Annotated in this window: 107 protein-coding genes, 1 tRNA gene and 3 pseudogenes (1 of these 111 running past the window's edge); 50 read left to right on the forward strand and 61 right to left on the reverse strand. The window is 66.4% G+C overall.

The annotated features are described in order from the left end of the window. Positions 1-68 precede the first annotated feature (68 nt). Positions 69-2504, reverse strand: a complete 2436-nt coding sequence (locus FHS79_RS06175; protein ID WP_184197011.1) for a TonB-dependent receptor domain-containing protein — start codon at positions 2502-2504, stop codon at positions 69-71. A 6-nt stretch (positions 2505-2510) separates the two neighbouring features. Continuing rightward, complete coding sequence (locus FHS79_RS06180; protein ID WP_184197014.1) at positions 2511-3419, reverse strand: formylglycine-generating enzyme family protein; 909 nt, start codon at positions 3417-3419, stop codon at positions 2511-2513. A gap of 422 nt (positions 3420-3841) precedes the next feature. Here FHS79_RS06180 and FHS79_RS06185 point away from each other — a divergent pair, with 422 nt between their 5' ends. From FHS79_RS06185 to FHS79_RS06200, 4 genes are all read left to right on the forward strand, one after another. Next, a complete protein-coding gene (locus tag FHS79_RS06185; RefSeq protein WP_184197017.1) occupies positions 3842-4063 on the forward strand; it encodes a hypothetical protein in 222 nt (73 codons plus the stop codon). Between the two features lie 69 nt (positions 4064-4132). Further along, complete coding sequence (locus tag FHS79_RS06190; RefSeq protein WP_243452711.1) at positions 4133-4492, forward strand: type II toxin-antitoxin system RelE/ParE family toxin; 360 nt, start codon at positions 4133-4135, stop codon at positions 4490-4492. Beyond that, the gene (nadS, locus tag FHS79_RS06195) at positions 4489-4791 is read left to right on the forward strand and encodes a NadS family protein (RefSeq protein ID WP_184197020.1); all 303 of its coding nucleotides are present in this window, start codon (positions 4489-4491) and stop codon (positions 4789-4791) included. Before FHS79_RS06190 ends, nadS begins: the two co-directional genes overlap by 4 nt. After that, complete coding sequence (locus tag FHS79_RS06200; protein WP_184197023.1) at positions 4788-6440, forward strand: recombinase family protein; 1653 nt, start codon at positions 4788-4790, stop codon at positions 6438-6440. Before nadS ends, FHS79_RS06200 begins: the two co-directional genes overlap by 4 nt. Here the strand turns inward: FHS79_RS06200 and FHS79_RS06205 are convergent. After that, positions 6408-6497 (reverse strand) — tRNA-Ser (locus FHS79_RS06205). The two genes, FHS79_RS06200 and FHS79_RS06205, sit on opposite strands and share 33 nt — an antisense overlap. A 170-nt stretch (positions 6498-6667) precedes the next feature. Here FHS79_RS06205 and hspQ point away from each other — a divergent pair. Next, positions 6668-7021 (forward strand): heat shock protein HspQ, encoded by a 354-nt coding sequence (gene hspQ / locus FHS79_RS06210; RefSeq protein ID WP_207792243.1) that lies wholly within the window; start codon positions 6668-6670, stop codon positions 7019-7021. Here the strand turns inward: hspQ and tatC are convergent. Genes tatC through FHS79_RS06225 form a run of 3 tightly spaced genes read right to left on the reverse strand, consistent with a single transcriptional unit; the run spans position 7018 to position 8563 of the window. Further along, complete coding sequence (tatC, locus tag FHS79_RS06215; RefSeq protein WP_184197026.1) at positions 7018-7809, reverse strand: twin-arginine translocase subunit TatC; 792 nt, start codon at positions 7807-7809, stop codon at positions 7018-7020. The two genes, hspQ and tatC, sit on opposite strands and share 4 nt — an antisense overlap. After that, positions 7799-8302: a Sec-independent protein translocase protein TatB gene (tatB, locus tag FHS79_RS06220; RefSeq protein WP_184197029.1), complete on the reverse strand. Its 504-nt coding sequence runs from the start codon at positions 8300-8302 to the stop codon at positions 7799-7801. Before tatB ends, tatC begins: the two co-directional genes overlap by 11 nt. A gap of 21 nt (positions 8303-8323) precedes the next feature. Further along, positions 8324-8563 (reverse strand): twin-arginine translocase TatA/TatE family subunit, encoded by a 240-nt coding sequence (locus FHS79_RS06225; protein WP_184197032.1) that lies wholly within the window; start codon positions 8561-8563, stop codon positions 8324-8326. 155 nt (positions 8564-8718) lie between these two features. Between FHS79_RS06225 and FHS79_RS06230 the strand changes: the two genes are divergently transcribed. Further along, entirely contained in the window at positions 8719-9924 is a 1206-nt protein-coding gene (locus FHS79_RS06230) for a thiolase family protein (protein ID WP_184197035.1), read from the forward strand. Positions 9925-9934: 10 nt separating this feature from the next. On the opposite strand, the gene FHS79_RS06235 is transcribed toward FHS79_RS06230, so the two are convergent. The 6 genes and pseudogenes from FHS79_RS06235 to FHS79_RS06255 all read right to left on the reverse strand — a co-directional run bounded on the left by FHS79_RS06235 (position 9935) and on the right by FHS79_RS06255 (position 14378). Beyond that, positions 9935-10219: an HPr family phosphocarrier protein gene (locus FHS79_RS06235; RefSeq protein WP_184197038.1), complete on the reverse strand. Its 285-nt coding sequence runs from the start codon at positions 10217-10219 to the stop codon at positions 9935-9937. A gap of 8 nt (positions 10220-10227) precedes the next feature. After that, positions 10228-10629 (reverse strand): PTS sugar transporter subunit IIA, encoded by a 402-nt coding sequence (locus FHS79_RS06240; protein WP_184197041.1) that lies wholly within the window; start codon positions 10627-10629, stop codon positions 10228-10230. After that, positions 10626-11621, reverse strand: a complete 996-nt coding sequence (gene rapZ / locus FHS79_RS06245) for an RNase adapter RapZ (RefSeq protein WP_207792249.1) — start codon at positions 11619-11621, stop codon at positions 10626-10628. Before rapZ ends, FHS79_RS06240 begins: the two co-directional genes overlap by 4 nt. A 204-nt stretch (positions 11622-11825) precedes the next feature. Continuing rightward, positions 11826-12077, reverse strand: a pseudogene (locus tag FHS79_RS19415) (HPr kinase/phosphorylase); the annotation flags it as partial. Next, positions 12074-13621, reverse strand: coding sequence for a sensor histidine kinase (locus FHS79_RS06250; RefSeq protein ID WP_184197048.1), 1548 nt, complete (start codon positions 13619-13621; stop codon positions 12074-12076). The gene FHS79_RS06250 and the pseudogene FHS79_RS19415, both read right to left, overlap by 4 nt. 1 nt (position 13622) lies before the next feature. Further along, positions 13623-14378 (reverse strand): response regulator transcription factor, encoded by a 756-nt coding sequence (locus tag FHS79_RS06255; protein ID WP_184197051.1) that lies wholly within the window; start codon positions 14376-14378, stop codon positions 13623-13625. 178 nt (positions 14379-14556) lie between these two features. Between FHS79_RS06255 and FHS79_RS06260 the strand changes: the two genes are divergently transcribed. From FHS79_RS06260 to FHS79_RS06270, 3 genes are all read left to right on the forward strand, one after another. Next, positions 14557-16158, forward strand: a complete 1602-nt coding sequence (locus FHS79_RS06260; protein WP_184197389.1) for a phosphoenolpyruvate carboxykinase — start codon at positions 14557-14559, stop codon at positions 16156-16158. A gap of 154 nt (positions 16159-16312) precedes the next feature. After that, positions 16313-18292 carry a DUF2075 domain-containing protein gene (locus tag FHS79_RS06265; RefSeq protein WP_243452712.1) on the forward strand — a complete coding sequence of 660 codons (1980 nt, stop codon included), beginning with the start codon at positions 16313-16315 and terminating at the stop codon, positions 18290-18292. A 51-nt stretch (positions 18293-18343) separates the two neighbouring features. After that, on the forward strand, positions 18344-19861 hold the full coding sequence (locus FHS79_RS06270) for a cryptochrome/photolyase family protein (RefSeq protein ID WP_184197054.1): 1518 nt from the start codon (positions 18344-18346) through the stop codon (positions 19859-19861). Here FHS79_RS06270 and FHS79_RS19295 read toward each other — a convergent pair. Further along, the gene (locus tag FHS79_RS19295; protein ID WP_184197057.1) at positions 19821-20732 is read right to left on the reverse strand and encodes a DMT family transporter; all 912 of its coding nucleotides are present in this window, start codon (positions 20730-20732) and stop codon (positions 19821-19823) included. The genes FHS79_RS06270 and FHS79_RS19295 overlap by 41 nt on opposite strands. A 55-nt stretch (positions 20733-20787) precedes the next feature. Between FHS79_RS19295 and FHS79_RS06280 the strand changes: the two genes are divergently transcribed. The 12 genes from FHS79_RS06280 to FHS79_RS06335 all read left to right on the forward strand — a co-directional run bounded on the left by FHS79_RS06280 (position 20788) and on the right by FHS79_RS06335 (position 31334). Continuing rightward, positions 20788-22611, forward strand: a complete 1824-nt coding sequence (locus FHS79_RS06280) for a DUF885 domain-containing protein (RefSeq protein WP_184197060.1) — start codon at positions 20788-20790, stop codon at positions 22609-22611. A gap of 303 nt (positions 22612-22914) precedes the next feature. After that, a complete protein-coding gene (locus FHS79_RS06285) occupies positions 22915-23757 on the forward strand; it encodes a helix-turn-helix transcriptional regulator (RefSeq protein ID WP_184197063.1) in 843 nt (280 codons plus the stop codon). Between the two features lie 69 nt (positions 23758-23826). Then, on the forward strand, positions 23827-24267 hold the full coding sequence (locus tag FHS79_RS06290; RefSeq protein WP_207792244.1) for an SUF system Fe-S cluster assembly regulator: 441 nt from the start codon (positions 23827-23829) through the stop codon (positions 24265-24267). Between the two features lie 13 nt (positions 24268-24280). Continuing rightward, positions 24281-25777: a Fe-S cluster assembly protein SufB gene (gene sufB, locus FHS79_RS06295; RefSeq protein ID WP_184197066.1), complete on the forward strand. Its 1497-nt coding sequence runs from the start codon at positions 24281-24283 to the stop codon at positions 25775-25777. Continuing rightward, positions 25774-26190, forward strand: a complete 417-nt coding sequence (locus FHS79_RS06300; RefSeq protein ID WP_184197069.1) for a hypothetical protein — start codon at positions 25774-25776, stop codon at positions 26188-26190. The genes sufB and FHS79_RS06300 overlap by 4 nt, the downstream gene beginning before the upstream one ends. Before the next feature lie 5 nt (positions 26191-26195). Continuing rightward, the gene (sufC, locus tag FHS79_RS06305) at positions 26196-26972 is read left to right on the forward strand and encodes a Fe-S cluster assembly ATPase SufC (protein WP_184197072.1); all 777 of its coding nucleotides are present in this window, start codon (positions 26196-26198) and stop codon (positions 26970-26972) included. After that, entirely contained in the window at positions 26969-27799 is an 831-nt protein-coding gene (locus FHS79_RS06310) for a SufD family Fe-S cluster assembly protein (RefSeq protein WP_184197075.1), read from the forward strand. The genes sufC and FHS79_RS06310 overlap by 4 nt, the downstream gene beginning before the upstream one ends. Beyond that, positions 27799-29016, forward strand: coding sequence for an aminotransferase class V-fold PLP-dependent enzyme (locus FHS79_RS06315; RefSeq protein ID WP_184197078.1), 1218 nt, complete (start codon positions 27799-27801; stop codon positions 29014-29016). Before FHS79_RS06310 ends, FHS79_RS06315 begins: the two co-directional genes overlap by 1 nt. Next, entirely contained in the window at positions 29013-29468 is a 456-nt protein-coding gene (locus FHS79_RS06320; protein WP_184197081.1) for a DUF59 domain-containing protein, read from the forward strand. The genes FHS79_RS06315 and FHS79_RS06320 overlap by 4 nt, the downstream gene beginning before the upstream one ends. Beyond that, complete coding sequence (locus tag FHS79_RS06325; protein WP_184197084.1) at positions 29468-29839, forward strand: HesB/IscA family protein; 372 nt, start codon at positions 29468-29470, stop codon at positions 29837-29839. Before FHS79_RS06320 ends, FHS79_RS06325 begins: the two co-directional genes overlap by 1 nt. A gap of 44 nt (positions 29840-29883) precedes the next feature. Beyond that, positions 29884-31056 carry an FAD-binding domain-containing protein gene (locus FHS79_RS06330; protein ID WP_184197087.1) on the forward strand — a complete coding sequence of 391 codons (1173 nt, stop codon included), beginning with the start codon at positions 29884-29886 and terminating at the stop codon, positions 31054-31056. A 23-nt stretch (positions 31057-31079) separates the two neighbouring features. Then, positions 31080-31334, forward strand: coding sequence for a DUF6726 family protein (locus FHS79_RS06335; RefSeq protein WP_184197090.1), 255 nt, complete (start codon positions 31080-31082; stop codon positions 31332-31334). Here FHS79_RS06335 and FHS79_RS06340 read toward each other — a convergent pair. The 3 genes from FHS79_RS06340 to FHS79_RS06350 are packed head-to-tail and all read right to left on the reverse strand — an operon-like array spanning position 31315 to position 35262. After that, the gene (locus tag FHS79_RS06340) at positions 31315-31887 is read right to left on the reverse strand and encodes a VOC family protein (protein ID WP_184197093.1); all 573 of its coding nucleotides are present in this window, start codon (positions 31885-31887) and stop codon (positions 31315-31317) included. The genes FHS79_RS06335 and FHS79_RS06340 overlap by 20 nt on opposite strands. Before the next feature lie 10 nt (positions 31888-31897). Continuing rightward, complete coding sequence (locus FHS79_RS06345) at positions 31898-32449, reverse strand: SixA phosphatase family protein (protein WP_184197096.1); 552 nt, start codon at positions 32447-32449, stop codon at positions 31898-31900. Next, on the reverse strand, positions 32446-35262 hold the full coding sequence (locus tag FHS79_RS06350; RefSeq protein WP_184197098.1) for an ATP-dependent DNA helicase: 2817 nt from the start codon (positions 35260-35262) through the stop codon (positions 32446-32448). The genes FHS79_RS06345 and FHS79_RS06350 overlap by 4 nt, the downstream gene beginning before the upstream one ends. Before the next feature lie 20 nt (positions 35263-35282). Here FHS79_RS06350 and FHS79_RS06355 point away from each other — a divergent pair, with 20 nt between their 5' ends. Both FHS79_RS06355 and FHS79_RS06360 read left to right on the forward strand, forming a co-directional pair. Next, positions 35283-36878 (forward strand): lysine--tRNA ligase, encoded by a 1596-nt coding sequence (locus FHS79_RS06355; protein WP_184197101.1) that lies wholly within the window; start codon positions 35283-35285, stop codon positions 36876-36878. 9 nt (positions 36879-36887) lie between these two features. Further along, entirely contained in the window at positions 36888-37643 is a 756-nt protein-coding gene (locus tag FHS79_RS06360; protein ID WP_184197104.1) for a hypothetical protein, read from the forward strand. Between the two features lie 3 nt (positions 37644-37646). On the opposite strand, the gene FHS79_RS06365 is transcribed toward FHS79_RS06360, so the two are convergent. Beyond that, positions 37647-39884 carry a ribonuclease R family protein gene (locus FHS79_RS06365; RefSeq protein ID WP_184197397.1) on the reverse strand — a complete coding sequence of 746 codons (2238 nt, stop codon included), beginning with the start codon at positions 39882-39884 and terminating at the stop codon, positions 37647-37649. A 12-nt stretch (positions 39885-39896) separates the two neighbouring features. Here FHS79_RS06365 and FHS79_RS06370 point away from each other — a divergent pair, with 12 nt between their 5' ends. Further along, positions 39897-41708, forward strand: coding sequence for an ABCB family ABC transporter ATP-binding protein/permease (locus FHS79_RS06370; protein ID WP_184197107.1), 1812 nt, complete (start codon positions 39897-39899; stop codon positions 41706-41708). A gap of 7 nt (positions 41709-41715) precedes the next feature. Here the strand turns inward: FHS79_RS06370 and FHS79_RS06375 are convergent, their stop codons facing one another. Further along, positions 41716-43332, reverse strand: coding sequence for a peroxidase family protein (locus FHS79_RS06375; protein WP_243452713.1), 1617 nt, complete (start codon positions 43330-43332; stop codon positions 41716-41718). A gap of 91 nt (positions 43333-43423) precedes the next feature. Here FHS79_RS06375 and FHS79_RS06380 point away from each other — a divergent pair, with 91 nt between their 5' ends. From FHS79_RS06380 to ribH, 6 genes are read left to right on the forward strand one after another with little or no spacing between them, the layout of a single operon-like run. Next, positions 43424-44755 (forward strand): glutamate--tRNA ligase, encoded by a 1332-nt coding sequence (locus tag FHS79_RS06380; protein WP_184197403.1) that lies wholly within the window; start codon positions 43424-43426, stop codon positions 44753-44755. 57 nt (positions 44756-44812) lie between these two features. Continuing rightward, positions 44813-45187, forward strand: coding sequence for a hypothetical protein (locus FHS79_RS06385; RefSeq protein WP_184197110.1), 375 nt, complete (start codon positions 44813-44815; stop codon positions 45185-45187). Positions 45188-45207: 20 nt separating this feature from the next. Continuing rightward, on the forward strand, positions 45208-46137 hold the full coding sequence (ribD, locus tag FHS79_RS06390) for a bifunctional diaminohydroxyphosphoribosylaminopyrimidine deaminase/5-amino-6-(5-phosphoribosylamino)uracil reductase RibD (protein WP_184197406.1): 930 nt from the start codon (positions 45208-45210) through the stop codon (positions 46135-46137). A 9-nt stretch (positions 46138-46146) separates the two neighbouring features. Further along, complete coding sequence (locus FHS79_RS06395) at positions 46147-46749, forward strand: riboflavin synthase (RefSeq protein ID WP_184197113.1); 603 nt, start codon at positions 46147-46149, stop codon at positions 46747-46749. A 55-nt stretch (positions 46750-46804) separates the two neighbouring features. Continuing rightward, complete coding sequence (ribB, locus tag FHS79_RS06400) at positions 46805-48094, forward strand: 3,4-dihydroxy-2-butanone-4-phosphate synthase (RefSeq protein ID WP_424022261.1); 1290 nt, start codon at positions 46805-46807, stop codon at positions 48092-48094. Further along, entirely contained in the window at positions 48091-48510 is a 420-nt protein-coding gene (gene ribH / locus FHS79_RS06405; protein WP_184197116.1) for a 6,7-dimethyl-8-ribityllumazine synthase, read from the forward strand. The genes ribB and ribH overlap by 4 nt, the downstream gene beginning before the upstream one ends. Positions 48511-48660: 150 nt before the next feature. Here the strand turns inward: ribH and FHS79_RS06410 are convergent, their stop codons facing one another. The 6 genes from FHS79_RS06410 to alr form a co-directional block, all read right to left on the reverse strand. Further along, complete coding sequence (locus FHS79_RS06410) at positions 48661-49212, reverse strand: fasciclin domain-containing protein (RefSeq protein ID WP_184197119.1); 552 nt, start codon at positions 49210-49212, stop codon at positions 48661-48663. A 280-nt stretch (positions 49213-49492) separates the two neighbouring features. Further along, positions 49493-50248, reverse strand: a complete 756-nt coding sequence (locus FHS79_RS06415; RefSeq protein WP_184197121.1) for an anti-sigma factor — start codon at positions 50246-50248, stop codon at positions 49493-49495. Next, positions 50245-50814: a sigma-70 family RNA polymerase sigma factor gene (locus FHS79_RS06420; RefSeq protein ID WP_243452714.1), complete on the reverse strand. Its 570-nt coding sequence runs from the start codon at positions 50812-50814 to the stop codon at positions 50245-50247. The genes FHS79_RS06415 and FHS79_RS06420 overlap by 4 nt, the downstream gene beginning before the upstream one ends. Then, entirely contained in the window at positions 50811-51572 is a 762-nt protein-coding gene (locus FHS79_RS06425; RefSeq protein ID WP_184197124.1) for an ABC transporter ATP-binding protein, read from the reverse strand. Before FHS79_RS06425 ends, FHS79_RS06420 begins: the two co-directional genes overlap by 4 nt. Next, positions 51569-52366 (reverse strand): MlaE family ABC transporter permease, encoded by a 798-nt coding sequence (locus FHS79_RS06430; RefSeq protein WP_184197126.1) that lies wholly within the window; start codon positions 52364-52366, stop codon positions 51569-51571. The genes FHS79_RS06425 and FHS79_RS06430 overlap by 4 nt, the downstream gene beginning before the upstream one ends. Beyond that, positions 52363-53382: an alanine racemase gene (alr, locus tag FHS79_RS06435; RefSeq protein ID WP_184197129.1), complete on the reverse strand. Its 1020-nt coding sequence runs from the start codon at positions 53380-53382 to the stop codon at positions 52363-52365. The genes FHS79_RS06430 and alr overlap by 4 nt, the downstream gene beginning before the upstream one ends. A gap of 97 nt (positions 53383-53479) precedes the next feature. On the opposite strand from alr, the gene FHS79_RS06440 reads away from it, so the two are divergent. Further along, entirely contained in the window at positions 53480-53713 is a 234-nt protein-coding gene (locus tag FHS79_RS06440) for a hypothetical protein (RefSeq protein WP_184197132.1), read from the forward strand. A 2-nt stretch (positions 53714-53715) separates the two neighbouring features. Here the strand turns inward: FHS79_RS06440 and FHS79_RS06445 are convergent, their stop codons facing one another. Then, a complete protein-coding gene (locus FHS79_RS06445) occupies positions 53716-54243 on the reverse strand; it encodes an FKBP-type peptidyl-prolyl cis-trans isomerase (RefSeq protein ID WP_184197135.1) in 528 nt (175 codons plus the stop codon). Between the two features lie 64 nt (positions 54244-54307). Then, positions 54308-54514 (reverse strand): 30S ribosomal protein S21, encoded by a 207-nt coding sequence (gene rpsU / locus FHS79_RS06450; RefSeq protein ID WP_007011585.1) that lies wholly within the window; start codon positions 54512-54514, stop codon positions 54308-54310. A gap of 216 nt (positions 54515-54730) precedes the next feature. Here rpsU and FHS79_RS06455 point away from each other — a divergent pair, with 216 nt between their 5' ends. From FHS79_RS06455 to feoB, 3 genes are all read left to right on the forward strand, one after another. Then, complete coding sequence (locus tag FHS79_RS06455; RefSeq protein ID WP_184197138.1) at positions 54731-55432, forward strand: COQ9 family protein; 702 nt, start codon at positions 54731-54733, stop codon at positions 55430-55432. Between the two features lie 66 nt (positions 55433-55498). Then, entirely contained in the window at positions 55499-55747 is a 249-nt protein-coding gene (locus FHS79_RS06460) for a FeoA family protein (protein WP_184197141.1), read from the forward strand. Next, positions 55744-57597 carry a ferrous iron transporter B gene (gene feoB, locus FHS79_RS06465; RefSeq protein ID WP_207792245.1) on the forward strand — a complete coding sequence of 618 codons (1854 nt, stop codon included), beginning with the start codon at positions 55744-55746 and terminating at the stop codon, positions 57595-57597. The genes FHS79_RS06460 and feoB overlap by 4 nt, the downstream gene beginning before the upstream one ends. Before the next feature lie 30 nt (positions 57598-57627). Here feoB and FHS79_RS06470 read toward each other — a convergent pair whose 3' ends face one another. The 5 genes from FHS79_RS06470 to FHS79_RS06490 are packed head-to-tail and all read right to left on the reverse strand — an operon-like array spanning position 57628 to position 62669. Beyond that, positions 57628-58374, reverse strand: coding sequence for an extracellular catalytic domain type 1 short-chain-length polyhydroxyalkanoate depolymerase (locus FHS79_RS06470; protein ID WP_341534426.1), 747 nt, complete (start codon positions 58372-58374; stop codon positions 57628-57630). Further along, positions 58371-59633 carry a c-type cytochrome biogenesis protein CcmI gene (ccmI, locus tag FHS79_RS06475; RefSeq protein ID WP_184197148.1) on the reverse strand — a complete coding sequence of 421 codons (1263 nt, stop codon included), beginning with the start codon at positions 59631-59633 and terminating at the stop codon, positions 58371-58373. The genes FHS79_RS06470 and ccmI overlap by 4 nt, the downstream gene beginning before the upstream one ends. Before the next feature lie 13 nt (positions 59634-59646). Then, positions 59647-60111 (reverse strand): cytochrome c-type biogenesis protein, encoded by a 465-nt coding sequence (locus tag FHS79_RS06480; RefSeq protein WP_184197151.1) that lies wholly within the window; start codon positions 60109-60111, stop codon positions 59647-59649. 10 nt (positions 60112-60121) lie between these two features. Further along, on the reverse strand, positions 60122-60664 hold the full coding sequence (locus FHS79_RS06485; protein ID WP_184197154.1) for a DsbE family thiol:disulfide interchange protein: 543 nt from the start codon (positions 60662-60664) through the stop codon (positions 60122-60124). 10 nt (positions 60665-60674) lie between these two features. Further along, complete coding sequence (locus tag FHS79_RS06490) at positions 60675-62669, reverse strand: heme lyase CcmF/NrfE family subunit (RefSeq protein ID WP_184197157.1); 1995 nt, start codon at positions 62667-62669, stop codon at positions 60675-60677. Positions 62670-62861: 192 nt separating this feature from the next. On the opposite strand from FHS79_RS06490, the gene FHS79_RS06495 reads away from it, so the two are divergent. The 4 genes from FHS79_RS06495 to FHS79_RS06510 all read left to right on the forward strand — a co-directional run bounded on the left by FHS79_RS06495 (position 62862) and on the right by FHS79_RS06510 (position 69354). After that, a complete protein-coding gene (locus tag FHS79_RS06495; RefSeq protein ID WP_184197160.1) occupies positions 62862-65390 on the forward strand; it encodes a cyclic nucleotide-binding domain-containing protein in 2529 nt (842 codons plus the stop codon). 77 nt (positions 65391-65467) lie between these two features. Beyond that, on the forward strand, positions 65468-66370 hold the full coding sequence (locus tag FHS79_RS06500; protein WP_243452715.1) for a hypothetical protein: 903 nt from the start codon (positions 65468-65470) through the stop codon (positions 66368-66370). A gap of 7 nt (positions 66371-66377) precedes the next feature. Beyond that, positions 66378-68360 carry a cytochrome c3 family protein gene (locus tag FHS79_RS06505; protein WP_184197163.1) on the forward strand — a complete coding sequence of 661 codons (1983 nt, stop codon included), beginning with the start codon at positions 66378-66380 and terminating at the stop codon, positions 68358-68360. A gap of 130 nt (positions 68361-68490) precedes the next feature. Beyond that, on the forward strand, positions 68491-69354 hold the full coding sequence (locus FHS79_RS06510; protein WP_184197165.1) for a phosphodiesterase: 864 nt from the start codon (positions 68491-68493) through the stop codon (positions 69352-69354). Here the strand turns inward: FHS79_RS06510 and dnaN are convergent, their stop codons facing one another. After that, positions 69355-70473 (reverse strand): DNA polymerase III subunit beta, encoded by a 1119-nt coding sequence (gene dnaN / locus FHS79_RS06515; protein WP_184197168.1) that lies wholly within the window; start codon positions 70471-70473, stop codon positions 69355-69357. Between the two features lie 81 nt (positions 70474-70554). Between dnaN and FHS79_RS06520 the strand changes: the two genes are divergently transcribed. Both FHS79_RS06520 and FHS79_RS06525 read left to right on the forward strand, forming a co-directional pair. Further along, positions 70555-71175 (forward strand): histidine phosphatase family protein, encoded by a 621-nt coding sequence (locus FHS79_RS06520; protein ID WP_184197171.1) that lies wholly within the window; start codon positions 70555-70557, stop codon positions 71173-71175. A 10-nt stretch (positions 71176-71185) separates the two neighbouring features. Then, positions 71186-72351 (forward strand): annotated as a pseudogene (locus FHS79_RS06525) (acetyl-CoA C-acyltransferase). Between the two features lie 841 nt (positions 72352-73192). Here the strand turns inward: FHS79_RS06525 and FHS79_RS06530 are convergent. Then, complete coding sequence (locus FHS79_RS06530; protein WP_184197174.1) at positions 73193-74440, reverse strand: dipeptidase; 1248 nt, start codon at positions 74438-74440, stop codon at positions 73193-73195. Between the two features lie 96 nt (positions 74441-74536). Between FHS79_RS06530 and FHS79_RS06535 the strand changes: the two genes are divergently transcribed. Further along, positions 74537-75691 (forward strand): acyl-CoA dehydrogenase family protein, encoded by a 1155-nt coding sequence (locus FHS79_RS06535; protein WP_184197177.1) that lies wholly within the window; start codon positions 74537-74539, stop codon positions 75689-75691. Between the two features lie 203 nt (positions 75692-75894). Beyond that, entirely contained in the window at positions 75895-76989 is a 1095-nt protein-coding gene (locus FHS79_RS06540) for a fatty acid desaturase family protein (protein WP_184197180.1), read from the forward strand. Positions 76990-76993: 4 nt separating this feature from the next. Here the strand turns inward: FHS79_RS06540 and FHS79_RS06545 are convergent, their stop codons facing one another. The 13 genes and pseudogenes from FHS79_RS06545 to FHS79_RS06605 form a co-directional block, all read right to left on the reverse strand. Further along, positions 76994-78325 carry a metal-dependent hydrolase family protein gene (locus FHS79_RS06545; RefSeq protein WP_184197183.1) on the reverse strand — a complete coding sequence of 444 codons (1332 nt, stop codon included), beginning with the start codon at positions 78323-78325 and terminating at the stop codon, positions 76994-76996. A gap of 60 nt (positions 78326-78385) precedes the next feature. Further along, on the reverse strand, positions 78386-78709 hold the full coding sequence (locus FHS79_RS06550; protein WP_243452734.1) for a hypothetical protein: 324 nt from the start codon (positions 78707-78709) through the stop codon (positions 78386-78388). A 124-nt stretch (positions 78710-78833) separates the two neighbouring features. Beyond that, a pseudogene (locus FHS79_RS19300) lies at positions 78834-79010 on the reverse strand (NAD(P)-binding protein); the annotation flags it as partial. An 82-nt stretch (positions 79011-79092) separates the two neighbouring features. Further along, positions 79093-80253, reverse strand: coding sequence for a photosynthetic reaction center cytochrome PufC (pufC, locus tag FHS79_RS06560; protein ID WP_207792246.1), 1161 nt, complete (start codon positions 80251-80253; stop codon positions 79093-79095). Continuing rightward, positions 80250-81221 carry a photosynthetic reaction center subunit M gene (gene pufM, locus FHS79_RS06565; protein WP_184197192.1) on the reverse strand — a complete coding sequence of 324 codons (972 nt, stop codon included), beginning with the start codon at positions 81219-81221 and terminating at the stop codon, positions 80250-80252. The genes pufC and pufM overlap by 4 nt, the downstream gene beginning before the upstream one ends. A 15-nt stretch (positions 81222-81236) precedes the next feature. Further along, positions 81237-82064 (reverse strand): photosynthetic reaction center subunit L, encoded by an 828-nt coding sequence (pufL, locus tag FHS79_RS06570; protein WP_184197195.1) that lies wholly within the window; start codon positions 82062-82064, stop codon positions 81237-81239. A gap of 140 nt (positions 82065-82204) precedes the next feature. Beyond that, positions 82205-82390: a light-harvesting antenna LH1, alpha subunit gene (gene pufA, locus FHS79_RS06575; RefSeq protein WP_184197198.1), complete on the reverse strand. Its 186-nt coding sequence runs from the start codon at positions 82388-82390 to the stop codon at positions 82205-82207. An 11-nt stretch (positions 82391-82401) separates the two neighbouring features. Next, positions 82402-82629: a light-harvesting antenna LH1, beta subunit gene (gene pufB, locus FHS79_RS06580; RefSeq protein WP_184197202.1), complete on the reverse strand. Its 228-nt coding sequence runs from the start codon at positions 82627-82629 to the stop codon at positions 82402-82404. 127 nt (positions 82630-82756) lie between these two features. Continuing rightward, a complete protein-coding gene (bchZ, locus tag FHS79_RS06585) occupies positions 82757-84208 on the reverse strand; it encodes a chlorophyllide a reductase subunit Z (RefSeq protein WP_184197204.1) in 1452 nt (483 codons plus the stop codon). Further along, positions 84205-85713 (reverse strand): chlorophyllide a reductase subunit Y, encoded by a 1509-nt coding sequence (gene bchY / locus FHS79_RS06590; protein WP_243452716.1) that lies wholly within the window; start codon positions 85711-85713, stop codon positions 84205-84207. Before bchY ends, bchZ begins: the two co-directional genes overlap by 4 nt. Further along, entirely contained in the window at positions 85706-86701 is a 996-nt protein-coding gene (locus tag FHS79_RS06595) for a chlorophyllide a reductase iron protein subunit X (RefSeq protein WP_184197207.1), read from the reverse strand. The genes bchY and FHS79_RS06595 overlap by 8 nt, the downstream gene beginning before the upstream one ends. Continuing rightward, positions 86698-87630 (reverse strand): chlorophyll synthesis pathway protein BchC, encoded by a 933-nt coding sequence (gene bchC, locus FHS79_RS06600; RefSeq protein ID WP_184197210.1) that lies wholly within the window; start codon positions 87628-87630, stop codon positions 86698-86700. Before bchC ends, FHS79_RS06595 begins: the two co-directional genes overlap by 4 nt. A 221-nt stretch (positions 87631-87851) precedes the next feature. Continuing rightward, a complete protein-coding gene (locus FHS79_RS06605; protein ID WP_184197213.1) occupies positions 87852-88979 on the reverse strand; it encodes a methyltransferase in 1128 nt (375 codons plus the stop codon). A 101-nt stretch (positions 88980-89080) separates the two neighbouring features. Here FHS79_RS06605 and crtD point away from each other — a divergent pair, with 101 nt between their 5' ends. Genes crtD through FHS79_RS06620 form a run of 3 tightly spaced genes read left to right on the forward strand, consistent with a single transcriptional unit; the run spans position 89081 to position 91916 of the window. Then, a complete protein-coding gene (gene crtD, locus FHS79_RS06610; protein ID WP_341534422.1) occupies positions 89081-90619 on the forward strand; it encodes a 1-hydroxycarotenoid 3,4-desaturase CrtD in 1539 nt (512 codons plus the stop codon). After that, positions 90553-91464 (forward strand): hydratase, encoded by a 912-nt coding sequence (locus FHS79_RS06615; RefSeq protein ID WP_341534423.1) that lies wholly within the window; start codon positions 90553-90555, stop codon positions 91462-91464. The genes crtD and FHS79_RS06615 overlap by 67 nt, the downstream gene beginning before the upstream one ends. Before the next feature lie 11 nt (positions 91465-91475). After that, complete coding sequence (locus FHS79_RS06620) at positions 91476-91916, forward strand: hypothetical protein (protein WP_184197216.1); 441 nt, start codon at positions 91476-91478, stop codon at positions 91914-91916. 82 nt (positions 91917-91998) lie between these two features. Here FHS79_RS06620 and FHS79_RS06625 read toward each other — a convergent pair whose 3' ends face one another. Both FHS79_RS06625 and FHS79_RS06630 read right to left on the reverse strand, forming a co-directional pair. Further along, a complete protein-coding gene (locus FHS79_RS06625; protein ID WP_184197219.1) occupies positions 91999-92313 on the reverse strand; it encodes a hypothetical protein in 315 nt (104 codons plus the stop codon). A 79-nt stretch (positions 92314-92392) separates the two neighbouring features. Beyond that, positions 92393-92575 carry a hypothetical protein gene (locus tag FHS79_RS06630; RefSeq protein WP_184197222.1) on the reverse strand — a complete coding sequence of 61 codons (183 nt, stop codon included), beginning with the start codon at positions 92573-92575 and terminating at the stop codon, positions 92393-92395. 466 nt (positions 92576-93041) lie between these two features. Here FHS79_RS06630 and FHS79_RS06635 point away from each other — a divergent pair, with 466 nt between their 5' ends. Next, positions 93042-94076, forward strand: coding sequence for a S66 peptidase family protein (locus FHS79_RS06635; protein ID WP_184197432.1), 1035 nt, complete (start codon positions 93042-93044; stop codon positions 94074-94076). Between the two features lie 106 nt (positions 94077-94182). Here FHS79_RS06635 and FHS79_RS06640 read toward each other — a convergent pair whose 3' ends face one another. Further along, entirely contained in the window at positions 94183-94596 is a 414-nt protein-coding gene (locus tag FHS79_RS06640; RefSeq protein ID WP_184197225.1) for a hypothetical protein, read from the reverse strand. Between the two features lie 243 nt (positions 94597-94839). Here FHS79_RS06640 and FHS79_RS06645 point away from each other — a divergent pair, with 243 nt between their 5' ends. Beyond that, positions 94840-95460, forward strand: coding sequence for a retropepsin-like aspartic protease family protein (locus FHS79_RS06645; protein WP_243452718.1), 621 nt, complete (start codon positions 94840-94842; stop codon positions 95458-95460). 7 nt (positions 95461-95467) lie between these two features. Here FHS79_RS06645 and FHS79_RS06650 read toward each other — a convergent pair whose 3' ends face one another. From FHS79_RS06650 to FHS79_RS06660, 3 genes are read right to left on the reverse strand one after another with little or no spacing between them, the layout of a single operon-like run. Continuing rightward, positions 95468-96892: an efflux transporter outer membrane subunit gene (locus FHS79_RS06650; RefSeq protein ID WP_184197228.1), complete on the reverse strand. Its 1425-nt coding sequence runs from the start codon at positions 96890-96892 to the stop codon at positions 95468-95470. Next, complete coding sequence (locus FHS79_RS06655) at positions 96889-100077, reverse strand: multidrug efflux RND transporter permease subunit (RefSeq protein WP_184197232.1); 3189 nt, start codon at positions 100075-100077, stop codon at positions 96889-96891. Before FHS79_RS06655 ends, FHS79_RS06650 begins: the two co-directional genes overlap by 4 nt. Then, complete coding sequence (locus FHS79_RS06660; RefSeq protein ID WP_184197235.1) at positions 100077-101252, reverse strand: efflux RND transporter periplasmic adaptor subunit; 1176 nt, start codon at positions 101250-101252, stop codon at positions 100077-100079. Before FHS79_RS06660 ends, FHS79_RS06655 begins: the two co-directional genes overlap by 1 nt. 198 nt (positions 101253-101450) lie before the next feature. Between FHS79_RS06660 and FHS79_RS06665 the strand changes: the two genes are divergently transcribed. Further along, positions 101451-101849, forward strand: a complete 399-nt coding sequence (locus FHS79_RS06665; protein WP_207792247.1) for a hypothetical protein — start codon at positions 101451-101453, stop codon at positions 101847-101849. 3 nt (positions 101850-101852) lie between these two features. Then, entirely contained in the window at positions 101853-102866 is a 1014-nt protein-coding gene (locus FHS79_RS06670; RefSeq protein ID WP_184197241.1) for an extracellular catalytic domain type 1 short-chain-length polyhydroxyalkanoate depolymerase, read from the forward strand. Between the two features lie 13 nt (positions 102867-102879). Here the strand turns inward: FHS79_RS06670 and hemN are convergent, their stop codons facing one another. Continuing rightward, positions 102880-104202: an oxygen-independent coproporphyrinogen III oxidase gene (hemN, locus tag FHS79_RS06675; protein WP_184197244.1), complete on the reverse strand. Its 1323-nt coding sequence runs from the start codon at positions 104200-104202 to the stop codon at positions 102880-102882. A gap of 128 nt (positions 104203-104330) precedes the next feature. Between hemN and FHS79_RS06680 the strand changes: the two genes are divergently transcribed. Continuing rightward, complete coding sequence (locus tag FHS79_RS06680; protein ID WP_184197246.1) at positions 104331-104987, forward strand: OmpW/AlkL family protein; 657 nt, start codon at positions 104331-104333, stop codon at positions 104985-104987. On the opposite strand, the gene ccoS is transcribed toward FHS79_RS06680, so the two are convergent. The 8 genes in view from ccoS to ccoN are tightly spaced (at most 9 nt apart) and all read right to left on the reverse strand, a layout consistent with a single transcriptional unit that may run on beyond the window. After that, entirely contained in the window at positions 104984-105169 is a 186-nt protein-coding gene (ccoS, locus tag FHS79_RS06685) for a cbb3-type cytochrome oxidase assembly protein CcoS (RefSeq protein ID WP_184197249.1), read from the reverse strand. The two genes, FHS79_RS06680 and ccoS, sit on opposite strands and share 4 nt — an antisense overlap. Beyond that, on the reverse strand, positions 105166-107316 hold the full coding sequence (locus tag FHS79_RS06690) for a heavy metal translocating P-type ATPase (protein ID WP_184197252.1): 2151 nt from the start codon (positions 107314-107316) through the stop codon (positions 105166-105168). Before FHS79_RS06690 ends, ccoS begins: the two co-directional genes overlap by 4 nt. Next, positions 107313-107759, reverse strand: a complete 447-nt coding sequence (locus FHS79_RS06695) for a FixH family protein (protein ID WP_184197254.1) — start codon at positions 107757-107759, stop codon at positions 107313-107315. The genes FHS79_RS06690 and FHS79_RS06695 overlap by 4 nt, the downstream gene beginning before the upstream one ends. Further along, a complete protein-coding gene (gene ccoG, locus FHS79_RS06700) occupies positions 107756-109270 on the reverse strand; it encodes a cytochrome c oxidase accessory protein CcoG (protein ID WP_341534424.1) in 1515 nt (504 codons plus the stop codon). Before ccoG ends, FHS79_RS06695 begins: the two co-directional genes overlap by 4 nt. Further along, positions 109257-110168, reverse strand: a complete 912-nt coding sequence (ccoP, locus tag FHS79_RS06705) for a cytochrome-c oxidase, cbb3-type subunit III (RefSeq protein WP_424022262.1) — start codon at positions 110166-110168, stop codon at positions 109257-109259. Before ccoP ends, ccoG begins: the two co-directional genes overlap by 14 nt. Further along, positions 110158-110343 carry a cbb3-type cytochrome c oxidase subunit 3 gene (locus FHS79_RS06710; protein WP_243452719.1) on the reverse strand — a complete coding sequence of 62 codons (186 nt, stop codon included), beginning with the start codon at positions 110341-110343 and terminating at the stop codon, positions 110158-110160. The genes ccoP and FHS79_RS06710 overlap by 11 nt, the downstream gene beginning before the upstream one ends. Next, positions 110340-111113, reverse strand: a complete 774-nt coding sequence (gene ccoO, locus FHS79_RS06715; RefSeq protein ID WP_184197264.1) for a cytochrome-c oxidase, cbb3-type subunit II — start codon at positions 111111-111113, stop codon at positions 110340-110342. The genes FHS79_RS06710 and ccoO overlap by 4 nt, the downstream gene beginning before the upstream one ends. 9 nt (positions 111114-111122) lie before the next feature. Beyond that, on the reverse strand, positions 111123-112217 hold the 3' portion of the coding sequence (gene ccoN, locus FHS79_RS06720) for a cytochrome-c oxidase, cbb3-type subunit I (protein WP_184197267.1). The gene runs 552 nt beyond the window's last position; only the last 1095 of its 1647 coding nucleotides appear in the window; the start codon falls outside the window, past its right edge; it ends in the stop codon at positions 111123-111125.

Here is a 112217-nt window from a genome sequence, read left to right on the forward strand (position 1 = left end):
CACGCTGTCATCCATGGCAGCATGATCAACCCGGCCAAGCCGGAGATCAAAGCGGCGAGACCGCGAACCTACACCACGCTGTGGGACACGATCGAGCTGCGATTTACGAGGTCGCAGAATTCGGGAGCCAGACTTGGGCCATCGACACATTGCGACACCACAGTGTCCGCATCGAGTGCCCTCACGGCGTTGTTGATGCGGATGTCGTAATAGTTGGCTGACAATCGGAATCCTGGAGCAAAGCCTGGTTCGAATGTGGCACCAGCAGTGATCGAACGTGATCGCTCGGCGCGCAGATCGGGATTGCCGCCGGTGACGCCGCCGATACTCGACACGCTGGGAACAACCGCAACGAACCCTGTCGGTATGCCGAGCGCCCGACAGTTGCCCGGACGCGAGGATGACCCGCCATTGATGTTTTCTGCCGAGCAGGGATCGCCGTTCGACAAGAAGAACTGCGCTCCTTGAATTGGCGCAAACAGCTCGGCGATATTTGGTGCACGGACGGCGCGCGAAAAAGCCGCACGGAACGTCAGGTCGCGGACGGGACGGTAGAGACCGCCGACACGCCAACTGTCGACCGTGCCAACACCCCCTTGGCTGTATCGGGCGACGCGATATGACCCCTCAAGCGTTAGGGCATCGACGAAACGGACGTTACGGACCAGCGGCGCGACGACTTCGGCAAAGGCTTCACCCACATTAAAGCGACCACCCTGGTCGCCGCCGCTGGCATTGAAGACGAGCCCGGCAGACTCGAGCGGATCGGCGGTGAAATCGCTTATTTCGCGGCGATACTCACCGCCAAGCGCGAACGAAATTGCACCGCCTGGAAGGTTAAAAAAACCACCAGTGTCGCCGCTAAAGAATCCATTTGCGACTTGTTGTTCGAGAACTAATCGACTGGTGGTCGTCTGTCCTATGAAGGTCGAAGCCGCCTCGATCCCCCGCCTTCCGAACAGATTGACAGGCACACAGGCATCGATGTCAGCATTGCCCGTTGCGCGGCCACCTGCATCGAGCCGGCTCCGGCAGACAATCGCGCCGCGAGCGCCCAGAACCCCGGTCGCATCGACGACGGCATCGACAGAGTTCTGGAAGCGCTGGAGATTACGGTTGTTCAGTTTGTCGATAAGAATCCGGCTTCGGCCGTAAGTAAACGACAGATCATAACGGAGATGGTCGGACAGGATGCCACGAACGCCTCCGACCCCGCGTGCGACTTCGCGTCGGGTGCGCTCGCGAGCATCGCCAAGCGCTTCCGCATCAAGGTTTAGTGTGAAACTATCCACTAACCCGATGGATTGTAGGACACTGCGCGCTTGAGCGGTCAGATACGGATTGGCGGTCGATATAGTGAGCGGCCCGGCAGCACCCGATCCGCAAACATCACAATTAAACGCCGGTGCTCCTTGAGATTCCGATTTGATCGAGACGTATTTTCCTTCGCCGTAAATCTCAAAAGCTGGCGATACTTCGAAGCTGGCCAGAGCGAACGCACCATAGCGCCGCAGCTTTGGCAACAGATCGAGGCTTTCGCGAATGTTCGTGCCGTCGCCGCCTTCAGTGAAGAAGCCCGAGCCAACAGGCCCACGACCCAGGTTGGCAGGGTTGAGACTACCGTCCGGGGCAAAGCGCAGAATGCTGTTCGGTTGAATCGTGACGAAATCGAATGCCGGATTGACGACCGTACCCCCGGTTGAGCTGTCGATAATCCGCGTGTCGTTGACCAGTATCTGGTCCGGGACACCGTTTGAACGCGCGTTGCCGTCGCCGGGGTCTGCGGGGTTGGTGAAATACCCGCTGCCAAAGCGGGCGAAAGATCGATCAGCGTTGAACAGTGGCTCGCGATCCTCATAGTCTATAGAGCCAACGATGCGTCCCCGCCCACCGGCGAACACCCGACCAAATGTGAGAGCGGCAAGGCGGTTGGAGGCATCGCCTTTGTCCGAGATGCCCGCCTGCGCACGTGCGCGAACGCCGATAAACTTGTCGTCCAGCACAAAGTTGACGACGCCTGATACCGCGTCCGAGCCATAAATCGCCGAAGCCCCGCCGGTCACCACGTCTACGCGCTTTATGAGATCAAGCGGGATCAGGTTGATGTCGACGGCGGCAGTCCCCGGCTGGCTGGCGACGTGGCGACGGCCGTTTTCGAGGACGAGGGTGCGCGTGGTGCCAAGGCCACGTAAATCGAGGAAGTTGGCACCCGTAACGCCGCCACCACCAAATACCCCAGAATTCTGCTGCGTTTCCGTCTCGCGCAGCGCCGGAAGCTCGCTCAGCTGATCGCCAATGCTCGTTCGGCCGAAGCCGCTGAGTTGCTGCATGTCGACCGTCGTCGTGCTGAGCGAAGTGTCGTCAGCACTGCGATTCACGCGCGATGCTGTAACGACGATGTCCTGATCGGCGACCTGTTCAGCAGTTTGCGCCGCAACAGATGCTGGAAGGGCTGCGACACCGAGTGTCGATGTGAGAAGCAGCAGCGAGCGGATTCGAAACATTGGCGACTAACTGCCTTTGGTCAGAGGTTGCGGGTTTGCGTCCCACGCGCAGCGAAACCCAAAAGTGGCGGTCCAGAAATCGAGGCCCGCGATGCCGCGAAAGGAGACGCGCAGCTGTTCCGGGGGGTAGCCCCAGCCAGCTCCGCGCACGGCCTTTATCTCGCCATTTGGCAGACCACGGGGATCGGTCGCCGGCCCCGTCGGGTAGGGACCATCGACAATCCAATCAGCGGTCCACTCGTAGGCGTTACCTGCCATGTCGTAGAGGCCGTAGCGGTTAGGCGCGAAGCTCGCGACGGGCGCAATGCGCGTATACCCGTCGTTGTAATTCTTGAATGTCGCGAAGGTTGGAAACTCCTTCGCGGTCGCGATGTCAGGGCCGTTGGCATATTTGACGCCGCTTACCTCTGGCGTCGAAGCGCTGCCCCAGATGTGGATTTGACCTTCGCGACCGCCGCGAGCGGCGCGTTCCCATTCAGCTTCAGTCGGTAAGCGTCCCCCTGCCCAATGGCAGTAAGCATTGGCATCGCCCCATGAGACCTGGACGGCGGGCCAGTTGTCGGGCGCAGGCTCGTTAGACGCGAAGGGCGCGCGCCAGCTTAGGCCGTTGATCCAATCCCATTCGTTCAAATCGAAGCGCCAGAAGCGGCCCTGCCCTCGCTTGTCGGCCTCCGTGCGATAGTTCGTTTGGGCGACAAAACGACGGTATTGTCCGACAGTTGTCTCGGTTCGGGCGAGCCAGAACGTGCGAGAAAGCGTGATCTTGCGACGTGGCAACTCGGTAGGCTCACAGCGGCGATCAGCTGGAACGCATCCCATAAGAAATGCGCCGGCAGGTATCCTCGCTGCGGAGGGAGCCGGTTGCAGCGGCGCTAGTGCAACCGACGACAGGATTGAAAGAGCGAAATCAAACATCGGAAATTTATGGCATGATATACCATACCATGGAAGAGGCAATCGCGCCCAATATGCTTAAAAAGAGTGAGAAGGCGGTGAGCGTCAAAACCGGTCGGTCCAGGCACCGATACCCACTGCCCGGTTCTCAGGGACTGGCAGGTGTCAAAGCGTGCTCCACAATTTCGATTCCAAGATCGGGCATGGTTTGCGGCCCTACCGACATAGGTCCGCAAGCGATCAATACTTCCCGGCAACTGAGAGGGTGCCGTTTGGCGGAAGGTTAGGAAGGTCAAGATGTGACCGTCACGCGTGCTACGCTGCAACCGCCAGAAGACGTCGTAACCCGGCTTTCGCCCGTATCTGCGCGCTCCATTACGAAGCGTAGCATAGAGTAGACATGCGTGGTTCCACATTGCTGCGGCATCGCCGACTCTGGCGCAATGCCCCGTCCGTCGCGCGCCCATGGACCCACTGCATCCGAGCAGCTTGAAGCGCTGCTTGGCGAGCTGTGGCCATTCCCCGGTCGTCCGCCCAAGCATGACGTGGCAAGCTGGCAAGTGACCGACGATTGGCCCGAGCAAGTGCCGGTTACCGACGGCGAGATCGCCATCTTTGAAGTATGGTTTGGAGACCTCTTCGACGAGTTGTTCGGCCCCGCCTGACCGTCCGAAGTTCCTGGCCCAACCACATCACAGGCTTGCACCTAGTCCCTCATTGGAGTATATCGAGTCATGTCGAAGCCAGCACCCGTCAGCGTCATCGAGACGCCCGAGTTTCTGGCGGCGACCCGGCGCATGATGACGGACGAGGAGCGTGGCCTGTTAGTGGATTATCTCGCCTACAACCCGGTCGCCGGTGACTTGATCCCCGGCACGGGCGGCGTGCGCAAGCTGCGCTGGGGGCTGGACGGACGCGGCAAGCGTGGCGGCGCGCGGGTGGTCTATTTCTACCACAGCGAGGCGATGCCGCTGTTCGCACTGACCGTCTATGCCAAGAGTGAGCGAGCGGACCTGTCCCAGGCCGACCGCAACGATTTTCGCCGCCTGACTGCGATGCTTGCGGACGCCTATACGAAGGGGAGCAAGCGATGACGAGCAAGATCGCCGACAGTATCCGGCGCGGACTGGAAGAGGCCGTCGCCTTCGCCGAAGGCACGGCTGACGTCAGCCGCTTCGGTGTGCATATCCCGGACGTGATCGACGTGAAGGCAATCCGGGGCAAGCTGGGGATGACGCAGCAGGAGTTCGCCGGACGGTTCGGCTTCTCGATCAAGACACTCCGGCATTGGGAACAGAAACAGCGCGCTCCCGAAGGCCCGGCGCGCGCTTACCTTCTCGTCATAGACCGTGATCCTAACGCGGTGCAGCGCGCATTGAGGAAAGCGGCATGACCGCCGCGCTTCCCAGCACCGTGCCACTGCGCGCCGCCCTCTATCTGCGCGTCTCGACCGCGCGGCAGGCCGAGCATGACGTGTCGATCCCGGATCAGCGCAAACAGGGCGAAGCCTATTGCACCGCTCGCGGCTACCAGCTTGTCGAGACCTTCGTGGACGCGGGCGCATCCGCCACCAACGACCGCCGCCCCGAGTTTCAGCAAATGATCGAGGCCGGGACGGCGAAGCCCGCGCCGTTCGAGGTCGTCGTCGTCCACTCGTTCAGCCGCTTTTTCCGCGATCATTTCGAGCTGGAGTTCTACGTCCGCAAGCTGGCGAAGAACGGCATCCGCCTTGTGTCGATCACCCAGGAAATGGGCGACGACCCGATGCACGTCATGATGCGCCAGATCATGGCGCTGTTCGACGAGTATCAGTCCAAGGAGAACGCCAAGCACGTCCTTCGCGCCTTGAAGGAAAATGCCCGGCAGGGATTCTGGAACGGCTCGCTCCCCCCGATCGGCTACCGTGTCGTCGCCGCAGAGCAGCGCGGGGCGAAGATCAAGAAGAAGCTGGAGATCGACCCGCTGCACGCAGATACCGTGCGGCTGGCGTTCCGGCTCGCGCTGGAGGGCGACGGCACGACCGGCCCGATGGGCGTCAAGACCATCACCAAGCACCTGAACGAACGCAGTATCTTTACCCGCGACGGCGGGCGCTGGGGGATCAGCACGGTCCATCGGATGCTGACGCGCAAAACCTATATCGGTCGCCACGAGTTCAACCGCCGCACCAAGAACGGTGACAACAAGCCGGATGAGGAGGTCATCCCCGTCGCAGTGCCGCCGATTATCGACCAGGTGACGTTCGACGCCGTGCAGGCCCGGATGAAGGCCCGCAACCCCAAGGTGACGCCGCCGCAGGTTGTGGGCGGTCCCACGCTCCTTACCGGATTTATCCATTGCGCCAAGTGCGGCGGGGCCATGACGATCCGCACTGGCAAGAGCGGGCGCTACCGCTACTACACCTGCTCGACCAAGGCCCGGCAGGGTCCGACCGCTTGCACCGGCATGACCGTTCCGATGGAGAAGCTGGACGCGCTGGTTGCCGGTCATCTGGAGGACAGGCTACTGGACCCGGCGCGGCTGGAGGAGGTTCTAGCGACCGTTCTCGACAGACGGCAGGAGCGCACCGAGCGCCGCCATGCCCACATCGCCGAATTAAACAAGCGCGCGACCGAGACCGACCTACGCCTCAAGCGCCTCTACGACGCGATTGAAAGCGGGGTTGCCGATCTCGATGACCCCGACCTCAAGGACCGCATCGCCAGCCTCAAGGCCGTCCGCGACCAGTCCCGTGTCGATGCCGACCGTGCATCGACGATGCTCGAAAGCGCGGGCCAGAAAGCGATCACCGCCCCGATGCTCGCGAAATTCGCACAGACCGCCCGCCAGCGAATGCGCCTGCCCGGCGGCGGCTACCGCCGCGACCATCTTCGCGCGCTGGCACAGCGCGTCGAGGTCAACGACGGCGAGGTTCGCATCATGGGATCGAAGTCCGACCTGTTGCGGACGCTCGCCGCCGCAGCCGGGGCAGGAACGCTGCCGGGCGCAGTGCCCAGCTTTGTTCCGAAGTGGCGGAGAGGGTGGGATTCGAACCCACGGTGAGCTTGCACCCACAACGGTTTTCGAGACCGTCCCGATCGACCACTCTGGCACCTCTCCGCGAGGGCATGGCATGAACATGATGTCTGCCGGCCGAAGCGGGGCGTCTAGCCGATGCGAGGGGGGCTTGCCAAGCCTTGTTGCGGCAGGGATCTTCACGCTGGCGAAAGGCTTACTATATCAAGGGTCATGCAGCGCATTCTCCGCAGGAGACGATCGGGACAAGTCGAATGGACATGATGATCAATCCTTCCGCCTCGCCGACACCGGCGACCTTCACCATCGGTGATGTGGTGCGGCATCGCCTGTTCCCGTTTCGCGGCGTGATCTTCGATGTCGATCCGGTGTTCAACAACACCGAGGAATGGTGGGCGTCGATCCCGGAGGAGGTGCGGCCGCGCAAGGACCAGCCCTTCTACCACCTGCTCGCCGAGAATGACGAAGCGTCCTACGTGGCCTATGTGAGCCAGCAGAACCTGGTGCTCGAGCGCGATGGCGAGCCGGTTCAGCATCCGGCGGTGCCGCAGATGTTCGATGGCTTTGCCGGGGGGCGCTACCGTCTGCGGCCGGAGATCCGCAACTAGGCCGTAGTCGCTGCCAGCTTTGCGCGGCGGCGCTCGGTGAACCAGATGCCGATGATCGAGAGCTCGTAGAGCAGGATCAGGGGGATCGCGAGGGAGAACTGGCTCCACACATCGGGCGGGGTGATGACCGCCGCGATCGCGAAGGCGGCGACGATGGCGTAGCGGCGCCCCTTCTTGAGCTGGTCGCGGGTGATGATGCCGGCGCGCTCGAGGAGCATCAGCAGCACGGGCAGCAGGAAGCTTACCCCGAAAGCCAGGATGAGGCTGGTGACGAGATCGAGATACTCGCCCATCGCCGGCAGTGCTTCCTGGGTGATGCCGTTGGCGGCGCCGTCGGTCTCGAACGACAGGAAGAAGGTGAAAGCGGCCGGCATCACGCCGAAATAGGCAAGGCTGGCGCCGAGGCTGAACAGGATCGGCGTGGCGAGGAGGAAGGGCAGGAACGCCCGCTTCTCGCGCCGGTAAAGCCCGGGCGCCACAAATGCCCACATCTGGTTGGCGATGATGGGGAAGGCGAGGCAGAGGCCGGCAAAGGCCGCCACGCGCACCTTCACGAAAAACGCCTCGTAGAGCTTGGTGTAGATGAGCTTGCCCTGCACATCGGGACCATAGGCATTCACCAGCGGCTGTACGAGGATGCCGAAGACGATGTCGGCGAGTGCAAAGCCCACGCCGAAGCAGATGACGAAGGCAATGACGCAGCGGAGCAGGCGGGTGCGCAGCTCGACCAGATGGTCGAGAAGCGGGGCCTTGCTGGCGTCGATCTCGGTCTCGTCTTCAGCGCTCATCCGGAACGCTTTCGGGGGGCATTTGCTCCGGTGCTGCGTGCGCGGCCGGTGTCGTGCGCGGTGTCCGCTTGCGCTTCGGCTTGGCGAGCATCGCGGGTTGCGGCTCATCGGGGCCGGCGAGCATCGATGGCTCCGGGGTGTCGGCAAGCGGCACGGTCAGATTGTCCAGCGCCGGCTCGGGCAAGGTGGCCGGCGGCGTCTCGGGCGGCATGAGGGCCGCATTGGCATTGCCGGGGTCCATGAACGCGGTGGGGTCCATCGCGGTGGCCTTCATGATCGCTTCGTTCTGCTTGGCCCAGGCCTTCTGCATTTCTTCAAGCTCGGCTTCGCGCACCATCGCATCGAAGCCCGAGCGGACATGGCGTGTCATGGCACGGCCCTTGGCGACCCATTGGCCGACCATGCGCATGGCTTGCGGCAGCCGCTGCGGGCCGATGACCAGCAGCGCCACCACGCCGATGACGAACAGCTCTGACGAATCGATGCCGAACATGTGCGGCCACCCCGGCCGCGGTTAGCGCCGCACGTCTTCGGCGGTGGGGGTGGGCGTCACCGTGCCGGCCTTGGCGTCGGTGAGCTGGGCCGGCGGCGCCTTGGGAGTGGCCGGCGCGCTGTCATCATCGGCGAGGCCCTTCTTGAAGCTGTTGATACCCTTGGCGAAATCACCCATCAAATCGGAAATCCGGCCACGACCGAAGAGCAGGATGACAACGAGGATGAGAACGACCCAGTGAATGAGGCTGAACGAGCCCATGAGCTTGACCTTTGCCGTGAAAGTACAAAACGAGCCCCTGTCTACTCGCTTGCGAACGTGCTGGCCATAGCCGCGAACTGCGGATGGTTGCAGCCGCCCGCGCCGCCGTTACAAGCGCCGGCAGACACTTGCCCGTAACCGAAGGGACGATTTCCATGCGTGAAGCCGCCATTGTCAGCACCGCCCGCACCCCCATCGGCCGGGCCCACAAGGGGGCCTTCAACGATACCGACGCTCCCCAGCTGGCGGCGCATGCCATCAACGCGGCCCTTGTTCGCGCCGGCATCGATCCTGGGCGGGTGGATGATCTGTTCATGGGGGCGGCGGCGCAGTTCGGCACCCAGGGCGCCAATGTCGGGCGCATGTCGATCTTTGCCGCAGGGCTGCCCGATACCATTGCTGCGACCAGCATCGACCGGAAATGCGCTTCGGGGCTTACCGCCATCGCCATGGCGGCGCGCGGCATCATCGCCGGCGACATCGATGTTGCAGTGGCGGCCGGGGTCGAATCGGTGAGCCTCACCCGCAACGCCCATGCGCCGACCTTCCGCAGCCAACCCAAGGTCGTCACCGACCATGTGCCGCATGCTTACATGATGATGATCGAGACCGCCGAGATCGTCGCCGAGCGCTATGGCGTGAGCCGCGAGGCACAGGACGAATTCGCTGCGATCAGCCACCAGCGCGCCGCTGCGGCGCGCGATGCCGGGCGATTCGATGCCGAGATCGTTCCGATCACCGTCACCCGCAACCTGATCGCCAAGGATGGGACCGTGACCGGCACCGAGACGATTGCGCTGGCGGCCGACGAGGGCATCCGTGCCGACACGGCGGCGGCAGGGCTCGCCGGGCTCAAGCCGGTGTGGCGCGATGGCCAGGTGGTGAAGGAAGGGCGCTTCGTCACCGCCGGCAACGCCAGCCAGCTTTCGGACGGCGCTTCGGCGCAGGTGGTGATGGACCGGGCGATGGCCGAGGCCGAAGGGCTGGACGTGCTGGGCATATACCGCGGCTTTCAGGTGGCGGGCTGTGCGCCCGAGGAGATGGGCATCGGCCCGGTGTTCGCCATTCCCAAGCTGCTGGCGCGAGCCGGCCTGAAGGTGAGCGACATCGGATTGTGGGAGATCAACGAAGCTTTTGCCTCGCAGGCGCTCTACTGCCGCGACCATCTGGGGATCGACCCGGCGCTGCTCAACGTGAACGGCGGCGGCATCGCACTCGGCCATCCGTTCGGGATGACCGGCAGCCGCATCGCCGGCCATGCGCTCATCGAGGCGCGGCGTCGCGGGGTGCGCTGGGCGGTGGTGTCGATGTGCGTGGCAGGCGGGATGGGGGCTGCGGGGCTATTCGAAATCCCGGCTTGATCCCCCTGCTCTAATCCTCGCCGAACTTGTCGCGCACCAGCCCGGCGAGCCGATCGACGGCTTCGGCGGCCTGGGGGCCGGAGGCGCTGATCTCGATGGTATCCCCGATGGCGGCGGCGAGCATCATCAGCCCCATGATCGAAGTGCCGGGCACGCTGCTGCCGCCATGGCTCACGCTTACCTGCGCGTCGAAGGTGCTTGCCAGCGTGACGAACTTTGCGCTGGCCCTGGCGTGCAGGCCGCGCTTGTTGACGATTTCGACTTCGACCGGACCGGCCGCGGCTGCATCCGCCATGGCGCCGGTCAGGCCGCCTCGCCGAGCATCTTGGAGGCCACCGCGATATATTTGCGGCCCGCCTCCTGCGCGGCTTCCACCGCCTGCGCCACCGACAGGGTCTTGCGCACGCTGGCGAGCTTGATGAGCATCGGCAGGTTGACGCCGGCGATCACCTCGATGCCCGGCCGCAGCAGCGAGATGGCGAGGTTGGACGGGGTGCCGCCGAACATGTCGGTGAGCATGATGACACCCTGGCCGGTGTCGACGGTCTCGAGCGCCTTGGCGATGTCTGCGCGCCGCGCTTCCATATCGTCTTCGGCAGCGATGCAGATGGCGACCATGCCGGTCTGAGCGCCGACGACATGCTCCGTCGCGGCGATGAACTCATCGGCGAGATGGCCGTGGGTGACGAGGACAAGGCCGATCATTGGCCAGCGCGTTGGACCGGTGCAGGGGGGGCTGTCAAGGATTCGTCAGCACCCGGTGTGGTGAACGGCTCTGCAGCGAGGTCGGCAGCGTCGGCGCCAGCCTGTTTCATGTCGCGATGATCGAGTGTCGTGGCATGGCCCAGCGCCGCCAGCCGGGCCTGCAGGTCCCGCGCCACGGTGACCGAGCGGTGGCGACCGCCGGTGCAGCCGATGGCGATGGTGAGATACGCCTTGCCCTCGCGGCCATAGCCCGGGATCAGCGTGGCGAGCAGATCGGCAATGCGATCGACCGCCGGGGCATAGGCCGGATCGGCTTTCACATGCGTCGCCACGCGGGCATCCTCCCCGGTCAACGGCCGCAGCGCCATGTCCCAGTGCGGGTTGGCGAGGAAGCGCATGTCGAACACCAGATCGGCGTTGCGGGGAAGGCCATGGGCGAAGCCGAAGCTCTGCAGCGTGATCGTCAGCCCCGCACGGTCGGCCTGGCCGAGTTGCTCGGCAATGCGGCGGCGAAGGTCCGACACCGACAGGTCCGACGTGTCGATGACGAGATCGGCCCAGCGCTTGAGCGGCTCGGTAAGGTGCCGTTCGAGGCCGATGGCATCGGCGGCTGGCCGATCGATGGCGAGCGGGTGGCGGCGGCGCGTTTCCGAGAAGCGGCGGACCAGCTCGTCATCGGCGCATTCGAGGTAGAGAAGCCGGATATCGGTGCCGGTGTGCTTGAGCGCCCGCAGCCGCACCACCAGCGCCTCGGCATCGAAGGCGCGGGTGCGGGCATCGATGCCGAAAGCCAGCGGCCGCGGGTCGGTGGATGCGGGGGCCGCAATGAGCGCATCGACGAGTGCGAGCGGCAGATTGTCGACGACTTCATAGCCGAGATCCTCCAGCGCCTTGAGCGCGGTCGACTTGCCGGCGCCCGAAAGCCCGCTCACCGCCAGCAACGGCAGCCGGCTCGACGGTGGTTGCGACTCGGGCTGGCGGGTGGTCGGCATGCGCGCAGCTTCGACGGCAAGGCCATGCCCCTGCAAGGCCCGTTCGACCTTGAGCACCGCCGACGCGGCAAATGGCGCCAGTGCGAGCAGCGGAATCGGGTGGTGCCGGAGGCCGCTGGCTTGCCATGCGCCCGGCTCGGGAAGCCGCTCGGGTGCTGCAGCCAGATCGAGCACCAGCGCGATATCGACGGGGCCAGCGACGGCCTTTGCGGGCAGGATGCCGACACCGCGCACTTCGAGCAGCCCTGCGAGCGGCGGCGGTGCTCCAGCCGTCAACCGGCCGGTTGGCGACGTGGCGAGCACCACCCGGTCATCGGCGACCAGCCGCCAGCCGCGATCGAGCAGCCGCAGCGCCAGATCGGATTTGCCGGCACCCGATGCCCCGAGCAGCAGCACGCAGCGCCGGCCATCGGGGGTGGCGACGGCGGTGGCGTGAACCGTCGCGGGCGCCATCATGCTGCCGGCAGCGACACGATGAACGCTGCACCCTTGCCGCCGGGTGGATCGGTGACTTCGATGCGTCCCCCGTGCGCCACGACGATGCTGGCGACGATCGACAGTCCCAGTCCGGAATGGCGGCCATAATCCTCGGCTTCGGGTCGCTGCGAGTAGAAGCGGGTGAAGACGTCACTGCGGTTTTCGGGCGGCACGCCGGGGCCCTGGTCGGTGACGCTCAGCCGCACCAGCGCGCCATCGGCCTCTGCGGCCAGCTCCACCTTGCCGCCATCGGGGGAGAAGGAGAGCGCATTGTCGATGAGGTTGCGCAAGACCTGCGCCAGCCGCGCCGGCTCTCCCTCCACCATCGCCGGGCCGCTGGCGGGGGCCATGGCGATCGACACGCCGCGCGGCAGCGGTGCCACGCTATAGGCTTCGACGAGCCCGGCGGCGAGGGCGGCGGCATCGATGCTCTCGAACCGCGAGCGGGAGAGTTCGGCGTCGAGCCGGCTGGCGTCGGAAATGTCGGTGATCAGCCGGTCGATCCGTGCGACATCGTCGAGGATCACGTCCATCAGCCGCGCCCGGAGGTCGGGTGCCTCGATCTGGCCGAGCGTGTCCACCGCCGAGCGCAGCGAGGCCAGCGGGTTCTTCAACTCATGCGCCACATCGGCGGCAAAGGCCTCGGTGGCGTCGATCTGGCCGCGCAACGCCGTCGACATGTCGGAAAGTGCGCGGGCCAGCGCGCCGATCTCGTCGCGGCGCTCGGGGAGCCGCGGCACCACGACCTCGCGGGATCGGCCGAGCCGCACGCGGTGGGCGGCGATCGCGAGCATTCGCAGTGGCCGGACGATGGTGCGCGCCAGATAGGCCGACAGGGTGACGGTGACGATGGTGACGATGATGAGCAGCCAGAAACTCGCCAGCCGCTCGGCGCGGACGATTTGCGACAGGTCTTCGGCGCTGTCGGTGAGGTGGATGCTGGCCGCCTTCCCGGGCAGCCTGGCCGCAGCCGCCAGCACCAGGCTGCCATCGGCGGCGCGGCGCAACCGCGTGGCGGGCTCGGCCGGCGAGGCGGCCGCGATCTCCGGCCAACGGTCGCCGCGGTCCGGCAGCGCCTCGGCATAGCCCGTCGGAGGGTGAATGCGCGCCAGCCGCTCGAGCGCACGGTCGATGAACAGCGCAGAGCGGCGACGCCAGCTGCGGTCATCGGGATTGTCGATGACGAAGCGGCTGGTGCCCGGCCGGCGCCAATTGTCTGCCAGCAAGGCGCCATCGGCCGCGTAGAGGCGGAGCCTCGTGCCACGGGCAAAGCCCTGCGATTCGAGAACCTTGACACGCTCGGCCGCCGGCAGGCTGGCAGCGAGGCTGGCGATGGTGGCGGCCTCCTGCGCCAGCTCGGCGGTGCGCTCGTCGAGCAGCCGGGCGCGGACGGTGTCGATGTAGAGGAGCATGATCGCGAAGGCGAGCACGGCGATGATGTTGACCGCGAAGATGCGTGCCCGGAGCGACCCGAACCCAAGCCCGCGCCGCCACTCCTGCACTTCGAGCGGCGGACGCTCCATATCAGTCCTCGTTGAAGCGGTAGCCGACACCGTAGAGCGTCTCGATGCCCTTGAACTGGTGGTCGACGGCGCGGAACTTCTTGCGGAGCCGCTTGATGTGGCTGTCGATGGTGCGATCATCGACATAGACATCATGGCTGTAGGCGGCATCCATCAGCTGCTCGCGCGATTTGACGAAGCCGGGGCGCGCAGCGAGGGTTTCCAGGATCATGAACTCGGTGACGGTGAGCGCCACATCGCCCGAGCGGCCTTCGCCGGCAGTCCAGGTCACGCGGTGGCGGGCCGGGTCCATCGTCAGCCGGCCGCGAATGATCGGCTCGGCCTCGGGCTCGGCTGGCGTCGCTTCCGCCGGCGCCCGGCGGTTGGCGGCGCGGCGCAGCACGGCGCGGATCCGCTCGATGAGCAGGCGCTGGCTGAACGGCTTGCCGATATAATCGTCGGCTCCCATCGCCAGCCCGAGCGCTTCGTCGATCTCGGTGTCCTTGCTGGTCAGGAATATCACTGGCAGCTCGGACTTTTCGCGAAGCCGGCGCAGCACCTCCATCCCGTCCATCCGCGGCATCTTGATGTCGAGGACTGCGAGATCGGGCGGGTTTTCGGTAAGCGCCTTCAATGCGGTGTCGCCGTCCGAATAAAGGCGAACGGTGAAACCTTCGGCCTGCAGGGCGATTGAGACCGAGGTGAGGATGTTGCGATCATCATCGACCAGCGCGATGACGGGGGGGGCTGTGACTTCCGAAGGGGCGGTATCCGACATTGGGCGGTTGTTGCGCGAGTGGTGCGCAATGGCAAGCATGTCGCGGCAGCGCCACTTCGCATCGCATGCGTTTTGACGTGGGAAGATGGGCCGGTTATGCGACGGACAAAATGATGTGCAGCGGGAGTCGGCTTCCGCTGCCTGGCTTGGGAAGGATTGGCACATGGCGGCTGCGGACATGAACGGAACGGTTTCGAGCTTCGGCCTGGCTGCGATGGGCCTGCCCAGCGAAGCGGACCAGCACTGGAATCTCGGCACTGCAGCACTGGTCGAGCTGGCGGTACAGCGCGGCGAGGGGATGCTGAGCAAGCATGGCGCGCTGGTGGTGCAGACCGGCAAGCACACCGGTCGCAGCGCGCTGGACAAGTTCATCGTTCGCGATGCGGTGACCGAAGACGCGGTGTGGTGGGGCAAGACCAACAAGTCGATGTCGCCCGAGCAATTTGCCAATCTGAAGGCCGATTTTGCCGCCGCCCTGGCCGAGAAGCCGACCTTGTTCGTGCAGGATCTGTTCGGCGGCTCGCAGCCCGAATATCGCGTGAAGGTGCGGGTGATCACCGAGTTCGCCTGGCACAGCCTGTTCATCCGCACGCTGCTGGTGCGGCCGGAAGCTGCCGCGCTTGCCGATTTCCTGCCCGAATACACGATCATCGACCTGCCGAGCTTCAAGGCCTCGCCCGAGCGGCATGGATCGCGCGGCGAGACGATCGTGGGCGTCGATTTCGAGGGCAAGACGATCCTGATCGGCGGCACTGCCTATGCCGGCGAGATGAAGAAGAGCGTGTTCTCGATCCTCAACTATCTGCTGCCGCTTTCGGGCGTGATGCCGATGCACTGCTCGGCCAATATCGGGCCGGATGGCGACACCGCGGTGTTCTTTGGGCTTTCGGGCACCGGCAAGACGACGCTCTCGGCCGATGCCAGCCGCACGCTGATCGGCGATGACGAGCATGGCTGGTCCGACACCGCGGTCTTCAACTTCGAGGGGGGCTGCTATGCCAAGGTGATCCGGCTTTCGGCCGAAGCCGAGCCGGAGATCTTTGCGACCACCCAGCGCTTCGGCACCGTGCTCGAGAATGTGGTGGTCGACCCGGTCAGCCGCGAGATCGATCTTGACGACAACAGCCTGGCCGAGAACAGCCGCGGCTCCTACCCCATCGACTTCATTCCCAATGCAAGTGCGGACAATCTGGGCCCGGTGCCGCGCAACATCATCATGCTGACCGCCGATGCCTTTGGCGTGCTGCCGCCGATTTCGAAGCTGACGCCGGACCAGGCGATGTACCATTTCCTCTCGGGCTACACCGCCCGGGTGGCGGGGACCGAGATCGGCGTGACCGAGCCCGAAGCCACGTTCAGCACCTGCTTCGGCGCTCCCTTCATGCCGCGCCACCCGAGCGTGTACGGCAATCTCCTCAAGGAGCGGATTGCGCGGGGCAAGGCCGATGTGTGGCTCGTCAACACCGGCTGGACCGGCGGCAGCGCCACCGCCGGCGGCAGCCGCATGCCGATCAAGGTGACACGGGCCCTGCTCAACGCAGCGCTTGATGGCAGCCTCAACAATGCCGAGTTTCGCACCGACGAGAACTTCGGCTTTGCGGTGCCGGTGGACGTGCCGGGCGTCGATTCGAAATTGCTCGACCCGCGGTCGACCTGGGCGGATGGCGAGGCCTATGACGTGGCGGCGAAGGGGCTGGTGGGGATGTTCATCGCCAATTTCGCGCAGTTTGCGGACCATGTGGATGCCGGGGTGATGGAAAGCGCGCCCAAGGCAGCGTAGGCGCGGCGGGGGAATAGCGGCGCTATTCCCCGACTCGCGCCAAGCCGGCCGACGGGGCGGCGGGCCCTCCGCCCGCCGAACCCGTTCGAGGCAAGCGACGTGCAGGACAGCCCCTTGCTTGCGTGCGCTGCCCCAGCCTGGCACCAGGTCGGCCATGGGGCGGGCCTATTTCGATGCATCTGCGGAAGCGTTCGCTGCGGCGGACCCGATGGCCATCTTCGGCGCGCTCGCCGCTGCGCTCAATTTTCCGGTCGAGGCCGAGCAGAAAAGCGCCTGGCACTTCGAAATCGCCCATCTGCAGGCGATCGCGCGGGCGATGCCGGGGGCGCAAATCTATCTCGAATTCGCGATCCCGCGAATGGGCCGGCGCGCCGATGCGGTGATCGTGGCGGGCGGGCTGATCTTCGTGCTCGAATACAAGGTCGGCGAGCGCGACTTCCCGCGCCATGCCGTGGAGCAGGTGCATGGCTATGCGCTGGATCTCAAGAATTTCCATTTGACCAGCCATGACAAGGCGATCGTGCCGATCCTGATCGCGACCGAAGCGCCGGCGCAGCAGCTCGACTTCGGCTTTTGGGCGCCGGACCGGGTGCATAGCCCGGTCAACCTCGCCGCCGACGATGTGCTGCCGACGATGCTCCGGATGCTCGCGGCGGGCAATGCGGCTGCGATCGATGCGGAGCCCTGGGCCGCGGGCAGCTACCGGCCGACGCCGAGCATCATCGAGGCCGCCGAGGCGCTGTACCGCGGCCATGATGTGGCGGAGATCTCGCGCTCGGAGGCGGGGGCGGAGAATTTGACGCTGACCGCGGCGGCGATCGAGGCGGTCGTGGCCGACATGAAAGCGCGCGGCGGCAAGGCGATCTGCTTCGTGACCGGGGTGCCGGGAGCGGGCAAGACGCTGGCGGGGCTCGATATCGCTTGTGGCCGGCTGGCGCGCGAGATCGGCGAGGATGCGACCTTCCTCTCGGGCAACGGGCCGCTTGTGGACGTATTGCGCGAGGCGTTGAAGCGCGATGTGCGGGCGCGCAAGGGGCGGCAGCGGCCGGGTGATGCGCGGCACCTGGCGGAACGATCGCCCGACAAGTTCGTGCAGAATGTCCATCATTTCCGCGACGAATATTTGTCGCCCGACGAAGTGCCCTCCGAGCATGTCGTGGTGTTCGACGAGGCGCAGCGCGCCTGGAACGCGGCGATGACCGCCGACTTCATGCGCAAGAAGCGCGGGCAGGTCGGGTTCAGCCAATCCGAGCCGGCGTTCCTGCTGTCGGTGATGGACCGGCGGCCGGACTGGTGCGTGGTGGTGTGCCTGATCGGCGAGGGGCAGGAAATCAACCGCGGCGAAGCCGGCATTGCCGAATGGGTGCGCGCGCTGCAGGCCGAGCTGCCGCACTGGCAGGTGCACCTGCCGCCGCACCTGCTGGCCGAAGGTTCGGGACTCGATGCAGGGCTGCGCTGGCATCTGCAGCACCGGGTGGCGGCGCCCGACCCGGCGCTGCACCTGGCGGTGAGCGTGCGGTCGTTTCGCGCCGAGATCGTGTCGGACTATGTGGCGGCACTGCTGGGGCCGAACGCGGAGCAAGCAGCTGCGATCCGGCCGCCTGTGGCAAGCTTCCCCATACTGCGCACTCGCGACCTGTCGGCAGCACGCGCCTGGTTGCGGCGGAAGCGGCGGGCGGGGGAGCGCGCGGGGATGCTCGCCTCTTCGAATGCGCTCCGCCTCAAGCCCGAGGGGCTGTACGTCAAGGCCGACATCGATGTGTGCAACTGGTTTCTGAATGCCACCGAGGATGTGCGCTCCTCGAACAGCCTCGAGGATGTGGCGACCGAGTTTGCCGTGCAGGGGCTGGAGCTCGACTGGACGTGTGTGGCCTGGGATCTCAACCTGCGACGCGGGCCGCAATGGGAGGCGCGCGAGTTCAGGGGCACGCGCTGGAACGCCATTCGCGGCGAGACCGATGTGCTGGGCCGCGCCGACTATGTCCGCAACGCCTATCGGGTGCTGCTGACGCGGGCGCGGCAGGGGATGGTGATCTTCGTGCCGCGCGGTGATGCGCATGACGCGACACGCCCCCCGACGGAGTATGACGCCATCGACGCCTGGCTGGCGGACTGCGGAATTCCGGCCCTCTGAGGCGACCATCTGTCCGTTGCGCCGGATGAGCGCAAGCGCGACACCGCTCGCATGACGACCGTGATTCCCGTGCTGGGTGACCAGCTTTCGCTCGATCTGGCGAGCTTGCACGCCGTGCCACAGGCCGAGGCCGTGGTGCTGATGATGGAAGTGGCGGACGAAGCGACGTCGGTGCGGCACCACCAGCAGAAGATCGCCTTTCTGTTCAGTGCCATGCGCCACCATGCCGAGGCGCTGCGGGCGGCCGGGTGGCGGGTGGATTATGTGACGCTCGATGATCCGGACAACAGCCAGTCGTTTGCCGGCGAGATTGCACGCGCGGTGGTGCGGCATGCGGCGGCGCGGGTGGTGACGGTGGAAGCGGGCGAGTGGCGGGTGATCGATGCCCAGCCGGACTGGGGGGGCGGCGTGCCGTGCGAGGTGCTGGCCGATGACCGGTTTCTCGTCGGGCGGGCGCGGTTCGCGCGCTGGGCGGAGGGGCGCAAGCGGCTGCTGATGGAGGATTTCTACCGGTTGATGCGGGTGCGCACCGGGCTGCTGATGGAGGGGGATGCCCCCGCCGGCGGGCAGTGGAATTTCGACGCCGAGAATCGCAAGCCGCCGGCGAAGGGGATGACTTACCCCCCGATGCCGCACTTTACGCCGGATGCGACGACCGAGGCAGTGCTCGACCTGGTCGCGGCGCATTTCGGCGAGCATTTCGGTGATCTGCGGCCGTTTGCGCGGGCGGTGACGCGCGAACAGGCGCTGGAATGTCTTGCGGATTTCGTTTCCGTGCGGCTGCCGCGCTTCGGGGATTTCCAGGATGCGATGGTGGCGGGCGAGGACGGGATGTTCCATTCGCAGCTTTCCGCCCTCATCAACTGCGGGCTGCTGGGGCCGATGGAAGTGTGCAGGGCGGCGGAGGATGCCTGGAAGGAAGGGGCCGCTCCGCTCAATGCCGTGGAAGGGTTTATCCGGCAGATCATCGGCTGGCGCGAATATGTGCGCGGCATCCACTGGATCGCCGGGCGGGATTACAATGCGCGCAACCATCTGGGGGCGACGCGGCCGCTGCCGGAATTCTACTGGACGGGCGAGACCGACATGCGGTGCATGGCCGAGGCGGTGCGCGCCACCAAGCAGCATGCGCATGCCCACCATATCCAGCGGCTGATGGTGCTCGCCAATTTCGCGCTGCTGGCGGGCATCGACCCGGGCCAGGTGAGCGAGTGGTTTCTGATCGTCTATGATGATGCCTATGAATGGGTGGAGACACCCAATGTGATCGGCATGGGGCTGTTTGCCGATGGCGGGATGATGGCGTCCAAACCCTATGCGGCGGGCGGCGCCTATATCAACCGGATGAGCGACTATTGCCGGGGGTGCAAGTTCGACGTGAAGAAGCGGACGGGCGAAGGGGCGTGCCCGTTCAACAGCCTTTACTGGGATTTTCTGGCGCGCAACCGGGCGCTGCTGGGCAGGAACCATCGGCTGCTGCGCATGTATGACGGGTGGGACCGGTTCGACGAGGCCGAGCAGGGGCGGATCAAGGCGCAGGCGGCCGTGTTTCTGGGGGCGTTGGCATAGGCTTCAGCCGTGCCAGCACCAGCGCACCGGCAATGAGCAGCGCGCCGGCGAGATCGAGCGGGCCCGGCACTTCGCCGTAGCGAAGCGCCCCCAACGTCGCGCTGATGATCGGCTGGATGAGCAGCGACAGCCCGACGACGAGCGGGCGGAGATGGCTGATGGCATAGACGATCAACCCCTGGCCGAAGACCTGGCTGCCGAGCGCCAGCGCTACAACGGGTGTCCAATGGCCGACGGCCAGCCCGCCTTCGAAAACGAGCGCCGCGGGCAGCAGCATGATCGCAGCGAGTGCGGAGACGATGGCGAGCAGCGGCAGGGCGGCAAGGCTGAAGCGCAGCCGGTCCACGCTGATCAGATAGCCGGTGTAGAAGACCGCCGCGAGCAGGCAGAGCAGGTCCCCGCGCAGATTGGCGCTGGAAAGCTCGGCGCTGCGGCCGAGCAGCAGCGCCATGCCGATGGCGGCAAGGACGAGGGCTGCAGCGCCGGGGCGGCCGAGCCGCTGCCCCAGCATCACCACCCCCCAGAGCGGCAGCAGGAAGGTGGCGCCATTGGCGAGCAGCGTGGCGTTGCCGAGCGTGGTGCCCATGATGCCGAGGTGCCAGGCGGCAAGATCGGCGGCGAAAAAGGCGGCGGCAAGGGCGGCGAGGCCGAAGCTGGCGGCGGTGAGGCGGATGGGGCCGCCGGTGAGGCGCGCCAGCACGAACAGCGGCACCACGGCGAGCGCCAGCCGCCAGAAGGCCGAGGTGATGGGCGGGGTTTCCGCCAGCCGCACCAGCCAGGGGCCGAAAGCGAGGGCGGCGCTGCCGACGAGCATTGCCGGCAGGGCAAGGCGCGGGGCGGGCAGCACGAGACGGGCAGCGGCGGTGGACACGAGAGCGCGCCTAGGGCTAAGCCCGGCCCACATCAATAGACCGAAAGCTCCGACCATGCGCACCAGCCTCGCCCTTGCCCTCATGCTGCTGGCGCCAGGTGCCGCACTGGCGCAGCCCGCCCCTGCTGCCGCGACTGCCGAAAGCGTCGATGCCCAGCTTGCCGCCTTCTTCGAGGCATTCGATGCCGCCCAGCTCAAGCGCTCGCCCGAGGGTCAGAGCTACCGCGGCATCCGCACCGATTATGGCAAATGGAGCGACCAGTCCGACCGGGCCGCACAGGTGGAGCACGCCGCCAATGGCCGGGCACTGGTGGAGCTGCGCAGCCGCTTCGGCGACGCGAAGCTCAGCCCCGAGTCGCAGCTCTCCTACCGGTTGTTCGAGAAGCAGATGGAGCGGCGGATCAAGGCCTTCCCGTTCCGCCACTATAACTATGTGTTCGACCAGAACAGCGGCGCGCAAAGCCGCTACACGGCGTTTCTCATCAACATCCACCGGGTGGGCAGCAAGGCCGATGCCGAAGCCTATGTGAGCCGGCTGGAAGGGCTGGGCACCGCCATCGACCAGAACATCGCCGAAAGCGAGCGCCGCGAGACGCTGGGCGTGCTGCCACCGAAATGGGTGTTCCCGTTCGTGATCGGCGACGCCCGCAATGTGATCAGCGGCGCGCCGTTTGAGGGTGCGGGCGTGTCCCCGCTTCAGGCGGATTTCGCCGCCAAGCTGGCGGCGCTCAAGCTGCCGGAGGCCGAGGCGCAGGCGCTGCAGGCGCGCGCCGATGCGGCACTGACGTCGGTGGTCGGCCCGGCGTTCACCCGCTTCATCGCCGCCGCCGAGCGCCAGCAGGGCAAGGCCGGCAACGTCGATGGCGTGTGGCGCTTCAAGGACGGCGCGCAATATTACCAGACCGCGCTCGATGGCTACACCACCACCGCGATGACCGCCGACCAGATCCACGATCTCGGGCTCGCGCAGGTCAAGCGCATCCATGGCGAGATGGCCGCCGTGCAAGCGCAGCTCGGCTTCAAGGGCAGCTTCGCCGAGTTCCTGGTGCACATGCGCGACAACAAGGCGTTCGTGCTGCCCGATGGCGACGCCGGCAAGGCCGAGTGGCTCGGCCGCGCCAATGGCTTCCTCGCCGACATCGGCCCGAAACTACCGCAATATTTCAAGCGGCTGCCGGTCGCACCGGTGGTGGTGAAGGCAGTCGAACCGTTCCGCGAGAAGTCGGCGGGCAAGGCCTTCTACCAGTCGCCGGCGGCGGATGGGTCACGGCCCGGCACGGTCTATGTCAATCTGTACCGGATGATCGACATGCCGACGATCGAGATCGAGGCGCTCACCTACCATGAGGGGATGCCGGGGCATCATCTCGAGCGCGCCAACTCGACCGAACTCAAGAACCTGCCGCCGTTCCGCCGCTTCGGCGGCTTTACCGCCTACACCGAGGGCTGGGGCCTCTATACCGAGCGGCTGGCGAAGGACATGGGGCAGTATCGCGAGCCGAACAGCGATTTCGGCCGGCTGCAGCTCGAATTGCATCGCGCCATCCGCCTCGTCGTCGATACCGGCATCCACCACAAGCGCTGGTCCAAGGACGAGGCGGCGGCCTACACCCGCGCCAACAGCGCCGATCCGCTGGGCGGCATCGACAAGGCGATGGAGCGCTATGCCGTCAGCCCCGGCCAGGCGACCGCGTACATGATCGGGCGGTTGAAGATTCTCGACCTGCGCGCCCGCGCCGAAAAGGCGCTGGGTACGAAGTTCGATATCCGCGAGTTCCATGACGTGATCCTGAAGACGGGCGCGGTGCCGCTCGATATCCTCGAGGAGAATGTCGATGCCTGGGTCGCCGGCGTCGGGCAGGGTCGGGTTGCCGATTGAGCGGCCGATTGAAGGGCAGCGTTTCTGTCGGAATTTTACAATAGCGGAGAATTTGTTGCTGCTATCTCCCCTTTGCGACCCGAGGGGAGCTGGTTTTCGGCAACTTAGCCGGTCTCCCGCATCTCCTGACTTTTCGGCCCGGTACAGCGCCCTTTCCAAAGGCAACTGTCCCGGGCCGATTTTTTTGCGGGGCGCTGCGACCGGCGCGACAAGCAATCCGTAAAGCATGTTGTGATAACCTGACGTCAACCGCTGTCTGGTCTGTTAGGCTGCACGTATGAACTGCATGGCTTCGGGGGAGCAATGCCCAGAATCCGATATTTTTCGCCAACGCCCGCGCTCGCACATTGTGTCTCGTCCTATTTCTGGTTCGAGTTCGAGCGGGCGCATTTTGCCGATCTCTCGCGCGCCGAGCTGCCGCAGATCCGCTTCCTGGTGCAGGGTGTCGGCACCAACCATTATGAGGATGGCCGGGTGGTGGCGGGCATGCGCACGCAGTTGCAAGGCCCCACCAGCGCGCCAGTGCGCTTCACCGGCATCGGCCCCATGGCAATCTTCGGCCTCGGGTTGCTGCCCGAGGGCTGGGCGCGGCTGATTGGCGAGCCTGCCGACCGATTGGCGGATCGCTGCATCGATCTGTCCGATGTGCTGGGCCCGGATGTGGAGCGCGTGTTCGACCGGCTGCTTCTGGCGACCGACGATCGCGCGCGCGTGGCGGCTGTCGACGGCTTTCTGCTGGCGCACATGGCGCGTGGGCGCTCACCGCCTGTGTGGTTCACCCGGCTGGCCGATGACTGGTTGACCGCCTCGCCCAATCCCGAGGTCGACAGGCTTGTCGAAGCATCGGGCATGTCACAGCGATCGGTGGAGCGGCTTTGCAGGCGGTTGTACGGCGCCTCACCCAAGCTGCTGGCGCGCAAGTACCGCGCGCTGGGCGCTGCCGTGCGGCTGGGGAACGGCGAATCGCTGGAGGATGGGGATTGTGCCGACGGCTTTTACGACCAGGCGCATTTCATTCGCGAGTTCAAGCAGTTCACCGGCATGACGCCGAAGCGGTTCGTGGTCGAGGCCACGCCTGTCACGCGGCTCACCATTGCCCGCAAGCGGCTGCTGCCGGGCTTGCCGAAACTGGCGCTCTACAGCTGAAGCGGTTGACTATCGGGGCTGGCGTTGCCATGTAAGTCGGACTGATTTCCTCCACTATGAGGATCGCCGATGATCCGCCTGACCAACCTTGCCGATTATGCCGTTGTGCTGATGACAGCCGTGGCGCGCGAGCCCGAGCAGCGCTTTTCCTCGGCGCGCGCGGCCGAGGTGACGACGATTCCGGCGCCCACGGTGGCGAAGCTGCTCGGCACGCTGGCGCGCGGCGGACTGCTGCTGGCATCCCGCGGGGTGGCCGGCGGTTTCGTGCTCGCCCGCCCTGCCGCCGAGATCAGCATCGCGGCGATCGTCGAGACGGTGGACGGACCGATTTCGCTCACCGCCTGCGTCACCGGCGAAGCGCATGATTGCGTGATCGAGGGCGTGTGCGGCGTCCGCGGCCATTGGGGGCCGATCAATGCTGCGGTAAGGGCAGCGCTCGAAGCGGTGAGCCTTGCCGACCTGCTCAAGAAGCCGGCGGCAACCGCCTGCACCACCCGCGAGTTGGCTTAACGGAATGAATAGCATGACCGACCAGATTGCCCCCTTGGATGCTCCCGTGCAGGACGCTGCAGCGCGCGCCGCAGTGGCGGATCTCAGCACGTACAAATGGGGCTTCAGCTCGGACATCGAGCAGGATTTCGCGCCCAAGGGCCTGAACGAAGATACCGTGCGCTTCATTTCCGCCAAGAAGGGCGAGCCCGAATGGCTGCTCGCCTGGCGATTGAAGGCCTATGCCAAATGGCTGACGATGGAGGCCCCCGACTGGGCCAAGCTCGATATCGCGCCGATCGACTATCAGGACGCCTATTATTACGCCGCCCCCAAGGCGCGCCCCACACTCGCCTCGCTCGACGAGCTCGATCCGGAAATCCGCCGCACCTATGAGAAGCTCGGCATCCCGATCGAGGAGCAGAAGATGCTCGCAGGCGTCGAGGGTGCCCGCCGCGTCGCGGTCGATGCGGTGTTCGATTCGGTCAGCGTCGCCACCACCTTCCGCGCCGAGCTCGAAAAGGCCGGCGTCATCTTCCGCTCGATCTCGGAAGCGGTGAAGGAATATCCCGAGCTGGTGAAGAAGTGGCTCGGCACCGTCGTTCCCGCGCACGACAATTACTTCGCCTGCCTCAACAGCGCGGTCTTTTCGGACGGCACCTTTGTCTACATCCCCGAAGGCGTGCGCTGCCCGATGGAGCTTTCCACCTATTTCCGCATCAACGCCGCCAACACCGGCCAGTTCGAGCGCACGCTCATCGTCGCCGACAAGGGCAGCCATGTCTCGTATCTGGAGGGCTGCACCGCCCCGATGCGCGACGAGAACCAGCTCCACGCCGCCGTGGTCGAGCTGGTGGCGCTCGATGATGCCGAGATCAAATATTCGACCGTGCAGAACTGGTATCCGGGCGATGCCAACGGCTTGGGCGGCATCTACAATTTCGTTACCAAGCGCGCCAACTGCATAGGCAAGCGCAGCAAGGTGAGCTGGACGCAGGTCGAGACCGGCAGCGCCATCACCTGGAAATACCCGAGCTGCGTTCTCTCCGGCGATGATTCGGTCGGCGAATTCTACTCGGTCGCGGTCACCAACAACCGCCAGCAGGCCGACACCGGCACCAAGATGATCCATCTGGGCCGTAACACCAGGTCGACCATCGTCAGCAAGGGCATTTCCGCCGGCCGCAGCCAGGGCACCTATCGCGGGCTGGTGCGCATGGCCGCCACGGCCGAAAACGCCCGCAACCACACCCAGTGCGATTCGCTGCTGCTGGGGTCGGACTGCGGCGCCCATACCGTGCCCTATATCGAGGTCCGCAACCCCAGTGCCACGATCGAGCACGAGGCCACCACCAGCAAGATCTCCGAGGACCAGCTCTTCTATGCCCAGTCGCGCGGCCTCGATGCCGAAGCCGCGGTGGGACTGATCGTCAACGGCTTCTGCAAGGAAGTCCTCAAGCAGCTGCCGATGGAATTCGCTGTCGAGGCCCAGAAGCTGCTGGGCATTTCACTCGAAGGGAGTGTCGGATGATCCGCGCGATAATCGCAACCACCGCCCTGCTGGCGCTCGCCGCCTGCGACGCCCCCACGCCGCGCGTGGACACCGAAGGCCAGGCGGCGCGTGGCGACATGGACGCTGCCACCAGTGCCTTTGCCGGCTGCATCGACAACCAGGCGCAGACGATCGACGTGGCGGGCGAAGCGGCCGGCACGTTGGCCATCCGCGCGACTTCGGCTTGCGGCAGCGAGCGGGCGGCACTTGTCGAGACGGTCGCCGCGTTCAACCGCATCGGCTATCCGAGCCGCACGCCCCAGCAGATCGATGCCGTGGCCGAAGCCTCGGTGAAAGTGCTCGAGGACGAAGCCCGCAATGCCGCCGTGGTCACCATCGTCAAGCGCCAGGGCGAAACCGCGCCCGCCCAAACCCCTGCAGAAGGCCAGTAAACTTCGTGCTCACCATTGAAAACCTCAGCGCCGAAATCGACGGCAAGACCATCCTCAACGGCCTGACGCTCAGCGTCGGCGCCGGCGAAGTGCATGCCATCATGGGCCCCAATGGCTCGGGCAAGTCCACGCTCTCCTATGTCCTCGCCGGCCGCGCCGGCTATGAAGTGACCGGTGGCTCGGTCACCTTCATGGGCAAGGACCTGCTGGCCATGGCTCCGCATGAGCGCGCTGCCGCGGGCGTGTTCCTCGGCCTGCAATATCCCGTGGAAATCCCAGGCGTGTCCAACCTGCTTTTCCTGCGCACCGCGCTCAATGCCCAGCGAAGCTCACGCGGCGAAGCGGAAGCCACGGGTGCGGAATTCATGAAGGCCGCAAAGGTCGCTGCCGCCGACATGAACCTCGATTTCGAGATGATGAAGCGCAGCGTCAACCAGGGCTTTTCGGGCGGCGAGAAGAAGCGCAACGAAATGATCCAGATGGCACTGCTGGCGCCGAAGCTCGCGATCCTCGACGAGACCGATTCGGGCCTCGACATCGATGCTTTGCGCGTGGTTTCGGACGGCATCAACCGCATGCGGTCGCCTGACCGTGCCACTCTGCTCATCACTCATTATCAGCGGCTGCTCGATCATGTGCAGCCCGACCGCGTCCATGTCCTCATGGGCGGCCGCATCGTCCGCTCGGGCGGGCCGGAGCTGGCATTGCAGCTCGAAGCCGAAGGCTATGCCGGCATCGCTGCCGAGGCCGGGCTTTCCAACATCATGGACGCCGCTGCATGACAGCGCTTCCGACCCTGTTGCCCACACGGCGCGACGAGGCCTGGCGCTATGCCGACCTGAAGACGCTCGGCGCGATCTGGCCGGCGCGCCAGCAGCAGGTGCGTTCGCTCGCCGGTGCGGCGCTGACGCTCGACGACCGGATCACTGGCAATGGCTGGACCGATGAGCGCATCGAGATCAGCGTCGGCGAAGGCGGCAGCCTGACCGGCACCATCGAGCAGGCGATGGACGCAGATGGCGTAACGACCCAGCTCTACGCCATCACCCTCGCGGCCGGTGCGCGCGCCGATCTTACCCTTATCAACAGTGGCGGCCGTTACGGCCGGCTGGCGCTCGACATTTCGCTCCACGAAGGGGCAACGCTCGATCTCGGCGGCGCCATCGTCGGCGGCAGCGACCAGACGCTCGAAATCGTCACCCATGTCCGCCACCTCGGCCCGAACGCCACCAGCCGCCAGACCGTCCGCGCCGTGCTCGGCGGCACGGCCGTCGGTAGCTATCTCGGCCAGGTTGCCGTGGCGCGCGCCGCGCAAAAAACCGATGCCGAGCAGAGCTTCAAGGCACTGCTGCTCGATCGCGGCGCCACCGCCAACGCCAAGCCCGAGCTCGAAATCTTCGCCGATGACGTCAAGTGCGCGCACGGCGCCAGTGTGGGCGAGCTCGACAAACTGGCACTCTTCTACTTCGAATCGCGCGGCATTCCGCCCAAGCAGGCCGAAGCCCTGCTGGCACAGGCCTTTGTCGACGATGCCATCACCCGGCTGCCCGAAGGCGATGCCCGCGCCGCCCTGCTGGCACGGCTGGCGTCGCTGGTGAGCGCCCGCTGATGGCAACAGCACCGCTCATGCCCCGTTCGCACCGCGATGATTTCCCCGGCCTCGCCGGCAATTGGGCCTATCTCGATACCGCTGCCACGGCGCAGAAGCCGCAAATGGTCATCGATGCCATCGCGCGCGCCTATGGCACCGATTATGCGACGGTCCACCGCGGCGTCTATGCTCGCTCCGCCGACATGACCGTGGCGTTCGAAGCGGCGCGCGAAAAGGTGGCGCGCTTCATGGGTGCTGCCAGCCCGAACGAAGTCGTCTTCGTGCGCGGTGCCACCGAGGGCATTAATCTCATTGCGCAAAGCTGGGGAGAGCGCCTCGAAGCCGGGGATCGTATTCTTATCACCCAGCTCGAACACCACAGCAATATCGTTCCCTGGCAACTACTTGCCGCGCACAAAAACTTGCATCTCGATGTGGCGCCGATCACCGCCGATGGCCGGATCGACGAGGCCGCCCTCATCGCCATGATAGGCCCGCGCACCCGGCTCGTCAGCATCGCGCATGTCTCGAACGTGCTCGGCAGCGTGGCTGATGTCCCGCGCATCGCCGCTGCAGCGCATGCCCAGGGCGCGCTGCTGCTCGTCGATGGCTGCCAGGCTGCTCCGCACATGACGCTCGACATGACGGCATTGGGTGCAGACTTTTACGTCTGGTCGGGCCACAAGCTCTACGGCCCCACCGGAATCGGCGTCCTCTGGGCGCGCGCCGACATCCTGGAATCGATGCCGCCATGGCAGGGCGGCGGGGCGATGATCGAGACGGTCACCTATGAGCGCTCCACGTTCGCGCCGCCGCCGCAGCGCTTCGAGGCCGGCACGCCGCACATCGCCGGCGCCATCGGCCTCGCCGCCGCAGTGGACTATGTCGAAAGCATCGGCCTCGATCATATCCAGGCGCATGAAGCCGAGCTGGTCGCCGCCACCCGCGCCGCACTCGGCCAACTCAACAGCGTCCGCCTGTTTGGCCCCGACGATTCCGCCGGCATCGTCAGCTTCGCGATCGACGGCGTCCACCCGCACGATATAGGCACCATCCTCGATGAGGCCGGTGTGGCGATCCGCGCCGGGCACCATTGTGCCCAACCGCTGATGGGCGTGCTCGGCGTGCCCGCCACCGCACGCGCCAGCTTCGGCATCTACAACGACCTCTCCGATGTCGCGCGGCTCGCCGCCGGCATCGAGCGCGTCACCCGCATCTTCGGAGCGCAAGAATGAACGAACAGTCCAAATTCGAGATCGAGGAAGTCAGCGAAGCGCGCGCCGTGCCCAAGGCGCCGCCGTTGCGTGCCATGCTCGACCGCGAGCCCGACTATCTCGACGGCTTTCTCAATGCCAAGCCCGAGGCGGAGGCCGCCGAAAGTTCGGGCGATGTGCTGGTGGACGAGATCGTCGCAGCGCTCCGTCAGATCTACGATCCCGAAATCCCGGTGAACATCTATGATCTCGGCCTCATCTATAATGTCGAGGTGGCGAGCGGCCATGCCGATGTGACGATGACGCTGACCACCCCGCACTGCCCGGTCGCCGAGACCATGCCCGGCGAAGTCGAGATGCGCGTCATTTCGGTCCCCGGCGTTGCGAGTGCGGATATCCACCTCGTCTGGGATCCGCCCTGGGACCCCGGCAAGATGAGCGACGAGGCCAAGCTCGAAATGGGAATGCTCTGATGGACGCCCCCACCCTCACACAGACCGTGCGCCGCCCCCGCGCCGCCCCGGTCACCGTCACCCCTGCCGCGTCGGACAGGATTGCCGCGATCCTCGCCAAGGCCCCGGACGATGCGATCGGCGTGCGGCTGACGACGCCCAAGCGCGGCTGCTCGGGGCTGGCCTATGATCTGCAATATGTCACCACCGCCAAGCCCGGCGACGAGCCGGTGGAGACGCCGGGTGGCACGCTCTTCATCGATGGCGGCAGCCTGATGTACCTCATCGGCTCGGTGATGGACTGGCAGGAGGATGATTTCTCCGCCGCCTTCGTCTTCAACAATCCCAATTCAAAGGGCGCCTGCGGCTGCGGCGAATCCTTCACCGTATAAATGGGGTCCGGGGCCCGAGGCCCCGGCCGCCGGAGGCATTCCTTGTGTTCCCCGATACGCGTACCGCTGCCCTTGAGCAGCTCGAAGCCTTCCTGCCTCGCGCCGGCCGCGCCTATGCCTCGAGGCGCAATCACGACACCGGCCCCGGCACTGAGCGCACCACCTCGATGCTCTCCCCCGCCATCCGCCGCAAGCTGATCACCGAGGCCGAAGTCTGCGCGCGGGTGATGGCGACGCAGGGGCATGCCGCGGCCGAAAAATTCATCCAGGAAATCTGCTGGCGGACCTATTGGGTCGGCTGGCTGCAGCAGCGCCCCGGCGTGTGGGCGCGCTACCGCGAGGAGCTGGCAGCCTCGCAGGAGCGCGTGGACCTCGACCGTGCCCCGCAGCGCCGCTATGCCGCCGCTCTTGCCGGCGAGACCGGCATCGATGCCTTCGACGGCTGGGCGAAGGAGCTGGTCGAGGCCGGCTGGCTGCACAACCATGCACGGATGAACTTTGCCAGCATCTGGATCTTCACGCTGCAGCTGCCGTGGCAGCTGGGCGCGGACTTTTTCTACCGGCATCTGCTCGATGCCTGCCCGGCGTCGAACACGCTGAGCTGGCGCTGGGTGGCGGGGCTGCAGACTGCGGGCAAGACCTATCTCGCCAACCCCGAATCGATCCGCAAGATGCACCCGCGCTTTCGGCTGGAGGCACCGCTGGCGCGCACGGCGATCGCGCTGCCGGCGGACGATCCCGGGCCCCCGCGCGGCATCCGCCCGGCGCAGCAGTTCGACGATGGCAAGCGCACCGGGCTGTTCATCACCACCGCCGACCTGTCGCTGGAAACCGAAATCCTGCCGAAGCTGGTGGCCGTTGCAGCGACGAGCCGGATCGGCGGCGCCCCTTCACCGCTCAAGTGCGCCCATGCCGAAACTGCCCTCGCCGATGGCCTGGCGCGCGCCGCCGCGCATGCGCAAGTGGAGGGCGAACGCCTCGATGAGGAGAACCCCATCGAAGCGATGAGGGCCTGGGTGGCGCAGCACGGCCTCGAACAGGTGGTGACCGGCGAAGCCCCGGTGGGGCCGGAAGCCGAGCGGCTGGCAGCACTCGAAGCCGCCGGCATACCCATCGTGCGCGTGCGGCGGCAGTGGGACGATCTCGCCTGGCCCCAGGCCTCGAAGGGATTTTTCGCCTTCAAGGCCGCCATCCCCAGATTGCTCGCGACTGTGTGATGAACATCTGCCAAGCTGCTGCCATGCGTATCGTGTTCCTTGCCCTTCTCCTGACCGGCTGTGTGAGCACGGCAGCGAAGATCGTCACGGCACCGGTGCGGATCGTTGGGGCAGGGATCAACACCGCGGTCGACGCCACCACAACGACGCAGCGCGAAGCTGATGAAGACCGCGGCCGTGCCATCCGCAAGCAGGAAGAGCGCGACCGCAAGGCTGTGAAAAAGGCCGAAAAGGAGCGCCGGAAAGCAGAGCGCGAAGCTACTCGACGATTTGATTGAGCTCGACGAGCGTCCCGTCGGGATCGAAGAAGTTGCAGCCGATCACGCGAATGACAGGCCCGCCGTTCCGCCCCGGATAGCGCTGCTCGCGTGGCTCGGCGGTGAAGGTCACTCCGGGCACTGACTTCGCCATCGCACAGCGCCTGGTCGCATCATCGGTGTTGAGGATCAGCACATGGCCGCCGGCCTTGAGGCGCTTGGGATATTCGGGATCGGCTTCCAGCGGCGGGTCCGAATATTCCATCAGCCCGATCCAGCCGACGAACGGATCATTGCCGTTGAGCAGCACCAGCCGCACCTTGTTGCCGGGCACGCCGGCGGGCAGCGCCACCCCCGACACCGTCAGCGGCTCGTCGTAGTTGACCCTGAGGCCGATCACGTCGCGGTAGAGCTTGAGGCTGTTCTCCATGCTGCGCACCAGGATGGTGAGGCGGCGCACATCGGTGGGCAGCCGCTCCTTCGGCGCCTCGACACCCGCCGCAGCCTTGCCGGTCGCCGTCTGTGCCGCCACGGGTGTGGCCAGCAGCAGCGCCATCGCCATCAGGATTCGCATCGCGTCCTCCTCAATCGTCCGGCCCGAGGCTCGGGTCGAGATCGCGCGGACGAATGAACTGCGTCAATTGCGCGCGGCCACCATCAACCTGCGCCCAGCGTTCGATGTCAAGATCGAGCCGCGCCAGCGTCGCGGTCGGATATTTCAGCTCGGCATCGTCGCGCGCCGGGCCGGAGCCGCGCGGCACCAGCTCGAGCAGCAGATCCTCCAGCCCCGGATTGTGCCCCACCAGCAACGCATGCTGGTGATGCGCCGCGAAACCCGCGACCAGCTCCACGAGCGTCGCCGAGGAGCTGAGATAGATGCGTTTTTCGTAGATCGGTGCCAGCGGCACGCCCAGCCCTTCCTCCACGCCCTCGATCGTCTGGCGGCAGCGCACGGCGGGCGAGGCTGCGACATGATCGAATTCGGGCATCTCCTGCTTGCGCTGGGCGGCGCGCAACCATTGGCCGATGCTCACCGAAGCGCGGCGGCCGCGATCGTTCAATGGCCGGTCGAAATCGCGCAACAACGGGTCGTCATAGCCCGATTTGGCATGGCGCAGCAGCGTCAGCGTCTTCACTCGGCGTCCCCGATGGAGTCTGGCTCGATGGAGCCTGGATCATCATCATGGCAGGGCACGGCCCCCTGCGGCAAGCCCGCGATGATCGCCACCGCCTGCGCCAGCGTGACCCTGTCGACCGGCGTCCCGGCGGGGAATGCCGCCTGCAGCCGCGAGGGGGCTGCCGCCCCGATCAGCACGAAATGCCCGCGATCGTCCGCCCGGCGAATGAGCCGGCCGAACGCCTGCGCCAGCCGCCCCATCACCACCCGGTCGTCATAGCCCTGCGCGCTGGGGGCGGCGGCGCGCCGTGCACTGTGCAGCACGGTGGGCCTTGCCCAGGGCACCCCCTCCATCACCACCAGCCGCAGCGATTCGCCGGGCACATCCACCCCGTCGCGGAGCGCATCGGTGCCGATGAGCGAGGCCTTCGGCTCGGCGCGAAAAATGTCGACCAGCGTGCCGGTGTCGATCGGATCGACATGCTGGGCATAGAGCGGCAATCCGGCGCGGGCGAGCGGATCGGCGATCCGCGCATGCACCGCGCGCAGCCGCGCAATGGCCGTGAACAACCCCAAAGTGCCCCCTCCCGCCGCCTCGATGAGCGCCCGAAAGGCCTGCGCCAGCCCCGAAACATCCCCCTTGCGCACATCGGTGACGATCAGCACCCGCGCCCGGCCGGCATAATCGAACGGGCTTTCCACCGCGAAATGCCGCGCAGGAGCGGGCAGGTGACGCGCCCCGGTCAGCGCATCGGCTTCCTCCCAATTGTCGTCCCCGCCCCGCCCCCGCAGCGTCGCGGACGTGATCAACACGCCTTGTGCAGGCGCCAGCACGCCGCGCGCGAAGGGCAGCATCGGATCGAGCCAGTGCCGGTGCAGGCCGATATCATAATCCCGGCCATCGACGCGCGGGATCGCCAGCCAGTCGACGAACACCGGGTCCGCCGGGCCGCCCAGCCGCGCCAGCAGCCCCCCCCAGGCCGCCAGCAATTCGCACCGCAATTTCAATCCGTTGGCTGCCCCCTCCACCCGCGCCCGGCCCGAGGTATCGAGCCAATCGGGCGGATCGTCGAGCGCCGCCTCCAGATGCGCCGCCAATGCCGCCATCGGCCCGCTCAACTTGCCCAGCGCCGCACTGGCCGCAGCACCAGCGTCGACAAGAGACGGCAAGGGATCGGCAATTTCGGTTTCCAGCCCATAGGCCGCATCGACATCGCGCGCCGCGGCATGGGTAAGCAGTTGCGCCCGCACCGCCGCCAGCAGTGTCTCGATCGGCCCTTCGGGCTCGCCGCCCCCGGCGCGCGCCAGCCAGGCATCGGACGGCAGCGCCCTCGCGGCCGATGCGATGCGCTCGACCAATTCGGCCGCAGCATCGTCATAGCTGGTGATGTCCGCCAGCCGTGCTGCCAGCCCGCGCCGCCGTCCGGTTTTGGCGGTCGGTGGCCCGAGCAGCCAGTTCTTCAGCTCCACCGCCTCGCGCCCGGTCAGCGCCACCGAAAATGCGTTGTCGGCCGCGTCGAACAGATGATGGCCTTCATCAAAGACGATCCGGCTCAGCGACTGGCCTTCGGTGCGTCCTCGCACGGCGTTGATCATCACCAGCGCATGGTTGGCGATGACGAGATCGGCCTGCGCCGAGGCGCGCGTCGCCTTTTCGATGAAGCAGGTGCGGTAATGCGGGCAGGCGGCATAGATGCACTCGCCGCGTCGGTCGGTGAGCCCGGCAAAGCTGGTGCGGCCGAAAAGCCGCGGCAGCCAGCCGGGGAGGTCGCCGCCCACCATGTCGCCATCGCGGCTGTACTCGGCCCAGCGCGCCACCAGCTGCGCGAAATGCGCCGCGCGGTTCTGGAAGCCGCCCTGCACGGCATCCTCGAGGTTGAGCAGGCAGAGGTAATTTTCGCGGCCCTTGCGCACCACCACGCGGCGCGTCTCGGCACCCGCCGGCGTCGCCGGCAAACTCGCCATGCCCGGCACCACCCGCGCCGCCTCGGCATCGAGCTGGCGCTGCAACGCGCGGGTGTAGGTGCTCAGCCACACCGCACCCCCCGCCGCCTCGGCCCAGCTGATCGCCGGGGCGAGATAGCCGAGCGTCTTGCCGATGCCGGTGCCGGCTTCGGCGAGCACGACCTGGGGCCGGCCGGGGGCGGTGCGCGGCTGGAAGGCCTGGGTGACGGCGGCGGCATAGTCGCGCTGGCCGGGTCGCGGCTCGGCGCGGTCCCCCATGATACTCGCCAACCGCGCCTGCACAGCACTTGCATCGAGCGTCACCGGGCGGGGCGCCTCGCGCGGTGCGCCTTCCTCCCAGCGCGGCAGGGCGGTGAACAGGCTGCGCTCGGGCGTTTCCGGCGCCTTGAGCAGCGGCCGCACCAGCCCTGCCCACGGCCAGCGGTGCCGGGCCAGCCCCGCGAACACGCCATGCGCCCCGCGTCGCGCCGTCCAGCCAGGGTCGACCAGCGTACCCAGCAGCGCACGCGCGGCGCGCACCAGAAACGCCGTGTCCGCGTCTCCGCCCGGCCCGTCGATACCCAGCGCCTCCGCCAGTCCGCGCGGCGTGGGCACGGCGAAACGCGCGGGATGCACGAAGGCAAAGAGCTCGAGCAGATCGAGCCCCGAAAGCTCGGGGTAACCCAGCCGGCTCGCGGTGACGGGCGCGTTGATCATCAGGTGCGGCGTGTCTCCGGCGCGGGCGATCGCCTCGCGGCGCGATACGCCAGACGGCGGCCCGCCCTCGCGCGCCACCCACACCCCGGCATGGGTAGCTATGAGGGCGTCGGGAACTTGTCCGCGACCCCAATGGGCTTGCGCGCCCGAACCATCACCGCCAGAAGCCATGCGACAGGGATAGACGAGAAATGACTGACCAAGAAACACTCCGTGCTGCCGCTCTCGAAAACAAGGCCTGGCCGTTCGAGGAGGCGCGCAAGCTGCTGGCGCGCTACAAAAGCGGCTTCCCAGCCGAGGGCGTGTTGTTCGAGACCGGCTATGGCCCCTCGGGGCTGCCGCACATCGGCACCTTCGGCGAAGTCGTGCGCACCACCATGGTCCGCCGCGCCTTCGAAGCGATGGCGCCGGGCGTCAAGACGCGGCTCATCGCCTTTTCGGACGATATGGACGGGCTGCGCAAGGTGCCCGAAGGCGTGCCCAACCCCGAGGTGCTGCGCGAAGCCCTGCACAAGCCGCTGACGCAAGTGCCCGATCCGTTCGGAACCCATTCCAGCTTCGGCGCGCACAACAATGCCCGGCTGCGGGCGTTTCTGGACAGCTTCGGCTTCGAGTACGAGTTCCTGTCCTCCACCGAATGCTACCAGGCCGGCCGCTTCGACGCGACGCTGTTGAAAATCCTCGCGAATTACGATGCGGTGATCGACGTCATCCTGCCCACGCTGGGGCCGGAGCGGCGCGCCACCTATGCTCCCTTCCTGCCCATCGACCCGGTGTCGGGCCATGTGCTGCAGGTGCCGCTGGTGGCGCGCGATGTGGCGGCCGGAACGGTGAGCTATATCCGACCCAATAGCAGCGGGGGCACTGACGAGACCGTCACCGTTCCCGTGACCGGCGGCCATTGCAAGCTGCAGTGGAAGGTCGATTGGGCGATGCGCTGGGTGGCGCTCGGCGTCGATTACGAGATGGCGGGCAAGGACCTGATCGACTCGGTCACCCTTTCGAGCCGCATCGCTCGCGTGCTCGGCGCCGAGCCGCCGGCGGGGTTCAATTACGAGCTGTTCCTCGATGCGCAGGGGCAGAAGATCTCCAAGTCCAAGGGCAACGGCCTCACCATCGAGGAGTGGCTGGTCTATGGCCCGCCCGAGAGCCTGGCGCTCTACATGTACCAGAACCCGCGCAAGGCGAAGCGGCTGCACTTCGATGTGATCCCGCGCGCCATCGACGAATATGGGGACTTTCTGGCGCGCTATCCCGAGCAGCCGATCGAGCAGCAGCTCGGCAATCCCGTCCACCATATCCATGAAGGCACGCCGCCGGCTGCCGCCCTGCCGGTGACGTTCGGGCTATTGCTCAACCTGGCTTCGGTCGCCGCGACGGACGATCCGGCGAAGCTATGGGCCTATGTGGCACGCCAGGCCCCCGGCACTTCGCCGGAAAGCCATCCGATGCTCGACCGCCTGGTGCAGCATGCTGCGGCCTATGCGCGTGATTTCGTCGTGCCGCATCTCGCCCGCCGCGCCCCGACGCTGCAGGAGGCGGAAGCGCTGCGCGACCTCGATGCCCGGCTTGCGGCACTCGGTGCGGGAGCGGCAGCCGAAGCCTTTCAGGAGCAGGTGTACGAGGCTGGCAAGGCGCACGGCTTCGAAAACCTGCGGGACTGGTTCAAGGCGCTCTACGAAACGCTCATCGGCAGTTCACAAGGCCCGCGTATGGGTAGCTTCATTGCGCTTTACGGGCTCGATGAGACACGCGGCCTCATCGCCGGAGCCCTGGCCCGCGTATAGGTTGCCATGATGAAATCAGCCCTGCTCGCCCTTGCCCTTCTGGTCGCCGCTCCCGCCCATGCGGCGGCGGAGGACAGTTTTCGCGAGGGGCGATGGGCCGAAGCCGCGCGCGAGGGCCGCGCCGAAGCCACGGTGCAGAGCCTGATCTATGCCGGCCGCGCCAACCTCTGGCTTGCCGGCTACGAGACCACCGAAAAGGCGCGCGCCGAAGCGTTGATCGCTGCCGCCGAGCGGGATTTCGATGCCGCTCTCGCCAAGGCGCCAAGCAATGTCGATGCGCGACTGCAGAAGGCCGTGGCGATCGGCTACCGTGCCAAGCTCGCCAAATCGCCGGGGCTTGCCAAGGACAGCCGGAATCGCTTCGTCGCCATCCGCGACGCCAACCCCGAAAATCCTCTGGCGTGGTCCGCCGTCGCCGGCTGGCACGGGGGTGCCGTAGCCTCGCTTGGTGGCTTCATGGCCGGCACCGTGCTCGGCGCCAAGGCGAGCGAGTTCGAGGCCGGCTTTGCGCGTGTTTTCCAGCTTGCCCCGCGCAACCCGGCCTATCGCACCCTTTACGCAATCGGGCTGCTCGACCTGACGCCCCGGAACGCCGCCAAGGCCAGCACGGCGCTCAAGGGCATCGAGACCCTGCCCGCTGCCGACGCTTTCGAGCGATCGCTGCGTGATCAGGGCGCCCGCGTTGCAGCAGCACTGGCCAAGGGTGACGCCAAGGCAGCGCAGACGCTGGCGCGGCGGCTGTCGGCCTTCGGGACGCTGGCCTGAGGTCTAGCGCCGACCGCGCTTGATGCCGCGCGGGACGCGGGACTGGCCGACGCGGCGGCCGGTCCGGACGCGGTCCACCCGCGGGCGGGGCGTTTCTGAGCCGCCTTCGCCGAACGGCAGCTCGAAGCGCAGCGACCCGGTGATCGGGTTGGCCTCGACCAGCCGCAAATCGAGCCGCTGGCCGGCCACATAGCGCGTGCCGGTCTCGATGCCCTCGAGCACCCGGGCATCCTCGTCATAGACGAAGCGCTCGTCGCCGAGCGTGCTCACCGGCACCAGCCCATCCCCGCCCAGCCCGTCGACCTGGGCGAAGAAACCGAACTTGGCGACCCCGGTGATGCGGGTGCGCATCACTTCACCAACCTTCTCCGAAAGATAGGCCGCCACATAGCGATCGAGCGTGTCGCGCTCGGCCTCCATCGCCCGGCGCTCAGTGAGCGACACATGCTCGGCGGTGCGCCCCATTGCCGCCTGGCCGGCATCGTCGATGCCGCCCTCGCCAAGGCCCCAGGCGCTGACCAGCGAGCGATGCACGATCAGATCGGCATAGCGGCGGATCGGCGAGGTGAAATGCGCATAGGAACCGAGCGACAGGCCGAAATGGCCTTTGTTTTCGGGTGAATAATAGGCCTGGGTCTGGCTGCGCAGCACCTGCTCCATCACCTGGGTGGCATGGTCCTCGTCTTTCGTGCGCGTCAGGATGCGATTGAACGTGGCGGGCTTGATGACCTGACCAAGCGCGAATGGGATGTCGAAGGTCTCCAGCCAGTCCTTGAGCGCCACCAGCTTCTCGCGGCTCGGGGACTCATGGTCGCGGTACATGCAGGCGGCTTTTTTCGCCTCCAGCGCCTTGGCGGCCGCGACATTGGCGGCGATCATGAAATCCTCGATCAGCTGGTTGGCGGGGATGGTTTCCCGCAGCGCAATCGAGGCGATGCGGCCCTTCTCGTCGAGCACCACCCGGCGCTCGGGCATGTTGATTGCCAATGGCTCGCGCTTGTCTCGGGCGGCCTTGAGCAGCGCCCAGCATTCCCACAGCGGCTTGAGTGTGGCGAAATGCTCCCCGGACCCGGCATCATGCGACGCCTGTGCCTCCTCATACGCGATGTTCACCGTGCAGCGGATGACCGAGCGGGCAAAACGCTGGCGCAGCACCTTGCCTTGCGCGTCGATGTGCAAATGGCAGGCAAGCACGCCGCGGTCCTCGCCCGCCACCAGCGAGCAGACATCGGCAGAAAGCCGCTCGGGGAGCATCGGCACCACGCGATCGGGGAAATAGACCGAATTGCCGCGCGCCCGTGCTTCACGGTCGAGGCTGCCGCCGGGGCGGACAAACCAGCTCACATCGGCAATGGCAACAATGGCGTTGAAGTACCCAGGATTTTCGTCATCGGGTGCTGCCCATACAGCATCGTCATGGTCGCGCGCATCGGCTGGGTCGATGGTGAGAAACGGCAGGTGCCGCAGATCCTCGCGTGGCCCCAACCCACGCTCGGCATTGGCATCGGCCTCTTCCAGCGTCTCGGCTGAAAACACATGGGGAATGCCCTTGGCATGAATGGCGATGAGCGAAAAGGCGCGCGGGGCGAACGGGTCTCCCAGCACTTCGACCACGCGGCCGTGCATCGCCGAGCCGCGGCCGTGCGGCTCGGCGAGCACCAGGTCTCCCAGTTGCGCATCGCCGAGTTCGCTCAGCGCCAGGTCGAAGCGCGCCTTCTTGTCGACGGGCACCAGCCGGTGCGAAAGCCCGTCCTTGCGGACAATGCCGAGCACGAATTCGGCCGACTTGGGGAGCAGCTTCATTGGAAAGCCGGTGTAGCCGCCGCCAGCCTCCTCGATCCGCGCCAGCACCCGATCTCCGATGGCCAGCACCGCACGCTTGCCGCGCTCCAGCACGCGCACCCGCGGGGGCGGGCCGGCACCGTCCCAGCGATCCGGCACTGCGAACAGCCCGGCATCGCTCGAATCGACGATCCGCAGCACGGTGACCTTGGGCAATCCGCCCCCCTTGTGGAGGGTGCGACCGGGTCCGAGATCGAGCTGGCCATCGTCCTGCATCCGCTTGAGCAGGCTTTTCAGCGCGATCTTGTCGGCGCCGTGCAGCCCGAAGGCGCGCGCGATCTCGCGCTTGCCGACCGCCGCTGGCTGCGTCTTGATCCAGTCGAGGATTGCTTGCGGTGTGGGGAGGTCGGCCATCGCAGCCATCATGCCCCACTTGCCGCCGCCGCCACCAGCCCCCATTAGCAGGCGGAGATGCAGCACATGTCCGCCCCTCCTGCAGGAAAAGCCGATTTCGCGATCCTGAAGCGCTTCCTGCCCTATCTCTGGCCTGCTGGCCGGCCGGGGCTGAAGGCGCGCGTCGTCGTGGCGATGCTGTTCGTGCTGCTCGCCAAATCGACGCTGCTGGTGATGCCCTTCGCCTTCAAGGGCATCATCGACCGGATGGCGCCGGGGCTGGAGGCCGGCATCGATATCGCGGTGGCGCTGGTGATGGCCTATTCGCTGGCACGCTTCGGCGGTGTACTGTTCGACAATATTCGCAATGCCGTGTTCGAGAAGGTCGGGCAGGATGCGGCGCGGCGGCTGGCGCTCGATGTGTTCAGCCATATCCACAATCTCAGCCTGCGCTTCCACCTGACGCGCCGCACGGGTGCGCTCACCCGCATCATCGAGCGCGGCACCAAGAGCATCGACACAATGCTCTACTTCCTGCTGTTCAACATCGTGCCGACCGCCTTCGAGCTGACGGCAGTATCGGTCATCTTCTGGTTCAAGCTCGGGCCGCCGATGATGCTGGCGGTGCTGGGCATGATGCTCGCCTATATCGGCTTCACCCAGAAGGTCACCGAATGGCGCGCCGCCCTTCGCCGCGAGATGGTCGATACCGACAACAGGGCCGCCGCGCGCGCCGTGGACAGCCTGCTTAACTACGAGACGGTGAAATATTTCAACGCCGAGTCGCTCGAGCGCCACAATTATGGCGCCGCCATCCAGCGCTACGCCCGGGCAGCCACCCGCTCCGAAACCTCGCTTGCCTGGCTAAATATCGGCCAGTCGCTCATCACCAACCTGATGCTGGCGGCCGCGATGGCCTTCACCGTGCAGGGCTGGGCGAGCGGCCGCTTCACGCCCGGCGATGTGGTGCTCATCAACACGTTGCTCATCCAGCTGTTCCGGCCGCTCGACATGCTCGGCATGGTCTATCGCGAGATCAAGCAGGGGCTGATCGACATGGAATCGATGTTCGCGCTTATCGACACCCCTGCCGAAATCGCCGACGCTCCCGGTGCGCCCGACCTGGCGGTGCGCGGCGGCGAGGTGCGCTTCGACGATGTGCGCTTCGCCTATGAGGCCGACCGCGAGATCCTCCACGGCATCGGCTTCCACATCCCTGCCGGCCGCACCACGGCGGTCGTGGGGCATACGGGGGCGGGCAAGAGCACGCTCAGCCGCATCCTCTACCGTTTCTACGACATCAGCAGCGGCAGTGTGACAATCGACGGGCAGGACATCCGCAGCGTGACGCAAGCCAGCCTGCGCGCGCAGATCGGGATCGTTCCGCAGGACACCGTGCTGTTCAACGAGAGCATCGCCTACAACATCGCCTATGGAAAACCCGGCGCCACCCAGGCTGAAATCGAGGCGGCCGCGCGGGGGGCGAGCATCCACAGCTTCATCGAGCGGCTGCCGCAGGGGTATGATACGCCCGTTGGCGAACGCGGGCTCAAGCTTTCGGGCGGCGAGAAGCAGCGCGTTGCCATCGCCCGCACGCTGCTCAAGAACCCGCCGATCCTCATCCTCGACGAAGCGACGAGTGCGCTGGACAGCACCACCGAGGCGGAAATCCAGGCTGCGCTGGGTGCGGTGGCGCAAGACCGCACCACGCTCGTCATCGCCCACCGCCTGAGCACCATCACCTCCGCCGACGAGATCCTGGTGATGGACCAGGGCCGGATCATCGAGCGCGGGACGCACGAAGCGCTGCTTGCGCGCAGTGGCCGCTATGCCGAAATGTGGGCGCTGCAAGCGGCCGAATCGCGTGCCGAGGCGATGGCTGCGGAGTAGACGGCGCTCAGGTTCGTTGCCACTCGCGGCGCGTCATGCCCACGAAGCCGCTGCCCAGCCCTTGCGAATTGCGCAGCAGCACATCGCGCAGGTTTCGCGTCGCATCGATTGCAGCCAGCCCCATGTCTGTGAACGCCAGCCGGCGGTTGTTGGGGTTGCCCCAGACATGCTCGCTGAGCAGCGGATTGGTGAGCGCTTGCGAAAACGCATCCATCGCCACCATTGCCGAGACGAGTTCGGGCAATGGCCCGTTCTTCTCCACCCGCTCGGCGAACAGCCCCACATAGAATTCGACATTGTCGACATCGCCGTAAAGGCCTTGCAGCCGGGCTGCGAGTGCTGCCAGCCGTGCGGCTTCGGCCGGCTCGTCGCTGGTGCCCACAATCGCTGCAAAGTTGCGTGCCGGCTCCATGCCGAGCGCAATGCGATAATCATTGTAGCCGGCGACATTGTTCTGCCGCGCCTGCGCGATGGCCTTGACCTCGGCATCGAGCAGGAAGGAGGCCGAGTTTTCCAGCCCGAGTGCCGAGGTGCGGTTGGCGGATACCTGGACGAACGCCTCGGCGAGCCCGGCACCCAGCAGCGGGCGGTTGTCGAGCAGCATCGCCCGACCGGGGACAGTCGCGCCGCGCCATTCCACCGTCTCCTTGACCAGCCCATGCCAGCGGTAGAGCAGGCTGAACTCCACGGTCATCCAGTTCGGCCGGTTCCACGGCGCTTTCCACGCGCCGCTGGGGTCCGACTGCAGCGGAAACTGCGTGGTGTTGATGTGGTTGATATATTCCTCGACCACGATCTTGATGAACATCACGATGACGATGTTGCGCGCGGTTTCGAACACGCGCTCATCGTCCCAGTCCGGATGATCGGCTTCGAGCCGTGCGGACAGGCGGTTGTGTTCGCGCAGCCAGAGCGTGTTCATCATCGCGGTCTGCGGGGCGGCATTCACCCGGTCCCCGCCCACAGCGAACATCGTGGCGCGTCCCGCCGGCTGCGCCTTGTCCAGCCCCAGCGGCATGTCGAGGAGCGGTTTGCCTTCGGCATCGGCAAAGGGTGCTGCGATCGTGCCATCGGCCGCGAACAGAAACGGTGGATATTCCTCGCCGCCGATCATCTGGCTTTTCAGCCGCCCGCGCGCACCCCGGGTTTCGCTCATCGTGCGAAGCAGCCGCGTTTGTGCGGGGGTGCGCCCGTAAAGCGGGCTCATGTCGATCTCGTGGTTCGAGGTGGTGCGCCGCCGGTCGGTCAGCGCATCGTCATTGCTGAGCTGGGTTCGGATAAACCCATCGGTCAGATATTGCGCAAACGCCGGAAAAAGCCCGGTCGATTTTGCGCAGAGCCGCTGCGGCTGGGTGTCCGGCCGCGCGAACAATGCCGCCGCGTCCGCCAGCGGTGGCCGCCGCGTGCCGAGTGCTTCCACATCCGGATAGGGTTTCGCCGGCAGCAATCGCGCGTTCCAGCTGCGGTCGGTCAGCCCGGTCCAGGAGATATAATCATGCTTGGTTGTCCAGGGATGGGGGCGACCCCTTGCCACCTTCACGGCACGATCGATGACAAAGCGGTTCACATCATCATCGAGATCGAGCGCATCCAGCGCCCGCACCAGAAATGACAGCAACGACATCCTGACCTCCCCCCATTGCGTGTGCGACTCGCGCCACTTCGAAATGGTCTCATATCTTCCCCCGCAGCACCAACGCGCCTACACCGCCGCCATGGTCATCACCCGCTTCGCCCCCAGCCCCACCGGGCGCCTGCACGCCGGCAACATCCGTACAGCACTCGTCAACTGGCTGCTGGCGCGGTCGCACGGCGGGCGATTCCTGCTGCGCCTCGACGATACCGACGCGGCGCGCTCGACCGATGCTGCGGCCGCCGGCATCCGCGAGGATCTGGACTGGCTGGGATTGGCTCCCGACGATGAGGTGCGCCAGTCGGACCGGTTCGCGCTCTATGACGCGGCGCTGGAGACGCTGGCGGCGGCAGGGCGGGTTTACCGCGCCTATGAGACGCCCGAAGAGCTGGAGCTGAAGCGCCGCGTCCAGCAGGGTCGCGGGCTACCGCCGATCTACGACCGCGCAGCCCTGGCGCTCAGCGATGCCGATCATGCGCGCATGGCCACTGAAGGCCGCGCCCCCCACTGGCGCTTCCGACTCGATCATGCTGCTCCCATCCAATGGACCGATGGCGTGCGCGGCCCCTGCCAGTTCGATCCGGCCATGCTGTCGGACCCTGTGATCCGCCGTGCCGATTGCAGCTGGCTCTATCTGCTGCCCTCGGTGGTCGACGATATCGACATGCGGATCAGCCATGTCGTGCGCGGCGAGGACCATGTGTCGAACAGTGCGGTGCAGCTGCAGATGTTCGCGGCCCTGGGCGCCGAGCCGCCGGCACTCGCGCATCTGGCGCTGCTTACCGGCGCCGATGCCGCCCTGTCCAAGCGCATCGGCAGTGCCGGCGTTGGGGAGTGGCAGGCGGACGGCATCGAGGCACTGGCGGTGGTGGCGCTGCTGGCGCGGCTCGGCACCAGCCAGCCGGTGGAGCCGATCGCCAGCCTCGATGCGCTGGTGGAAGGTTTCAGCCTCGCACATTTCGGCCGAGCGCCGGCGCGCTTCGATCCCGCCGACCTTGCAGCGTTGAGCGCACGCATTCTGCATGGGTTGCCTTTCGAAACGGTCGCGGCGCGCCTTCCGGGCCTGACCGAACCGCTTTGGCTGGCCGTTCGTGGCAATCTGGAGCGGCTGGAGGACGCCGCACGCTGGCAGGCAGTGATCGATGGACCGGTCCGGACCGACATCGACGTGGCCGAGCGTGAGTATCTTGGCCTCGCTGCCGACACGCTCGGGCAGCTGCCATGGCGCGATGAAATCTGGGCCGATCTGATCGCCGAACTCAAGGGCACGAGCGGCCGCAAGGGCAAGGCGCTGTTCCTGCCGCTGCGGCTCGCCCTTACTGGCGAAGCGCATGGCCCCGAGATGGCGGCGCTGCTGCCGCTCATCGGCCAGACGGCAGCGACCGAGCGACTACGGGCCGCCGCGAGCGGCTGAGCCAGCCGCTTCGCCGCACCGCTGGCGCTGCGGTGAATGGCGCATTATGTTGGCGCCATGTCGTTCCTCAATCCCTCGGCCGCCGATCGGCGCAAGCGCTTCCTCATCGTCGGGGGTGCGTCGGTGGCGATCACCGCGCTCGTCATGTTCGCCTTTCTGATCGAGAACCGCTCGGGCTACATGAAGCCCGATCCGAAGATCATCTATGCGGAAAGCTGGTCCGCCGATCGCACGCGCGAGGACGCGATTGCCGATCAGGTCGCCACAACCCAGGCCCGCGAAGCCAAGCTGGCCGAGGCACGCGACTATATCGACACGCTGAGCGGCCCCGCGCGGCAGGCGGCGCAGGAGCAATATGATGCCTATGTGGCCGGTGGTGCCATCCGCAAGGATGTGCCTTATGTTCCCGCGTCCGAACCGCCGGTGATGTGACCATTTACGACGACCGCTGGATGGGCGCCGCTCTGGCGCTCGCCAGCCGCGGTATCGGTACGACCTGGCCGAACCCTGGCGTGGGGTGCATCGTGGTACGCGGCGGGGTGGTGCTGGGGCGTGGATGGACGCAGCCGGGGGGTCGGCCGCATGCCGAAGCCATGGCGCTGGGCGGGATTGATGCCCGTGGCGCCACCGCCTATGTGACGCTCGAACCCTGTGCGCACGAGAGTGCCCGCGGACCGGCATGTGCCGATGGGCTGGTGGCGGCCGGCGTGGCGCGGGTGGTGGTCGCGGCACAGGATCCGGACCCGCGCACCAATGGTGTCGGCATCGCGCGGCTCCGCGGCGCAGGCATCGACGTAGCGACCGGCGTGCGCGCGGGGGAGGCCGCGGCATCGATGGCCGGCTTCTTCAGCCAGCAGCAGCGGCGCCGGCCGCACATCACGCTCAAGCTCGCGCTCAGCCTCGATGGCTCGCTGGCGCTGGCGGACGGCACCAGTCGCTGGATCACCGGGCCATGCGCGCGTGCCCATGCGCATCTGCAGCGCGCCCGCGCCGACCTGATGCTGGTTGGCAGCGGCACGTTGCGCGCCGATGCGCCGAAGCTCGATGTGCGGGTGCCGGGGCTGGAGGGCCGCACGCCTGGCCGCGCGGTGCTTGGGCGAGGGCCTGCACCCGCAGGCTGGCAGCATTTCAACTCGCTGGAAGCGCTTTGCCAATCCGCGGCGCATCATGTGCTGGTGGAGGGCGGTGCCGGCGTCGCTGCCAGCCTGCTCCGCGCCGATCTGGTTGATCGGCTGCTCATTTACCGCGCTCCCATCCTGCTCGGCGGCCGGCCCGGCATAGCCGACCTCGGCCTGGCCCAGATCGCGCACGATCGCTGGCGGGCCGAGCCTGTCGTCGCACTTGGGCCCGACCGGCTTGAGCCGTTTACCCGCATCCGTTAGGGCACAGCCATGTTTACCGGGATCATCACCGACATCGGCACCATCGCAGCGGTCGAGGACCGTGGCGACCTGCGCATCGAGGTCGCCACCAGCTACGACACTTCAGGCGTGGCGCTTGGTGCCAGCATCAGTTGCTCGGGCGTGTGCCTTACCGTCGTCGCCAAGGCACCCGGCCGGTTCAGCGTCGATGTCTCGGGCGAAACGCGCAGCCGCACCGCAGACGGGCAATGGGTGGCGGGCCGCCGCCTCAACCTCGAACGCGCGCTCAAGGTGGGGGACGAGCTTGGCGGCCATATCGTCACCGGCCATGTCGATGCCATCGGCACTATCCTCACCCGCACGGCCGAGGGCGGCAGCACGCGATTCGAAATTGCCGTGCCGGCGGAAATCGCCCCCTTCATCGCCCCAAAGGGCTCGGTGGCGCTCGATGGCGTTTCGCTGACCGTGAATGCCGTGGAAGACCGGGCGGAGGGTACGGTTTTCGGTATCAACATCATTCCGCACACCGCTGAATGGACAACCTTCGCCGGCGCGAAGCCCGGCGACGAGATCAATATCGAGATCGATGTGCTTGCCCGCTATCTTGCCCGGATGCGCCAACTCGTCGATTGACATTGAAATGTGATACGAGCAAGTCATTGTCACATTTTAATGTGAGGCACTGCACATGTCGCTGATCAGCCGGGTTCGCAATCTTGTCGCTGCTGGTGAGGAAACCCGCTCCGGGCTGGCGCGCGCTGCGGGGCTCCACGCCAATTCGCTCCGCAACCTTGAAGATGATGACTGGAATCCGACGACCGAAACGCTGCGCAAGCTCGAGGACTATCTCGGCAAGCGCGAGCAGGGGCCTGCCCTCTCGCCGATCGAGGAGATCATCAACGAAGCGCGCAACGGCCGCATGTTCATCCTTGTCGACGATGAGGACCGCGAGAATGAGGGCGATCTCGTGATTCCCGGCCAGATGGCGACGCCGGATGCCATCAACTTCATGGCGCGCCACGGCCGCGGTCTCATCTGCCTCTCGCTGTCGGCGACACGCGTCCGCCAGCTCGGGCTGCCGCTGATGGCGCAGCACAATGGCACCCACCACAGCACCGCCTTCACCGTCTCGATCGAAGCCCGAGACGGCGTCACCACCGGCATTTCCGCCGCCGATCGTGCCCGCACCATCGCGGTGGCCATCGATGGCAGCAAGGGGCCCGAGCATATCGTCCACCCCGGCCATGTCTTTCCGCTGGTGGCGCGCGATGGCGGCGTGCTGGTGCGCGCCGGCCATACCGAAGCCGCCGTCGATGTGTCGCGGCTCGCCGGGCTCAACCCGTCGGGGGTCATCTGCGAGATCATGAACGACGATGGCAGCATGGCGCGGCTGCCCGATCTCATCCCCTTCGCCCGCCGCCACGGCCTCAAGATCGGAACGATTCGCGATCTCATCGCCTATCGCCACCGCCATGACCGGCTGGTGGCCTGTGTGGCTGAGACCGAGATCGACAGCCATTTCGGCGGTCGCTGGCGGCTGAGCACCTATGCCAACACCGCCGATTATGCCGAGCACATGGTGCTGCAGAAGGGCCGGATCGAGCCGGGCAAGCCGACGCTTGTCCGCGTCCACACCATGTCGATGTTCACCGACCTGTTCCACGAAGCCAATGACCGTGCCGGCCAGCTGCAGCGCGCCATGCAGGCGATCGCCGACGAAGGGGCGGGCATCCTCGTCATCATCCGCGATGCCACCCCCACTGCCATCTCGTCGCAGATGCGCGCCAAGGGCCAGGGCGAGCCGATAGACCTGCGCGATTACGGCATCGGCGCGCAGATCCTCGTCGATCTCGGGGTGTCGGACATGGTGCTGCTGACCAACAAGCATCGCAATATCGTCGGCCTCACCGGCTATGGCCTCAACGTCGTCGGCGAGCGCGCGCTCCCGCCGCATCCGCTCGAAGGACAAGCAGCATGACGCATATCCTCATTGTCGAGGCCCGTTTCTATGACGCCATTGCCGATGCCGAATTGGCCGGCGCCGTGGCCGTGCTCGACGCTGCGGGCGCTACGCATGAGCGCATCACTGTGCCCGGTGCGCTCGAAATCCCCGGCGCCATCGCCCTTGCCGAAGCCACCGGTCGCTTCGATGGCTATGTGGCGCTGGGCTGCGTGATCCGCGGCGAAACTTTCCACTTCGAAGTGGTGGCGGGCGAAAGTGCGCGCGGGATCATGGCGCTCACGCTCGATGGCATGGCGATCGGCAACGGCATCCTCACCGTGGAAAATGAAGCGCAGGCCTGGGCACGGGCGCGAGCGAGCGAAAAGGACAAGGGGGGCGAGGCTGCCAAGGCGGCGCTGGCGATGGTGGCGCTGCGCGGGTCGCTGGGCTGAGAGGCCCTAAGCTGCATTCACGAAAAAAGCCCCGTGGCAAAGCCACGGGGCTCGTCGGACGGGTTCGGCTGGCATAGGGCCAGCCGCCCCGCCGTCCGGGCGCTGCGCCGTCTCGAGCAATAGCTTCGCTATCGCGCGGCGGCTTGGCCTTTACGGCTGCACAACGCCATCAACCACGTGAATCACGCCGTTCGACTGGTTCACATCGGCAATCGTCACATGCGCCATACCACCCTTGGCGTCGCTCAGCATCACGCGGTCACCCATCATCGAGGCGGTCAGCTTGCCGCCCTGCACGGTGGTAAGTTCGGCCTTGCCGCCACCATCCTTGATCGCCTTGACGACATCGGCGGCCGAAACTTTGCCGGCGACGACATGATAGGTGAGGATCGAGGTGAGCGTCGCCTTGTTCTCGGGCTTGACCAGCGTCTCCACCGTGCCGGCGGGCAGCTTTGCGAAGGCGGCATCGGTCGGGGCGAACACGGTGAACGGACCGGGGCCCTTGAGGGTGTCGACCAAGCCGGCAGCCTTGACCGCGGCGACCAGCGTGGTGTGATCGTTCGAGTTGAAGGCGTTGTCGATGATGTCCTTGGTCGGCGACATGGCAGCACCACCGACCATCACGGTCTGGGCGAGCACGGGGACGGCGAGGCCAAGGGCCAGGGCGGCAATGCCGGCGCGAGCAAAGCTCTTCGAGATCATGATGTAAACTCCTGAACTATAGACATACAGCCACACCCGATCGGGCAGGTGCTGCCTTTTACGTACAGAAGTCGTTCTGCGATGTTACAGCAGCGCCGCATGGCGCTTTTGCCGCAGGCGACTGGCCATGTCCGCCAATATGCCAGCTTCCACTCCGATACTCGCGACAACTGCGGCGGTTTCGGAAGCAGTTCGGCTATCGGCTCTGGGCAGCCAGACTGGAATCACGCGCTGCCCAGAGCCGACGCCGATTCCACCAAGCACACATCCGATTGCGTGATCAGACGGCGCTCAGCTTACCCGTGGCAACCACCGGCCCGGTCGGAAGGCCGGTGGGGCTGCCACCGATCGGTTCAATGGAGATGGCGAGCACTGACCCCGGTTGCAACCCCGATACGACCTGCGACGAAATGGCATGCGCATTCGGTGTGGCAATTTCGATGATCCCGAGCGAGCGCGGCGGCTTGTCGCCTTCGATCACCCAGAGCTCCACGTCCCGGTCCGGATCGTCGCGTTCTGCGACCGGCGTCAACACCACGGTGCCCCGCAGCGGATCCCAGGTGGCAGCGAGAAGCGGTGCGCCATCGGCCCCCGCCAGCGAGGTCGACAGCTGTGCAGGGGCCGCTGCAGCCAGCTGGTCATCGGACGGTGCGGTCACCACCGGGGGAGCAGTGGGGTTCACCGCCACGAGCGCCACTGCAGCGAGCGCCGGTCCAGCGATGCCGAGACCGCGCCAGAAGGCCAGATTGTGCCAGAGGCCCTTCGTTTCCGATTGCGTCGTCGGCCCCGGCGACGACAGGCGTTGCGGCTCGATCTCGTCCAGCACGCCGGCCCAGACACTGCCGGGCGGCAGCACCGTCTCCGTCTCGGCGTCGAGCGGCGCCAGCAGCGCCTGCCAGCCCTCGACCCGGGCACGGAATGCCGGATCGCTGCGCAGCCGCGCCTCGGCAGACTTGCGCGCCGGCCGATCGAGTGCGCCCAATGCGAAATCCATCGCCAGCATGTCGTCAGGCTGCATGTCGGTGGGGTCGCTCATGCGTGCTCCCCATGGCCTTCGGCCGCGCCCATGGCGGCGCGCATGCGCATGATGCCGCGCCGCACCCAACTCTTCAGCGTGCCCACCGGCACGCCTTCGCGCGCCGCCAGCTCCTCATAGGTCAGCCCTTCGAAATAGCAGCTGCGGATGGCGGCCGCCTGGCGCGGGTCGAGCATCGCCAGGGCGGCATGCACGCTGGCCGCACCCCGGGCCGTGTCTATCTGCACATCGGCAAGCGGGGCGCAATCTTCCACAAGCCCGGCGTCCTCGAGCGGCGAGGTGGGGCGGGAGCCCTTGGCGCGCAGCCGGTCGATCGCGCGATTGCGTGCGATCGTCGCTGTCCAGGTGATCGGGCTGGCACGGCTGGAGTCGAACTCCGCCGCCTTTCGCCAAATCGTCACATAAACATCCTGCAGCACGTCTTCAGCCTCTCCGCGTTCGGGCAGTATACGCAGGATGACGCCAAACAGCTTCGCGGAGGTACGGTCGTAAAAGTCGCGGAAGGCCGCAGTGTCCCCTTCCGACGCCTTGGCCAACAGCCTGGCAAGCTCGGCAGCGCTGCTCAAAGCCGCCTCAGCTGCATCTGGATCGGCCCTTCGGCCCGGCCGTGAACAAATTGATCAACAAAGGGATTTTCCGCGCTGTCGATAGCATTTCGTTCACCCTGCCAGATGATCCGGCCCTGGTAAAGCATCGCTACCCGGTCGGCGATCCGGCGCACGCTCGCCATGTCGTGCGTGATGGTTAACGCGGTGATTCCCAGCTCCGACACCAGCTGGCGGATGAGCGCATTGATGACATCGGCCATGATCGGGTCGAGCCCGGTGGTCGGCTCGTCGAAGAAAATGATCTCCGGCCGCGGGGCAATGGCGCGTGCCAGCGCCACGCGCTTCTGCATGCCGCCCGAAAGCTCGGAGGGCTTGAGGTCGGCCACTTCCGGCCCCAGTCCCACCCGCGCCAGATTGTCGAGCGCAGCCGCCCGTCGCTCGCGCGCCGGGCCGGAAAGTGCAAAGCTCACATTGCGCCACACAGGCAGCGAATCGAACAGCGCACCGCCCTGGAACAGCATGCCGAAGCGCGCCTGGTGCGCCGCCAGCGCCCGGCCCTTGAGGCCGCTTACCTCCTGCCCATCGATGCGGATCGACCCGGCGTCGGGGCGCAGCAGCCCCAGGATGCACTTCATCGTCACCGATTTGCCGGTGCCCGAGCCGCCGATGATCACCATCGATTCGCCCGGCATCACCGTCAGATCCACGCCCGCCAGCACCACCTTGCCGGAAAAGGCCTTCGTCACACCCGCCAGTTCGATCTTGGGAACACTCATCGGCCGAACACGATCACGGTGATGATGAGGTTGGAGAGCAGGATCAGGATGAAGGCCGACACCACGGCGTTGGTGGTGGCACGCCCCACACCCGCCGCTCCGCCCGAGCTGTTGTAGCCATGGAAACAGCCCATGAGTGCTATGAAGAAGCCGAAGACCGCTGCCTTGACCATCGACGAGATGACGTCATCAGCCTTCAGGAATTGGGCGGTGGTGTTGAGATAGGCCGCCGAATTGAAGCCGAGCCGGGTGGTGGCGAGCAGCCAGCCGCCCATCACGCCGAGCACGTTCGACACCAGCACGAGGAGCGGCATCACCAGAATCGCCGCCAGCACGCGCGGCACGACCAGATAGCGCATCGGATCTGTGCGCAACGTCGTGAGCGCGTCGATCTGCTCGGTGACGCGCATCGTGCCCAGTTCGGCCGCCATGGCGCTCGCCACCCGCCCTGCCACCATCAGCCCGCCGAGCACCGGCCCCAGCTCGCGCACGATGCCGATGACGGTGACGGCAGGCACGGTGCTCGACGCGTTGAAGCGGCTGCCGCCGATATAGATCTGCTGCGCCAGCGCCGAGCCGGTGAACAGCGCCGTCAGCCCCACCACCGGCAACGAGAACCAGCCGATGACGAGGATCTGCTCGAGAAGCTGTGCCGGATACCAGGGCGGGCGCACCGCGCGGCCGAGCACGGTGACGGCAAAACGCGTCAGCCTGCCGATGCTCGCCAGCAGGCCGAGCACGACGGAACCCAGGGCAATCAGGGCATGGACAAAGGTTTCAAGCGCGCCGGTCATGTATAGACACGGGCATAGCGACGCCCGAGGCCTGTCAGCAACTCATATTCGGCGCGGTTGCACTGTGCCGCTGCTGCGCCCACGTCGAAATCCACGGAAAGCCAGTCCCCTTCCGCCAGTGGCGGGGCATCGGTGACGTCGAACGCGGTCAGGTCCATCGACACCCGGCCGATGAGCGGGCAGGCCACGCCGGCGACCCGCGCGCTCCCGAACGTCGCCATCGCGCGCGGATAGCCATCGGCATAGCCGAGTGCCGTGATTGCCACCCGCGTCGGCCGGGCCGCGATGAAGCTGGCGCCATAACCGACGCTGGCCCCTGCCGGCACATCGCGCAGCTGCAGGATCGGCGCTTCGATCGCCACAACCGGCAGCAGCCGGTCACGCATGGCGGAAGGGCCGCCGCCATACAGGCCGATGCCGGGGCGGGTGAGATCGAAATGCCAGTCCGGCCCCAGTGCAATGCCGGCGGAATTCGCCAGCGCGCGCCGCCGGGCGGGGTTTGGCACGGCGTGGAAGGCGGCGAGCTGTGCCCGGTTCATGGCATGCGCTGGCGTTTCCGCACAGGCGAGATGGCTGTGCAGCGTGTCGATGGTCATGCCTTGCAGCAGCGCGGTGTCCGCCAGTCCGAGCCGGTTAATGCCGGTGTCGATCATCACGTCTGCCGGCCGTCCGGTTTGCCGCCACAGGGCGACTTGTGCGGGTGTGTTGAGCACCGGCCGCACATCGGGCCCGAGGGCCTGTGCCGTTGCCATTTCTGCGGGTGTGATGCCGTGCAGCACCGCGAGCCGGGCGCCCGCGGGCATCGCCCCGAGCGCTGCCGCCTCCGCCCAGCTTGCCACGAAGAAATCGCGTGCGCCTGCCTTGGCCAGCGTATCGAGCATCGGCCGTGCGCCGAGCCCATAGCCATCGGCCTTGATCGCGGCCCCGGTGGTGGCGCGGCCACTGGCGGCCGCGAGCAGCCTCCAGTTGGCGGCCACCGCTTCGAGACTGATCAGCAATCGTGCCGCAAACGCCATGCTTCGCTGTTAGCCTCGCGCGGACCCCAACACAAATTCATGGGCGCGAAAGCCCAAAGGCGCTAGACGCTGCGACATGTTGAACAGGGACTGTGCCATGAAATCGATCACCAAAACCGCCATTGCCGCGCTTGCGTCCACTTTCGTGCTGGGTGGTATCGGTATTGCGGTGGCAGTCGCCCAGCCACAGCCGCGCCCGGACACCGAGTTCTGCGCCAAGATTCGCGCGCAGAATCCCGGCGGGATCTGCACGCCCAAGGGCGAGTATGTGACTGCGGACAAGGTGTACCTGCCCGATGGCCGCGTCATCAACCGCACCACCGGCAGCTGAGGCTATTCGTTGGGGCGGATCGCCAGCAGCTCGATATCGAATTCGAGTACGGCCCCGGGCGGGATCACGCCGCCGGCACCGCGGGCGCCATAGGCAAGGCCGGGCGGCACGACGAAGTGATATTTGGAGCCGGTCGGCATGAGCTGCACGCCTTCGGTCCAGCCGGGGATCACCTGGTCGAGCGGGAAGGCCGCAGGCTGGCCGCGCTGATAGCTTGAATCGAACACCGTGCCATCGACGAGCTTGCCCTCGTAATGGACGAGGACAACGTCGGATGCGGCGGGCTTGGGGCCCTTGCCTTCGGTGATGACCTGATATTGCAGGCCCGTGCTGGTGGTGATCACGCCCGGCTTGTCCTTGTTTGCGTCCAGATACTGCATGTCTGCGGTGCGCACCGCGGCGACCTGTGTCTGTGTGCCGGCCCAGGTAGCCAGGCCGGCAATGAACAGCACGACGACTCCGCCGATGATCCAGCGACCGGCGCCGGGTGACGCTGCACCCGGCCTGGCATTCGATTCGGGAGTGGCCATCGGCACGATATCCTTGTCAGCGCGGGGTCAGCCGGTGCTTGGGGCCAGCCGAAGCAGCCGGCGCTTACTTCACGCCGTCGCGTTCCATGCGCTTGCGCTCGAGCTTGCGAGCCCGGCGCACAGCGGCAGCCTTTTCGCGTGCACGCTTTTCAGACGGCTTTTCATAGTGACGGCGCAGCTTCATCTCGCGGTAAACGCCTTCGCGCTGCAGCTTCTTCTTGAGGGCGCGCAGCGCCTGATCGACATTGTTGTCGCGAACCATGATTTGCATGCAGCCGTACTCTCCATTCACGTCGGGGGGGCTGGCACAGCACCCACGCTTGTCAAAGACTCGATGATTCCGGAAAGCGGGCCTGCCGGAGCGAACGGGGCGCATAGCAGACGGCCAGCGCCGAAACAAGAGAGCCGGCCGTTCGTGAACTGCACTGGCGTAGCCGCGGCGTCCTGCGCGCTGGCGGCGGCGGGGCTTCGGGGGTATGGATGTGCCATGACCGACGCAGCCCATGCCCCCGAAGTCTCTGGCTCATCGATTGCCGACAATGACGTGCCCCTCGATGCGCTGCGGCCGCGGCTGATCGAGGCGATGCTGCCGCATGTGCCGTTTGAGGGATGGTCGGCGGCGGCGCGTGATGGCGGCGCCGATGATGCGGGAATCGACCGCGATATTGCCGCCCTTGCCCTGCCCGATGCCGTGGCGATGACCGACGCCTATACCGCGCGCGCCGATGCGACGATGACGCAAGCGATGGTGGCGGCGGGCGTGGAGACGATGAAGATCCGGGCGCGAATCCGCCTGGCGCTGGTAACACGGCTCGAACAGGCGGCGCACGACAAGGAAGCGGTTCGGCGCGCGCTTGCGGTGATGGCGATGCCGCAGAATGCCGGCCTCGGGCTGCGCACGCTGTGGCGTACCGCCGATGCCATGTGGCGTGCCGCCGGGGACACAGCGACCGACTTCAACCATTATTCCAAACGCGTGATCCTGGGATCGGTCTATTCCGCCACCCTGCTTTATTGGCTCGATGACGACAGCGAGGGCATGGTGGACACGCTGGCCTTCATCGATCGCCGGATCGATGACGTGATGAAGATCGAGAAGAGCAAGGCACAATTCCGGAGCGCGTTCGAATGGGTGCCCAATCCAGCACGCTTCCTCGGCCGACTGCGTTATCCGGTTTCCTCGCTCTGAACGCTGGCGCTCGCCACCTGCACATGATAACGCCTCGCAACAATCTGTGAGGTTTCCGTCGCCGCCATGGCCATTCCGCTGATTATCGACGCGCTGCCGCCGCACACACGCGCGCTGATCTCCGCGATCGATCGCGCCGGGATAGACCCCGATACGGCGCGCCGGCTGCACGAGCTGGGGTTCGACGAGGGGGTGGATGTGGAAGTGCTGCACCGCGCGCCCTTTGGTGGTGACCCGCTGGCGGTACGGGTCGGCAATATGGTGGTGGCGCTGCGGCGCGCCATGGCAGCGCTCATCGAAGTCGAACTCGCATGAACGTCGTGCTCGCAAGCCCGGTGGTGGCGCTGGTCGGCAATCCCAATGCCGGCAAGACCAGTCTTTTCAATGCGCTCACCGGATCGCGGCAGAAGGTGGGCAATTATCCGGGGGTGACCGTCGAGCGCAAGGCCGGGCGGCTGCCACTCGCCGATGGCCGCAGCGCCGAATTGATCGACCTGCCGGGCACTTACAGCCTGGAACCGCGCAGCCCCGATGAAGCGGTGACGCGCGATGCCGTGCTCGGCCGGTTGGTGGGCGAACGGCCGATCGACGCGATCATTGCGGTGGTGGATGCCACCAATCTGCGCAACCACCTGCGATTCGCGCTTGAGCTGAAAGCACTCGGCAAGCCGATGGTGGTGGCGCTCAACATGATCGACCTTGCAGACCGCGATGGCATCGAGATCGATGTGGCGGCGCTCGAGGAACTTTTGGGGCTGCCGGTGGTGCCGACGGTGGCTGTCCGCCGCCGTGGGCTGGAGGCGCTCGCTGCCGCGGTGTCCAGCCGGCTGGCCACGCCCGCGACCGAGGCCCTGGTTCCGGATGGCGACATCGCGCCGTTGCAGCGCGAAGCCCGGCGCATTGCCACGGCTGCCGTGCGCAGCGTCGGCGCCCCGAAGCGTTGGTCCGAGCGGATCGACGGCGTGGCGCTGCACCCGGTGGCGGGGCCGTTGCTGCTCGCCGGGTTGCTGTTCTTCATCTTCCAGGCGGTCTTTGCCTGGGCCGAGGCGCCGATGGGCTGGATAGAAGCGTTGATCGGCGCCGGGCAGGATCTGGTCAACGCCACCCTCGATGATGGTCCGCTCCGCTCGATGCTCGTCAACGGCGTGCTTGCCGGTGTTGGCGCGGTCATCATCTTCCTGCCGCAGATCCTTATCCTGTTCTTCTTCATCCTGCTGCTCGAGCAATCGGGCTATATGGTCCGGGCCGCCTTCATTATGGACCGGCTGATGGCCGGTGTAGGCCTCAATGGCCGTGCCTTCATTCCCCTGCTCTCCAGCTTCGCCTGCGCCATCCCGGGCATCATGGCGGCGCGGACGATTGATTCGCCCAAGGACCGGCTGACCACCATCCTCATCGCACCGTTGATGACCTGCTCGGCGCGGCTGCCGGTCTATGCCGTGATCATCGCCGCCTTCATTCCCGCCACTCAGGTCGGCGGGCTGTTCAACCTGCAGGGGCTGGTGCTGACGGGGCTCTACCTGTTCGGCGTGATCGGCGCGCTGGTGGCGGCGGCTGCCCTGCGCCGCACCGTGACGCGAGGGCCGAGCCCGAGCTTCCTCATGGAGATGCCGAAGTATCAGTGGCCGGCACCGCGCGACGTCGGGATCGGCCTGTACCAGCGCGCGACGGCGTTTCTGGTACGCGCTGGCACCATCATCCTCGTGTCCACCATCGTGCTCTGGGGCCTGGCCAGCTATCCCAAGCCGCCGGCAAATTGGGAGGGGACCGCGCTCGACTACAGCCTCGCCGGGCGAATCGGCGATGCGATAGAGCCGATCTTCGCGCCGATCGGCTTCAATCGCGAGATCGCCATTGCGCTGGTGCCGGGCATGGCAGCACGTGAGGTGGCGGTGAGCGCGCTTGCCACCGTTTATGCGCTCGAGGGCGTCGATGAGGAAAATACCGATTCGCTGGTGGAGACGCTGCGCGGCCGCTGGGAGCTGCCCACCGCACTCGCCTTTCTCGCCTGGTTCGTTTTCGCACCGCAGTGCATCTCTACACTGGCGGTGACGAAGCGCGAGACAGGGGGCTGGCGCTGGCCGATCTTCATGTTCAGCTATCTGTTTGCTGCCGCCTGGCTTGCGGCAGGCTTCACCTACTGGACGGCTCGCGCACTGCTCTGACAGACACTATCGGCGCAATGCGCCGGCGCTTCAGTGCAGGCCGAAGAAATGCGCGATCTCGCTGGTGGAATCGCCAAGGCCACGCACGAAATGCTGCCCCGGCGTGCCATCCGGGCCGATCGGCTGGGCGTGGCCGAGGCCGGGGATGAGGTGCGACTCCACCGTGCCACCAGCGAGCGCCCAGGCTATGGCCAGATGCTCGGCGTTGCGCGGATGCACCCTGTCGTCGGCGAGCCCATGCCACAGGCTGAGCGGCGGCGGGGACTGCGGGACATGGCGGGCCAGTTGCGCCGCTGCAGGCACCCCGCCCGCCATGGCATTGAGGCCCGAAGCGACATCGAGCGCCGCCCCTGCCGGCACGCCGGCCAAGGGTGCTGCCGCGGCAAAGCGCCCCGGATGCGCTTCGAGGAGCGCCAGCAGCATCGCCGCACCCGCCGAAAGGCCGGTGATATAGCAGCGACTCGGGTCGAGGCCGTGCGCGGCGGACACGGTGTCGACCATCCTCAAGATGGCGGCACCCTCGCCGTGGCGGACGGCATTGGGGTCGAACCAGCTGAAGCACAGGCTCTGGTTGTTGCGCTTCGTTTGCTCGGGGAGCAGCAGCGCGAAATCGTGGCGGGCGGCAAGTGCCTGCCAGCCCGATGCGCGGGCATAAAGGGCTGCGGTCTGGGTGCATCCATGCAGCGCCACAACCAGCGGCGCGCTGGGGCGCGTGGAGGCCTGGAACCAGCCGTTCAGCCCCGCCCAGTCCCCGTCGAGTCGGAGCAGACCCGTCAGCTGATGCCCATTTCCTGTGCGGCGGCGCGGATGCGGCCCTGTGCGGAAGCATCGCCAGTGAAGGCCGCAAGTGCTGCGTCGCGCGCAGCCCGCGCCTCCACGCCTTCGCGCAGCACGGTGCGGGCCCGCATCAACCGCAGCCAGCCGGCTTCGTCCTTCGGATTGGCCTCGAGGCGCTCGGCAAGGCCATCGACCATGCCGCGGATCATCGCCTGCTGCTGCCCCGGCGGCAGCGCCTGCACCGCAGCGGCCTGATCGGCGCTCGGGCCGGGCAGAACGCCGGCGGGTGCGCCCACCGCTGCCGCTGCCACTGCGGGCGGTGCCGGCGAGGCGACGCTGGCGCCGCCGGTGGCAGGCGGGCGGAGCGCTGCGAGCCTTGCCGATACATCGACTCCGGCCTCCTTGGCGGTGCCATCGATGATGCTGCGCAGCTGGGGCACCCAGGGAGCATCGGGCGCGCTGTCTCCAAGCAGGCGGATCCAGTCTTCCAACGCGCCGGTCAGATTGCCGCCCTGGGCTTTCTGGATGCCGAGGAAGTAGCGCGCGCGGGCATCCTGCGTGTCGAGCGCGGCCGCCTTGGCGAAGGCTGCCGTGGCTGCCGGTGTCACCTGTCCATCGGCCGCCTGGACCATCGCTTCGCCATAGGCGGACTGGTAGCCCTCGCCATTGGGGTTGAGCTCGACGGCCTTGCCATAGGCACGCACCGCATCGTCGAAACGGCGAAGATTATAGTAGCTCCAGCCGAGCATCCGCCAGCCTTCTGCATCGCCCGGGCTTGCCGCCAGCTTCGTTTCCAGGCCGGTGACGAGCCGGGTGATCTCGGCATCGGCTTCGGCCTGCTCGGGTAGCGGCGGCGCGCCCTGAGGGCCTGCGGCGGCCGTTGCCGGGCCGGCAGGCGTGCTGCCCAATTGGGGCTGGCCCATCGTCGAATAAAGCGCTGCGGCTGCAAGAGCGACCATGGCTGCCAGTCCGACCGCAACGCCCGAAAGTGCGCGCGATGCGAACGGCCGCGCGACATCCTCGGACAGATGGCCTGCGGAAAGCATCCGGCGCTTGATCTCGGTGCGCAGCCCCTCGGCATCGCCCGGGGGGATGGTGCCGGCGGCGAGTTGCACATCGACATCGGCAAGCTGGTCCTTGAGGACGGCCAGCGTGGCAGCACGGGCATCGGCACGCGCCTCCTGCCGGCGCACCAGCGGCACGGTGATGAGTGCGGCGACGAGCGCCGCCATGGCGGTGAGGATGATCCACAGGGTCATTTGGAAGTCCGGTTCAGGATTTGGGATCGCCGAGGGCGGCAACCGCCTTGGCTTCCTCCGCCGAAAGCGGGGCATCGAGCGGGGCGACCGGCGAAGAGGAGGAGCGGGGCCGGCGCCAGGCGATCAAGCCGCCGGCACCCGCCAGCAAAAGGATGAACGGTCCGGCCCAGAGGAGCCATGTGCTGGGCTTCACCGGCGGCCGCAGCAGCACGAAATCGCCGTAGCGATCGGAGACATAGGCGATGATCTCGGGGTTGGTGCGGCCCATGCTGATCTGCTCGCGCACCACCACGCGCAGATCCTTGGCGAGCGGTGCATCCGAATCGTCGATCGACTGGTTCTGGCAGACGACGCAGCGAAGCTCCTTGCTGATTTCGCGAGCGCGGGCCTCTTGCGCCGGGTCGGGCAGCATCTCGTCGGGCAGCACGGCAAGCGCAGGCGATGCGAGCAACAGGGCCGCGATGAGAAGTGCTCTCATACGTCTGCCTTCAAGCTTCGGCTCTTAGCTGGGCGAGCAGCGGCTTCAGCGTGTCGGTCCATTGCTCGGGCGAGATGGGGCCTATCTGCTTGTAGCGAACCCGGCCGCGCTTATCGACGATGAAGGTCTCGGGGACGCCGGTGACACCGAGATCGATCGCCGTGCGCCCCGCCTCGTCGGCGGCCACCTTGACGTAAGGGTTTCCCCATTTCTCCAGCCAGCCGCGCGAATCGGCCGGCACGTCCTTCCAGGCGAGGCCATAGACCGGCACGCCTTCCTCGGCGATGCGCGTGAGCACCGGATGCTCCTGCGGGCACGCCGCGCACCAGCTGGCGAAGACGTTGAGAAGGGCGGGCTCGCCGCGGATGCTGGCCGACGCAAAGCCGGGGCCGCCGCCGGGGGCTTCGGCGATGCCTGGCAGTTCGAATTCAGGCAGCGGCCGGTCGATGAGCTGCGAAGGCAGCAGCTTGGGATCGTGCGTCAGCCCCACGCCGAACACCGCGAACAGGCCGACAAAGGCCAGGATCGGCAGGAGGAACAACAAACGCTTCATGGGCCGTTGATTACTCCGCCGGGACCGTGGCTGCAACCGGACCGGCTTTCGGCACCGGCGGCAGCTTGGTGGCAGCGCCGATACGGTACCGGCGATCGGCAAGCGAGGCGGCGCCGCCCAGCGCCATCATCAGCCCGCCGAACCAGATCCAGCCCACCAGCGGATGCCAGTAGCTGCGCACCACCAGCCCGTCGCCAGCCGGCCCCTGCTGCTGGTCGCCGATGGCGATATAGCTGTTGCCCAGGAAGCCCGCATCGATGCCGGCCTCGGTCGTCTGGTTGCGGCTGTTGGGATAGATGCGCCGCTCCGAGACGAGTGTGCGCACCCGGCCGCCACGCGTCACCTCGAACTGCGCCTGCATGGCGCGGTAATTGGCCCCCTGCACTTCCGCCAGGCTGAGGAACTTGACCGCGATCGCGCCGACCTCGACGGTCTGGCCCGGGCGCATGACGAGGATCCTTTCGGCCGAGAGCGCGCTCATGGCACTGATGCCCGCCACCAGCACGCCAAGTCCGGCATGCGCCAGCGCCATGCCAAGGACCGCCGGCGGCGTGGTGCGCACAAGCCGGACATTGAAGCCGGCAGCCCCGCGCCAGCGCTTTGCGAGCGCCATCACGCCACCGGCAATGAGCCAGAGCGCCAGTGCGAAGCCGAAGGCGGCGCCGACCTCGGACCAGCCGAGCAGGAATCCCGCGGCCACGAAGCTAGCCAGCGTGGCGAGACCGACCCATTTGAGCTTGGGGGCCAGCGTGGACAGGCTGTCCCGCTTCCAGGCGAGCATCGGACCGACGGTGACAAGGATGAGCAGAGGCACCGAAAGTGGAGCGAAGACCATGTTGTAATAGGGGGGCCCGACCGAAACCTTCTGGTCGAACGCCTCCATCACCACCGGGTAAAAGGTGCCGAAGAACACCACCGAAGTGACCGCCATCAGGAACAGGTTGTTGAGCGTGAGCCCCGCCTCGCGGCTGACGCCCGAAAACAGTGCACCTGAGCGCAGCATGGGAGCCCGCAGCGCGAAGAGCGCGAGCGCACCGCCGGTGGCGACGCCGATCATGCCGAGGATGAACACGCCCCGCTCGGGATCGACGGCAAAGGCGTGGACCGAAGTGAGGATGCCCGAGCGGACCAGGAAAGTGCCGATGAGGCTCAGGGAAAAGGCGAGGATGGCGAGCAGGATTGTCCAGCCGGCAAGCGCCTGGCGTTTCTCGGTGACGATCGCCGAGTGGAGCAATGCGGTGCCCAGAAGCCAGGGCATGAGCGAGGCGTTCTCGACAGGATCCCAGAACCACCAGCCGCCCCAGCCCAGCTCGTAATAGGCCCAGAAGGAGCCGAGGGCGATGCCCAGCGTGAGCGGCACCCAGGCTGCAAGCACCCAGGGCCGCATCCAGCGCGCCCAGGCGGCGTCGGCCCTGCCTTCGAGCAAAGCGGCGACGGCGAAGCTGAAGGTGACCGAAAAGCCGACATAGCCGAGGTAGAGCAGCGGCGGGTGGAAGACGAGGCCGGGGTCCTGCAGCAGCGGGTTGAGTTCGGAGCCATCAAGGGGTGCGGGGTCGAGCCGCGCGAAGGGGTTGGAGGTGAAGATCGAAAAGGCGAGGAAGGCAGTGGTGATCATCGCCTGGATGCTGAGCGTGCGCGCTTGCAGGCTGGCGCGCAGATTGTCTCCGAAAGCGGCAATGCCGGCGCCGAACAGCGCCAGGATGAGCACCCAGAGCAGCATCGAGCCTTCATGGTTGCCCCATGTTGCAGCGAGGCGATAGGCGAGCGGCTGATCGAGCGCCGAATGCTGCGCCACCAGCGCCACCGAGAAATCGGCGCGCGCGAAGCTCGCCATCAGAATGGCGAAGGCCAGCGCCAGAAGGGCGGCCTGCAGCTGCGCCGTGGTGCGGCCGAAATTCATCAGTGCGCTGTCTCCGCGGATGGCACCGACCATCGGCAAAACCGCCTGTGCGGCGGCCACCAGAAACGCCAGAATAAGGGCAAACTGCCCGATTTCAGCCAGCATCGTGTGCCAGACCCTTCCCATTCTGCGGCGGCTGCTTGAAACGGCGGCCGCGCTGCGTGCGTATGTGCCGCAAATCCTGTTGCCACTCTAGCCTGTCTGGCGCACGATGACAGCGGCGTGATTGGTCGCAGCTTTTGTCCGTGCCCGAGCAGGGGGGCAGGGTAAAGGGGGAGCAGTGAGGGGCGGCGCACGATGAGCGATTGCTACCGGATCGCCATCATTGGCTCCGGGCCCGCGGGGCTGAGTGCAGCCGCGCGGGCCGCGGCGCTCGGGCTCAGCCATGTGCTGCTCGAGAAGACGGATCATCTCTCCGACACGATCTACAAGTACCAGAAGGGCAAGCATGTGATGGCGACGCCATCACAACTGGTGCTCCGCTCCGATCTCGCTTTCGACGCCGGCAAGCGCGAGACGGTGCTCGGACTGTGGGACAACCAGACCGCCGACCACAAGGTGAATGTGCGGCGCCATGCCGAGATCAAGTCGATCGTGGGCACCGGCGACCCGATTCCCGGCTCGATCATGAAGACCGTGACGCGCAAGCGCGATGGCACCAGCGAAATTAAGGAGATGCAGCGCCTGGCGCCTCCCTACAAGCTTACACTGGCCGATGGCAGCGAAGTGATGGCCGAGACGGTGGTGCTGGCGATCGGCACCCAGGGCAATCCCAATCTCATGGGGTGCCCGGGGGGCAACCTGCCGCATGTGCAATATCAGCTCGACGATCCGGCGATGTACAATGACGAGCATATCTTCGTCATCGGCGGCGGCGACGCCGGGATCGAGAATGCGCTCGGGCTGGCCGGCGATGCGGCACAGGGCAATGTCGTCACGCTCGTCAACCGTGGCGGCGAGTTCTCCACGGCCAAGGATGCCAATGTGAAGGCGCTGATGGCAGCACGCGACGCCGGGCGCATCTCGATCATGCTGGGCACCACGACGAGAAGCATAGAGCCCGGTTGGATCGTGCTCGAAACCGCCGATGGCGAGGTGCGCGCTCGCTGCGACCGGATCATCGCGCGCATGGGGTCGGCGCCGCCGCGCGGCTTTGTCGAAGCCTGTGGGGTGGAGTTTGCCTCGAACGACCGGCTGGCGTTTCCCAAGCTGTCGGCAGTGTTCGAATCGACAGCCCCCGGCATTTTCGTCATCGGGGCGCTCGCCGGCTATCCGCTCATCAAGCATTGCATGAACCAGGGGCATGATGTCGTCGAGTTCATCAACGGCAACACCAGCCTCAAGCCCGCCGACGAGCCGATTCTCGAAGCCAAGTTCGCCGGGCTGCCGGGCGGACGTTCCGTGGCGGACTGGCTCGAGCTGTTGCGGAGCAATGTCGGCATCCTGAACGGCATGAGCCCGCTGCAGATGCGCGAATTCATGCTCGACAGCCAGGCGCGGGCCTATCGCGCCGGTGACGTTATCTTCGAGCGCAACGCGCCGGGTTCGTCGCTGTTCGGTATTGCCGAGGGGCAAGTGCTTGTAGAGGTGAACCCGAACGACCCGTCGATCACCGTGGGACTCGGCAAGGGCGAGATCTTCGGCGAAGTGGGGCTGATTTCCGGGCGCAAGCGCGGCGCCACCATCCGCGCCGGCACCGACTGCATTCTTGTCGAAATCTCGCGCACCGCTGCCCTCAAGCTGATGAGCGCCGTGCCCAGCGCATCGCGCGAAGTCACCCGCGTCACCACTGAGCGCTCGTTGCTGCAGATCTTCAAATCGGGGCTCACTCCAGCCGATCTCAAGGATGCGGTGGCCGCCGCCAAGGTGGAAACCATGAAGGCGGGGCAGGCACTGATCAAGGAAGGTGAGGAGGGGGACGACATCTTCATCATCCGCTCCGGCTCAATGGTGGTGGAAAAGGCGATCGGCGGCAAGCCGGTGTTCCTGAGCTATGTGCCCGCCGGCTCCTATGTCGGCGAGATGGCAGTCATCGATGGCGGGCGCCGCACTGCCACGGTGCGCGCAGCCGTGAAGAGCGATGTCATCCGCATCCCCGGCGAGGCGTTTCGGCCGCTGCTCGCCGCCAAGCCCGGCCTCACCGCCCGGCTGCGCGAAGAGATGTCGAGCCGCACCCAGCTCAACAGCTATATCGAATCGAAGAAGGACAGTTTCGAGGGCGTGGTGGACATGTACACCGGCGTCGCCAATTTCCTGGTCGACAATGGCGTTGGCGAGGCCACCGATGTGCTGCTGATCGACGAGACGCTGTGCATTGGCTGCGACAATTGCGAAAAGGCCTGTGCTGACAGCCATGATGGCCTCAGCCGGCTCGATCGTGAAGCGGGGCGCACCTATGCGCATCTGCATGTGCCGACCTCGTGCCGGCACTGCGAGCACCCGCATTGCATGGCCGATTGCCCGCCCAATGCCATCCACCGCGGGCCGACCGGCGAAGTCTATATCGACGACACCTGCATCGGCTGCGGCAACTGCCAACGGAACTGTCCCTATGGCGTGATCCGCATGGACAAGGTGCCGCCCAAGCGGCCGTGGCTGATCAGCTGGATGCTCTTCGGCCAGGGGCCGGGGCCGGGCGAGCCCGGGCTCAAGTGGAAGAAGAAGCACGCCGACCCCGAAGCGCCCAAAAAGGCGATCAAGTGCGACATGTGCTCGGGCCAGTCCGGTGGCCCGGCCTGTGTGCGCGCCTGCCCAACTGGAGCCGCGATCCGCGTCAACCCCGAGCAATTCCTGTCGGTGGCGCTGCTCGACCGGAAGGGCGGCTGATGGCGACGCGGGCGCCCCGGACGATGAGCGGCAAACAGGAATCCCGCGCAATGCGCGGCAAACAGGAATCCCGCGCAATGCGCGGCAAACAGGAATCCCGCGCAATGCGCGGCAGGGCGGTGACGCGGGCGCCGCGCGACATTGCGCATGAAGGCTTCCTCACCCACGGCCGGATGCGCTGGGCGAAGGTAGCCGGCGGCCTGTCGGTCCTCGCGATCGTCGCCTATGCGCTCGTCGACCAGACGCCGCGGCCCAATGGCGGCACGGCGCTGGGCTATCTGCTCGGCACGCTGGGCCTGCTTCTCATCGTCTGGCTCAGCACGATCGGCCTCAGGAAGCGCATCATCACCACAAAACCCTATTCCCTGAAGGCGTGGACGAGCGCGCATGTCTATCTCGGGTTGTCGCTGATCGTCATCGGCACGCTGCACGCGGGCTTCCAGCTGGGCTGGAACGTGCACACGCTCGCCTGGGTGCTGATGATGCTGGTCATCGTGTCGGGCATCTATGGCGTGGTTGTCTATGCCCGGTTGCCTGCCCAGCTTTCGGCCAATCGCAACGAGGCTACCCAGCCACAGATGCTGGAGGCGATCCGCACGCTCGACCGGCAGCTCGATACAGCCGCACAGCCGCTGGCCAGGGCCGAGGCCGATCTGGTGCGGCTGAGCCTCGAGGAGTGCGAAGTGTCCGGCGGTCTGTGGCAGCGGTTGACCGCCCGCCACCCGAGGTGCGGCAATGCGCGGGCCCGGGACGCCATCCAGGGCCTGGTCAACGAGCAGATGCGGCGGGCGAAGCCCGACCCGGCGCTGACCCAGATCCTGTTCCTGCTCGAGCGCAAGGATGCAGCCCTGGCGCAAGCGCGGCGCCATATCCGCATGAAGACCCAGCTGGAAATCTGGCTGTATCTGCATGTGCCGATGACGATCGCGCTTCTGGTGGCGCTCACCGCGCACGTCCTCAGCGTGTTCATCTACTGGTGATGGCCAAATGAGCTTTATCGTCCGCCAGATTGCCAAGCGCGCCGATGGAGGCGACATCATCCGCACGCGGTCGCTGGCGGCGCCCGAGATCAGCGTCGGCCGCGGCACCGATTGCGATATCCAGTTGGCGGACCTTGGAGTCATGCTGCGCCACGCCAAGCTGACACGGCTGGCGGGAGGGCTGGTGGCGGTGGAAGCAACCGGCGGCATTCCGCTGGAGATCGACGGCAAGTTCGTCAACCGAGCCGAGCTGCGAGTCGCCGAGCGCCCCATCATCAACCTCGCCAGTCACCGTCTGACGCTCGAGCCCGGTGACGCGGCCGATGACGTGGCGATCACGGCCGAGCGGGTAATTGCCGCCAGCGACGCCGCCGACGCCACTGCGGAGAACGAGATCTTCTCGCTCAAGGGCACGCTGCCGACCAAGCGGGCGATGGCCTGGACGCTTGGGCTGGTGGTCCTGCTGTTCGGGCTGGCGCTGCCGGTGTTCACCATGCTCGGCCGCGGCAATGTCGATCTGCCGGTGGACATGGTAGCAGACGCCGCGCGGCCGATTCCGGTGGCGGTGCGGTCCGGCCTGCAGCCTGCACTGGGTGTAACGCCGGCGGCGGCGCGGACCGCGATGCAGCCCGATATCGTGTGGACCAGCGGGCCCATGTCGGGCGCGCATGCCGGCATCACCAACAGCTGCGGCGCTTGCCACCAGGCGGCGTTCGTCTCGACCACCGATGCCGCCTGTACCGCGTGCCACAAGCCGAGTGCGGTGCCCGACCATGCCGCCGCCGACCGGATGGCGCGCGGGCGCTTCATCCCCAGCGGTGGGCTGGCGGCCGTGGAAGCCGGAATCCAAAGGGCAGTCGGGCTGGAAGAAGGCCGCTGTGCCGGCTGCCACAAGGAGCATGAAGGCCCCGGCGGTGCGCTGATGGTGGCGCAGAGCTTCTGCACCGATTGCCACACCGGGCTCGATGCACGGCTGACCGATGCGCGCATCGCCAATGTCGAAGGCTGGGAGAAGCATCCGCAGTTCAAGGCGACGCTGGTCGCTGCGGCTTCGGAAACGGCACCGCGCTTCGAACGGGTATCGCTCGATTCCCGGCCCAAGGAGGCCTCGGGGCTGATCTATCCGCATGAACTCCACATGTCGAAGACCAACAGCGTGGCGAACATGGTGCTGAAGCAGGGCCTGCCCGCCAGAGACGGCGCGTTGGGTTGCAACTATTGCCATGTGGCCGACAGCGATGGTGAGCGCTTCAAGCCGATCGAGATGGAGGCCAATTGCAGTGCCTGCCATGATCTGGCCTTTGCCCGCGATGGTGGCGTGGTACGCACGCTTCCGCATGGCAAGGCGCCGCAGGTGGCGGGGATCGTTCGGGATTTCTATTTGTCGCAGGCAGTGGCACCGCGTGCCAACGTGCAGCGGCTGGCGTTCGAGCGACGCGCCCCGGGGCGCATGGCCGAAGTGGAGGCGCAGCAGCTGCGGCTTTCGGGCATCGGCAATGCACGCAGCCGTGCCGAGGCGGCGGTGGATCAGATCTTCATCAAGGATGGTGTCTGTGGCGATTGCCATCAGGTGGAGCGGACGGGCGCGCCCCATCTGGCGGAACGCTGGAAGGTGATGCCGGTGACGATCAACGACCATTATCTCCCCAAGAGCCGCTTTCCGCACAGGAAGCACGACAGCTATGACGGGAAGACCGGCGATGCAGCGTGTGTGGCATGCCACAAGGGGGTGCCGACCTCGAAGGTGGCAACCGATGTGCTTCTGCCGCCGGTTGCGCAGTGCCGCGACTGCCACGGATCGAGCAACGTGAAGACCAATGTCGCTGCCAGCTGCGACACCTGCCATGGCTTTCACTTCGGCACGGATGGACCCGCCGCAACGCCGATCAAGGTTGCGGCGAGCACCGCACCCGCTGGCCACCGCAGCACCGGCAGTCGCTGGTCACCGTCGGCGCCCGCCGGCCCGGCGCAGGTCCGGGCGGGCGGATGACATTGCGGACGCTCGACATCTCGCACAGTCTTGCACCGGTTGATGTTGCGGTAACGAATCTGATGCGTCATCCTGTCCTCGCGCTGCGTATCTGGCCAGACACGAGTGGCGGGGGGAACGGGCTGGTCCGATGCTGATTGCTCAGGTCACAGACATTCATCTGGGCTTCCAGCCGGATGACCCGGCGGAACTCAACCGCAAGCGCTTCGACGATGTGGTGAAGACGCTGCTGGCGCTTTCGCCGCGCCCCGATCTTCTGCTTGCCACCGGGGATATCACCGAGCATGGCACGATCGCCTCTTACGAGACATTCAAGGCGCTGTGCGATGCGCTGCCGTTCCCGACACTTCCGGCACTCGGCAATCACGATGATCGCGGCAATTTTTTCAAGGTGTTCCCCGACTCTCCGCGTGTCGGCGGCTTCCTGCAATATTGCTATGATGCCGGACCGCTGCGGGTGGTCGTGCTCGACACGCTCGAGGAGGGGCGCCACGGCGGCAGCCTGGATGCAGGCCGTGCCGCCTGGCTCGATGCCCGGCTTGCGGAAGACGCACGGCCAACGATCGTCGTGCTGCACCACCCACCGATCGAGACCGGCAATGGGTGGATGACCGAGGATCTTGATGCAGGGTGGGTGGAGCGGCTGCGGGCTGTCGTGGAGAAGCATTCGCATATCATCCGGCTGGTCACCGGACATCTGCACCGCGCCATCGTCACCGGCTGGGGCGGCACTACGCTGGCGGTGTGTCCATCATCCGCGCCGCAGGTAGCGATCGACTTTCGCGAGCTTGATCCCGAAATGCCCGATGGCCGGGACATGATCGTGGCGGAAGGGCCGGGGTTTGCGCTGCATTACTGGACAGGCCGCGATCTCGTCACCCATTTCGGATCGGGTGGCGAGCATCCGGTGCTGGCACGCTACAATGCGCGGATGCAACCGACGGTGCGCCACATTCTCGCCGAGCGGGTCGGCGAGAGCTGGGGGCACGACTGATCAGACGCGCATCGGCATCAGCACGTAGAGAGCTTTCGAGGTGTCGGACTCGCGGATGAGTGTGGGAGCGGCGGCATCGGCCAGATGCACATCGACCGAATCCGACCCGACCTGACCGAGAATATCGAGCAGATACCGATAGTTGAAGCCGACCTCGATCGCATCCGACGCATAGTCCGCCGACACTTCTTCGGACGCGGTGCCATTCTCCGGGCTGGTGACCGAAAGCGTCACCTTGCCGGCGCTGAGCGCAAGCTTGACCGCGCGGGTCTTCTCGGTAGTGGCGATCGCGGCAACGCGGTCCACGCCTTCGGCGAGGCTGCGGGTGTCGACCACCAGCCGCTTGTCGTTGGCGGTGGGGATGACGCGGCTGTAATCGGGGAAGGTGCCGTCGATCAGCTTCGAAGTGAGCGTGGCCTCGCCCGAGAAGCGGAAACGGATCTTCGAGGTGGACAGCGCAATCTCGATCGGCGCATCGGCGGCGAGCTCGTCGATGAGCTTGCGGACCTCGGCCACGCATTTGCGCGGCACGATGACGCCGGGCATGCCGGCGGCGCCCTCGGGCAGGTCGAGCTCGATCCGCGCCAGCCGGTGGCCGTCGGTCGCGACGGCGCGGAGCTTGTTCAGCCCGTCGGGGGCGTGGACGTAGATGCCGTTGAGATAGTAGCGGGTTTCCTCGGTGGAGATGGCGAAGCGGGTGGCGTCGATCAGCTCGCGAAGGGCAGCCGCAGTGAGGGTGAATTGCGTCGGCAGCTCGGTTTCGGCGATCACCGGGAAATCGTCGCGCTTCAAGGTGGCGAGGCTGAAGCGGGCGCGGTTGGCGACGACGCTCATCCGGTCGCCGGAGGTGGCCAGCTCGACCTGGGCGCCTTCGGGCAGCTTTCGGACAATGTCGAACAGCGTGTGCGCCGAGGCGGTGGTGGCGCCGTTGAGGTCGATCTGCGCCGGGATGGTCTCGACGATCTGCAGATCGAGATCGGTCGCCATCAGCCGCAGGCCATCGCTGCGGGCCTCGATGAGCACGTTCGACAGGATGGGGATGGTGTTGCGACGCTCGACGACCGACTGCACATGGGCGAGACATTTCAACAGCGTAGCGCGTTCGACCGTGGCCTTCATCGATGTTCCTTGGTTTTGGCAGGGCCGTGATTGTTTTGCGGCACTATAGCGGGTGCGGTGTGCCGTGCTAGGGGTTCCCCCATGGATATTGTCATTGCTCGCCATGCCGAAACCGTCTTCAACGCCGCCGCTCGGATGCAGGGGCATTTGGGGCATACCCCGCTGACCCGCGCCGGCATTGCGCAGGCCGAGGCGATGGGGGCGGCGATTGGCGCCAGCGGGGTGGCGGAAGGCCGCGATCTTTGGGTCTCGCCTTCGGGGCGCACCCAGCAGACAGCGGCGATCGTGAGCGAGCATATCGGCCGCTCCTTCTTCGACTGGCAGCATGACAAGCGATTGCTGGAGATCGATGTCGGCGCTTGGGAAGGGCGAAATTATGCTGAAATCATTGCCGAAATCGGGCCGATCGTTGATCAGGGCCGGCGGCTGTTCAGCGTGCAGCCGCCGCAGGGCGAGTGGTTTCCGGCCATTGCCGCGCGGCTCTCGGAGTGGCTTGCGGAGCTCGATCCGAGCCGGCCGGTGCTGGCGATCAGCCATGGCATCACCGCCCGGGTGCTGCGCGGGCTGCTGGTGGGGGGCGAGGATTGGCATGGGGTGGCGATTGCGCCCGACGGGCCGCAGGGCACGGTGTTTCATGTGAAGGATGGCGCCGAAACAGTGCTGCATCTGGGTTCCGGAGTGCATGGTGTGAAGGCTGCTTGAGGTGCGTATCATGAGCGATGTGGTGATTTCGGGACTGGCGCGGACGCCTATGGGGGGCTTCCAGGGGGTATTTTCGGGACTTCCGGGGACTGTTCTGGGGGCCGCGGCGGTGCGTGCGGCGGTGGAAAGGGCAGGTGTGGCGCCCGACATGATCGAGCAGATCTTCATGGGCTGCGTGTTGCCGGCCGGGCTGGGCCAGGCGCCGGCGCGGCAGGCGGCGCTGGGTGCCGGACTGCCGATCTCGGTCGAGGCCACCACGGTCAACAAGATGTGCGGCAGCGGGATGCGTCTGCGATCATGGCGCATGATGCGCTGCGCGCCGGATCGGCCGGGGTGATTGTGGCGGGGGGCATGGAGAGCATGTCGAACGCGCCTTATCTGCTCGCCAAGCACCGCGGCGGGGCGCGGATCGGGCATGATGTGGTGAAGGACTCGATGTTCCTCGATGGGCTGGAGGACGCCTATGAGCCGGGGCGGCTGATGGGGAGCTTTGCCGAGGACAGTGCACGGGATTACCAGTTCAGCCGGGTGGCGCAGGATGAATATGCGCTGGAAAGCCTGGCGCGGGCCCAGCGGGCGATTGCCGAGGGGGCGTTTGCCGACGAGATTGTGGGGGTGGAAACCAAGGCCGGGCTGGTGGCCGAAGATGAGCAGCCGGGGAAGGCGCGGCCCGACAAGATTCCGGGGCTGAAACCCGCCTTTGCCAAGGATGGCACGATCACCGCGGCCAATGCCTCGTCGATTTCGGACGGAGCAGCTGCCCTGGTTCTGGCGCGGAGCGATGTGGCCGCAAAGCTGGGGCTGCGGGTGCGGGCCCGGATCGTGGCGCATGCCGCCCATGCCCATGAACCGGCGAAATTTGCCACGGCCCCGGTGCCGGCGATCCGGAAAGTGCTCGACCGGGCGGGGTGGCGGGTGGCCGATGTCGATCTCTTCGAGGTGAACGAGGCTTTTGCCGCTGTTGCGATGATCGCCATGCAGGATCTGGGCATCGACCGGGGGCGGCTGAATGTGCATGGCGGGGCAACCGCACTCGGCCACCCGATCGGGGCATCGGGGGCGCGGATCCTGGCGACGCTGGTGGCCGCTCTCGAGCGGACCGGCGGCCGGCGCGGGGTGGCAGCGCTTTGCATCGGCGGGGGCGAGGCGACGGCGATGGCGGTGGAGCTCATCTGATTCTATCCCCGATATCCCCGTTATCCACAGGCTGGGACGGCAATATTTCACTTTGACGACTCGGCCTCTCATGAGACCATTCATCTGTAGCCGGGAATTGACGGCGGCGGAAACGCCAAAGGAAACAAACGGATACGGCTTGCTTGACGGTTATTCCCGGCCTTGCGCGGGGAATTGAAGCAAGGAAGCCTGGGTTGGTTTACCGATCGCAGTGCAGCGAAACCGGACTTGCTGGACGTGGCAGCACGAACAGTATGAACGGAGACGCCCGCGGCAACCGGGAATGCCGATCCTGCCGAGGTGGAAGGTGCCTGCAAGGGCGGCCGAAAACCGGAGCGAAGTGCCGTGTAGCGCGCCTCCGGGCGGGGCTGGACGCAAGCGGAGTGCAGCATGGGCGCGAGCCCGGCCGGACGCCGGTTGAGAAAGCGCTGCCCGTGCGGCGAGCGAGGCACGACACAGCATCCGCCGGGGGAAACCTCGGCGGATGTTTTGCGTAGCGCCCACGGCGATAGCGAAGCTATCGCGCGAGAGGCGCAAGCTCGGCCAGCGAGGCGGCTGGCCCTCCGCCAGCCGAACTCGTCTGACGTCAGGACGCGGCTTTGCCGCGGCCCCCTGCGCAGCGCCGAAGTCGACGAAGTTGACACGACTCGCGCGTCTCTCCCGGCCTTTGCAACGCGCGCGATCGCACGGGACTGGGAAGAAAGACGCAGCGCCATAGCTGCACCCTGACGGAAATCGCGGGTGTAGGACAGGCCCGGGCGTGGGGCTGGTCTTGTTTCGTGGGGCAGGCCCCCACCCTGCCGCTTCGCGGCTGTCCCTCCCCGCGAGGGGGAGGGAGGGGTTAGTTGCCCACCGTTGCCGCACTCGGCACTTGCGCGCTCATCCCCGCCGCGACCTTTTCGGCCGCTTCCATGGCGCGCAGGATGTTGCCACCGGCAAGCTTGGCGAGGTTTTCGTCGGACCAGCCGCGGCGGACGAGTTCGGCGAAGAGGGCGGGGTAGGTTTCCACGCCTTCGAGGCCGACCGGGCCGGCGGGGATGCCGTCATAATCGGCGCCCAGGCCCACGGCATCATGGCCGGCGACCTTGGCGATGTGATCGAGATGATCGGCGACGACCTTGAGGTCGACGACCGGGGCGGGGTTGGCCTTGTTCCATGCGGCCATGGCGGCGGCGGCCTTGTCGGGCTGGCCGAGGAAAAGCAGGTTCTGGCGGGTGAATTCGGCCGAGCGCGAGGCGGTGTGCTGGACGACGGCTTCCGAGATGAAGCCGGGGACGAAATTGGCCATCACCACGCCGCCTTTCGCCTTGACGAGGGCGAGCACATCATCGGGGACGTTGCGCGGGTGATCGGCGAGCGCCCGGGCCGAGCTGTGCGAATAGATGACGGGGGCTTTGGCCACAGCGAGCACCGCCTTCATGGTGCCGGGGGAGACATGGCTCAGATCGACGAGCATGCCGATGCGGTTCATTTCACCCACGACCGCCTTGCCATATTCGGTGAGCGGCTGGGGGCGGGGGGCCTCGTTGGCGCTGTCCGCCCAATCGCTGTGCTTGCTGTGGGTGAGGGTCATGTAGCGCACGCCGAGCGCGTGATACATGCGGAGCGTTGGCAAGCTGTTGTCCATCTGGCTGGCGCCTTCGACTCCGAGGAGCGAGGCGATCTTGCCGGTCTTCTGGATGCGGCGGATATCGGCGGCGGTGCTGGCGAGCTCGAAATGCTGCGGGTAGCGCTTGATGAGGCCATGGACGATGTCGATCTGCTCGATGGTCGCCTTGACCGCCGCAGGACCGGTGATGCTGGCGGGGACATAGACCGACCAGAACTGGCCGCCGACCTGGCCCTGGTGGAGGCGCGGGATATCGGTGTGGAGCGGGCGCTGGAAGCGGCGGCTGTCCTGCATCAGGTCCACCTCCCACCATTTTTCGCCGAAGCCGCCGCGAAGGGCGCCGGGCCAGTCGTTATGGCCGTCGATGACCGGCTGCTTCTTGAGGACCGCCATGGCGCGCTGAAGGGCGGGATCGGGCGCTTGCGCGAGGGCGCTGGTGCCGAGGAGAAGGGCGGCGAGGGGCAGGATGAGTTTGTTCATGTTCGCATCGTCGCACCACCTTGGCCTCCCATGCAAGAGAGGTGCCGCGATATTTCGCATCGCGTATCGTGATGGTGCAAGATTGGGAGACGGACGATGCTCGAGACAAGGCTGGATACTGGCGAACGCCGGGTTTATGGGCCGGAACACAATGCGTTTCGGGAGAGTGTGCGCAAGCTGTTCGACCGTGAGCTGATCCCCAATCTCGATCGCTTCGAGGAGGAGGGGCTGGTCTCCAGGGATTTCTGGCGCGCGTGTGGCGACAATGGCCTGCTGTGCCCGACGGTGCCCGAGGAATATGGCGGGTTGGGGCTGGATTTCGGCTATAATGCGGTGGTGAACGAGGAGCTGGCCTATGCCGGGTCTTCGGCGGGCATCACGCTGCAATCGGACATCGTGGCGGATTATATCCTGTCCTATGGCTCGGAAGAGCAGAAGCAGAAATATCTGCCGAAGATGATCTCGGGCGAGCTGATCACCGCGATTGCCATGACCGAGCCGGGGGCTGGAAGCGATCTGCAGGGGGTGCGGACCACGGCGAAGCGCGACGGCAACCATTATGTGATCTCGGGCTCCAAAACCTACATCACCAATGGGCAGAATGCCGATCTCATCATCGTGGTGGCCAAGACCGACCCCGACAAGGGGGCGAAGGGGACGTCGCTCATCCTTGTCGAAGCGGGGACGGAGGGGTTTGCGCGTGGGCGGAACCTCGACAAGATCGGCCAGAACTCGGCCGACACGTCGGAGCTGTTCTTCGAGGATGTGCGGGTGCCGATGACCAATTGCCTGGGCGAGGAGAACAAGGGCTTCATCTATCTGATGAGCCAGCTGCCGCAGGAGCGGCTGGGAATCGCGATTTCTGCGCAGGCCGGCGCGCAGCGGGCGTTCGACGAGGCGGTGAAGTTCGTGAAGGAGCGCAAGGCCTTCGGGAAGACGGTGTTCGATTTCCAGAACACCAAATTCCAGCTGGCGACGATGAAGACCGAGCTGCAGGTGGGCTGGGCGCAGATCGACTGGGGGCTGAAGCGGCTTCTGGAGGGCAAGCTGACCGCGGCCGAAGCGAGTGCGGCGAAGCTTTGGCACACCGAGATGCAGGGGCGCGTGGTCGATGAGGCGCTGCAGCTGCACGGCGGGGCGGGATACATGAACGAATATCCGATTGCGCGGATGTGGCGCGATGCGCGGGTGCAGCGGATTTATGGCGGGACGAGCGAGATCATGCGCGAGGTGATCAGCCGGACGATCTGAGGAAGCGGCCTCCGGCGGCCGGGGCCTCGGCCCCGGACCCCGACAGATGGGCTTTCGCACGCACCGGTCGAGGTTTGCCAAGGCCGCGTGATGGGGTCTGAGGCCCAGGGCCCAAGCCGCCGGGGGCCCACTTGCCAAAAACTGATGCGACGACGCGCGGTCTTGCCCTTAAGCAGTCGCAATCCCATGTGATATGGTGAGAAATGTCGACCGCCGCCGCCTTTGCCTTTGCGCCTGAAGCCCCTGCCCCGGCGCGTCCGAGTGGCATGGCCGAGGATGCGGCGATGATTCGGCTCGCGTCGACCATTGCGCGTGACCTGGGGGCGTATCGTCCCTTGGTCTATTGGGCCGACACGCTGGCTTCGGCGGTGCTGGGCTGGGGTGCGCTCGCAGCGCTGATGCTGGTGCCCGACCTTGGCGGAGCGGCGTTTGCCGGGCTGGCGCTGGTGGCGGTGCTCGCAATCTACCGGCTCGGCAGTTTCATCCATGAAATCACGCACATGAAGGACGAGCATGTGCCGGGATACCGGCTGGTGTGGAACTTGATTGCGGGCGTTCCACTGATGATTCCGAGCTTCATGTACGAAGGCGTGCACAATCTCCATCACATGCGGAACCGCTATGGCACCGTCCGCGACCCCGAATATATGGCGCTGGCGCTCAAGCCCAAGCTGAGCTTGCCGCTGTTCGTGGCGCTTTCGGCGATCGGCCCGCTGGCGTTGTTGCTGCGCTGGGCGGTGCTGGCGCCGCTCTCGCTGGTGGTGCCGGGGCTGCGCACGGCGCTGGAGGCGCGATTCTCGGCGCTTTCGATCAATCCTGATTTCCGCCGCGAGCCGGTGGCGGGCGTGGCACGCGGACGCTGGCAGCGGCTGGAGGCGGCGACGTCGGTGTTCGCGATCGGCGTGCTTGCTGGTGTGGGCACCGGTGTGATCCCGCTGCGGGCGTTTGCGATCTGGCTCGGCGTGCTTTCGGTGAGCATGGTGCTGAACCAGGTGCGCACGCTGGCGGCGCATCTGTGGGAGAACGACGGCGCGCAGATGAGCATCACCGCGCAATATCTCGACAGTGTGAACGTGCCGCCGCCGGCGATGCTGCCGGCACTCTGGGCGCCGGTGGGACTGCGCTACCATGCGCTCCACCATCTGCTGCCGGGGCTGCCCTATCATGCGCTGGGCGAGGCGCATCGGCGGCTGACCGCCGGGCTTCCGGCCGACAGCGCTTATCGGGACGGTAACCACCGCGCGCTGGCCGGCGTGATTGCGCGGCTGTGGCGCACGGCGGGAACGCGGACGGCCTGAGCGCTTAGTAGGTGTTCTTGTGGAGCACCCCATCCTTCATGATGACGGCGAAGCTGGTTTCGGGCCGGGCGAGCAGATCGATATCGGAGAGCGGATCGCCATTCACCAGAAGCAGATCGGCGAGTGCGCCTTTTGCCACGACACCGAGGCGACCCTGATAGGGGCTGCGCAGCCCTGAGCGGGCGAGCAGCTGGGCATTGTCGTGGGTGACGAGCTTGAGGATTTCTGCCGGGGAGAACCAGGGCTTGAGCGCGGTGATATACTGGTTCTGGTCCCCGTTGATTTCGGGCTGGAACAGGAAATCGGTTCCCCAGGCCAGTTTGACGCCGAGGCGCTTGGCGAGTGGCCAGACCTTGGCCTGGCCTTCGAGTACGGGGGCACGTTTGATGCGGCGGTTTTCGTCCATGCTGTCGTTGTTGTCGATGAGCACCTGGAGCGAGAGGATGACGTCTTTCGCCTTCATCAGCTTGAGCGTGGGCTCATCGAGGAGCTGGCCGTGTTCGACCGAGCGGACGCCGGCTTCCAGCGCGCGGCGGATGGCGCGCGGGGTATAGGCGTGGACGGTGACATAGGTGCCCCAATCCTCGGCGGCTTCGACGGCGGCCTTCATCTCGTCGGGGGTGTATTGGGTGACGTCGACCGGATCATAGGCTGATGAGGTGCCGCCGCCGGCCATGAGCTTGAGCTGGCTGGCGCCGAAGCGCAGGTTCTCACGCACCGCGGTGAGCACGTCGTCGCGCCCATCGGCGATGAAGGTGGCGCCGAGCTTTTCAGCGCGCGAGAGCTGGCCGGTGAAGCGGCGCGACGGCTCGCTGGGCAGGCGGAAATCGCCGTGTCCCGAGGTCTGGCTGATGACGGCGCCTGAGGGCCAGATGCGGGGGCCGGGGAATCTGCCTGCGTCGATCCCGGCCTTGAGGGGAAACACCGGGCCGCCGACATCGCGGACGGCGGTGAAGCCGCGCAGCAGCATGCGGCCGGCCTCGGCCTCGGCCTGTTTGAAGGCGGATTCGGGGGTGAGATCGGGGGCGAGCAGGCTCATCATCGTCATCGAGGAGAAGACGAGATGGACATGTACATCGATGAGGCCCGGCATGAGCGTGCGGCCGTTGCCCTGGATGACCGTGGCCTGTGGGCTGGCGGTGGTGGCAGAAACTGCTTCCGGGCCGATGGCGGCGATGGTGTTGCCGCGGACGAGGACCGAGGTGGGGGCCGACAGGCGGGGCGTGGTGCCATCGAAGACGCGGACGTTGGTGAAAAGCGTTTCGGGAGCCGCTTGTGGCTGGGCGTAGACCGGCGATGACAGCAGTGTGGCAATGATGGACGTGATGAGCCGCATGAAGATGTTCCTCCTGTTCGCGCAGGAAAATACCATCGGACGGGGATGCCGGCAGCCGGTTTATTCGGCAGCGACATCCTGCTGCGCATGGGCGGCGGTGAAGGCTTCGAGGCGCTCGGCGATGATGGCGAGCAGCGGCGTGGGGATGTCCGGCACGGTGGGGAGGCAGGTGAAGCCGGGCTGATCGGAGAGGATCTGATCGCCTTGGCGGATGGTGAAACCTTCATAGCCCTTGGCGACGACGGCGTTGCAGATGTCGGCATAGGTGTGGGGGCCGCCGGCATAGGGCATGAAGCGGCGCGGCTTGCCGGGCACATTTGCGCCCATGTACCAGCTGTTGGCGCGCGGCAGCAGGGTGTGGGCGGCGGTCTGGTCGACGAGCATCGTCCAGGTGGATTGGGACGGCGTCGAAGGGCCTTGGGGGGGCGTAGCGCTCGGACCATTGCCATTCGCGGACGAGATCATCGTCGAAGGCGAAGCTGTATTCGATGCTCTGGGTATCGACGCGCGCACCCGGATAGCGGTTCCAGTACCAGGTGCCGCCGACTTCTGACCCGGCCTCGATGGCGCGCACGCTCTGGCCCTGGGCGCGGAGGCGGTGGACGAGATACATGCCGGAGAAGCCGGCGCCGACGATAAGAACGTCAAGCTCGGGGAGGATGGCAGCGGCGTTCGGGGGCGCCACTTGGCTTTGTGGAGAGGGGCAGCGCGCAAAAAAAGCCCGGGGCGTTGCGGCCCCGGGCTTGATTGCGGCGCTGATCGAGGGATCAGACGGCCGGCTTGGTGTCCGCGATGGCGGCGACCGGCGTGGTTGTGGCCGGTGCAGTGGTGGTTGGGGCGCCGGCCGGGGGCGTGGGCATGTTGACCATGCTGTGCGCGCCCTTGAGGGCCGGATAGTCCCGCAGCATCTTGGCGCCGCCAAGCGGGCGGTTGATGCCGTTGTGGCAGGTGGCGCAGTTGACCTTGAGCGGATCGCCCTCGGGACCGCGGCGGTTGCCATAGATGCCCTGGCCGTTGACGGGCCAGACGTCACCGAGATCGTTGATGTAGTTGTTGTTGATGTCGCGCACCATGCGGGTGCCGTACCAGGCATTGACGCGCTGGGTGCGACTGTCGTCCCACTTCCCGAAATTCTGGGAATTGTGACAGAAGGTGCAGTTGACGCCGAGTGCCTGGCTCTGGTGCATCATCAGCGCATAGGTCATTTCGGTGGCTGGAATGGAGGCTTCGTGCTGGCTCGGATAGGCCGAGCGGGCATTGACGCGAACATTGCCGTCACCTTCCAGATACGCTGCAAAGCTGGCGTAGGGGAGCGATGAATATGCGGTCTGCATGAGGGGCGTGTTCTGCCCGCGCTTGTTGCCTGCGAGCTTGCCGGTATTGACGGGGACGCCCGACCAGATGTTGGCGGGGACCGGGTTGCCGCGGTGGCAGGTCCAGCAGGTGACGCCCGCACCTTCGGAGCTTTCGCCATAATTGTTCTGGAAGTGCGGCGTCCAGTTGGCATTGATGGCGCGGGTCATCTGCAGCATCTTGCGCGAGACGACCTTGGTGTAGATCTCGTCCGACGCCATGTTCTCGGGATTGTGACAATAGTTGCAGCCACCGTTTTCGACCGAGCCATCGGCCGGCGACACCCATTCGGTGATCGAGGCCATCATGTAGTTGAACTCGTCGACCGAGATGTCCCCGAGGACCTGGACGTTCTGATAGACATCGCGCGCACGGTCCCCGGTGCGCATGTCCGGGGTGAGCTCATAGGGCGGCGGCGGCACGTCGGCGGCGATCTTGCGGGTCGCCTTGTGCTGGATCTGGTTGATCGCGAGCCCGTTGGGGCCTTGTTGTTCGACGACCTTGGTGCCGATCTCGCAGCCACCCAGCAACAGGGCCGGGATGGCTGCAAGAAGTGTGAGGTGCTTTCTCATCATTGCGGTGCTCCCGGGAGCGTGGACGGATCGACCGTGCCGGTGGCGGGATACTGTTCGGCAAAGTGATGTTCGACAGCCCAGAGATACCAGTTGTCGACAACAGTGCCGGTCAGCAGGATGCCGATGCCGCCCGTGAGCGTCGTCAGCACCGCGAACCACCAGGCCCAGCGGTGAACCGATTCCATGGTGGCATTGAAGCCCATCGTCCAGCGCCAGAACAGCGCAGCGCGTTCTGACGCAGTGCCGCGATCGGTGATCTGCTCGATCTCGCGCTCGCCGCCGTAGCGGCCGACCGCGAGGATGGTCGCCCCGTGCATCGCGAAGAGCAGGGTCGAGCCGTAGAGGAAGGCGATCGAGAGGGCATGGAAGGGGTTGTAGAAGAGGTTGCCGTAGCGGATCGAGAAGGCTGCGGTCCAATCCAGGTGCGGGAAGATGCCGAAGGGCACGGCTTCCGACCAGGAGCCCATGGCGAGCGGACGGATGAAGCCGAGCACCAGATAGAGCCAGATGGCGGAGGCGAAGGCCCAGGCGACATGGGTGCCCATGCCGAGCTCGCGCGCGCGGCGATAGGTGCGTGCCCACCAGAGCAGGATCGAAACGGTGAGGAAGAAACCGGCGATCACCCACCAGCCACCCTCGGCTAGCGGTGGCAGGATCTGGAAGCCATAGCGGGCAGCGGGCGGCTCCAGCGACAACCAGAAGAACTGGCGGACGAACTGGATCGGGTCATAATTGACCGATGCCAGCATGTTCATGCCCATGATGACGATGCTCAGGGTGCCGAAGATGAGCGAGGCGACGCCCAGCTTGCCGAGATAGAGGGGGCCGAGCTGGGCCCCGCCGATCTTGCCCATGAGATAGGTGAAGCCGAAGGGCCCGATGCGCGGATCGTTGTTCGGGCTGAGCGGGACGCCCGGCTCGAGTTCGCCGCGAAGCTGAACCTGGGTGAAGATGTTTTGGTAAGCCATGGTTCAAGCCTCCCCTTAAGCCGACCAGATCGGCAGATTGAGCCACCAGGTCCACCACTCCGGCCAGCCACGCGACCAGAAGGGTCCGCTGAGGATGATGCAGATGGCGCTCCAGAAACCGGCATTGAGGGCCAGCAACAGGCCGACGCGGTGGATGCCGAGCGTGCCGACCGAATAGCCGATCAGATCGCGGAAGAAGGTATCCTCATATTCCGGTGACTTGACGTCCTCGCCCTTGGCAGGGTTGACCGCCGAGAGCACGAGCGCGCCGTGCAGGCCGAGCGCCAGAGTGGTGGTGAAGAAGAAGCTCACCGCCAGCATGTGCGCCGGATTGTAGTGGAAGTGGAGATATTGATAGCCGGTGTTGGACACCCAATCGAGGTGGGGGAAGATCCCGTAGGGGAAGCCCCAGCCCCAGGCGCCCATCAGCACCGGGCGAATGACGACCAGCGACACATAGGCGAAGATGGCGACGCCGAAGGCGACGGGGACATGATAGCCCATGCCGAGCTTGCGGCAGATTTCCACTTCGCGGAGAGCCCAGCTGCAGAAGGCACCGATCGCGCAGATGGTGACGATCTGCCAGAGCCCGCCTTCGCGGAGCGGTGCCAGCGCCAGCCCGTAGCTGATGTCGGGCGGCGCGATGTTGATCAGCCAGGGGTTCCAAGTCGGGCCGATGGCGGCACCGTACAGGATCAGCGCCGTGCCCAGCGCTGCAAAGAAGATCGTCGTCACCCCGAAGAAGCCCACGTAAAATGGGCCCACCCAGAAATCGAAGAGGTCACCGCCGATCAGCGTGCCTCCGCGGACGCGATATTTCCGTTCGAAACTCAACAGCGCCATGGGGCACCTCCCTCCGGGCGACCACTCGGAATAGAGCAGCAGCGCGGGCCTTCAGTCGATGATGCGGACGGACGGGAATGGGGTTGCCAGCCCCGTCCGTCGCGCAAGGTCAGTCACTTGGTCTGCACGAAACCGTGATGTCAGGCGTTTGCGCTGACGTCGGTCACAGCCGCCGTGGTGTCCGCCGCCGGGGCGGCACCATCGAGCCAGTTGTAACGCTCGGTGCTGAGCAGGATGAAGTGGATCAGGATTGCCAGCGTGAAAAGGAACACGGCCAGCGCAGTCATGATCCGCTGCGGGTTGAAGGTCTGCCAGACTCTCCACATTGTCATTCTCCTTAAATGCGGGGTGAGGCGGCAGCAGCCGACTCAGCCATCTGGGTGCTCTCGATCGAAGCGGTATTCGGCCGTGCTTCACCGAGCCAAGGCCGCCAGGCCCAGACCAGGAAGTGGGCGATGATCGCCACGAACGTAAAGAACGCCATCGACGCAACGAAGCCCTTGTGGAACTCCTTCGCCTCGGCGTCGGTCAGGTACGTGCCCGGACCAATCTTGCTGTCATTCATGCAGTTTTCCTCCAGTCTGTCCGCCAAACGGGGCCACGATGGCCTCGCCCGACCGGCGGCTTTGCGGCGTTGGAAACCACCGCAAAGGGGTTGATGGCCGAAGTGGCCAAAAGGGTTCGCGCGCGGGTCATGCGGCCTGCGCTTCGTAAAGGGTGGCGGCGGCGTGGAGCCGCTCGAGCGAAACGGTCTTCTCGCCGGCATCGCGCGTGGCGCGCTCGGCGGCATCGCGCAGGCGCTTGGCGGCGGAGATGCGCACCAGCACCGGCTCGCGATCGACCATGGCATCGAGCTCGGAGCGGGCATCATCGTCCCAGCCCACGCTTTCGAGCAACTTGGACGGTGTGGCCTCGGCGCGGTCCATCTGCGTGGAGAGCGGCAGGATGAAGAACAGCGCGTCGAACAGCGCGTTGCAGACCTCCTGGATGAGGTAGGTGGCGCCCGAATAGCCCATGAACGGCGAGCCGGTGTGGCGCCGGATGGCGGCACCGGGGAAGCTGGCGGGGATGAACACCGAGCGGGAGTTCAGCTCCGCCATGTACATCCGCTCGTTGTAGGAGCCGAACACCATGAGCGGTGGCTTGGTGGCGATGGCATCGCGCACGGCGGCATTGTCGGGCTTGATGCCGGCGGTGCGCGCGAAGCTGAAGGTGCAGGGCAGGCCCATGTCTTCCTCGAGGAAGGCACGCAGGCCGCGGGAATAGGTTTCGGTGGCGACGACGGCGAAGCTGGCGGTGCCGAAGAAATCCTGGGTGACCGAGCGCCACAAGTCCCAGAGCGGCTTGATGGTGGTGTGCTTTTCCTTCTCGATGAAGGGCTCGGGATCGACGCCGGTCAGTTCGCCGAGCTTGCGGAGGAACAGCGTGGTGGAATTGAGGCCGATCGGCGCCTGCAGATAGGGGCGTTCGAGCGTTTCGCAGAGGTTGCGGCCGAACTCGCGGTACATGCAGACATTGACCTCGGCATCGGCGAGCTTGCGGACATCGGCGAGGTGGCTGCCGAGCGGAAATACCATGTTGACGTCGCAGCCGATGCCTTCGATGAGGCGGCGGATTTCGGCGAGGTCGGACGCCATGTTGAAGGTGCCGTAGATGGGGCCGATGATGTTGACCTTGGGACGCGCACCCTCCTTGCGGGGCTTGATGGGCGGCACTTTCTTGGGCCCATATTGTGTCCAGAGCCAGGTCATGGCGCGGTCGGCGGCTTGCCACTGGTCTTCATCGATGGTGCGCGGCAGGAAGCGCTGGATGTTGGTGCCTTCGGGGGTGACGCCGCCGCCGATCATTTCCGCGATCGAGCCGGTGACGACGACCGAGGGCAAGTTGGGATCGAGGGTCTTCCAGGCGCGCTTCATGGCGCCTTCGGTGCCGGTTTTCGCCAGCTCGTCCTCGCCGAGGCCGGTGACGACGATGGGCAGCTCGTGCGGCGGCAGGCCGTCGGTATAGTGGAGGACCGAGGTGACGGGGAGGTTTTCGCAGCCGACGGGGCCATCGATGATGACCTGCATGCCCTTGATGGCGCAGAACACGTAAACCGCGCCCCAGTAACCGCCGGCCCGATCATGATCGAGGATGAGCGTCATGAGCCGATCGCCTCCTGATCCTTGGCGGCGGCGAACTGCTTGGCGGCGAACTTCTTCTTGAATTCGGGCCGGTCCTTCGGCGTATCTTCCCAGATGCCGGCGGTATAGCCTTCGCCGACGCCCTCGAAGAATGCGTGCATCTTGTCGAAACGGGCCTTGTTGGCGAGCGCGCCGCCGATGACCTGGGCGAGGCTGCCGGCACCGGCGGGGCCCATCAGCGGGCGGGCGGAGATGAGGTTGGTGAAGTAGAGTGCCGGGGTGGCGTGCTGCTTGGCGTGCTGGACGACGGGCGTGGTGCCGATGGCGAGATCGGGCTTGTATTCATCGACCGCGGCAATGTCCTGCTCGAGGCTGGCGCGATACTGGATGCGGGTGCCCTTGGCCTCGAGCCATTCGCGATCGGGGTCCGACCAGCGGGTGCGGGGGGCGGCGGTGCCGACATAGGGGACATCCGCACCGCTTTCGATGAGCAGGCGGGCGACGAGAAGCTCCGAGCCTTCATAGCCCGAGACGGTGATGCGGCCCCTGATCGGCTTGCCGGCGAGCGCTGCGGCGATGGCGGGGAGGAATTTGTTGTGGGCGGCGGCGATCTTGTCTGCCGGGATGCCACAGGCTTCGCCGATGGCGGTGAGCCAGGCGGCGGTGCCATCGCGGCCGACGGGAGCCGAGCCGACGACCTTGCGGCCTGCGGCTTCGAACTCGCGGACCGAGGCGGTGTAGAAGGGATGGATGGCAGCGACGGCGGCGCAATCGAGCGCGGCATAGAGCTCGCGCCATTCGCGGGTGGGGACGACAGGACCGGCAGCGAGGCCCATCGGCTCGAGCATCATCGAGATGCCGACCGGATCGGCGGGGAACATCTCGCCGAGCAGCGTGATCGTCGGCTTGTCGGGGCGCACGGCGGGTGCAGCGACCGGGCCTGCCATCACTTCCTTGCGGGCGTAATTGAGCATGGCGCCGGCCAGCACATCCTTGGCTTCGGCATGGGTGGGAATGCCGAAGCCCGGCACGTCGATGCCGATGATGCGGACACCGTTGATCACGTCCGGGAGCAGCTGCAGCGGCACGCCCGAGGCGGTGGGGACGCAGAGGTTGGTGATGACGATGGTATCGTAGAGGGCGGGATCGGCCATGTCGTGCACGGCTTCGCGGATATCCTCGAACAGCTTGCCGGTGACGAGCGATTCCGAATTGAACGGCACATAGCCGACGCTGCGGCGCGCACCATAGAAGTGCGAGGTGAAGGTGAGGCCATAGACGCAGCAGGCCGAGCCCGAGAGGATGGTGGCGGTGCGGCGCATGCGCAGGCCGACCCGCAGCGACCCGAACGCCGGGCACATCGATTGCGGCTGGTCGTGCGGGCCCTTGGGATAATCAGCGGCGTAGCGATCGAGCACTTCGGACTTGCCGGCCTTGGCGGCGGCTTCGCGCATCGTGTCGGCGCCGGCGTGGCAGCCTTCGCCTTCCACCGGTGGCGTCGTGACGAGATCGAGCGATTCAGACATTGTCGTAAACGACCTCGAGCGATGGCTTCGTCTCGAACACGCCACCGCGCATGTCGGCCTGAGTGGCGGGATTGAGGGTGAAGTTGCCGCCGGTATCCTCGGGCTTGAACAGGGAAAGCAGGCCGTCCTGATCGAGCGGCCGCGGGCGCACGGGGGGTGCGGTTTCGACGTTGGCGGCGAGATCCTCGAACAGCGGGCCCCATTGGCTCTCGTTGGTGCCAATGATCTGGTAATTGGCGGACTTCTTGCGGATATCGTCGTGCGCCGGGATCGATACGAGGACGGGGATGCCGACGGCATCGGCAAAGGCCTGGGCTTCGCCGGTGCCATCATCCTTGTTGATGAGGATGCCGGCGACGCCGACATTGCCGCCCATCTTGCGAAAATACTCGACCGCCTTGCAGACATTGTTTGCGACATAGAGCGACTGCAGGTCGTTGGAAGCGACGACGATGACCTTCTGGCACATGTCCCGCGCGATCGGCAGGCCGAAACCGCCGCAGACGACATCGCCGAGGAAATCGAGAAGGACGTAGTCGAAGCCCCAGTCGTGAAAGCCGAGCTTTTCGAGCGTCTCGAAGCCGTGGATGATGCCGCGACCGCCGCAGCCGCGACCGACCTCGGGGCCGCCCAATTCCATCGCGAAGACGCCATCACGCTGGAAGCAGACGTCCTCGATCTTGAGTTCCTCGCCGGCGAGCTTCTTGATCGAGGAGGTTTCGATGATCGTGGGGGTGGCCTTGCCGCCGAACAGCAGCGAAGTGGTATCGGACTTGGGATCGCAGCCGATGAGCAGCACGCGCTTGCCCTGCTGCGCCATCATGTAGCTGAGGTTGGCGAGGGCGAAGCTCTTGCCCGAACCGCCCTTGCCATAGATGGCGATGATCTGGGTTTCCTTGGTCACCGGGCCGGTGTGGACAGCATCGGGCTCGATATCGGCTTCCGCGCGAAGGGCTGCGGCTTCATCGAGAAGGGCCTGGACACTCATGCGACGTTTCTCCAGTCGAAGACCATTTTCAGGCAGGACGGATTGGTGAAGGCTTGGCCATAGGCGGTGGCGGCATCGTTGGCGGGGACACGGTTGGTGACCAGCCCATCGAGCGAAAGGGTGCCGGCATCGACCATGGCGATCACGTCCGCGAGGTCCTGTGGCTGGAACTCGGTGGCGATGCGCATCCGCATTTCGCGGCGGAAGGCGGGGGCGAAATTGAAGTGCAGTGGCTGGGCGTAGAAGCCGACGAGCACGATCTCGCCGCCGGGCGCCATGCGCATGACCAGCGGATCGATGATGTCCGAATCGCCGGAGCAATCGTAGATGCTCTTGTAGTCGCGGCGCTCGTCGGCATCGGCGGTGGTGACCGCATAGCCTTCGGCGCCATCCATGCGCTCGGGGGCGATCTCCCACACAGTGGGGGACTGGCCCTGGGCGACGGCCATGCGGGCGATGAGCCGGCCGAGGACGCCATGGCCGATGACGAGATCGGGCAGCGCGCCGCCGACCATCGCGTGGCGGGCAGTGGCGGCAAGCGACAGCAGGACGGCCTGCTCGCCGAGGCCCGAGGGGATGGAGAGCACGCGGTTGGTGCCGGTGATGAGGGTTTGCGCCGAACCGCCGAACAGGCCGCGCGCGCCGATGAACTTGGACGAGCCGGGAACGAACACCGCTTCTCCGATGCGGCTGCGCGCCGACTCGCCGGCATCGACGATACGGCCGACGGCCTCATAGCCCGGCACCAGCGGATAACCGAGGCCGGGAAAGACCGGCATGGTGCCGTTATAGAGCAGTTTTTCGGTGCCCATGGAGATACCGCTGAAATCCACCGAAACAATGACGTCATTGCCTTCGGGAGGCATCATTCCGAGGCGACGGAGAGCGACTTCTCCCGGTGCCTCAACAACGACTGCCAGTGTTTCCATGCTTGCTCCCCGGGGAGGCTGCCTGTGTGACGCCTCGCCTTCTGTGCGCCAATTTATCGCATCGAACCGGGTTGTAAAGAGAAGTTGACGCTTTTTGGGCGCAAAATCTTATTTTGTTGGTGAAACAGCCGGTTATCGGCGTTTGATGCTGCAGTGCAACAAGCCGGCCAACGCCCCAGGGTCGGCAAAGGGTGGCTTTGATGCGACGTGCTGCCGCAGGTTCATTTGCGTGCGAGCACCATGCGCGTGACCATCGGCAAGGCGGTTTCCACCTCGCGAATGTGGTGGAAGCCAACCGATTCGAGCAGGGCGACATAGGCCTTGAAGGTGCGGGGGCGGCCCGAGCCCATCGCCCAGAGATACAGGCCGAAATAGGCATCGCCCATGGCTTCGGCGCCCTTTGTGCCGGCCATCGGCTCGGCGATGAGCAGCGTGCCGCCGACGGGAAGGGCCGCGTGCACCTTGGCGAGCAGAGCGGCCACCACGGCGTCGTCGTGATCGTGAAGGATGCGCACCAGCGTGACGAGATCGGCGCCGGTCGGCAGCGGATCATCACGGAAGCTGCCGCCATGCGCCTCGACATGCGCGAGGCCGCGCGAATCGAGCACCGCGCGCGCGGCTTCGGCGACGGGTGGGAGGTCGAATAGGGCCAGCGCCAGGCCGGGGTGGCGCGCCGCCACTTCGGCGAGGAAGGCGCCATGGCCGCCGCCGACATCGAGCAGCTTCCGGTGGCGGCCGAAGTCGTGCGCATCGAGCATCTGCTCGGCAACCATCGGCTGCGAGGCTGCCATGAGCGCCGAATAGGCATCGGTTGCGGGATCGGCAGCACTTGCGGGCTCGTCGCGGCCGGCGGCCTCGGCATAGCTCCAGAAGGCGGCGAGCTTGCCGCCGCCACGGCCGCGGCGCAGCAGCGCCACGGGATCGGCAAGATCGTCGTAGAAGATCTTGTGGTGCTCGATCATGGCCAGCGCGCCGGCGTTGCCGGCCAGTGCGGCGCCGCGCTGGCCCAGGGTCCAGCGGTCCCCCTCCAGCGGCTCGACCAGATCGATGGCGGCGGCGGCGGCGAGCAGGCGGGATGCGGCCGGCAGATCGAGTCCGGCCGAGGCGGCGAGGTCGGCAGTGCCGGCGGGGGCGCTGGCCAGCCGCGCGATGATGCCGAGATCGACGGCGGCGGTGAGGGTCTTGGTGTAGACGAACCCGGTGATGATTCCGAACATCGAGGCGGCATGGCCCTGGGCAACGCGGCGCAGCAGCGGCAGGCGCATCGAGGTGCGCTGGAATTTGGGGCTCATCAACCAGGCATTGCGCCAGAGCAGGAAGCGCTCGCGAAAAGGGGGTTTTGCGATCATCTTGTCATCTTCTCTGGACAGTGGGATGGGGGCGGTCAATCATCCGCAAAAGCCGGATCGGCAGAAACCGGGGAGCTTGGGTCTTGGGGCGGGACGCGCCTGTGGTCATTATCGGCGCCGGCATGGGCGGGCTGTGTGCGGCGGCGCGGCTGGCCGCACGCGGTGTGCCGGTGACGGTGATCGAACGGATGGCGACCCCCGGCGGCAAGCTGCGCACGGTGGATTGTGGCGGCGTGGCGGTGGACGCGGGGCCGACGGTGTTCACAGCCAGGCCGATCTTCGAGGCGCTGTTCGAGGATTGCGGCGAGCGTCTTGATGACCATCTGCAACTGGTGAGCACCGAACGGCTGGCGCGGCACGGCTGGCGCGACGGCAGCCGGCTCGACCTGTGGCACGATGCGGCGCGATCGCGCGACGCGGTGGCTGTGTTTGCCGGGGCGAGCGAGGCGCGTGGCTGGGACGGGTTCCAGGCCGAGGCGAAGCGGATCTGGGACGCGCTGGAGACGCGCTTCATGGAGGCGCCGGCGACATCGCCGATCGGGCTGGCGGCGCGCTTCGGGCTGGCGGGGATGCCCGAGATGCTGGCGATCAATCCGTTCCAGACGCTGTGGAAGGCGCTCGGCAAGCATTTCCGCGATCCGCGACTGCAGCAGCTCTATGGGCGCTATGCCACCTATTGCGGCGCTTCGCCCTATGAGGCGACGGCGACGCTGATGCTGATCGCGCATCTGGAAGCGCGCGGCGTGTGGCTGGTCGAAGGCGGGATGCACAAGCTTGCCGAGGCGGTGGCGGCGCTTGCGGCGCGGCATGGCGCGCGGTTTCGCTACAATGCGCATGTCGAGGCGATCCGGGTGGATGGCGGGCGCGCCACCGGCGTGGTGCTGGCGGGGGGCGAAGTGATCGAGGCGGGCGATGTGCTGGCCAATTGCGATGTGTCGGCGCTGGCCGATGGCCGTTTCGGGGCGGCAGCCTCGCGCGCCTTGCAGGGGGTGAAGCCCAGCGACCGGTCGCTCTCGGGCTTTGTGCTGATGCTGACGGGGCGGGCACAGGGGTTCGAGCTCGACCGGCACAATGTGTTCTTTTCCGATGATTATGCGCGGGAGTTTCGCGAGATCTTCGGGCAGAAGCGACTGCCTTCGGCGCCGAGTGTGTATGTTTGCGCGCAGGACCGGGGGGCAGGCGGCTCGCCGCCGGACCTCGAACGCTTTCAATTGATCATCAATGCCCCGGCCACGGGTGATGGCCGCAGCCCCGGACAAGAGGAGATGGATGCATGTCGGACCGCGACCTTCGAGGGCCTCAGCCGCTGCGGGTTGAGCCTGACGCCGCAGGACCTGGTGCAGGTGGACCCGAAGATGTTCGAGGCGCTTTTCCCTTCGAGCGGTGGGGCCCTTTATGGTCGGGCCTCGCACGGGTGGCAGGCCAGCTTCCGCCGGCCGGGAAGCCGCACGCGGTTGAAGGGGCTTTGGGTGGCGGGCGGATCGGCGCATCCGGGGGCGGGCGTGCCGATGGCGGCCTTGTCCGGCCGCTTGGCGAGCGATGCGATCCTTTTGGCCCGCGCTTCGACCAGGACGTGGAGCCCGGGGGCTACCGCTGGTGGTATCTCGACGCCGAATCCGACGACGGCCAGTTCGGGCTGACAGTCATCGCCTTTATCGGCTCGGTATTCTCCCCCTATTACAAGGCCAGCGGGCGCGGGCGGCCGGAAGACCATGTATCGCTCAACGTGGCGCTCTATGGGCCGAAGGGCAAGCGATGGGCCCAACGCTGGACCATGACCGAGCGCGGGGAAAAGGCGCTGTGGCGCGATACGCGGACACTGCGCATCGGGCCGAGCCAGCTGCATTGGGACGGCGAGGCGCTGGTGATCGATGTGCATGAGGTGAATGCGCTGATCCCGCTGCCGGTGCGTGGCCGCATCCGGCTGGTGCCGCAGGTGCTGGGGCAGCGGCGCTTCCGGCTCGACCCTTCGGGCAAACATGTGTGGGAGCCGCTGGCGCCACGCGCGCGGGTGGAGGTGCACATGACCGACCCCGATGTTCGCTGGAGTGGCACTGGCTATCTCGATGCCAACCATGGATCCGAAGCGCTGGAGGATGGGTTTGCCGATTGGCAATGGTCGAGGGCGCATCTGGCGAATGGCGACACGGCGGTGATCTATGAAGGCAAGCTGCGCTCGGGCGAGGACTTCGGCATGGCGCTGCGGATCGGCACCGACGGCAATGCCGAAGTGGCGGAGATGCCGGCGGCGGTGACGCTGCCGAGGACATTGTGGCAGGTGGCCCGGACGACCCGCGCAGATGCCGGCCATGTGACACGGATCCGTGCGACCTGGGAGGACACGCCCTTTTATTCGCGGACGGCGCTGGCGACGCAATTCTGGGGGGAGCCGGTGCATGCGGTGCATGAATCGCTTTCGCTCGACCGGTTTCGCTCGGGAATCGTGCAGTGGATGCTGCCGTGGCGCATGCCGCGCCGGCTGTGATTTGTGCTGTGATGCGGGCGGTGCTGCTGGTGGGGGCGCTGGCTTTGGCCGGGTGCGCTGGCGGTAGCGGTGGCATGGCGTGGGGAAGCGGTGGCGCGCCGGCGGGCGAACGCGCCGTGCTCGGCATCGATGAGACCGATATCATCGACCTTATCATCGAATGCGCGCCTGCCAGGCGGGGTGTGCGGTTCGTGATGCCGGTGGGGGAAACGGCGAAGCCGGGGCAGATCGAACTCGGCATCGGCGACGCGCGCTTCGTGGGGCGCGAGACGATGGAGGGCGAATATGAGTCGCTGCAATCGGTGACGACGGTGCCGCCGGGGCATTTGCTGCTTGCGCGCATCGCGGCCGGGGCGCCGCGACTGTCGATCCGATACAACGGCAAGCGCAGTCGCGTTAAGCTTGGGCCGGTGCCGCAACAGGCCGTGCAGCGGTGCCTGGCCGGCATCTGACACACGACCGGCAGGACCGGCTGCGACAAGCAGCGGCGATCCTGCCGGGTAAGTGCAGTGAACTCAGCCCGTTACGCCGGGATCAGTTCGTTTCATCGGCGCGTTCGATCGACACGTCCGGCACTTCGACAGTGCGGGTTTCCGTACCGACGTCGATGCTGCCGGTGTCGAGATCGACATCGGGAGTTTCGCCGCCGCTGACGGTGACGTCAGGCGCGCGCAGCTCGCCGCTTGAATTGAGCGAAAGAAGCCCGGTTGCAAAGGCCAGCACGACACCGACCACGAGGACGAGGATGATGATGAGGACGGGCGATACGCCCTTGCGTCGCTCCTCGACATGATGGGTCGTGTCGACGCGTTCCGTACGGAGGCGGGGATCGATTGGATCGGCTGGCATGGGGAAAATCCTCTGTTGGTTGTGCGCGAACAACGCGGCAGCCGCATTTATGTTCCCGGAGGTGCCGCCCGGGGGCGCGTCAGGGCAGGTTGTCGTCCTTGTGGGGATCGGGCTTTTCAGGATCGGGCTTGTGGGGATCGGAACCCCTGCCAGGATTGTCCCCGGGCTTTTCACGCAACGACCAGAAGGTCCATACCGTGAAGCCGCCGACGATGGCGAACATCATCACCAACTCGATCAGGCCATAGTAGCGCGCGTCCATACCGGTATGATGCCATTGTTCGGTTGCTGTGGTGTAGCGGAAAATACGATTTATTCCATGCAGGATGCTTATACTGTTTTCATGAAGTTGTTGTCATGGCACCTTTCTTTTCGGCAGATCGTTCGGCACATTCGGACGTTGCGATGGCGCTGCTGTAGGTATCGTCGGGACAACCGGACGCTCCGGCCGATCAAACTGCATGGCCATTCACATGACGTTTGCCATTCGACATGAATGGCCGAGAATGAGGCTGGCTTGCCGCCCGTGTCTGCACCGGGAGAGCCTTGAAATGACGAACTGCCCTGTTTCGGCACCTGTTTCCGCAGCGGGCTTTGCCTCGACGAGCAATGACTGGTTGCACCGATTGCCCTAAGCTGAGTCATGGGCGGGCGGCAAAATGGGGATCGCATGACGACATTGCCGAATATTTCCGTTCTTGCCGAGCCGATTTCTGAAAGGGCAGATGATGCAGCTTTCCCGGCGTGAAATCCTGGCAACGCTCGCGATGGCGGCAGCGGCGCCCTCGCATGCGGCCTCGCCGGCAGGCGGTCTTGTCAAGCCGCGCCGCCTGCGACCCGGCGACACCATCGGTCTGATCGAGCCGGCATCGGCCAGCGACGAGTTGTTTCAGCTGACCATGGTCGAGGAAATGGTCGCCGCGATTGGATTGAAGGCCAGGCGCGCGCCCAACCTGGCAAGCCGCCACGGCTATCTGGGCGGCACCGACGAAAGCCGCGCCGCCGATGTCAACGCCATGTTCCGCGACCCCCAGGTGAAGGCGGTTTTCGCAGTGCGCGGCGGCTGGGGCAGTGCCCGGATTCTCCCGCTTCTCGATTGGCCGATGATCCGGGCCAATCCCAAGCTGGTGCTGGGCTTCAGCGATATCACTGCGCTGCACATGGCGATTGCCGCCAAAGCCGGCTTTGTGACATTGCACGGCCCCAATGCCGGCAGTGCGTGGGGCACGGCATCGGTTGAACATTTCCGCGCAATTGCCTTTGATGGCGCGACGCCGTTGCTGGTCAATCCGCCGGGCACCGAAAACCGACTGGTGCAGCGACTGTGGCGCACCCAGACGATCCGCAGCGGTCGAGCGCGCGGACGGCTGCTGGGAGGCAACCTCACCGTGCTGACGGCGCTGGCGGGCACCGAGTACATGCCGGATTTTTCGGGCGCGATCCTGTTTCTGGAGGATGTGGACGAAGCCGAGTATCGGATCGACCGGATGCTGACCCAGCTGGGCCAGGCCGGCGTGCTGGGCAAGGTGGCGGGCGTGGTCTTCGGCCAATGCACCAACTGCACAGGATCGAGCAGCGGGCGGTATGGCGGGTTTACCGTGACCGACCTTCTGATCCATCACCTGGGGCGGCTGGGCGTGCCGGCCTATCAGGGCGCCTGGTTCGGCCACATTGCCGACCAGTTTACCCTGCCCGTAGGCGCGATGGCTGAAATCGACGCCGCCACAGGCACCATTCTGCTGCTGGAGCCGGCGGTGGTGTGACATAAGGAAAGCACAGCCGAATGTCGTGACCGATGTCGGCAGCGATCAGATCGACCCCGGGCGGCCGGACAGCAAAGGGGCATGCACAATGTGCGCCGTGATCCGCTCAATCGCACTTGGGTACCATGGCCATCGTCATTCCGCCCGGGCCCGAGATGGCGCGCGATACCATCCGGCACTTCTTCTTCGATCCTGCCGGTTTTGCAGCAGACGCGGACGCATTCGACCCCGGCCCGCATACCCCGGCTGCAGTCAGGCTGGCCCGCGACTTGATGCCCTCCTCGCGCGCCCAGGCATCGGCTTTTGTTCGGCCATGCAGGATGCGCCGTGCTGCATAGGCACTTTCCAGCTTCTTGCGCTCTGCTGCCGGGACATCGTCAGCGGTGCACTCCCGGGCTGCAGCAGGCGCGCTCCACGCCAGCGCGGAGAACAGAGCGATGGAAGCAAGCCGAAATGCCAACTGATTTGCAGCGATCATGGGCAACACTCCTTTGAAGCCGAATTGGCTTCTGCTGATCAACGCCCCGATCCTGCACCCGGCAAACGCAATGCGACTGATGGGGGCCCGGCAGCGGCGAGATGTGGTCAGCCTTCGTCGCGGCGGAAACATGCCGGCGCGGCTCGATCAAGTCGCGCATGCGCGAATGGCTTGAAGGCCGTACGGACTGCCCCGGACCGGCCGAGGCCGCGGCACGGCGGCGCGGAGGGAGCAATCGGCGCTGTGGCGGGTTGACCTGCCATCCATCACAGCAGCGAGGCAAGTTTGCCGATCACCACCAACCCCGAATGGCAGCAGATGGCGCTGTATGCCGGTGCTGCTGCCCTTGTGCTGCTGTTGCTGTTCAACCTGCCTTATGTCGGCCGCGCGATACGGGCGCTCTTCTCCTTCGGGCTGCTGGCATTTGCGTTGTTCATCGTGTTCCAGCAGGCGCCGTTCGACCCCGACCTGGCGCGCGTGTCGCGCTCGCTCGGCGTGGATGGGCAGCAGGTTGTCGGCGAGGAGGTGCGCATCCGGCTGGCGCGCGACGGGCATTTCTGGACGCAGGTCGAGATCAACGGTGTGGCTCGGCGGATGCTGGTCGACAGCGGCGCGACGGTGACGGCGCTTTCGCAATCGACGGCCGATGCGGCTGCGGTGACGCGCGACATCGGCGGGCTGCCGGTGATGATGCGCACCGCCAATGGCACGGTGCGCGCCGAGACCGGCACGATCGAGCGACTCGGCATCGGCGGGATTGAGGCCACGGCGCTGAAAGTGGTGATTTCACCGGCGCTCGGCAACATCGATGTGCTGGGTATGAACTTCCTGTCGCAGCTGGCGGGGTGGCGGGTGGAAGACAATGTGCTGATCATGCGCCCGCGCGGGACCGCCGAGGCCAGCTGAACGCGGTTCAGTCGGACTCGGCCGGAACGTCGATGAGTGCATCGCCGCCCAGGGCGCGGTAGAGGGCGACGCCGTTGGCGGCAGCGATGAAGCGGGTGTTCACCTGTGTCCGCTGTGCCGTGTAAAGGGCGCGCTGCGCATCGAGGCTGGCGAGGAAGGTTTCGATGCCGCCGCGATAACGGGCATCGGCGAGGGTGAAGGTATCGTTGGCGGCGGCGGCCTGGCGGTCGACGGCATCGAGCTGGGCGGTGATGGTGCCCTGCCGTGCCAGTGCATCGGCGACATCGCGAAAGCCGGTCTGGATGGCGCGCTCATAGGCGGCAAGCGCTGCATCGCGCTGCGCGGTGGTCACATCGACGCCCGCGCGACCCGCACCGGCGCGAAAGATGGGGTAGTTGGCCGAGGGCCCGGCGCGCCATGTGAAGGAATTGCCGCTGAACAGCGACGACAGCGCATCGCTGGCAAAGCCGACGAAGCCGGTGAGCGTGATGGTGGGGAAAAGGGCGGCACGAGCAGCACCGATCTCGGCGTTGCTGGCGCGCAGCTCATATTCGGCCTGGACGATATCGGGCCGGCGCAGGAGGATCGTGGAATCGAGCCCGGCGGGTGGTGCGGCGATGGTGGGGCCGGCGGCTTCGATCGAGGCGGGCAGGAGCGCCGGATCGATGCCGGTGCCGACCAGCAGCCTGAGCGCGTTGATGTCCTGCGCCACGGCGGTGGTCTGGAAGGCGGCATCGGCTTCAGCCTGGGCGAGGATCTGGGTGGCTTGAGCGAGATCCGTGCGCGGCGCGATGCCGCCTCGCAGCCGGGCCTCGGTAAGATCGACGCTGCGCTGGGCATTCTCGACAGTGCGGCGGGCCACATCGAGGAGGCTGCGATCGGCGGCATGGGCAAGCCAGGCTTCGGCAATGTCTGCGACGAGCGTCAGCCGGGTGCCGCGTGCTGCGGCTTCGGTGGCGAACCAGCGGTTGCGCTGGGCGTCGGTGAGCGAGCGGAGCCGGCCGAAGAAATCGATCTCGAAGCCGCTGATGCCGATATCGGTGGAAAAATTGTCGCCCGACCGCGCGAAGCCACCGCCGGTGCCGGTACCGCTGCTTGCGGTCTGCGAGCGGACATAGCCGGCGCCGGCATCGACACGAGGGAAAATGCTGGCGCGCTGGACGCGGTATTGGGCGCGGGCGGCGTCGATGTTGGCGGCGGCGATGGCCAGATCGCGGTTGTTGGCGAGTGCCTGGGTGATGAGCTGCTGGAGGCGTGGATCGCGGAAGACCTGGGCGTAGGTGACGGTGGGCAGCGTGGCTTCGCTCTGGCGGAGATAGGCATCGCCGACCGGCCATGAGGCGGGCACCGGCGGCGGGGTGCGGACATAGGGCGGCGCCATCGAGCAGCCCGTGGCCATGAGGGCGGCGACAAGAGGCAGTATCGGCTTCATTCGGCGGGCGCCGGCGCCGTCGGCTCTGCCTTGCCGCGGAAGGCATCGCGGGCGGTGCGGCGGACGATGACGAAGAACATCGGGATGTAGAAGACTGCGAGGATGGTGGCGGTGATCATGCCGCCGATGACCGCGGTGCCGATCGCGATGCGGCTGTTGGCACCAGCGCCGGTGGAGATGGCGAGCGGTAGCACGCCGAAGATGAAGGCGAGGCTTGTCATGAGGATGGGCCGCAGCCGCAGCCGTGCGGCTTCAAGCGCGGCATCGATGACGCGCTTGCCCTCGCGTTCGGCACGCTCGGCGAACTCGATGACGAGGATGGCGTTCTTGGCGGCGAGGCCCATGGTGGTGAGCAGGCCGATCTGCAGATAGACGTCGTTTTCGAGCCCGCGCAGGGTGACGGCGAACACCGAGCCGACGAGCCCGAGCGGGATGATGAGCACGACCGCGAGCGGCACCGTCCAGCTTTCGTAAAGGGCGGCGAGGCACAGGAAGACGACAAGCAGCGAGATGCCGTAGAGCAGCGGCGCCTGGCCCGAGGACAGCCGCTCCTGGAACGACAGGCCCGACCAGGCGACGCTGGTGCCGGGGATCTCCAGCGCCAGCGCCTCGATCCTGTCCATGGCGGCGCCCGAGCTGACGCCGGGGGCGCCCTGGCCCTGGATTTCGAACGCGGGCAGGCCCTGGAAGCGCGAGAGCGAGGTAGGAGCCTGCGACCAGCTGGTGCTGGCAAAAGCATCGAAGGGGGCCATCTGCCCATTCGAGCCGCGCACGAACCATTGGCCGATATTGTCGGGATCGGCGCGATAGGGAGCATCGCCCTGCACGAAGACGCGCTTCACACGGCCGCGATCGATGAAATCGTTGACATAGCGGCCGCCCCAGGCGGCGGACAGGGTGGTGTTGACGTCGTTCTGGTTGAGGCCGAGGGCAGCGAGCTTCTGCTGGTCGACCGCCACTTCGAGGGTGGCGACATCGGGCAGCTCGGAGAGGCGTATGCCGACCAGATCGGGATCGGCTTCGGCGGCGGCGATCAGCCGGTCGCGGGCGGCGGCAAAGTCTTGCGCGCTCATGCCGCTGGCATTCTGGAACTGCAGCGAGAAGCCGGACGACTGGCCGAGGCCGCGCACCGCCGGCGGCACCAGCGCGAACACCTGCGCATCGCGGAAATTCGCAAAGGCGGCGGACGCGCGCGCGACAATGGCATCGGCGCCGTTCTCCTGGCCGTCGCGCTGATCCCAGGGCACGAAGTTGAGAAAGCCGCGGCCGGTGTTCTGGCCGCTTTCGCCGCCGCCACCGCCGCCGGCGACGGTGAACACCACGCTGGTGTTGGCCTTCTCCTGAGTGAGGAGATAGTTTTCGATGGCGAGCTGCACCTCGATCGTGCGGGCCAGGGTGGCGCCGGCTGGGAGGCGGAACTGGAGGCTGGCGGCACCCTGATCTTCGGTGGGCAGGAAGCCCGACGGCAGGCGGACGAACAGCAGCACGAGGATGGCGACGATGCCCGCATAGATGGCGAGGAAGAGCCATTTGCGGGTGACCATGGTGGAGACGGCGCCGACATAGCGTTCGGTGCCGCTCTCGAAGCGGCGGTTGAAGCCATTGCCAAGGCCGGCGATTGCCGATGTTGCGCGCGGGAAGCGGCGTGCAGCCCAGCCTTCCGGCGGGCTGCCTTCGCGGCGTGACGGCTTGAGCAGCGTGGCGGCAAGTGCCGGGCTGAGGATGAGCGCCACCAGCGTGGACAGCACCATGGCGGCGATCATGGTGACCGAGAACTGCCGGTAGATGACGCCGGTCGAGCCGCCGAAGAAGGCCATGGGCAGGAAGACGGCGGCCAGCACGATCATGATGGCGATGAGGGCTGCCGAGATCTGCTCCATCGACTGGATGGCGGCATCACGCGGGGAAAGATCGGGATCTTCCTTCATCAGCCGGTCGATGTTCTCGACGACGACGATGGCATCATCGACAAGCAACCCGATGGCGAGGACGAGGCCGAACAGGGTGAGCGTGTTGATCGAGAAGCCGGCGAGATAGAAGATCGCGAAGGTGCCGAGGAGCGTGACCGGGACGGCGATGGTGGGGATGAGGGTCGCTCGCCAGTTCTGCAGGAACACGAACATGACGAGGACGACGAGGACGATCGCCTCGAACAGCGTGCCGATCACCTCGTCCACCGACAGCTTGATGAAGGCCGTGGTATCGTTGGCGTAGGCGAATTTGAGGCCGGCCGGGAAGGACGGTGCTGCTTCCTCGACCACGGCCTTCACGAGTTCGGCGGTCTTGAGGGCATCGGCACCGGGGGCGAGCGAGATCGACAGCCCGGCGCCGGAATGGCCGTTGACGCGGCCGCTCGAACTGTAGTTTTCGGCACCGAGCTCGACCCGGGCCACATCCTGAAGGCGGACGGTGGCGCCGCTGGGCAGCGTCTTGAGGACGATGGCGCGGAACTGCTCGGGGGTTTCCAGCCGGGCCTGGGCGGTGACGGTGGCGTTGAGCATCTGCGTATCAGGCTGTGGCTGGCCGCCGATCTCGCCGGCGGCGACTTCGGTGTTCTGGTTCTGGATGGCGGCGATCACATCGCCTGGCATCAGTGCGAAGCTGGCCAGCCGATCGGGGTTGAGCCAGATCCGCATGGCATAGGGCGAGCCGAACACGTTGACATCGCCGACACCTTCGACGCGGGCGAGGGTGTCCTGCAGGGTGGTGGTCAGAAAGTCGGAGACGTCGTTTCGATCGAAGCGGTCGGTCTCATCGTAGATGCCGACGATCATCAGGAAATCGGGGTTGGACTTGGTGACGCGGATGCCCTGCTGCTGGACCTGCTGCGGCAACCGCGGCAGCGCCTGCTGGACCTGGTTCTGCACCTGCACCTGCGCGATATCGGGATCGGTACCTTTCGCAAAGGTGCCCGAGATCGTCACCTGCCCGCGCGAGGAGGAGGACGAGCTGAAATAGAGGAGTCCGTCGATGCCGGTGAGCTGCTGCTCGATGACCTGGGTGACGCTGTTCTGGATCGTCTCGGCCGAGGCGCCGGGGTAGGTGGCGCGGATGTTGACCTGCGGCGGCGCGACATCGGGATATTGGGCGATCGGCAGCAGCAGGATGGCACCGGCGCCGGACAGCATGACGATGATGGCCAGCACCCAGGCGAAGATCGGCCGGTCGATGAAGAAACGCGACATCAGCGCCCACCGGGTGCCGGGGTGACAGCGGGGGCGCCAGCGGGGGGAGCTGTGCCGGGGGTTGCAATCGTCTGCGGCGTGCTGGCAGGGACGGCGCGAACGGTGGCGCCCGGCTCGATCTTGCCGGTACCCTGCACAACCACCCTGTCTCCCGGTGCGAGGCCGCTGGTGACGACCCAGTCGGCGCCCTGGGTGCGGTTTGCCACCACGGTGCGCCGCGCGGACTTGTTGTCGGCGCCGACGACGAAGACGGTGGCCTCCCCCTTGGCATCGCGCGTGACGGCGGCCTGGGGCACGAGGATGGCACGGGTGTCGATGGCCTGCGCAAAGCGGGCGCGGACGAACATGCCGGGAAGCAGCTGGCCCTGCGGATTGGGGAAGCGGGCGCGCAGCGTGACGGTGCCGGTGTTCTGGTTGACCATGACTTCGGAGAATTGCACCGAGCCGGTGAGGCCATAGTCGCTGCCATCCTCGAGAAGCAGCCGGACCTGTGCCGCGGCGGGCACCATGCCGCCGGCGGAGAGTGCCCGCCGCAGGGTAAGCAGATCGGCGCTCGACTGTTGCATGTCCACGAAGATGGGATCGAGACGCTGGATGACGGCGAGCGGCTCGGCCTGGTTGAGCGTGGCGAGCGCGCCGACGGTGGCGAGCGAGCGGCCGATGCGGCCGGTGATCGGTGCCGGAACCCTGGTGAAGCCGAGATTGATGTTGGCGGTTTCGAGCTGGGCGCGGTTCTGGGCGACGGCGGCCTCCGCCTGCCGCGCGGTGGCCTGGGCGTCGGTAAGGTCCTGGGCGCTGACAGCTTCGAGGCTGGCCAGCGGAGCAAGGCGCTCGGCACGGATGCGGGCGGCTTCGGCAGTGGCTTCGGCGCTGGCGAGATTGGCGCGGGCCTGATTGACGGTGGCGGCGTAGAGGCGCGGATCGATGCGATAGAGGGTCTGGCCGCGACGGACGACGGCGCCTTCGGTGAACATGCGCTCCTGGATGATGCCGGCGACCTGCGGGCGCACCTCGGACATTTCAAAGGCCGTCACGCGGGCGGCAAGTTCAACGATCTGTGGAACGTTGTTATAGGCAACGGTGACGAAACCGACTTCAGGCGGGGAGTCTGCCGGCTTTCGATCGCCGTTGGCATCCTGGCACCCGGACATCAGGATGCCGGCCGCCACAAGCATGGCGGCTGTGCAGCGGCGGCGCGCACAGTGTGGTCTCAAGACATATCCCACTCTTCATCGGCACAATGCGCCAAGGTTTCTCAAGCTTGGAAGCAGCATAAGGTTCCGGGGCGCAAGCGACAGCAGATTCACCCTGCTCTCGTGTTTTGTGAAAATGCCATCTCTTGACCATCCAGCTGGATGGTATATGGAGGGATTATGAGCAGCCGGCCCGACAGCGAGAAGATCACCATCAACCTCGGCTTTGTCGATCTCGGCCATGTCGACATGCTGGTGCGCGAGGGTTTCTACGGAAACCGCAGCGACTTCATCCGCACCGCGATCCGCAACCAGCTGGCACGGCATGACCCGGTGCTGGCGCAGGCTGTAAGCCGCCAGCAGTTCCATACCGGGCTGCTGCGGCTCGACCGGGCGATGCTCGAAGCCTCGGTCGCGGAGGGGCGGATGCTCGATCTCAAGGTGCTGGGCCTGCTGTCGGTGGCACCCGATGTGCCGGTCTCGCTCGTCAATGCCGCCGTCGCCCGTGTCGAAGTGCTGGGCGCCATCGATGCCATCCCGCCGGTGCGTGCTGCACTGCGGGCCCTAATGTCAGGATAAATCATGAAATTTCAGTCCGATATGGCCGAGGTGCTGGCGCTGGTGCGCGCCGGGCAGCCGATGGCGGCGACGCGGATGCTGCAAGGGTTTTCACCGGCGCCGGCAATGGCCGATGCCGAGGTGATCGATCTGGTTGCGGAGCGGGTGGTGGAGCAGGTGATGGAGCAGGTGGTGGAGGGGCCAGCGGGCGGCTTGCAGCTGTTCCGCTCCCCGCTTGGCGAGATTGCCTATCGCCTGCACCGGCCGGCCGGCCTTGCTGAAGGCGCGCCGATGCTGGTCATGCTGCACGGCTGCACCCAGACCTCGGCAGACTTCGCGCTCGGCACGCGGATGAATGAGCGGGCGGCAGCGGCCGGGATGGCAGTACTGTGGCCCGAGCAATCGACCCGGTCCAACGCCCGGCGCTGCTGGCGCTGGTTCGATGCCGCGCACCAGCGCACCGAGGGCGGCGAGGCGGCACTGCTGCTGGCGCTTGTCCGCGACGTGGCGGCTGTGCATGCGCTGGGTGCAAAGGGCGTGTTCGTGGCGGGGCTTTCTGCGGGCGGGGCGATGGCGGCCGTGCTGGCGGACTGCGCACCAGATTTTTTGAAGGGCGTTGCGGTGCATTCGGGACTGGCGGCGGGGGCCGCCTCCAGCCTGCCCGGCGGCATGGCGGCAATGCAGCGCGCCCCTGCGGCGAGCCGGCGCGAAGGCGGCTTCGTGCCGATGATGGTGCTGCACGGTGACGCCGATACTGTGGTTGCGCCGGGCAATGCCGATGCGCTGTTCGGCGGGGCCGTCGCGCGGGCGGGCGCGGCGCTGTCGGTCGCTTCGGTGCCGTCACCATGGGGCCAGCAGACGGTGGGCCGCGATGCCGGCGGCGATGTGCGCGCCGTGCGGCTGATGATCGCCGGGGCCGGGCACAGCTGGGCGGGGGGCAACCCGGCCGGATCGCACACAAGTGCGGCAGGGCCCGATGCGTCGGCGATGATCGTGCAGTTCTTTGCCGAGCAGATGCGGAACCCGCCACGCATCTGACGCTTCCGGCTGATCAGACCGCGCGGCTGAGCTGGACCTGTGATACCTGGCGGTGGGTATCGAACGCCGCGGCTATGGTGCGGGCATAGGGCATGGCGTCGGCGGCGAGCTCGAGCCGGGATCCGCGCCAGTGCAACAGGCCGGCCGCTTCAAATGGGGCGAGCCGATCCCGGACCTGGGGTTGGCAGGCGAGGCGGCCGGCGTAGGCTGCGCCCGTCCCGAGGATCGAGCAAATGATGCCGGCGCGCACCCGGTCCTCCTCCGAGCGGCGGCAGCCGAGGGCGGCGGCAAGGCGCTGGCTGCCGATCGCGGCGTGGTAGCGGCCGCTGTGCTTCTCGTTCTGGACGAGCAGATCGGGAAACACGCTGATGGCGCTGACACCCATGCCGAGGGTGACCTTGGCATCATCATCGGTGAAGCCCTGGAAATTGCGGTGCAGGCGGTCTTCACGCGCAGCAAGGGCAAGCGGATCATCGGGGCGGGCGAAATGATCGAAGCCGATCGGCTGGTAGCCGGCGGCGGTGAGCATCCGCGTGGCGAACTCGGCCATGGCGAAGCGGGCGGGAGCATCGGGAAGGGCCGTATCGTCGATGCGCCTTTGCCGCGCGATGAGGTGCGGGACATGCGCATAGCCGAACACCGCCAGCCGGTCCGGCGCCAGCGCGATGCTGGAGGCGAGCGTGCCGGCGAGGTGCTCGGGCTGCTGACCGGGGAGGCCATACATCAGATCGAAATTGAGCGAAGTGATGCCGGCACCGCGGAGCAGTGCGACCGACTTCTCGATGACGGTAAGCGGCTGGATGCGGCCGATGGCGGCCTGGATGGCGGGATCGAGCGTCTGCACGCCGAGGCTGGCGCGGGTGACGCCCTCGGCCTTCAGCATCGCCGCCCAACCGGCATCGAGACCTCGCGGATCGATCTCGACCGAGACGATGGCGCTATCGGCGGCGAAATGCTGGCGGACGTGGCCGAGCAGGGCGGCGAAATCGGCGGCTGCGACGGCGTTGGGGCTGCCGCCGCCAAAGGCGATGCGGGTGATGCGGCCGCGCTGGCCGAGCCGGGCCGCGACGAGCGCCACTTCCGCCTTGAGACGATCCAGATAGGCGCGCAGCCGGTCCCCGCGGCCGGTGGTGCCGGTGTTGCATCCGCAATACCAGCAGAGCTGGTGGCAGAAGGGGATGTGGAGATAGAGCGACACCGGTGTGCCGGGGGCAACGGCATCGATGGCGGCGGCCATGTCTTGCGCGCCGATGCCCTGGTGGAACTCGGCGGCAGTGGGATAGCTGGTGTAGCGCGGCACCGGGGTGGCGAGCAGCTCGGGAAAATAGATCGACATGGGGGGTGTTGTAACGCGCCGCCATGTGGCGTCCTTGATCCACGTCAAAGGCATTTCTTGTTCTGTATCAATGCGCTGGTGAGATCATGCGCCTAGGCCGCGCTGACAACAACTTGCTGGGACATGCAATGCAGAAAATCACGGGTTTGATCGGTCTTGTCCTCCTCGCTGGAGGCATGCCGGTGCAGGCGGCGCAGGGCGATGTGCTGGTGCGGGTGCGCACGATCATGGTGGCGCCGACCGAGAAGTCAGGGCCGATCCTGCCGGCATTTCCCGGAGAAACAGTGGGTGTGGGCAATTCGTTCATGCCCGAGCTCGACTTCACCTATATGGCGAGCGACCATATCGGCCTCGAGCTGATTTTGGCGACAACCAAGCACAGCCTGACGGGGCGGACCGGCACGACGGGGAGCATCGGCAAGCTGGGCTCGACCTGGGTGCTGCCGCCGACGCTCACGGTGCAGTATCACTTTCTGCCGGAAGCCAAGGTGCGGCCCTATGTGGGCGCAGGCGTGAACTATTCGGTGTTCTGGAACGAGAAGGCTTCGGACGGACTGCAGGCCGCTGTCGGCAAGACCGATGTGCGACTTTCGAACAGCTTCGGATGGGCGCTGCAGGCGGGGACCGACATCGACCTGACGAAGAAGATCTTCCTCAACCTCGATGTGAAGTACATCGACATGCGCACGACCGCCCGGCTTTCGACGGCGGCGATCGGCGTGCAGCAGGTGAAGGTGGACATCAACCCGATCGTCGCCGGCATCGGGCTGGGGTTCCGGTTCTAATCTTCGATGGGGGGTGGCGATGAGCCGGACGCTGGCGCCGGCTTGTCGTCATCGATGAGGATGCGCAGGGCGGCGCCGTCGAGATCCTCGAACTGGCGGGTGCGGATCGCCCAGAAGAAGGCAGCGAGGCCGGCGAGGCCGAGGCCGAGGGCCACCGGGATGAGCAGGACGAGGCCGCTCACAGGGTCTTGCTCCGGGCAGCCGTCCGCAGGCGCAACGCGTTGGCGACGACGATCAGCGAGGAGCCCGACATGGCGAGGGCGGCGACCAGCGGGGTGACCTGGCCGCCAATGGCGAGCGGCACGGCGAGCACATTATAGCCGATGGCCAAGACGAAGTTCTGCCGGACCACCGCCATGGTGCGGCGGGCGACGGTGATTGCCTGCGCCACCGGCATCAGGCGATCGCCGAGAAAGATGAGATCGGCGGCGGTCTTGCCGACATCGCTTGCCGAGGAGGGGGCCATGGAGACATGCGCTGCTTTCAGCGCGGGGCCATCATTGAGGCCATCCCCCACCATCAGCACATGACGGCCCTGCGCCTGCAGGCTGTTGATGCGCGCCAGCTTGTCCCCGGGCTGGAGTTCGGCGTGTGCTGCGATGCCGAGCGCGCCGGCGATGCTGGCGACGGCTTGCGGGCGATCCCCGGAGAGGATGGTGGCCGGCAAGCCGAGGGCGGCGAGGCGGGCGATGACGGCCGGGGCATCGGGGCGGAGGCCATCGTGGAAGGCGAGCAGACGGACGGGCGCATCGCCGAGGCGGAACGCGGTGAGCAAAGTGTCTCCGGAGGCGGCGGCACCGACCCAATCGGGGCGGCCGAGGCGCGCGGGCTGGCCATCGATGATGCCGCTGATGCCGAGGCCGGGCTGCTCGTCGAGATCGGAGACGGGCGCGGCGACTATGCCCTCGGCGGTGAGGGCCGCGGCCAGTGCACGCGCAAGCGGGTGGCGGCTGGCTTGCGCCAGTGCCCGGGCTGCGGCGCGTTCAAGGGCGCCCAGCGGGAGGGTGCCGACGGGTATGGGGCGGCCGAGAGTGAGGGTGCCGGTCTTGTCGAGGAGCACGGCGTCGACGGTGGCGAGCCGCTCGAGCGCCGAGCCATCCTTGATGAGGACGCCGACGCGCATTAGTGCGCCGCTGGCGACGACTTGCGAGATGGGAACGGCGAGCCCCAATGCGCAGGGGCAGGTGATGATGAGCACGGCGACGGCGATGAGCAGCGATTCGTGCCAGCCGGCGCCGGCGAGCATCCAGCCGAGGAAGCTGAGCGCAGCGAGGCTGTGGACGGCAGGGGCATAGAGCCGGGCGGCACGATCGGCGACGCGGACATAGAGCGACTTGGCCTGGGTGGCGCTGGTCATCATACGGGCGATGTCGGCGATGACGGTATCGGCTTCGGCGGCGGTGATGCGCACGGTGAGGGGCGCATCGAGATTGATGGTGCCGGCGAGGACGGTATCTGACGGGGCCACGGCGACGGGTGCGTTTTCACCGGTGATGAGCGCGCGGTCGACGCTGCTGGTGCCCGATTCGACGATGCCATCGGCGGCGAAGCGCTCGCCGCTGGCGACGAGCAGGCGCATGCCGGGGGCCAGCTCGGCGGCGGCGCGCCAGCTGGTGCTGCCATCCTTGGCGAGGACATGGCCACCCGGCGCGCTCTGGCGGAGCAGGGCCGCCACGCTGTCGGTGGCGCGGGCGCGCATGGCGCTGTCGAGGAAGCGCCCGGCGAGCAGGAAGAACAGCAGCATGGTGGCGCCATCGAAATAGGCGTGTGGGCCGTGGATGATCGTCTCGTAGAGGCTGACGCCGCAGGTGAGGACGACGCCGATCGAGATGGGGACATCCATGTTGGTGCGGCCCACCCGCAGGGCGCCCCACGCGCTGGTGAAGAAGGGCCGGCCGGCATAGGCGATGGCGGGCAATGCTATGGCGGCGGACAGCCAGTGGAACAGGCTGCGAACCGAGCCCTCGGCGCCCGACCAGACCGAGACGGATAGCAGCATGATGTTGATGGCGGCGAAGCCGGCGACGCCGAGCGCCTTGAGCAGGGTGCGGCTTTCCGGATCGACGGGGTTGCTGGCCTCGCCGCGGAAGGGCTCGGCGGTGAAGCCGAGCTGCGCGATGGCGGCTTGCAGCGCATCGGCGTCGAGGCCGGCATCATGCGCGATGCTGACGCGGCGGGTGGTGAAGTTGACTCGCGCGGCATGGACGCCGGCGACGCCCGCGAGGCCGTTTTCCAGCTTGGCGATGCAGCCGGCGCAGCGCAGGCCCTCGACGGCGAAAAGGCTTGTGCTGGCTTCAGTGCCGGCCAGTGCCGGGGTCCGCGCGTTCATGCCGGCACATCCTGCTGGAAGCCGGCTCGCGTACCCTCGGCATCGACGATGATGCGGACGAGATAGCGACCCGGCGGCAGCGGCGTGGTGGCGCGGTAGCGGCCTTCCCCGGTCTGGACGAAGGCCAGCGCCTGCTCGGGCAGGCGGCCGAGGGGATGGGTGGCAGTGCCGGTGACGCGGGTAGCAGGCAGCGAGGCCGTGACCTCGACATGGCGGGCGGGATCGAGCGTCATCGCGACGGTCCAGCCCAGCGCCTCTTGCGCGCGGGCGGCGGCGAGCCACTGGTTGTACTTCTGGCTGGCGACATAGCTGTTGTCGACCACGGTGCCGCCGAAGGTGCTGCTGGCGAACCAGGCCATGGTGAAGTTGACGGCGATGATGATGCCGAAGAAGCCGAGCATGGCGGCCAACATGTGGCGGCCGGTGAAGCGGCGCGCGGTCATCGACTGGCCTCCGGGCGCTCGAAGGTGACACTGGCTTCTGCGGGGCGGGCGGTGTTGGTGCCGGGTACGCCATCGGTGGGGACGGCGACGATCTGGTAGCGGCTTTGTGCGGGGCCGGATGCCGGCGCTGCGACGAACATGCGGACCTTGGTGGCGGCATCGGGCTGGAGGGCGAGGCGAACACTGGTGCTGGCGGCGTCGCGGCTGCCGGATTCGGTCCAGAGCACTGCACCGGGCAGGCCGGAAAGGGTGACATCGACGGTGCGCGGCCGGGCTTCCATGTTGCGGAGCTTGACGGTGTAGCTGTTGCGGACCTGGCCATCGGACAGCTGCACGAAGCGGGGGTTGCGATCGGGATCGATGCTGATGTCGAGCCGCGCGCGCTCGCCGAGGCTGAACAGCATGGCGATCCCGATGCCGGCCCAGAGTGCGAAATAGATGAGGGTACGCGGGCGCAGCAGGGTCTTGATGACCGGCGTGGCGGTGCCGCCGGCCTTTTCGACAACGGCATCATCGAGCGTGGCATAGTCGATCAGTCCGCGCGGGCGGCCGATCTGCAGCATGACCTTGTCGCAGGCATCGATGCACAGCGCGCAGGTGATGCAGCCGAGCTGGGGGCCCTGGCGGATATCGATGCCGGTGGGGCAGACGGCGACGCACTGGTTGCAATCGATGCAGTCCCCAGTGCGGGCTGCCTTTGGCTGGAGCTGGCTAGCAATGGATTCGACCGGGTAATCGGCTTCGATGGTGCGCTTGAGGCCCTGGGTGCGCGGCTCGCCGCGCCAATCCTTGTAGGTGACGATGAGCGATTTCTCGTCGAGCATTGCCGTCTGGATGCGCGGCCATGGGCACATGTAGATGCACACCTGCTCGCGCATGAAGCCGCCGAGGACGAAGGTGGTGGCGGTGAGCACGCCGACGGTGGCGTAGGCGACGAACGCCGCTTCGCCCTGGACAAAGGCTGCAAACAGGGTGGGGGCGTCGGCGAAATAGAAGATCCAGGCGCCGCCGGTGGCGACGGCTATGGCGAGCCAGATGGCGTATTTGGTGGAGCGTCTGGCCAGCTTGGCGGGCGACAGGGGGGCGCGGGCCAGCTTGATCTGGGCGTTGCGGTCACCATCGATGAAGCGTTCGACATGGACGAACAGATCGGTCCACACGGTTTGCGGGCAGGCATAGCCGCACCAGGCGCGGCCGACCGCCGAAGTGACGAGGAAAAGGCCGATGCCCGCCATGATGAGCATGCCGGCAACATAGTAGAATTCCTGCGGCCAGATCTCGACCGAGAACATGTAGAAGCGGCGGTTGGCGAGATCGACGAGCACCGCCTGATCGGGCGCATAGGGGCCGCGGTCCCAGCGCAGCCAGGGCGTGACGTAGTAGATCGTCAGCGTGACCGCCATGATGATCCATTTCAAGCGCCGGTAGAAGCCGGTGATGGCCTTGGGATAGACGCCCTTGCGCTTCTCGTAGAGCGCGCTGTTCAGGCTGAAGAGACTATTCGTCGACACGTGTGCTCGCCTCGGCCACTTCTGCGGGCACGGGCGGGGGGCCGGCCTCGCCGCCGCCGAGCGAATGGACATAGGCAGCGAGCATCTTGATGGTGACGGGATTGAGCCGGGCGTTCCAGCGGGGCATCACGCCGCCACGGGCATAGGTGATGGTGTGCTTGAGGGTCTTGCGGTCCCCGCCGTAGAGCCAGATGCTGTCGGCGATGTTGGGAGCGCCGAGATCGCGATTGCCCTTGCCATTCTCGCCATGGCAGGCGGCGCAATTGTCAGCGAACACGGTGGCCCCGGCGAGGCTCGGCTTTTCGAGGCCGGACAGGCTTCGGACATGGGTGATGACCGCCTCGATTTCGGCATTGCCGAGGATCTCCCCGAATGCCGGCATCTGTGAATTGCGCGTCTCGTCGTAATCGGGGTTGCGGATGCCGTTGATCAGCGTGTGCTCGATGGCGCCAAGATCACCGCCCCAAAGCCAGTCATCGTCGTTGAGGTTGGGATAGCCGACCGAGCCGGCGGCACCGGCGCCGTGGCATTGCACGCAATGCACCTTGAAGGCGGCGCGGCCGCCCTCGATGGCCTGTGCCAGCAGCGCCGGATTGGCGGGCAGTTGCGCGAGGGGCGTGATGGCAATGGCCTTGAAGACGGGCGCACGGCGTGACGTGTCGGCTGCCATCTCCTTGGCGAGATCACCGCGGCTCGACCAGCCGAGGGTGCCCGGCGTGGCGGAGTTGGCGAGCGGGATGGCGGGGTAGAAGATAACATAGCCGACGGCAAAGACGATGCAGAGGATGAAGGTGATGAGCCACCAGCGCGGCAGCGGCGTGTCCAGCTCCTCGATACCGTCCCATTCATGGCCGACGGTGGGTGTGCCGGTGGCTTCGTCGATGTGTTTATGCGCCATGATCATCGTCCTCGAAGATGCTGTTGGCGGCGCGGTCCATGTCGGCGCTGGCTCCCTTGCGGAAGGTCCAGCCGACAAGGCAGAGGAAGATGCCACCGAGCATCACCAGCCCCCAGCTGTCGGCGAAGTGGCGCAGCGCGTCATAGGTCTCGACCGCCGTCATACCCAGGGTCATCGCGGTTGCTCCTGGGCCGCGGCGGCCTCGAAATCGATGAGGGTGCCGAGCATCTGAAGATAGGCCACCAGCGCGTCCATCTCGGTGACGCGGTCGGGCTGACCGTCGAAATCGCGGACCTGCGCCTTGGGGTAGCGCGCGACGAGGCTCGCGGCGTCGGCATCGGGGGTGGCCTGGGCGAGCAGATCGTCGTTGGCGGCGGCGATGGCGGCCTCGTCATAGGGCACGCCGACGCGTGACAGCGCCTTCAGATGGGCGCGCATGTCGCCTGCATCGAGCTTGCGCTCGGAGAGGAAGCTGTAGCCGGGCATGATCGATTCGGGGGTGACGCTGCGCGGGTTCTTGAGATGCTGGACGTGCCATTCATCGGAATAGCGGTTGCCGACGCGCGCCAGATCGGGGCCGGTGCGCTTCGATCCCCATTGGAAGGGGTGATCGTACATGCTCTCGGCGGCGAGGCTGTAGTGGCCGTAGCGCTCGGCCTCGTCGCGGAAGGGGCGGATCATCTGGCTGTGGCAGGTGTAGCAGCCCTCGCGGATATAGATGTTGCGGCCGGCCTGCTCGAGCGGGGTGTAGGGGCGCATGCCCTCGACCTTCTCGACCGTGGTGTCGATCCAGAACAGCGGGGCGATCTCGACGATGCCGCCGATGGCGACAACGACGAAGGACAGGACCGCGAGCAGCGTGACGTTGCGCTCGATGGTGCGGTGGGTGAAGCGTTTTGGCGGGGCTTCGGGCCCGCTTGAAGGGCGAGGGGTGCGTGCGTCCATGGTCCGGTCCTATTCGGCGGGTTGCGCCAGCAGCGGACGGTCGGCTGCAGCGTCATAGGGGGTTTCGGTCATCGGCTTTTCGATGCGGATGCGGCCCTTGATGGTCATGGCGATGTTGAAGGCGAAGATGAGGCCGCCCGAGAGGTAGAAGAGGCCGCCGGTGGCGCGCATCAGGTACATCGGGTGGAGCGCTTCGACCGTCTCGATGAAGCTGTTCACGAGATAGCCGTCGGCGCCATATTCGCGCCACATCAGGCCCTGGGTGATGCCTGCCACCCACATCGAGGCGGTGTAGAGAACAATGCCGATGGTAGCCAACCAGAAGTGCCAGTTGATGAGGCGCAGGCTGTAGAGGCGTTCGCGGTTCCACAGGCGCGGGGCCAGATAGTACATGCAGGCGAAGGTGATCATGCCGTTCCAGCCGAGCGCGCCCGAGTGGACATGGCCGATCGTCCAGTCGGTGTAATGGCTGAGCGAGTTGACCGACTTGATCGACATCATCGGGCCTTCGAAGGTGCTCATCCCGTAGAAGGCGAGCGCCATCACCATCATGCGGATGATGGGATCGGTGCGGATCTTGTCCCAGGCGCCGTTGAGCGTCATCAGCCCGTTGATCATGCCGCCCCAGCTCGGCATCCAGAGCATGATCGAGAAGACCATGCCGAGCGTGCCGGCCCAATCGGGAAGGGCCGTATAGTGGAGGTGGTGCGGACCGGCCCAGATGTAGAGGAAGATGAGCGACCAGAAGTGCATGATCGACAGCCGGTAGGAATAGACCGGCCGCTCGGCCTGCTTGGGCACGAAGTAATACATCATGGCGAGGAAGCCGGCGGTGAGGAAGAAGCCCACGGCGTTGTGGCCATACCACCATTGGGTGAGTGCATCCTGGACGCCGGCGAACGCCGAATAGGATTTGGAGCCGAACATGCTGACCGGCACGGCGAGGTTGTTGACGAGGTGGAGCATCGCCACGGTGATGATGAACGACAGGTAGAACCAGTTCGCCACATAGATGTGCGGCTCGCGGCGCTTGACCAGGGTGCCGACGAAGACCGCGAGATAGGCGACCCAGACGATGGTGAGCCAGATATCGACGTGCCATTC

Source organism: Polymorphobacter multimanifer (assembly GCF_014205635.1).
In the GTDB taxonomy this organism is placed as follows: domain Bacteria; phylum Pseudomonadota; class Alphaproteobacteria; order Sphingomonadales; family Sphingomonadaceae; genus Sandarakinorhabdus; species Sandarakinorhabdus multimanifer.

Bases quoted from the DNA above. Each gene is read 5' to 3' on its own strand.
- FHS79_RS06175 (WP_184197011.1), bottom strand. From the start codon at position 2,504: ATGTTTCGAATCCGCTCGCTGCTGCTTCTCACATCGACACTCGGTGTC.
- FHS79_RS06180 (WP_184197014.1), bottom strand. From the start codon at position 3,419: ATGTTTGATTTCGCTCTTTCAATCCTGTCGTCGGTTGCACTAGCGCCG.
- FHS79_RS06185 (WP_184197017.1), top strand. From the start codon at position 3,842: ATGCCCCGTCCGTCGCGCGCCCATGGACCCACTGCATCCGAGCAGCTT.
- FHS79_RS06190 (WP_243452711.1), top strand. From the start codon at position 4,133: ATGTCGAAGCCAGCACCCGTCAGCGTCATCGAGACGCCCGAGTTTCTG.
- nadS (WP_184197020.1), top strand. From the start codon at position 4,489: ATGACGAGCAAGATCGCCGACAGTATCCGGCGCGGACTGGAAGAGGCC.
- FHS79_RS06200 (WP_184197023.1), top strand. From the start codon at position 4,788: ATGACCGCCGCGCTTCCCAGCACCGTGCCACTGCGCGCCGCCCTCTAT.
- hspQ (WP_207792243.1), top strand. From the start codon at position 6,668: ATGGACATGATGATCAATCCTTCCGCCTCGCCGACACCGGCGACCTTC.
- tatC (WP_184197026.1), bottom strand. From the start codon at position 7,809: ATGAGCGCTGAAGACGAGACCGAGATCGACGCCAGCAAGGCCCCGCTT.
- tatB (WP_184197029.1), bottom strand. From the start codon at position 8,302: ATGTTCGGCATCGATTCGTCAGAGCTGTTCGTCATCGGCGTGGTGGCG.
- FHS79_RS06225 (WP_184197032.1), bottom strand. From the start codon at position 8,563: ATGGGCTCGTTCAGCCTCATTCACTGGGTCGTTCTCATCCTCGTTGTC.
- FHS79_RS06230 (WP_184197035.1), top strand. From the start codon at position 8,719: ATGCGTGAAGCCGCCATTGTCAGCACCGCCCGCACCCCCATCGGCCGG.
- FHS79_RS06235 (WP_184197038.1), bottom strand. From the start codon at position 10,219: ATGGCGGATGCAGCCGCGGCCGGTCCGGTCGAAGTCGAAATCGTCAAC.
- FHS79_RS06240 (WP_184197041.1), bottom strand. From the start codon at position 10,629: ATGATCGGCCTTGTCCTCGTCACCCACGGCCATCTCGCCGATGAGTTC.
- rapZ (WP_207792249.1), bottom strand. From the start codon at position 11,621: ATGCCGACCACCCGCCAGCCCGAGTCGCAACCACCGTCGAGCCGGCTG.
- FHS79_RS06250 (WP_184197048.1), bottom strand. From the start codon at position 13,621: ATGGAGCGTCCGCCGCTCGAAGTGCAGGAGTGGCGGCGCGGGCTTGGG.
- FHS79_RS06255 (WP_184197051.1), bottom strand. From the start codon at position 14,378: ATGTCGGATACCGCCCCTTCGGAAGTCACAGCCCCCCCCGTCATCGCG.
- FHS79_RS06260 (WP_184197389.1), top strand. From the start codon at position 14,557: ATGAACGGAACGGTTTCGAGCTTCGGCCTGGCTGCGATGGGCCTGCCC.
- FHS79_RS06265 (WP_243452712.1), top strand. From the start codon at position 16,313: ATGGGGCGGGCCTATTTCGATGCATCTGCGGAAGCGTTCGCTGCGGCG.
- FHS79_RS06270 (WP_184197054.1), top strand. From the start codon at position 18,344: ATGACGACCGTGATTCCCGTGCTGGGTGACCAGCTTTCGCTCGATCTG.
- FHS79_RS06280 (WP_184197060.1), top strand. From the start codon at position 20,788: ATGCGCACCAGCCTCGCCCTTGCCCTCATGCTGCTGGCGCCAGGTGCC.
- FHS79_RS06285 (WP_184197063.1), top strand. From the start codon at position 22,915: ATGCCCAGAATCCGATATTTTTCGCCAACGCCCGCGCTCGCACATTGT.
- FHS79_RS06290 (WP_207792244.1), top strand. From the start codon at position 23,827: ATGATCCGCCTGACCAACCTTGCCGATTATGCCGTTGTGCTGATGACA.
- sufB (WP_184197066.1), top strand. From the start codon at position 24,281: ATGACCGACCAGATTGCCCCCTTGGATGCTCCCGTGCAGGACGCTGCA.
- FHS79_RS06300 (WP_184197069.1), top strand. From the start codon at position 25,774: ATGATCCGCGCGATAATCGCAACCACCGCCCTGCTGGCGCTCGCCGCC.
- FHS79_RS06310 (WP_184197075.1), top strand. From the start codon at position 26,969: ATGACAGCGCTTCCGACCCTGTTGCCCACACGGCGCGACGAGGCCTGG.
- FHS79_RS06315 (WP_184197078.1), top strand. From the start codon at position 27,799: ATGGCAACAGCACCGCTCATGCCCCGTTCGCACCGCGATGATTTCCCC.
- FHS79_RS06320 (WP_184197081.1), top strand. From the start codon at position 29,013: ATGAACGAACAGTCCAAATTCGAGATCGAGGAAGTCAGCGAAGCGCGC.
- FHS79_RS06325 (WP_184197084.1), top strand. From the start codon at position 29,468: ATGGACGCCCCCACCCTCACACAGACCGTGCGCCGCCCCCGCGCCGCC.
- FHS79_RS06335 (WP_184197090.1), top strand. From the start codon at position 31,080: ATGCGTATCGTGTTCCTTGCCCTTCTCCTGACCGGCTGTGTGAGCACG.
- FHS79_RS06340 (WP_184197093.1), bottom strand. From the start codon at position 31,887: ATGCGAATCCTGATGGCGATGGCGCTGCTGCTGGCCACACCCGTGGCG.
- FHS79_RS06350 (WP_184197098.1), bottom strand. From the start codon at position 35,262: ATGGCTTCTGGCGGTGATGGTTCGGGCGCGCAAGCCCATTGGGGTCGC.
- FHS79_RS06355 (WP_184197101.1), top strand. From the start codon at position 35,283: ATGACTGACCAAGAAACACTCCGTGCTGCCGCTCTCGAAAACAAGGCC.
- FHS79_RS06360 (WP_184197104.1), top strand. From the start codon at position 36,888: ATGAAATCAGCCCTGCTCGCCCTTGCCCTTCTGGTCGCCGCTCCCGCC.
- FHS79_RS06365 (WP_184197397.1), bottom strand. From the start codon at position 39,884: ATGGGGGCTGGTGGCGGCGGCGGCAAGTGGGGCATGATGGCTGCGATG.
- FHS79_RS06370 (WP_184197107.1), top strand. From the start codon at position 39,897: ATGCAGCACATGTCCGCCCCTCCTGCAGGAAAAGCCGATTTCGCGATC.
- FHS79_RS06375 (WP_243452713.1), bottom strand. From the start codon at position 43,332: ATGTCGTTGCTGTCATTTCTGGTGCGGGCGCTGGATGCGCTCGATCTC.
- FHS79_RS06380 (WP_184197403.1), top strand. From the start codon at position 43,424: ATGGTCATCACCCGCTTCGCCCCCAGCCCCACCGGGCGCCTGCACGCC.
- FHS79_RS06385 (WP_184197110.1), top strand. From the start codon at position 44,813: ATGTCGTTCCTCAATCCCTCGGCCGCCGATCGGCGCAAGCGCTTCCTC.
- ribD (WP_184197406.1), top strand. From the start codon at position 45,208: ATGGGCGCCGCTCTGGCGCTCGCCAGCCGCGGTATCGGTACGACCTGG.
- FHS79_RS06395 (WP_184197113.1), top strand. From the start codon at position 46,147: ATGTTTACCGGGATCATCACCGACATCGGCACCATCGCAGCGGTCGAG.
- ribB (WP_424022261.1), top strand. From the start codon at position 46,805: ATGTCGCTGATCAGCCGGGTTCGCAATCTTGTCGCTGCTGGTGAGGAA.
- ribH (WP_184197116.1), top strand. From the start codon at position 48,091: ATGACGCATATCCTCATTGTCGAGGCCCGTTTCTATGACGCCATTGCC.
- FHS79_RS06410 (WP_184197119.1), bottom strand. From the start codon at position 49,212: ATGATCTCGAAGAGCTTTGCTCGCGCCGGCATTGCCGCCCTGGCCCTT.
- FHS79_RS06415 (WP_184197121.1), bottom strand. From the start codon at position 50,248: ATGAGCGACCCCACCGACATGCAGCCTGACGACATGCTGGCGATGGAT.
- FHS79_RS06425 (WP_184197124.1), bottom strand. From the start codon at position 51,572: ATGAGTGTTCCCAAGATCGAACTGGCGGGTGTGACGAAGGCCTTTTCC.
- FHS79_RS06430 (WP_184197126.1), bottom strand. From the start codon at position 52,366: ATGACCGGCGCGCTTGAAACCTTTGTCCATGCCCTGATTGCCCTGGGT.
- alr (WP_184197129.1), bottom strand. From the start codon at position 53,382: ATGGCGTTTGCGGCACGATTGCTGATCAGTCTCGAAGCGGTGGCCGCC.
- FHS79_RS06440 (WP_184197132.1), top strand. From the start codon at position 53,480: ATGAAATCGATCACCAAAACCGCCATTGCCGCGCTTGCGTCCACTTTC.
- FHS79_RS06445 (WP_184197135.1), bottom strand. From the start codon at position 54,243: ATGGCCACTCCCGAATCGAATGCCAGGCCGGGTGCAGCGTCACCCGGC.
- rpsU (WP_007011585.1), bottom strand. From the start codon at position 54,514: ATGCAAATCATGGTTCGCGACAACAATGTCGATCAGGCGCTGCGCGCC.
- FHS79_RS06455 (WP_184197138.1), top strand. From the start codon at position 54,731: ATGACCGACGCAGCCCATGCCCCCGAAGTCTCTGGCTCATCGATTGCC.
- FHS79_RS06460 (WP_184197141.1), top strand. From the start codon at position 55,499: ATGGCCATTCCGCTGATTATCGACGCGCTGCCGCCGCACACACGCGCG.
- feoB (WP_207792245.1), top strand. From the start codon at position 55,744: ATGAACGTCGTGCTCGCAAGCCCGGTGGTGGCGCTGGTCGGCAATCCC.
- ccmI (WP_184197148.1), bottom strand. From the start codon at position 59,633: ATGACCCTGTGGATCATCCTCACCGCCATGGCGGCGCTCGTCGCCGCA.
- FHS79_RS06480 (WP_184197151.1), bottom strand. From the start codon at position 60,111: ATGAGAGCACTTCTCATCGCGGCCCTGTTGCTCGCATCGCCTGCGCTT.
- FHS79_RS06485 (WP_184197154.1), bottom strand. From the start codon at position 60,664: ATGAAGCGTTTGTTGTTCCTCCTGCCGATCCTGGCCTTTGTCGGCCTG.
- FHS79_RS06490 (WP_184197157.1), bottom strand. From the start codon at position 62,669: ATGCTGGCTGAAATCGGGCAGTTTGCCCTTATTCTGGCGTTTCTGGTG.
- FHS79_RS06495 (WP_184197160.1), top strand. From the start codon at position 62,862: ATGAGCGATTGCTACCGGATCGCCATCATTGGCTCCGGGCCCGCGGGG.
- FHS79_RS06500 (WP_243452715.1), top strand. From the start codon at position 65,468: ATGCGCGGCAAACAGGAATCCCGCGCAATGCGCGGCAGGGCGGTGACG.
- FHS79_RS06505 (WP_184197163.1), top strand. From the start codon at position 66,378: ATGAGCTTTATCGTCCGCCAGATTGCCAAGCGCGCCGATGGAGGCGAC.
- FHS79_RS06510 (WP_184197165.1), top strand. From the start codon at position 68,491: ATGCTGATTGCTCAGGTCACAGACATTCATCTGGGCTTCCAGCCGGAT.
- dnaN (WP_184197168.1), bottom strand. From the start codon at position 70,473: ATGAAGGCCACGGTCGAACGCGCTACGCTGTTGAAATGTCTCGCCCAT.
- FHS79_RS06520 (WP_184197171.1), top strand. From the start codon at position 70,555: ATGGATATTGTCATTGCTCGCCATGCCGAAACCGTCTTCAACGCCGCC.
- FHS79_RS06530 (WP_184197174.1), bottom strand. From the start codon at position 74,440: ATGAACAAACTCATCCTGCCCCTCGCCGCCCTTCTCCTCGGCACCAGC.
- FHS79_RS06535 (WP_184197177.1), top strand. From the start codon at position 74,537: ATGCTCGAGACAAGGCTGGATACTGGCGAACGCCGGGTTTATGGGCCG.
- FHS79_RS06540 (WP_184197180.1), top strand. From the start codon at position 75,895: ATGTCGACCGCCGCCGCCTTTGCCTTTGCGCCTGAAGCCCCTGCCCCG.
- FHS79_RS06545 (WP_184197183.1), bottom strand. From the start codon at position 78,325: ATGCGGCTCATCACGTCCATCATTGCCACACTGCTGTCATCGCCGGTC.
- FHS79_RS06550 (WP_243452734.1), bottom strand. From the start codon at position 78,709: ATGCTCGTCGACCAGACCGCCGCCCACACCCTGCTGCCGCGCGCCAAC.
- pufC (WP_207792246.1), bottom strand. From the start codon at position 80,253: ATGATGAGAAAGCACCTCACACTTCTTGCAGCCATCCCGGCCCTGTTG.
- pufM (WP_184197192.1), bottom strand. From the start codon at position 81,221: ATGGCTTACCAAAACATCTTCACCCAGGTTCAGCTTCGCGGCGAACTC.
- pufL (WP_184197195.1), bottom strand. From the start codon at position 82,064: ATGGCGCTGTTGAGTTTCGAACGGAAATATCGCGTCCGCGGAGGCACG.
- pufA (WP_184197198.1), bottom strand. From the start codon at position 82,390: ATGTGGAGAGTCTGGCAGACCTTCAACCCGCAGCGGATCATGACTGCG.
- pufB (WP_184197202.1), bottom strand. From the start codon at position 82,629: ATGAATGACAGCAAGATTGGTCCGGGCACGTACCTGACCGACGCCGAG.
- bchZ (WP_184197204.1), bottom strand. From the start codon at position 84,208: ATGACGCTCATCCTCGATCATGATCGGGCCGGCGGTTACTGGGGCGCG.
- bchY (WP_243452716.1), bottom strand. From the start codon at position 85,713: ATGTCTGAATCGCTCGATCTCGTCACGACGCCACCGGTGGAAGGCGAA.
- FHS79_RS06595 (WP_184197207.1), bottom strand. From the start codon at position 86,701: ATGAGTGTCCAGGCCCTTCTCGATGAAGCCGCAGCCCTTCGCGCGGAA.
- bchC (WP_184197210.1), bottom strand. From the start codon at position 87,630: ATGGAAACACTGGCAGTCGTTGTTGAGGCACCGGGAGAAGTCGCTCTC.
- FHS79_RS06605 (WP_184197213.1), bottom strand. From the start codon at position 88,979: ATGATCGCAAAACCCCCTTTTCGCGAGCGCTTCCTGCTCTGGCGCAAT.
- FHS79_RS06620 (WP_184197216.1), top strand. From the start codon at position 91,476: ATGCGGGCGGTGCTGCTGGTGGGGGCGCTGGCTTTGGCCGGGTGCGCT.
- FHS79_RS06625 (WP_184197219.1), bottom strand. From the start codon at position 92,313: ATGCCAGCCGATCCAATCGATCCCCGCCTCCGTACGGAACGCGTCGAC.
- FHS79_RS06630 (WP_184197222.1), bottom strand. From the start codon at position 92,575: ATGGACGCGCGCTACTATGGCCTGATCGAGTTGGTGATGATGTTCGCC.
- FHS79_RS06635 (WP_184197432.1), top strand. From the start codon at position 93,042: ATGCAGCTTTCCCGGCGTGAAATCCTGGCAACGCTCGCGATGGCGGCA.
- FHS79_RS06650 (WP_184197228.1), bottom strand. From the start codon at position 96,892: ATGAAGCCGATACTGCCTCTTGTCGCCGCCCTCATGGCCACGGGCTGC.
- FHS79_RS06655 (WP_184197232.1), bottom strand. From the start codon at position 100,077: ATGTCGCGTTTCTTCATCGACCGGCCGATCTTCGCCTGGGTGCTGGCC.
- FHS79_RS06660 (WP_184197235.1), bottom strand. From the start codon at position 101,252: ATGCTTGTGGCGGCCGGCATCCTGATGTCCGGGTGCCAGGATGCCAAC.
- FHS79_RS06665 (WP_207792247.1), top strand. From the start codon at position 101,451: ATGAGCAGCCGGCCCGACAGCGAGAAGATCACCATCAACCTCGGCTTT.
- FHS79_RS06670 (WP_184197241.1), top strand. From the start codon at position 101,853: ATGAAATTTCAGTCCGATATGGCCGAGGTGCTGGCGCTGGTGCGCGCC.
- hemN (WP_184197244.1), bottom strand. From the start codon at position 104,202: ATGTCGATCTATTTTCCCGAGCTGCTCGCCACCCCGGTGCCGCGCTAC.
- FHS79_RS06680 (WP_184197246.1), top strand. From the start codon at position 104,331: ATGCAGAAAATCACGGGTTTGATCGGTCTTGTCCTCCTCGCTGGAGGC.
- FHS79_RS06690 (WP_184197252.1), bottom strand. From the start codon at position 107,316: ATGAACGCGCGGACCCCGGCACTGGCCGGCACTGAAGCCAGCACAAGC.
- FHS79_RS06695 (WP_184197254.1), bottom strand. From the start codon at position 107,759: ATGACCGCGCGCCGCTTCACCGGCCGCCACATGTTGGCCGCCATGCTC.
- ccoP (WP_424022262.1), bottom strand. From the start codon at position 110,168: ATGGCGCATAAACACATCGACGAAGCCACCGGCACACCCACCGTCGGC.
- FHS79_RS06710 (WP_243452719.1), bottom strand. From the start codon at position 110,343: ATGACCCTGGGTATGACGGCGGTCGAGACCTATGACGCGCTGCGCCAC.
- ccoO (WP_184197264.1), bottom strand. From the start codon at position 111,113: ATGGACGCACGCACCCCTCGCCCTTCAAGCGGGCCCGAAGCCCCGCCA.